Annotated in this window: 100 protein-coding genes and 1 pseudogene (2 of these 101 running past the window's edge); 45 read left to right on the top strand and 56 right to left on the bottom strand. The window is 48.9% G+C overall.

All coding sequences use genetic code 11. From position 1 onward, the window contains the following. Positions 1-385 carry the end of a magnesium transporter gene (gene mgtE, locus LZD49_RS10395; protein WP_234667289.1) on the top strand. It extends 968 nt beyond the left edge of the window, so 385 of the gene's 1,353 nt are visible here — the last part of the coding sequence; its start codon lies beyond the left edge, outside the window; the stop codon is at positions 383-385. 3 nt (positions 386-388) lie between these two features. Here the strand turns inward: mgtE and LZD49_RS10400 are convergent, their stop codons facing one another. The 4 genes and pseudogenes from LZD49_RS10400 to LZD49_RS36050 all read right to left on the bottom strand — a co-directional run. Next, positions 389-1,816 carry an L-serine ammonia-lyase gene (locus tag LZD49_RS10400; protein WP_234667290.1) on the bottom strand — a complete coding sequence of 476 codons (1,428 nt, stop codon included), beginning with the start codon at positions 1,814-1,816 and terminating at the stop codon, positions 389-391. 23 nt (positions 1,817-1,839) lie between these two features. Continuing rightward, a complete protein-coding gene (locus tag LZD49_RS10405) occupies positions 1,840-2,019 on the bottom strand; it encodes a hypothetical protein (protein WP_234667291.1) in 180 nt (59 codons plus the stop codon). 19 nt (positions 2,020-2,038) lie between these two features. Then, complete coding sequence (locus LZD49_RS36045) at positions 2,039-2,245, bottom strand: DUF6934 family protein (RefSeq protein ID WP_409021314.1); 207 nt, start codon at positions 2,243-2,245, stop codon at positions 2,039-2,041. Further along, positions 2,242-2,424: pseudogene (locus LZD49_RS36050) on the bottom strand (DUF6934 family protein); the annotation flags it as partial. The gene LZD49_RS36045 and the pseudogene LZD49_RS36050, both read right to left, overlap by 4 nt. Positions 2,425-2,546: 122 nt before the next feature. Here LZD49_RS36050 and dtd point away from each other — a divergent pair. After that, positions 2,547-2,999: a D-aminoacyl-tRNA deacylase gene (dtd, locus tag LZD49_RS10410; protein WP_234667292.1), complete on the top strand. Its 453-nt coding sequence runs from the start codon at positions 2,547-2,549 to the stop codon at positions 2,997-2,999. 110 nt (positions 3,000-3,109) lie between these two features. Continuing rightward, entirely contained in the window at positions 3,110-3,436 is a 327-nt protein-coding gene (locus LZD49_RS10415) for a nucleotide pyrophosphohydrolase (protein ID WP_234667293.1), read from the top strand. A gap of 69 nt (positions 3,437-3,505) precedes the next feature. On the opposite strand, the gene odhB is transcribed toward LZD49_RS10415, so the two are convergent. The 9 genes from odhB to LZD49_RS10460 form a co-directional block, all read right to left on the bottom strand. Further along, positions 3,506-5,098: a 2-oxoglutarate dehydrogenase complex dihydrolipoyllysine-residue succinyltransferase gene (gene odhB, locus LZD49_RS10420; RefSeq protein ID WP_234667294.1), complete on the bottom strand. Its 1,593-nt coding sequence runs from the start codon at positions 5,096-5,098 to the stop codon at positions 3,506-3,508. A gap of 48 nt (positions 5,099-5,146) precedes the next feature. Further along, complete coding sequence (locus tag LZD49_RS10425) at positions 5,147-7,909, bottom strand: 2-oxoglutarate dehydrogenase E1 component (RefSeq protein WP_234667295.1); 2,763 nt, start codon at positions 7,907-7,909, stop codon at positions 5,147-5,149. A gap of 113 nt (positions 7,910-8,022) precedes the next feature. Next, the gene (locus LZD49_RS10430; protein ID WP_234667296.1) at positions 8,023-8,952 is read right to left on the bottom strand and encodes a PorP/SprF family type IX secretion system membrane protein; all 930 of its coding nucleotides are present in this window, start codon (positions 8,950-8,952) and stop codon (positions 8,023-8,025) included. 100 nt (positions 8,953-9,052) lie between these two features. Then, positions 9,053-12,262, bottom strand: coding sequence for an outer membrane protein assembly factor (locus tag LZD49_RS10435; protein WP_234667297.1), 3,210 nt, complete (start codon positions 12,260-12,262; stop codon positions 9,053-9,055). Between the two features lie 16 nt (positions 12,263-12,278). Then, positions 12,279-13,349 (bottom strand): FAD-binding oxidoreductase, encoded by a 1,071-nt coding sequence (locus tag LZD49_RS10440; protein ID WP_234667298.1) that lies wholly within the window; start codon positions 13,347-13,349, stop codon positions 12,279-12,281. Between the two features lies 1 nt (position 13,350). Further along, entirely contained in the window at positions 13,351-14,061 is a 711-nt protein-coding gene (gene cmk, locus LZD49_RS10445; protein ID WP_234667299.1) for a (d)CMP kinase, read from the bottom strand. A 47-nt stretch (positions 14,062-14,108) separates the two neighbouring features. Beyond that, positions 14,109-14,624: a GNAT family N-acetyltransferase gene (locus LZD49_RS10450; protein ID WP_234667300.1), complete on the bottom strand. Its 516-nt coding sequence runs from the start codon at positions 14,622-14,624 to the stop codon at positions 14,109-14,111. A 4-nt stretch (positions 14,625-14,628) separates the two neighbouring features. Then, positions 14,629-15,216, bottom strand: a complete 588-nt coding sequence (locus LZD49_RS10455; RefSeq protein WP_234667301.1) for an LUD domain-containing protein — start codon at positions 15,214-15,216, stop codon at positions 14,629-14,631. A gap of 3 nt (positions 15,217-15,219) precedes the next feature. Beyond that, the gene (locus LZD49_RS10460; protein ID WP_234667302.1) at positions 15,220-16,596 is read right to left on the bottom strand and encodes a lactate utilization protein B; all 1,377 of its coding nucleotides are present in this window, start codon (positions 16,594-16,596) and stop codon (positions 15,220-15,222) included. A 241-nt stretch (positions 16,597-16,837) separates the two neighbouring features. On the opposite strand from LZD49_RS10460, the gene LZD49_RS10465 reads away from it, so the two are divergent. Further along, positions 16,838-17,233 (top strand): hypothetical protein, encoded by a 396-nt coding sequence (locus LZD49_RS10465; protein ID WP_234667303.1) that lies wholly within the window; start codon positions 16,838-16,840, stop codon positions 17,231-17,233. A gap of 57 nt (positions 17,234-17,290) precedes the next feature. Here the strand turns inward: LZD49_RS10465 and LZD49_RS10470 are convergent, their stop codons facing one another. From LZD49_RS10470 to LZD49_RS10500, 7 genes are all read right to left on the bottom strand, one after another. Further along, positions 17,291-18,085, bottom strand: a complete 795-nt coding sequence (locus LZD49_RS10470) for a (Fe-S)-binding protein (protein ID WP_234667304.1) — start codon at positions 18,083-18,085, stop codon at positions 17,291-17,293. A 3-nt stretch (positions 18,086-18,088) separates the two neighbouring features. Then, entirely contained in the window at positions 18,089-18,871 is a 783-nt protein-coding gene (locus tag LZD49_RS10475; protein WP_234667305.1) for an endonuclease/exonuclease/phosphatase family protein, read from the bottom strand. A gap of 37 nt (positions 18,872-18,908) precedes the next feature. Beyond that, positions 18,909-19,238 carry an L-rhamnose mutarotase gene (locus tag LZD49_RS10480; protein ID WP_234667306.1) on the bottom strand — a complete coding sequence of 110 codons (330 nt, stop codon included), beginning with the start codon at positions 19,236-19,238 and terminating at the stop codon, positions 18,909-18,911. A gap of 8 nt (positions 19,239-19,246) precedes the next feature. Beyond that, the gene (locus LZD49_RS10485; protein WP_234667307.1) at positions 19,247-20,077 is read right to left on the bottom strand and encodes an amidohydrolase; all 831 of its coding nucleotides are present in this window, start codon (positions 20,075-20,077) and stop codon (positions 19,247-19,249) included. Positions 20,078-20,080: 3 nt separating this feature from the next. Next, positions 20,081-20,944, bottom strand: a complete 864-nt coding sequence (locus LZD49_RS10490; protein WP_234667308.1) for a fumarylacetoacetate hydrolase family protein — start codon at positions 20,942-20,944, stop codon at positions 20,081-20,083. 53 nt (positions 20,945-20,997) lie between these two features. Then, a complete protein-coding gene (locus LZD49_RS10495; RefSeq protein ID WP_234667309.1) occupies positions 20,998-21,771 on the bottom strand; it encodes an SDR family NAD(P)-dependent oxidoreductase in 774 nt (257 codons plus the stop codon). Between the two features lie 187 nt (positions 21,772-21,958). Continuing rightward, positions 21,959-23,614, bottom strand: coding sequence for a UxaA family hydrolase (locus LZD49_RS10500; RefSeq protein ID WP_234667310.1), 1,656 nt, complete (start codon positions 23,612-23,614; stop codon positions 21,959-21,961). 175 nt (positions 23,615-23,789) lie between these two features. Here LZD49_RS10500 and LZD49_RS10505 point away from each other — a divergent pair, with 175 nt between their 5' ends. The 4 genes from LZD49_RS10505 to LZD49_RS10520 all read left to right on the top strand — a co-directional run bounded on the left by LZD49_RS10505 (position 23,790) and on the right by LZD49_RS10520 (position 28,450). Further along, on the top strand, positions 23,790-24,698 hold the full coding sequence (locus LZD49_RS10505; RefSeq protein ID WP_234667311.1) for an AraC family transcriptional regulator: 909 nt from the start codon (positions 23,790-23,792) through the stop codon (positions 24,696-24,698). Next, positions 24,695-26,323, top strand: a complete 1,629-nt coding sequence (ade, locus tag LZD49_RS10510; protein ID WP_234667312.1) for an adenine deaminase — start codon at positions 24,695-24,697, stop codon at positions 26,321-26,323. Before LZD49_RS10505 ends, ade begins: the two co-directional genes overlap by 4 nt. 159 nt (positions 26,324-26,482) lie before the next feature. Next, on the top strand, positions 26,483-27,064 hold the full coding sequence (locus LZD49_RS10515; protein ID WP_015815162.1) for an RNA polymerase sigma factor: 582 nt from the start codon (positions 26,483-26,485) through the stop codon (positions 27,062-27,064). 114 nt (positions 27,065-27,178) lie between these two features. Then, on the top strand, positions 27,179-28,450 hold the full coding sequence (locus tag LZD49_RS10520; protein WP_234667313.1) for a replication-associated recombination protein A: 1,272 nt from the start codon (positions 27,179-27,181) through the stop codon (positions 28,448-28,450). On the opposite strand, the gene LZD49_RS10525 is transcribed toward LZD49_RS10520, so the two are convergent. After that, on the bottom strand, positions 28,444-28,665 hold the full coding sequence (locus LZD49_RS10525; protein ID WP_234667314.1) for a hypothetical protein: 222 nt from the start codon (positions 28,663-28,665) through the stop codon (positions 28,444-28,446). The two genes, LZD49_RS10520 and LZD49_RS10525, sit on opposite strands and share 7 nt — an antisense overlap. Before the next feature lie 144 nt (positions 28,666-28,809). Between LZD49_RS10525 and LZD49_RS10530 the strand changes: the two genes are divergently transcribed. Next, positions 28,810-29,355 (top strand): YfbU family protein, encoded by a 546-nt coding sequence (locus tag LZD49_RS10530; RefSeq protein WP_234667315.1) that lies wholly within the window; start codon positions 28,810-28,812, stop codon positions 29,353-29,355. A 204-nt stretch (positions 29,356-29,559) separates the two neighbouring features. Here LZD49_RS10530 and LZD49_RS10535 read toward each other — a convergent pair whose 3' ends face one another. The 3 genes from LZD49_RS10535 to LZD49_RS10545 all read right to left on the bottom strand — a co-directional run bounded on the left by LZD49_RS10535 (position 29,560) and on the right by LZD49_RS10545 (position 32,479). Next, positions 29,560-29,754 carry a hypothetical protein gene (locus LZD49_RS10535; protein WP_234667316.1) on the bottom strand — a complete coding sequence of 65 codons (195 nt, stop codon included), beginning with the start codon at positions 29,752-29,754 and terminating at the stop codon, positions 29,560-29,562. A 70-nt stretch (positions 29,755-29,824) separates the two neighbouring features. Further along, positions 29,825-30,325, bottom strand: a complete 501-nt coding sequence (locus LZD49_RS10540) for a hypothetical protein (protein ID WP_234667317.1) — start codon at positions 30,323-30,325, stop codon at positions 29,825-29,827. 180 nt (positions 30,326-30,505) lie between these two features. Further along, positions 30,506-32,479, bottom strand: a complete 1,974-nt coding sequence (locus LZD49_RS10545; RefSeq protein WP_234667318.1) for a putative Ig domain-containing protein — start codon at positions 32,477-32,479, stop codon at positions 30,506-30,508. A 677-nt stretch (positions 32,480-33,156) separates the two neighbouring features. On the opposite strand from LZD49_RS10545, the gene LZD49_RS10550 reads away from it, so the two are divergent. Continuing rightward, the gene (locus LZD49_RS10550; protein WP_234667319.1) at positions 33,157-33,795 is read left to right on the top strand and encodes a response regulator transcription factor; all 639 of its coding nucleotides are present in this window, start codon (positions 33,157-33,159) and stop codon (positions 33,793-33,795) included. Positions 33,796-33,818: 23 nt separating this feature from the next. Here LZD49_RS10550 and LZD49_RS10555 read toward each other — a convergent pair whose 3' ends face one another. After that, entirely contained in the window at positions 33,819-34,868 is a 1,050-nt protein-coding gene (locus tag LZD49_RS10555; protein WP_234667320.1) for an aldo/keto reductase, read from the bottom strand. Positions 34,869-35,440: 572 nt separating this feature from the next. Between LZD49_RS10555 and LZD49_RS10560 the strand changes: the two genes are divergently transcribed. The 3 genes from LZD49_RS10560 to LZD49_RS10570 all read left to right on the top strand — a co-directional run bounded on the left by LZD49_RS10560 (position 35,441) and on the right by LZD49_RS10570 (position 39,056). Continuing rightward, on the top strand, positions 35,441-35,971 hold the full coding sequence (locus LZD49_RS10560) for a gluconate 2-dehydrogenase subunit 3 family protein (protein WP_234667321.1): 531 nt from the start codon (positions 35,441-35,443) through the stop codon (positions 35,969-35,971). A gap of 83 nt (positions 35,972-36,054) precedes the next feature. Beyond that, positions 36,055-37,776: a GMC oxidoreductase gene (locus tag LZD49_RS10565; RefSeq protein ID WP_234667322.1), complete on the top strand. Its 1,722-nt coding sequence runs from the start codon at positions 36,055-36,057 to the stop codon at positions 37,774-37,776. 143 nt (positions 37,777-37,919) lie between these two features. Then, positions 37,920-39,056, top strand: a complete 1,137-nt coding sequence (locus tag LZD49_RS10570; protein ID WP_234667323.1) for an MFS transporter — start codon at positions 37,920-37,922, stop codon at positions 39,054-39,056. Here LZD49_RS10570 and LZD49_RS10575 read toward each other — a convergent pair. After that, positions 39,053-40,183, bottom strand: coding sequence for a BamA/TamA family outer membrane protein (locus LZD49_RS10575; protein WP_234667324.1), 1,131 nt, complete (start codon positions 40,181-40,183; stop codon positions 39,053-39,055). The two genes, LZD49_RS10570 and LZD49_RS10575, sit on opposite strands and share 4 nt — an antisense overlap. Before the next feature lie 118 nt (positions 40,184-40,301). On the opposite strand from LZD49_RS10575, the gene LZD49_RS10580 reads away from it, so the two are divergent. Both LZD49_RS10580 and LZD49_RS10585 read left to right on the top strand, forming a co-directional pair. Further along, positions 40,302-42,407 (top strand): family 10 glycosylhydrolase, encoded by a 2,106-nt coding sequence (locus LZD49_RS10580; protein ID WP_234667325.1) that lies wholly within the window; start codon positions 40,302-40,304, stop codon positions 42,405-42,407. A gap of 21 nt (positions 42,408-42,428) precedes the next feature. Then, positions 42,429-42,845, top strand: a complete 417-nt coding sequence (locus LZD49_RS10585) for an LIC_13387 family protein (protein WP_234667326.1) — start codon at positions 42,429-42,431, stop codon at positions 42,843-42,845. 17 nt (positions 42,846-42,862) lie between these two features. Here the strand turns inward: LZD49_RS10585 and LZD49_RS10590 are convergent, their stop codons facing one another. The 6 genes from LZD49_RS10590 to LZD49_RS10615 form a co-directional block, all read right to left on the bottom strand. Beyond that, a complete protein-coding gene (locus tag LZD49_RS10590) occupies positions 42,863-44,290 on the bottom strand; it encodes an SMP-30/gluconolactonase/LRE family protein (protein WP_234667327.1) in 1,428 nt (475 codons plus the stop codon). 29 nt (positions 44,291-44,319) lie between these two features. Continuing rightward, entirely contained in the window at positions 44,320-45,516 is a 1,197-nt protein-coding gene (locus LZD49_RS10595) for a DUF1624 domain-containing protein (RefSeq protein WP_234667328.1), read from the bottom strand. 150 nt (positions 45,517-45,666) lie between these two features. Further along, positions 45,667-46,566 (bottom strand): ROK family protein, encoded by a 900-nt coding sequence (locus LZD49_RS10600; RefSeq protein ID WP_255720987.1) that lies wholly within the window; start codon positions 46,564-46,566, stop codon positions 45,667-45,669. Positions 46,567-46,729: 163 nt separating this feature from the next. Then, positions 46,730-47,983: an L-fucose:H+ symporter permease gene (gene fucP / locus LZD49_RS10605; RefSeq protein WP_234667329.1), complete on the bottom strand. Its 1,254-nt coding sequence runs from the start codon at positions 47,981-47,983 to the stop codon at positions 46,730-46,732. Positions 47,984-48,018: 35 nt separating this feature from the next. Continuing rightward, complete coding sequence (locus LZD49_RS10610; RefSeq protein WP_234667330.1) at positions 48,019-49,266, bottom strand: acetylxylan esterase; 1,248 nt, start codon at positions 49,264-49,266, stop codon at positions 48,019-48,021. A gap of 29 nt (positions 49,267-49,295) precedes the next feature. Beyond that, positions 49,296-50,114, bottom strand: a complete 819-nt coding sequence (locus LZD49_RS10615; protein WP_234667331.1) for an alpha/beta hydrolase family protein — start codon at positions 50,112-50,114, stop codon at positions 49,296-49,298. A gap of 224 nt (positions 50,115-50,338) precedes the next feature. Between LZD49_RS10615 and LZD49_RS10620 the strand changes: the two genes are divergently transcribed. Then, positions 50,339-50,503 carry a lmo0937 family membrane protein gene (locus LZD49_RS10620; protein WP_234667332.1) on the top strand — a complete coding sequence of 55 codons (165 nt, stop codon included), beginning with the start codon at positions 50,339-50,341 and terminating at the stop codon, positions 50,501-50,503. Between the two features lie 6 nt (positions 50,504-50,509). Next, positions 50,510-51,061 carry a hypothetical protein gene (locus tag LZD49_RS10625; RefSeq protein ID WP_234667333.1) on the top strand — a complete coding sequence of 184 codons (552 nt, stop codon included), beginning with the start codon at positions 50,510-50,512 and terminating at the stop codon, positions 51,059-51,061. A gap of 41 nt (positions 51,062-51,102) precedes the next feature. Here the strand turns inward: LZD49_RS10625 and LZD49_RS10630 are convergent, their stop codons facing one another. After that, the gene (locus LZD49_RS10630; protein ID WP_234667737.1) at positions 51,103-51,798 is read right to left on the bottom strand and encodes an arylesterase; all 696 of its coding nucleotides are present in this window, start codon (positions 51,796-51,798) and stop codon (positions 51,103-51,105) included. 167 nt (positions 51,799-51,965) lie between these two features. Between LZD49_RS10630 and LZD49_RS10635 the strand changes: the two genes are divergently transcribed. From LZD49_RS10635 to LZD49_RS10655, 5 genes are all read left to right on the top strand, one after another. Next, on the top strand, positions 51,966-52,640 hold the full coding sequence (locus LZD49_RS10635) for an ABC transporter ATP-binding protein (RefSeq protein WP_234667334.1): 675 nt from the start codon (positions 51,966-51,968) through the stop codon (positions 52,638-52,640). A 13-nt stretch (positions 52,641-52,653) separates the two neighbouring features. Next, positions 52,654-55,197 (top strand): ABC transporter permease, encoded by a 2,544-nt coding sequence (locus tag LZD49_RS10640; protein WP_234667335.1) that lies wholly within the window; start codon positions 52,654-52,656, stop codon positions 55,195-55,197. 16 nt (positions 55,198-55,213) lie between these two features. After that, complete coding sequence (locus LZD49_RS10645; protein ID WP_234667336.1) at positions 55,214-55,360, top strand: hypothetical protein; 147 nt, start codon at positions 55,214-55,216, stop codon at positions 55,358-55,360. A gap of 557 nt (positions 55,361-55,917) precedes the next feature. Continuing rightward, the gene (locus LZD49_RS10650) at positions 55,918-58,953 is read left to right on the top strand and encodes a SusC/RagA family TonB-linked outer membrane protein (protein ID WP_234667739.1); all 3,036 of its coding nucleotides are present in this window, start codon (positions 55,918-55,920) and stop codon (positions 58,951-58,953) included. Between the two features lie 10 nt (positions 58,954-58,963). Next, positions 58,964-60,658: a RagB/SusD family nutrient uptake outer membrane protein gene (locus tag LZD49_RS10655; RefSeq protein ID WP_234667337.1), complete on the top strand. Its 1,695-nt coding sequence runs from the start codon at positions 58,964-58,966 to the stop codon at positions 60,656-60,658. A gap of 108 nt (positions 60,659-60,766) precedes the next feature. On the opposite strand, the gene LZD49_RS10660 is transcribed toward LZD49_RS10655, so the two are convergent. Together LZD49_RS10660 and LZD49_RS10665 are read right to left on the bottom strand one after the other, a co-directional pair. Then, a complete protein-coding gene (locus tag LZD49_RS10660) occupies positions 60,767-61,003 on the bottom strand; it encodes a hypothetical protein (protein WP_234667338.1) in 237 nt (78 codons plus the stop codon). A gap of 51 nt (positions 61,004-61,054) precedes the next feature. Next, positions 61,055-62,086, bottom strand: coding sequence for a LacI family DNA-binding transcriptional regulator (locus LZD49_RS10665; protein WP_234667339.1), 1,032 nt, complete (start codon positions 62,084-62,086; stop codon positions 61,055-61,057). A 126-nt stretch (positions 62,087-62,212) separates the two neighbouring features. Here LZD49_RS10665 and iolB point away from each other — a divergent pair, with 126 nt between their 5' ends. The 8 genes from iolB to iolE all read left to right on the top strand — a co-directional run bounded on the left by iolB (position 62,213) and on the right by iolE (position 72,361). Next, on the top strand, positions 62,213-63,076 hold the full coding sequence (gene iolB / locus LZD49_RS10670) for a 5-deoxy-glucuronate isomerase (protein ID WP_234667340.1): 864 nt from the start codon (positions 62,213-62,215) through the stop codon (positions 63,074-63,076). 21 nt (positions 63,077-63,097) lie between these two features. Then, a complete protein-coding gene (gene iolC / locus LZD49_RS10675; protein ID WP_234667341.1) occupies positions 63,098-64,105 on the top strand; it encodes a 5-dehydro-2-deoxygluconokinase in 1,008 nt (335 codons plus the stop codon). A 42-nt stretch (positions 64,106-64,147) separates the two neighbouring features. Further along, a complete protein-coding gene (locus LZD49_RS10680) occupies positions 64,148-65,614 on the top strand; it encodes a CoA-acylating methylmalonate-semialdehyde dehydrogenase (RefSeq protein ID WP_234667342.1) in 1,467 nt (488 codons plus the stop codon). 168 nt (positions 65,615-65,782) lie between these two features. Continuing rightward, positions 65,783-66,817 (top strand): inositol 2-dehydrogenase, encoded by a 1,035-nt coding sequence (gene iolG / locus LZD49_RS10685; protein WP_234667343.1) that lies wholly within the window; start codon positions 65,783-65,785, stop codon positions 66,815-66,817. Positions 66,818-66,902: 85 nt separating this feature from the next. After that, positions 66,903-68,513, top strand: coding sequence for a sodium/sugar symporter (locus LZD49_RS10690; RefSeq protein ID WP_234667344.1), 1,611 nt, complete (start codon positions 66,903-66,905; stop codon positions 68,511-68,513). Positions 68,514-68,518: 5 nt separating this feature from the next. Next, the gene (locus LZD49_RS10695) at positions 68,519-69,460 is read left to right on the top strand and encodes a class II fructose-bisphosphate aldolase (RefSeq protein ID WP_234667345.1); all 942 of its coding nucleotides are present in this window, start codon (positions 68,519-68,521) and stop codon (positions 69,458-69,460) included. A 37-nt stretch (positions 69,461-69,497) separates the two neighbouring features. Then, complete coding sequence (gene iolD, locus LZD49_RS10700; protein ID WP_234667346.1) at positions 69,498-71,363, top strand: 3D-(3,5/4)-trihydroxycyclohexane-1,2-dione acylhydrolase (decyclizing); 1,866 nt, start codon at positions 69,498-69,500, stop codon at positions 71,361-71,363. A gap of 95 nt (positions 71,364-71,458) precedes the next feature. Then, positions 71,459-72,361 (top strand): myo-inosose-2 dehydratase, encoded by a 903-nt coding sequence (gene iolE / locus LZD49_RS10705; protein WP_234667347.1) that lies wholly within the window; start codon positions 71,459-71,461, stop codon positions 72,359-72,361. On the opposite strand, the gene LZD49_RS10710 is transcribed toward iolE, so the two are convergent. Further along, the gene (locus LZD49_RS10710) at positions 72,358-72,624 is read right to left on the bottom strand and encodes a DUF433 domain-containing protein (RefSeq protein WP_234667348.1); all 267 of its coding nucleotides are present in this window, start codon (positions 72,622-72,624) and stop codon (positions 72,358-72,360) included. The genes iolE and LZD49_RS10710 overlap by 4 nt on opposite strands. A gap of 172 nt (positions 72,625-72,796) precedes the next feature. Between LZD49_RS10710 and LZD49_RS10715 the strand changes: the two genes are divergently transcribed. Next, complete coding sequence (locus tag LZD49_RS10715) at positions 72,797-74,248, top strand: S41 family peptidase (protein ID WP_234667349.1); 1,452 nt, start codon at positions 72,797-72,799, stop codon at positions 74,246-74,248. Positions 74,249-74,408: 160 nt separating this feature from the next. Beyond that, complete coding sequence (locus LZD49_RS10720; RefSeq protein ID WP_234667350.1) at positions 74,409-76,397, top strand: gliding motility-associated C-terminal domain-containing protein; 1,989 nt, start codon at positions 74,409-74,411, stop codon at positions 76,395-76,397. A gap of 85 nt (positions 76,398-76,482) precedes the next feature. Here LZD49_RS10720 and LZD49_RS10725 read toward each other — a convergent pair whose 3' ends face one another. Then, the gene (locus tag LZD49_RS10725; protein ID WP_234667351.1) at positions 76,483-77,472 is read right to left on the bottom strand and encodes an acyl-ACP desaturase; all 990 of its coding nucleotides are present in this window, start codon (positions 77,470-77,472) and stop codon (positions 76,483-76,485) included. A gap of 141 nt (positions 77,473-77,613) precedes the next feature. Between LZD49_RS10725 and LZD49_RS10730 the strand changes: the two genes are divergently transcribed. Continuing rightward, positions 77,614-78,348, top strand: coding sequence for a 1-acyl-sn-glycerol-3-phosphate acyltransferase (locus tag LZD49_RS10730; protein WP_234667352.1), 735 nt, complete (start codon positions 77,614-77,616; stop codon positions 78,346-78,348). 111 nt (positions 78,349-78,459) lie between these two features. After that, positions 78,460-78,855 carry a hypothetical protein gene (locus LZD49_RS10735; RefSeq protein ID WP_234667353.1) on the top strand — a complete coding sequence of 132 codons (396 nt, stop codon included), beginning with the start codon at positions 78,460-78,462 and terminating at the stop codon, positions 78,853-78,855. A 69-nt stretch (positions 78,856-78,924) separates the two neighbouring features. On the opposite strand, the gene LZD49_RS10740 is transcribed toward LZD49_RS10735, so the two are convergent. Then, positions 78,925-79,371, bottom strand: coding sequence for a GNAT family N-acetyltransferase (locus LZD49_RS10740; RefSeq protein ID WP_234667354.1), 447 nt, complete (start codon positions 79,369-79,371; stop codon positions 78,925-78,927). Between the two features lie 192 nt (positions 79,372-79,563). On the opposite strand from LZD49_RS10740, the gene LZD49_RS10745 reads away from it, so the two are divergent. Further along, complete coding sequence (locus tag LZD49_RS10745; protein ID WP_234667355.1) at positions 79,564-80,937, top strand: hypothetical protein; 1,374 nt, start codon at positions 79,564-79,566, stop codon at positions 80,935-80,937. A gap of 35 nt (positions 80,938-80,972) precedes the next feature. On the opposite strand, the gene LZD49_RS10750 is transcribed toward LZD49_RS10745, so the two are convergent. Beyond that, the gene (locus tag LZD49_RS10750; RefSeq protein ID WP_234667356.1) at positions 80,973-82,331 is read right to left on the bottom strand and encodes an acyl-CoA dehydrogenase family protein; all 1,359 of its coding nucleotides are present in this window, start codon (positions 82,329-82,331) and stop codon (positions 80,973-80,975) included. 128 nt (positions 82,332-82,459) lie between these two features. Between LZD49_RS10750 and LZD49_RS10755 the strand changes: the two genes are divergently transcribed. Next, positions 82,460-82,672: a hypothetical protein gene (locus tag LZD49_RS10755; RefSeq protein ID WP_234667357.1), complete on the top strand. Its 213-nt coding sequence runs from the start codon at positions 82,460-82,462 to the stop codon at positions 82,670-82,672. Positions 82,673-82,697: 25 nt separating this feature from the next. Here the strand turns inward: LZD49_RS10755 and LZD49_RS10760 are convergent, their stop codons facing one another. From LZD49_RS10760 to LZD49_RS10770, 3 genes are read right to left on the bottom strand one after another with little or no spacing between them, the layout of a single operon-like run. Beyond that, entirely contained in the window at positions 82,698-84,446 is a 1,749-nt protein-coding gene (locus LZD49_RS10760) for a glycoside hydrolase family 9 protein (RefSeq protein WP_234667358.1), read from the bottom strand. Between the two features lie 58 nt (positions 84,447-84,504). Continuing rightward, complete coding sequence (locus LZD49_RS10765) at positions 84,505-84,891, bottom strand: helix-turn-helix domain-containing protein (protein WP_234667359.1); 387 nt, start codon at positions 84,889-84,891, stop codon at positions 84,505-84,507. A 51-nt stretch (positions 84,892-84,942) separates the two neighbouring features. After that, on the bottom strand, positions 84,943-85,356 hold the full coding sequence (locus LZD49_RS10770) for a Dabb family protein (protein WP_234667360.1): 414 nt from the start codon (positions 85,354-85,356) through the stop codon (positions 84,943-84,945). A gap of 143 nt (positions 85,357-85,499) precedes the next feature. Between LZD49_RS10770 and LZD49_RS10775 the strand changes: the two genes are divergently transcribed. After that, positions 85,500-85,943, top strand: a complete 444-nt coding sequence (locus LZD49_RS10775; RefSeq protein ID WP_234667361.1) for a cupin domain-containing protein — start codon at positions 85,500-85,502, stop codon at positions 85,941-85,943. On the opposite strand, the gene LZD49_RS10780 is transcribed toward LZD49_RS10775, so the two are convergent. The 11 genes from LZD49_RS10780 to LZD49_RS10830 all read right to left on the bottom strand — a co-directional run bounded on the left by LZD49_RS10780 (position 85,940) and on the right by LZD49_RS10830 (position 102,793). Then, positions 85,940-86,095, bottom strand: coding sequence for a hypothetical protein (locus LZD49_RS10780; RefSeq protein ID WP_234667362.1), 156 nt, complete (start codon positions 86,093-86,095; stop codon positions 85,940-85,942). The two genes, LZD49_RS10775 and LZD49_RS10780, sit on opposite strands and share 4 nt — an antisense overlap. A 37-nt stretch (positions 86,096-86,132) precedes the next feature. Continuing rightward, the gene (locus tag LZD49_RS10785; RefSeq protein WP_234667363.1) at positions 86,133-86,612 is read right to left on the bottom strand and encodes a DUF6934 family protein; all 480 of its coding nucleotides are present in this window, start codon (positions 86,610-86,612) and stop codon (positions 86,133-86,135) included. Between the two features lie 78 nt (positions 86,613-86,690). After that, positions 86,691-87,710 carry a PmoA family protein gene (locus tag LZD49_RS10790; RefSeq protein ID WP_234667741.1) on the bottom strand — a complete coding sequence of 340 codons (1,020 nt, stop codon included), beginning with the start codon at positions 87,708-87,710 and terminating at the stop codon, positions 86,691-86,693. Positions 87,711-87,751: 41 nt separating this feature from the next. After that, the gene (locus tag LZD49_RS10795; protein WP_234667364.1) at positions 87,752-89,092 is read right to left on the bottom strand and encodes a Gfo/Idh/MocA family oxidoreductase; all 1,341 of its coding nucleotides are present in this window, start codon (positions 89,090-89,092) and stop codon (positions 87,752-87,754) included. A 124-nt stretch (positions 89,093-89,216) separates the two neighbouring features. Beyond that, positions 89,217-90,584 carry a DUF1080 domain-containing protein gene (locus LZD49_RS10800; RefSeq protein WP_234667365.1) on the bottom strand — a complete coding sequence of 456 codons (1,368 nt, stop codon included), beginning with the start codon at positions 90,582-90,584 and terminating at the stop codon, positions 89,217-89,219. A 116-nt stretch (positions 90,585-90,700) separates the two neighbouring features. Continuing rightward, positions 90,701-91,597, bottom strand: a complete 897-nt coding sequence (locus LZD49_RS10805) for a sugar phosphate isomerase/epimerase family protein (protein ID WP_409021315.1) — start codon at positions 91,595-91,597, stop codon at positions 90,701-90,703. A gap of 87 nt (positions 91,598-91,684) precedes the next feature. Beyond that, positions 91,685-93,511: a RagB/SusD family nutrient uptake outer membrane protein gene (locus LZD49_RS10810; protein ID WP_234667366.1), complete on the bottom strand. Its 1,827-nt coding sequence runs from the start codon at positions 93,509-93,511 to the stop codon at positions 91,685-91,687. 27 nt (positions 93,512-93,538) lie between these two features. After that, the gene (locus tag LZD49_RS10815; protein WP_234667367.1) at positions 93,539-96,736 is read right to left on the bottom strand and encodes a SusC/RagA family TonB-linked outer membrane protein; all 3,198 of its coding nucleotides are present in this window, start codon (positions 96,734-96,736) and stop codon (positions 93,539-93,541) included. 210 nt (positions 96,737-96,946) lie between these two features. Continuing rightward, the gene (locus LZD49_RS10820) at positions 96,947-98,614 is read right to left on the bottom strand and encodes a RagB/SusD family nutrient uptake outer membrane protein (protein ID WP_234667368.1); all 1,668 of its coding nucleotides are present in this window, start codon (positions 98,612-98,614) and stop codon (positions 96,947-96,949) included. A 39-nt stretch (positions 98,615-98,653) separates the two neighbouring features. Next, a complete protein-coding gene (locus LZD49_RS10825) occupies positions 98,654-101,707 on the bottom strand; it encodes a TonB-dependent receptor (RefSeq protein WP_234667745.1) in 3,054 nt (1,017 codons plus the stop codon). A gap of 699 nt (positions 101,708-102,406) precedes the next feature. Then, a complete protein-coding gene (locus tag LZD49_RS10830) occupies positions 102,407-102,793 on the bottom strand; it encodes a hypothetical protein (RefSeq protein WP_234667369.1) in 387 nt (128 codons plus the stop codon). A 421-nt stretch (positions 102,794-103,214) separates the two neighbouring features. Between LZD49_RS10830 and LZD49_RS10835 the strand changes: the two genes are divergently transcribed. From LZD49_RS10835 to alaS, 6 genes are all read left to right on the top strand, one after another. Further along, entirely contained in the window at positions 103,215-103,811 is a 597-nt protein-coding gene (locus LZD49_RS10835; protein ID WP_234667370.1) for an RNA polymerase sigma-70 factor, read from the top strand. 52 nt (positions 103,812-103,863) lie between these two features. Beyond that, positions 103,864-104,205 (top strand): hypothetical protein, encoded by a 342-nt coding sequence (locus LZD49_RS10840; protein WP_234667371.1) that lies wholly within the window; start codon positions 103,864-103,866, stop codon positions 104,203-104,205. Between the two features lie 105 nt (positions 104,206-104,310). Further along, positions 104,311-104,706, top strand: a complete 396-nt coding sequence (locus LZD49_RS10845) for a hypothetical protein (RefSeq protein ID WP_234667372.1) — start codon at positions 104,311-104,313, stop codon at positions 104,704-104,706. Between the two features lie 76 nt (positions 104,707-104,782). Further along, positions 104,783-107,161: a TonB-dependent receptor gene (locus LZD49_RS10850; RefSeq protein ID WP_234667373.1), complete on the top strand. Its 2,379-nt coding sequence runs from the start codon at positions 104,783-104,785 to the stop codon at positions 107,159-107,161. 11 nt (positions 107,162-107,172) lie between these two features. Beyond that, on the top strand, positions 107,173-108,117 hold the full coding sequence (locus LZD49_RS10855; RefSeq protein WP_234667374.1) for a DUF4249 domain-containing protein: 945 nt from the start codon (positions 107,173-107,175) through the stop codon (positions 108,115-108,117). Positions 108,118-108,178: 61 nt separating this feature from the next. Continuing rightward, on the top strand, positions 108,179-110,839 hold the full coding sequence (gene alaS / locus LZD49_RS10860) for an alanine--tRNA ligase (protein WP_234667375.1): 2,661 nt from the start codon (positions 108,179-108,181) through the stop codon (positions 110,837-110,839). A gap of 94 nt (positions 110,840-110,933) precedes the next feature. Here alaS and LZD49_RS10865 read toward each other — a convergent pair whose 3' ends face one another. The 3 genes from LZD49_RS10865 to LZD49_RS10875 all read right to left on the bottom strand — a co-directional run bounded on the left by LZD49_RS10865 (position 110,934) and on the right by LZD49_RS10875 (position 113,546). Further along, the gene (locus LZD49_RS10865; RefSeq protein ID WP_234667376.1) at positions 110,934-111,419 is read right to left on the bottom strand and encodes a CHRD domain-containing protein; all 486 of its coding nucleotides are present in this window, start codon (positions 111,417-111,419) and stop codon (positions 110,934-110,936) included. Between the two features lie 157 nt (positions 111,420-111,576). After that, positions 111,577-112,443, bottom strand: a complete 867-nt coding sequence (locus tag LZD49_RS10870) for a lysophospholipid acyltransferase family protein (RefSeq protein ID WP_234667377.1) — start codon at positions 112,441-112,443, stop codon at positions 111,577-111,579. Further along, the gene (locus LZD49_RS10875) at positions 112,443-113,546 is read right to left on the bottom strand and encodes a hypothetical protein (RefSeq protein ID WP_234667378.1); all 1,104 of its coding nucleotides are present in this window, start codon (positions 113,544-113,546) and stop codon (positions 112,443-112,445) included. The genes LZD49_RS10870 and LZD49_RS10875 overlap by 1 nt, the downstream gene beginning before the upstream one ends. Before the next feature lie 416 nt (positions 113,547-113,962). Here LZD49_RS10875 and LZD49_RS10880 point away from each other — a divergent pair, with 416 nt between their 5' ends. Continuing rightward, complete coding sequence (locus tag LZD49_RS10880) at positions 113,963-114,934, top strand: T9SS type A sorting domain-containing protein (protein ID WP_234667379.1); 972 nt, start codon at positions 113,963-113,965, stop codon at positions 114,932-114,934. Between the two features lie 14 nt (positions 114,935-114,948). Next, positions 114,949-115,343, top strand: the 5' end (the start) of a protein-coding gene (locus LZD49_RS35715) for an exosporium glycoprotein BclB-related protein (protein WP_304488709.1). 427 nt of this gene lie beyond the right edge of the window; only the first 395 of its 822 coding nucleotides appear in the window; its start codon is at positions 114,949-114,951; its stop codon lies off the right edge, out of view.

A 115,343-nucleotide genomic window follows, 5' to 3' on the forward strand; every position in this document is an offset into this window, starting at 1 on the left:
CGGTTCTACGGGAGGAAATGTGGGTATTCAAACCTCGTCGATTATCCTGCAAGGTTTGGCCGACAAGACTGGTATCGACACTACTTTGGGTCAAAGGCTGATCAGAATGTTTGCCGTTGCATTCATCAACGGACTCATTATCAGCGGCATTGTATTCGGGTTTAATATGCTGATCGGAAATGAGCTGCAACTTGCGCTGGTAGTTTCTATCGCACTGATGTCGGTGGTGTTCCTGGCCTCGTTTATGGGCACATTAACACCGATAGTATTAGAAAAGATAGGTATTAATCCCGCTGTGGCCTCAGGCCCCTTCATCACCACTGCTAATGACCTGATCGGTTACGGCGTTTATTTCGGCCTTGCGCATTTGCTTTTGCATCTGTAACAATCAACATTCGCTCAGACTGATCGGGATGTTAACGGCAAGCCCGCCCTCGGAAGTTTCCTTGTACCGGTTGTTCATGTCCAATGCAGTTTGCCACATTGTTTTGACTACATTATCGAGCGAAACTTTGGCATTGTCAGGGTTACTCTGCAAAGCGAGTTGAGAAGCAGTAATAGCTTTGATCGCCCCCATTGTGTTACGTTCTATGCAGGGGATTTGTACCAAACCCGCTACCGGGTCGCAAGTCAGTCCGAGGTGATGCTCCATCGCGATCTCAGCAGCCATCAGGCATTGCTCCACGCTTCCGCCCGAAACTTGCGCCAAGCCAGCCGCCGCCATGGCCGACGACACCCCGATTTCCGCCTGACAACCGCCCATCGCGGCCGAAATTGTCGCACCTTTTTTAAATATACTTCCTATCTCGCCCGCAGTGAGCAGGAATCTGATGATATCCTCTTCCGTCCCACCGCAGAAGACCACATGAAACTGCAATACTGCTGGGATAACACCTGCTGCACCATTGGTAGGCGCAGTAACTACACGGCTATAAGAAGCGTTCTGCTCATTTACAGCCAATGCAAAGCAACTGACCCAGTCGAGGGTGTAATTAAATCCTGAGCCGCTTGTACGGATCAGTTCGACCCATTCGTCACAGCCTGCACAGGTATGTCCTTTTAGAAGTCTTTGATTCAATGCGGCCGCCCTTCTCTGCACATTCAGCCCACCGGGCAGCACACCTTTGTTCTGGCAACCCAGGAAAATACTGTCCTGCATCACACGCCAGATATTCAGCAAATCTTTCCTGATCGCCTCGTCATTTTTCCAAATCCGTTCATTATCCATCACAATCTCCCAGATGTCCTTTCCGGTAACGCGGTGCCATTCGAGCAAATCCGACGCATGGTCGATAGGGCAAGGAATATCGCTCGATAATGCGCCTGCTGCCTCCTCCCGACCTTCCTGTATCACAAAACCACCGCCGATCGAGTAGTAAGTTTCTTCCAGCACTTCACCACCCAAACAAACCGCTGTAAATGTCAGGCCATTCGGATGGAAAGGAAGCGATTCCGTTTTATGAAAAACCACATCCGTTTTAGGATTGAATCTGATTTGCATTTCGCCATGCAGGTGGATCGTCTCACTTGCTGCAATATCGGCCAAAATGCGGTCCATAGAGCTTGTCTCGATCGTGACAGGGTCGTAACCGCTCAAACCAAGAATTACTGCGATATCAGTGCCGTGCCCTCTACCCGTTTTTGCCAGGGAACCGTAAAGTTTTACTGTCACATTGTTCACGCTGCCCAGCAATCCTCGTTCCTTCACAACACCCAAAAACTGCTGTGCAGCCCGCCACGGGCCAAGCGTATGTGAACTGGACGGGCCAATGCCGATCTTAAAAATGTCAAAAACTGAAATGCGTTCTGTTGTCATGAAATGGTGGTACCTGAAAAGCACTACTTGCTAATCTGCCGATCGCGCAGCTCGGGTGGTAGTGGCACGTTTTTAAGCATTTCTCTCGCTTTCGCCGTTTTCTTGGGAAACATATCAATGCCCTCGTATTTGTCCAGTTCCGGATCATAAGTACCCTCGCTTGTCCTGGACGTTCCCATTTCAGTCAATATGCGTTTTACCATGTCTGTGATTTCATAGTTTTTATGACAATTTTGATATAAGAAATGCCGTGTAATTTACATCTTTTTTGAAAGGACACCATTCTCCACACCAATATCCCCACACTTTATACTTGTTGCTGATCTTATCGTAGTTGTTACTAATGATGATTCTATACAATCTTGTCCTGGAAATTGTACTACCAGTGAGAAATACAGAAACGCCAGGGTTCGGCGATAAAAACTTCAACGTAATTTAATTACGGTAGAAAGCACCATTCCCATGTTCCCATTGTCGGTTACAACTAAATCATCGATTTCGTCATCATTCCCGTTCCAATCACCGAAAGCCAGATTAAACAGATCGCCTTGTATCAATTGAAATTTGACCATTTTTGCGACTTTCCCAAGTTTCCCCTCGCTTACAAATAAGTAAACATTACCGGGAAAGGAGTATTTAAAACCTACGGCATTTCACAAGTAATTCAGGCTATCTTAGCAGATTACCACGTACTTTTGTCCCCTTTCAAGAATCAATACACATTACCAACATGATTGCAGTAATACAGCGCGTCAGCAGCGCTTCGGTGACCATTGAAGGACAAGTAAAAGGAGAAATCAAAGCGGGATTTATGGTGCTGCTGGGCATTACACATCTGGACACACAAGAAGACATTGAGTGGCTAGGCAAAAAGATCGTCGGCCTCAGAGTGTTCAACGATGAAGAAGGCAAAATGAACCTGGACCTCAAAACCGTCAACGGCGATATTTTGCTCATCAGCCAGTTCACATTACATGCAAGCACAAAGAAAGGCAACCGTCCCTCATTTATCGAAGCCGCGAAACCAGATGTTGCGATACCGCTTTACGAAAAGATGATTAGCTTCCTGAGTATCGAGCTGGGAAATCCCATTCAGACCGGCGAATTCGGCGCAGATATGAAAGTCGCGCTACTCAATGATGGCCCCGTAACAATTGTAATTGATTCCAAAAACAGGGTTTAATAAAAGATACGCCTCCCACCTAGGCAATACATCCACTTACTCCCATTGCACACCGAATCTCCATTCATCCCATCACCCATTCGCTCATTCATCATTCACTCATTCAACATATGTCTATCCAGGAAGCACAAGACCAGGTCGATCAATGGATCAAAACTTATGGCGTAAGGTACTTTTCCGAGCTGACCAATATGACCATTCTCACTGAGGAGGTAGGCGAACTGGCCCGCATTATGGCGCGTACCTACGGCGATCAATCATTCAAAAAGTCGGATCTGGGAAAAGACCTCGGTGATGAAATGGCCGATGTGCTATGGGTATTGATATGCCTTGCCAATCAGACCGGTATCAACCTTACCGAAGCCTTTGAGAAGAATCTGGCCAAGAAGACGGAACGCGACAAGGACCGTCACAAACAGAACACAAAGCTGCAATAAACCACATACAAACAGAACAGGCCCGAATTTCCGGGCCTGTTCTGTTATTTATTTTCCGAGATGATAATCTTAAATATCCAGTAGCAAACGGGTCGGATCTTCGAGCAACTGCTTCACCCGAACCAGGAAGCTTACCGAATCCTTTCCGTCGATCGTACGGTGATCGTACGATAATGCTACGTACATAATCGGACGAACGACGATCTGGCCATCAATTACTACCGCGCGCTCAACGATATTGTGCATACCGAGAATCGCCGATTGCGGCGCGTTAATGATTGGTGTCGAAAGCATTGATCCAAAGATACCACCATTAGTAATCGTGAATGTACCACCCGACATTTCGTCCAGACCAAGCTTACCGTCACGCGCACGAACTGCCAGACGAATAATCTCCTTCTCGACTCCCGCAAATGAGAGGTTTTCGGCATTGCGGATTACCGGCACCACCAGTCCGCGAGGGGTTGATACTGCCACCGAAATGTCGGCGAAGTCGTTGTAAACCAATTCCTCTCCATCGATATAGGCATTGACAACCGGGAAGTCTTTCAACGCAACCGTTACGGCCTTCACAAAGAAGGACATGAAACCAAGTCCCACTTCGTGTTTTTCTTTGAATTTATCCTTGAATTTCGCGCGCAGATCCATGATCGGCTTCATGTCCACTTCGTTGAAAGTGGTAAGCATTGCCGTTTCATTCTTCACCGCAACCAAACGGCGAGCGATGGTTTTGCGCAGCGACGTCATTTTCTCACGACGCGAACCGCGTGCGCCAGCAGGTGCAGCCGCAGGAGCTGATGCTGAGGCAGGTTTGGCAGCTGGTGCCGCAGCCGATTGCGCCGGAGTGGAGGCTTTTTCCGCCTTCAATGCATCGTCTTTCATGATTTTGCCTCCCGAGCCGGAACCGTTCACATCTTTTGGATCGATTCCTTTTTCAGCCAGGATTTTCGCAGCAACTGGTGATGCATGCTTCTCGCTGTAAGCTTTATCAGTCGACGCCGCAGGAGCGCCAGCTTCCGGAGTAGCGGGAGCAGCAGCCGGAGCACTGTCAGTTTGTGCAATAGTGCAAATCACCGCACCTATCGACAAAGTCTCACCTTCTTTTCCAACAATTTTCAAAATACCCGCAGCTTCGGCCGGCAGTTCGAAAGTAGCTTTGTCTGACTCCAATTCGCAGAGAATCTCATCCACAGCCACATAATCTCCGTCCTTTTTGCTCCACGAAGCGATTGTTACCTCGCTGATAGACTCTCCTACCGCCGGAACTTTCATTTCGTAAACCTGACCAGTTACCGCAGCGGACACTGGGGCTGATGCCACAGCCGGGGCTTCTGTTTTCGCAGGCTCAGCCGGAGCTGCCTGAGGTGCAGGAGCAGGTGCAGCCGCTTCCGCTTTTGGAGCTGTTTCTTTGGGAGCAGCGCCATTGGCAGCTTCTATGGTAGCGATCAGGTCACCGATATTAAGGGTATCACCTTCCTGCGCTTTAATATGCAATATACCTTCTGCTTCCGCCGTCAGTTCAAATGTCGCTTTGTCAGAATCCAGCCCGCAGATCACCTCGTCCATCTTCACGAAATCGCCATCATTTTTGAACCAGTTTCCTATCGTAACCTCGGTGATTGACTCGCCAACGGGCGGTACTTTTATCTCAATTTCAGCCATATTATGTGCAATCTTGTTATCGAATTAAGTCAAAAATTATAGGAATAATCACTCAAAAGCCCTGTTAATGATTTCTGCCTGTTCCTTCGCATGAATTTTCGCGAAGCCTGTCGAAGGCGAAGCACTTGGCTGCCGTGCGATCACTTGAAGCGGTTTTACGCCTTTATACATGCGTAGCATAAACGTCCATCCACCCATATTGAAAGGTTCTTCCTGCACCCAGTACACACTTGCATTTTCGTACTGGCTCAGGTGCGCATCAATCTGCGATTGCGGGAACGGATGCATTTGTTCCAGACGGATAATTGCCACGTCGTCGCGTTTATCGGCCTGTTGTTTTTCATACAATTCATAGTACAGTTTGCCGGTACACAACAACACTTTTTTCACCTTCTTAGGGTCCGCATAAGTATCGCCGATTGTTTCCTGAAACGACCCGTTTACGAGGTTATCCAACGGAGAAACGCAAAGCGGGTGACGCAGCATCGATTTTGGCGACATGACGATCAATGGCTTTCTGAATGGAAACTTCAACTGGCGACGCAGCAAGTGGAAGAAGTTGGCCGGAGTGGTTACGTTCGCAACAATAATGTTATAATTAGCCGAAAGCTGTAAATAGCGTTCCGGACGGGCATTCGAATGTTCTGGCCCCTGGCCTTCGTAGCCGTGTGGCAACAACATTACCAGTCCTGTCCAACGGTCCCATTTCGTTTCACTGGAAGTGACAAACTGGTCGATCGTGACCTGCGCACCGTTGGCAAAGTCACCAAACTGTGCTTCCCAGATCACCAAAGCATTCGGGTTAGCCATTGAGTAACCGAATTCGAAACCTAACACCCCGTACTCCGAAAGCAATGAGTTGTAGATCATGAATGGCCCCTGGCCTTCCTGAATATGCTGCAAGCTATTGTAAGGTGCGTTCGTTTCTACATCGCGCAAAACTGCGTGACGATGCGAAAAAGTACCGCGCTGTACGTCCTGGCCGCTCAAACGAACGATGTTACCTTCTGCAAGGATCGAACCGTAAGCCAGCAATTCGGCTGTAGCCCAGTTTACTTCTTTTTTATCGAAGATCATCTGCTCACGGTCTTTGAGCAGCTTGTCGATCTGTTTCAGTCTATTAAAATTCTCAGGAGTCTTGATCAGCGCGTTACCAATTTTTTCAAGAGCCTCCAATGGTACACCGGTTTCAGGCGATTTCTCAAAATCCTCCGGTTTTGATTTACGCAAGCTGTGCCATTCCTGTTCGAGCTTCGGCAATGTGTAAGGCAATGCTTTCTGCTTGACCATATCAAGGCGTTCTTGCAGTAATTGCTTGAACTCCTTGTCCATGCTAGCCGCAAGTTGCGCATCCACATCGCCACGTTCTGCCAGCGTTTTCTGGTAGATCTCGCGCGGGTTCTGGTGGTTATCGATCGATTTGTAAAGGACCGGCTGGGTAAATTTCGGTTCGTCCGCCTCATTGTGTCCATGACGGCGGTAGCAAACCATATCAATAAAAATGTCTTTGTTGAACTTCTGACGGTATTCCACCGCAAGGCGCATACAAAATACTACTGCCTCCGGATCGTCGCCATTCACGTGCAACACAGGCGCGTCCACGATTTTGGCAATATCCGTACAGTAAATGGCCGAACGCGCATCAATGAAGTCGGTCGTGAAACCTACCTGATTGTTGATCACAAAATGGATGGTTCCTCCGGTATAGTAGCCATTCAAGGCCGACATTTGGGTTACTTCATAAACGATACCCTGACCAGCCACTGCGGCGTCACCGTGGATCAGCACAGGCAGCACGCGGTCGTAGTCGCTGTCGTACATCCCATCGGCGCGAGCGCGTACGTAACCTTCTACTACCGGGTTCACCGCTTCGAGGTGCGAAGGGTTCGGGGCAAGTTTCAAGTGCACCTTGTTGCCGTCTTTGGTAGTGATCTGGCTAGCAAAACCCATGTGGTATTTCACATCACCATCACCCCAAACCTGATCTGGCAGGTTACCTTCGAACTCATTGAAAATTTGTCCGTAGGTTTTCTGCATGACATTTGCGAGCACGTTCAGACGACCGCGGTGCGCCATACCGATCATCACTTCCACTACACCCATTTCGGCGGCTTTGTTTATCATCGCATCTAGCGCAGGGATAGTCGTTTCACCACCTTCGAGCGAGAAGCGCTTCTGACCGAGGTACTTCGTATGCAGGAAGTTTTCAAAAACAACCGCCTCGTTCAGTTTGGAAAGAATGTGCTTTTTCTCATCGATCGAGAACGACATGGTCAATGCCTCTTTCTCGATTTTCTTGCGCAGCCAGCTTTTCTGATCGCGGTCACGGATGTAGAGATATTCGAAACCAATATTGCTTGCATAGATCTTTTGCAATGCATCCACGATCTCACGCAAGGTGGCCGGACGTTCAAAGACCTCAACACCAGCTTCAAAAACGGTATCGAGGTCTTCGGGTCCCAGATTAAAATCAGCAATGTCCAATTGCGGGCGACGGTCTTTCCTTTTCTGGATCGGGTTGGTTGTCGCCAAAAGATGGCCCCTCGACCTGTAACCACGGATCAAATGCACCACTTCCATTTCCTTGCGGACACGGGCCGGGTCCGTTTTACTGGCAACTGAGGCTTCCTTACCATTCACTGCGCCATTAACATGGCCATTTCCGGTAATGGGATATTTTTGGAAAAAATCATAACCTTCAAAAAACTTCTGCCAGCCTTCATCCACGGAAGCTGCATCTTGCTTATAAGAATTGTACAATTCTTCAATATAAGCGGCGTCGGAATTTGCTATATAAGTGTATTTATCCATCACAAAAGTGAGTATTTCATTTATGGCACAAAGGTACGAGACTTATGTAAAGATTACGAATAAAAATATCCTTTTAACTCAACCAAAAACACGATTTGGAATGGTTCTTGACATCAAAATTTCTGGAACCCTTTCGGATTGGGAACAAATTTGAGCATGAGCTCGTGAATCCCTTTGGGACCTGAGTATTGGGCATAAATCTGCTCAGCCTGCCTTGTGCTGTAAAAATAACCGAGCCTGACATTCCTTCCCACCTGAGCCTCAGCAGTTAACTGCAAGTAACTTACTTTCGCAGAAGCGGTATTATACCCGCCGCCCACACGGTAAGACGCTCCTAGCCCTACTCTTTCTCTAAACCAAAACCGGGAACCAATATCAAACCTGAGATCGTGGTCTTTTTCTTGTATAAACAAAACGTGCGGCAACATCATTACATCCTCACTCAAATCGTGGCTTCCGCCTGCCATAATGTACAACGGCCGACGGTACAGCGTACCTAAGGCCTGATCACCAAATTTTTGTGAAAGCAGTTCGGGTTTTGAGACACCCACATACCATTGTTCGGACCGCAGCCAGGCACCTAGTCCAAAGCTGCCCAGTGCGCGGTTGTTGCTGATCAGCGTTCCGTCGGAAACTGGTAAAACATTGATGCCACCCTGCGCACCCAAACCCAATTTCCAGGTATCTGAAAGCCCGAGATGGAATGCAAATGACCCGACAAAACCAGTGGTAGTGAAATAGCTCGTCTGGTCATTCAACGCCTGGAAACCGATGCCTACTTTGCCATTTGCAACCGTACCGTCGGCTGCGAAGGTCTGGCTTGTAGGTGAATTCTGGATATTGAACCACTTTCGACGGAAGATAGCCGTCATATTGAAGTCCTCGCGCACGCCGGTGAAGCCCGGGTTGATAGACATCGGATTTTGCACATATTGCTCGTAGAGCACCTCGCGCTGCGCCCACGCAATGTCCTGCGAGCCGAGTAGAAATGCACCGGCAACGATTATCCTGGTTATAAAGTAACGTGTGCTCTTCAAAAACATAGGCACCGGATTTGGGTTATTGAAAACAAAAATGGCAGGAGAGTCAATCTCTTGCCATCTTTATAACTCTTGAATAATGCTTTTTTACTGCCTGATCCGATCAAAAATCGTAACCAAGTGTTACGTAAGGAATTGGCTTGTTGGTATAACCGTTATCGACACCCCAGGCATAATCAAATTTGGCGTAAAACCCGAACAGGGTCGTTCTTACCCCCGCGCCATAGCCCATCAGGTAAGGGTTTTTATAATTCGTAACAGTTGCCCGAAATGTCTCACTCTGATCGACGATGATCTGCGTGTTCAGGCTGTTGTTTTCACTGAATGGTCCTTTGCCGGTCCACGCGGTACCAATGTCACCGAATCCAACAATCTGGAAGTTTCGCAGGAAGCTGGAAGTGATGGCACCACGGTAAAGGTATTTTACAAGCGGAATTCTCAGTTCGGCATTCAGCAACATATAACTTGTCCCTGACAACCTGTTCAATTTGAAACCGCGAAGGTTAGTGGCGAAGTCGGCGAAGAAAATATCGCGGTTGTCACGCTGGAAATTGAGCGGATTATCACCGGTTCGGTTTTCTTTGCGGTTACCCAACCAGTTTTCCATACCGCCAAGGATGTTTTGCTTCGGCGCTTTTCCACCCGAATGGCTCGCAGACGCCCGCACCGCCAAGATCAGGTCCCTGTGGATTTTCTGGTAATGCCGTAAATCAAGGCTTATGCGATTGAAGCTTTCATTGCCATTGCTTAGTCCCTGATATGCATCGTAACGCAATTTGAAGCGCGTCCCTTCCATCATATTCATACCATTCACACGGGTATTGTCGAATACGAATTCACTTCGCAGCCCGCCGTAATTGGACGACGCATCCGGATTAGGCAGCAGTACGTCGATCATTCTGGTAGATGTAAACATTGGCGACACCGAGAAGCGGCTCGTTGTCGAGAACGGATACGAGGCCGTGAACATCAACTGATTAAACCGGTATTTCTGGATCAGCCCTTCCGTATCGTTGTACAACGTCTTGCGATCTACACGAAGACCAAAATCGACGCGATATGTATTGTTGTTATACTCGGCAAACAGATCGCTGTTGCGGAAGTTCGAAGAAATAAATAGCCCCGCTTTAATCACATGGTTTTCAAGCAGGTCGTTCATCGAGATGGATTGGGCATAACCAAATCCCCGGATCGGGTCAATACGCCAGTCGGAGGCTGCATCGTTGGTAATAAACAGACCTTTGTAGTTATAAGGCCCTTTGATCGCAATATTTTCGCGAACGGCCTTTGTACGGGAAGCTATGCCCGGAGTCGTTGGAAAGCTCCCACGGTTTCTTCTCGATTCAAACGATTTCAGAACATCCTCGTCGAACTCATAATTGTCCGTATCAACCTCGCCGTCTTTCAGGGCAAGCTTGTTAGTCTGTTGAGACTGTGCGGCCTTGCCTGCCGAATCTGATTTTACGGCGCTGCTTACGGGACTAGCATTGCCCGCGCTTGCCACATTCAGCGCCGGCGGATTTACGGTCGCATTCAGGTCGAAGCTGTTTTTGTAGGCGGCGGTGTAATAGCCGTCATTCAAATAAGTATACGCCAGAGCACCGCCAGCCGATTTCAGATTTACATCTGCGTTCCGGATGTTCTGGATATAATTAGTTAGCTGTGAATTGGTTCGCGAAGCTCTGTTGAATTTGTAAAGGTTGTTGACACCCTTGCCATTCGATAGGTAGATGACGTCACTTTCATCGGCATAAACTGGCGTAACTTTGGTTTTGCCATCTGTCTCAACCAGTTTTACGATGTTTTCAGACCGCGGCGCACCATCGTGCTCGTACAGCGTATAAGAAGGCGAAATAGACTTAAAACTCCCTTTATCTCCCCTGCCAAGCGAATCAACCGGTCTGTTAGAAGAAAAGACCACACGGCGCGACGAGCCCTGGATAAAGCGCGGCGAAAGATCATCGTAAAGGTCGTTGGTCAATGGCAATGCCGATGCCCTGGCCACGCTGATCAGGAAGAGGTCATTTTGCCCAGCCTTATCAGCACTCACAGCCAGCATGGTGCCGTCGTGCGACACGTCCATATCCACGATCTGGTCCAGTCCGCGTATATTCCGCTTGGTTTTGATTTTGATTTTCTTTGTACCGACGTTTTCGTACATGTACAAATTCTTCTTGTCATTCTCGGAAGCCAGGACCGTCAGCACGTTGTTCCGTGACCAACCCAGCAACGGTGGCTGAGTTTTCATACGACCTCCAATGATATCTAACTTACCTTGCCGGATCACCTTTTTCGACCCAGTCTCGCTATCAAAAAGATACACGCGAAAACGGCCATTCTTAATCTCGCTCACAGCAGTAAACTTCTTATCTGGCGAAATTTTGATTACTGCGCTCGCATCCGTCACATTGAACTCGTTTAACTTATATTTCCATGTGGGATTGGGATCTGAATAGAATTGCTCCGCGTTTTTGGCCTGGTTCAGATAATAAGCCCGCCAGTCGCGCAGGAAGCGGTTATAGGATTGTACGCCAAGCGTGCTGGTAATGCTGGTTTGCTCGGTGCGGATAATGCGGGTCAGGTTGAGAATATCCGAAATCTTATCCTTTCCGTACCGTTCCGCAATGTAGTTCCAGATTGAATGGCCGATCAGCGTGGCGTCATCACCTGTCATGAGTGTGGGCTTGCGTACATTGCGGTTTTTGAAAAAGTCACGCATGTAGTCGTTCAACTCGGGCGACCAGCCTTCGGCAATATAAGCTGCCGTTCCGGTCATGAACCATTCGGGCAGTGTCAGCAGCAAAGAGCTTTGCAAAGCCTCCTTCATGTTGCCGCCATAAAGCATATCATACACAAAAAGAAGACTTATATCCCGCACAAGTTTCTTCCTAAACCCAATCTGGTCGCCTGTATATGCCACCTCCACGCGAGACTGCGAGAGGTTAAGTTTCTGGTCACTGAGATTATCCAGCACCGAAAGGCCCATGTTGCTCTGTTCCAGCTCGGCCGGTGAGTTGTAGAGGAATATTTTTACACGATTGTATGGCGTCCAGCCGAGAACGTCAGTAATTTTATCAAACTCGCTTTCAGCATATTGCGCCGTGAGCTTTGCGAGTGAAGTACCGCCCTGATAGTGATAGATTTCGAAGTTGGTGGTCCTGAATATTTTCCAGTTGAATTTCTTGTACTGGACCCGGTTCTTTCCAAAAGTCTCCTGCGAAGGATAGCGCTGTGCTATTGACTCTGTAAATAATCCTAAAATCCCTAAAAGACCAATCGAAAAGGTTAATGTGTAAATATATCTTTTGCTCATATTGCTTAGGCTGACGTCAACGGAAATATAACGAAAAATACCTTTTTATATTCACTAGCGGGTTCAATTCTTTCCCGTCAATCAGGTGGTTACAGAGCTCTTTTGCAAAAAAGGGCGCCAACGTAACTCCCTTGGTGCCTAACCCGTTGAAAATAGACACATTAGGAAATTCGGGATGGACGCCAACCAGCGGTCGGCGGTCACGTACCGATGGCCGGATACCTGCAAAAGCGTCTTTTAAAGTATATGGAACGTTTATCAAGCCATCTAATTTAGACTTCAACTCCCCCGTAGCGCCCTCAGTAACCTTCCAGTCCAACGGGTCCCAGGAGTAAGTTGCGCCCACCTTCATCCTATTTTCAGCCACAGGTAATGCGAATATTCCCTGGTTAATGATATACGGTTTTACTGTGATGTCCGCAGCAATTTCCAGGATTTGTCCTTTTACAGGAGTGAACGGAAGCCAGTTGAACCAATCGTTTTCCAAAGCAAAAAAACCCTGACAGAAAACGGCCATTCCAAATTGCTGGCCATGCCACTCGATACGCTCTTCCGTCCTTACGAGATCGGCTGGTGCAAAGGTTGCTTCCTGGTATAGATTCTGATTCCGAAAATAGGCCCGGCTAGCATCCAGTAACACGGGCAAGTCGATCCAACCCGATTGCACTACCTCCAGGCCCCCAAAATCCGCATTTACATAAGGAAGGTCGTTTCTTGGGTCAGGTGTGTTGGCAATGTAGGGAAGGATAGCGGGGTCGGCCGTTTGGGCTAAGTAAGTATTTTGCTCCGCAATTGACCGGAATGGTCGGTAAATGGGCGCTAAATGCACTATTTTTCGGTCCAATTTTTCTTCCAGGCTCCCGTAGAAAGATTTGGCATAAGGAAAAAGATCGTCAGCCAGCCATGTTTTGACCAGCTTTTTACCCGTCAACGGATTGAAAATGCCGGCTGCTACCCGCGAAGAAGAAGGCATCGACGAGTCGCCGATGATCAGAAAGCTTTTCCCAAGCTCATGCAGGTGCCAGGCAAGCGCAGTTCCCCCAATGCCCTGCCCGATGATCAAATAATCGTAGTCAAATTGCTGCATATTAGGCTTTGTCGGCAGCGCGGCGTCTGAGTGACAACCCGATTTGCTGGTCGGCCAGACGCACCACCAGTTCCACCTGCTCGTCGAGGGTCATAAACGAGTTATCGATATAAACAGCATCTTCAGCTTGCATAAGCGGACTTTCGGCGCGATGTGTATCGATATGGTCGCGCATTTTCAGATTTTCAAGAATTGCTTCCAGACCGACCGTTTCGCCCTTTTCCAATAATTCACGTTGGCGGCGCTGTGCGCGGATCAATAGATCAGCAGTCATGAAGATTTTAAGTTCGGCCTGGGGAAATACAACCGTTCCAATGTCACGGCCATCCATCACAATGCTCTTTGTTTTGCCCATCCGCTGCTGTTGCGCCACCAATGCATGACGCACCTCCGCGATGGCACTCACGTCGCTTACCTTTTCCGAAACATACATCTTCCGGATCTCGTCTTCGACGTTCAACCCATTCAAATAAGTATCGTTACGTCCCAGCTCGGGATGACGGCGGAAAGAGATCTGCACTTTGGACAATGCATTTTCTACCTCCTTCGGATTCGTAAGACTGATATGGTTTTGGATAAAGTACAGTGTAACAGCCCTGTACATCGCACCGGTGTCGATATAAGGGTAATTCAATTGCTTGGCAACCAGTTTCGCAGTCGTCGATTTCCCACAACTCGAATAACCGTCGATCGCAACGATAATCTTGGGCATACTTGAAGGACGTAATTTTACAAAGCGTAAAAATACATTTTTAAACCTCATTCCCCGGCCAGCTTCACAAACAAATGTTCGTCCAGCACCTGGCCATTTTTAATAATGGCCTTGCGGTGAATAGCTTCCAGCTTGTAACCGGCTTTTTCCAGTACGCGCATCGAGGCGTGATTGGTTTCGAAGACGCCGGCAAAGAGCCGGGTAATGCTGGTATTTGTAAAGATCCATTCGGTCATTTGCATGACCGCGGCAGTAGTAATGTTCAGCCCCCAGTAAGGCTCGCCGAGCCAGTAGCCGATCTCCGCGTTGTTGCGATGAATGTCCTCCTGCCGGAGCACTCCTATTCCGCCCACAAATTCATCATTATAATAGATTGCACGGTGAAAACTCTCGCTATTGTGCCGACCATTGCAGAAATCGATCCAGTAATGGGCGTCCGAAAGTGTGTAAGGCGAAGGGAAATTGTCCCTTACCTTCGCTGTGACATTATTGTTATTGGCTAAATATGCCAGCCTTTCGGCGATATTTCTTTGGAAAGGCCTTAATGTTACCTGTGGATGCATATAACTACTCGTCTTCGAGCAGGAAGATCACCATACTACGCGCCCCGTGCGCGCCGATGACCAGCGATTGCTCAATATCCGCAGTTTTCGACGGACCTGCAATAAAACAACCCCAGCCCAACGTGTCCTGCAATCGAACATAAGCCTCATGCATATTGTCTACGAGCGCATTACGCGGGATCACAAATGCGAGATTTTGGGTAATAAATGGCAATACGCGATGCGGCAAATATTGGTCCGAAATCCAGACCGCCCCATTTTCTGCCACGCCAAACTCAGCCTGCACAATGGCGATCTCGACGGTTTCCAACTCATGGGGATCGGATACATTAAGGCTAAAATCCGCCCAGGCGCTTAATGCAGGTATTGTAGTAGCGCGGTTAACGATGCCCTTGTAAAGCTCTCCCGCCTTTTGTGCGAGCTCTTTCAGATTTTTTACGACGATTACTTCGGTGTAAATGGCTGAAAGCATTTCCCGGAATTTGTCTTCCGTATTTTCAAAATCGCTGGCAAATGTCGTTACCGTTGGCAATGGCAGTGCCTCGGGTTTATTTTGCCTGATTTGACCTAATATTTTATCTCGTGAGCTCATCTTCTAATTTTTGCGGTTACGGACATACCAGTCACGGAAACTTTCCTTCGGCGGCTCAGGCATATCGCGTTGTTTGTACCAGGGATTCAGGCTATTATTTACCATAAATGGCATTGCGCGCATCACAGTCCGCCCCAGCCTGCCCGACCACTGGTAAAACCGCGGCGCTCCCAGCACCGTCGACATAGCACGGATTCCGATTTCCTTACTTTTAGGAACATGTCCTTCTTTTGCCAGCACTTGCCGCCATTTATATAGCTGGTCATGAATGTCGATTTTGACAGGACAAACATTCGAACAGCTTCCGCATAGTGTGCTTGCAAATGGCAAATCCGCATTTTTGGTCATATCCAGGTTCGGCGCCAGAATAGAACCGATCGGGCCAGCGACTGCATTATGGTAACTGTGCCCACCGCTTCTTCGGTATACCGGACAGGTGTTCATACATGCCCCACACCGAATGCATTTCAGTGAATTTCTGAAATCCTTCCTCCCCAGCTGCGTGCTGCGTCCATTATCGACGATCACAATATGCATTTCCTGCCCTTCGCGTGGCTTTTTGAAATGGCTACTGTAAGTGGTGATCGGCTGGCCGGTGGCGCTTCTTGCGAGCAGGCGCAGAAATACGCCGAGGTGCTCCTGCTTAGGGATGATTTTTTCAAAACCCATGCAGGCTATGTGGATGTCGGCCAAATGCGCGCCCATATCGGCATTGCCTTCATTGGTCGAGACTACAAAACCGCCTGTTTCAGCAATGGCGAAGTTGACACCGGTCAATGCGGCGCGGCGCGTCAGGAACTTATCCCGCAAATGCTGGCGCGCGGCTTCGGTGAGATATTGTGGGTCTGTGGCGCCTGCATCCGTGCCCAGGTGTTGGTGGAAAAGGTCACCGATATCCTTCTTTTTCAAATGGATCGCGGGCAGCACGATATGGCTCGGCGGCTCGTTGCGGAGCTGCACAATGCGTTCGCCAAGGTCGGTATCAATCACTTCGATGCCGTTTTTGGTCAGGAACTCATTCATATGGCATTCCTCGGTAAGCATCGACTTGCTTTTAACCATCTTCTCGATCTTGTGCCGCTTCAAAAGTCCAAGTACAATCTCGTTGTGCTCGGCGGCATTAGAAGCCCAGTGCACCTGTACGCCATTTTCCTTTGCTTTTTGCTCGAAGGAAATCAGCAGTTCGTCGAGGTGCGAGAGCACATAATTCTTGATACCCGAAGCAGCCTCGCGGAGCTGCTCCCATTCCGGTAGTTGTTTCGATGATTTATCGCGTTTCTGGCGCACAAACCACAGGGTCTCGTCATGCCAGTTTACATAAGGTTCGTCTCTGTTAAACACCTCGGAAGCCTCCGCGTGCTCGATTACTGTTTTTGACATAGCTGCCTTAACAATTAGATAATGGTATTTAAAAAAGAATAAGATTTGTACTTTTCACATTCATTGCATTATTCAAAGTTTGCAGTTTGTTTAATAAACAACTTTTTGAAAATCATAAAAATGCTATTTTATTGTACTGCAATATCTTATACTTTTGAATCAACAAAGTTTTTCGATCGGGGCATCGGAGTCTGAATTAAGTTCAGTTTAACTTTTTTTAGACAATTAAATATTAACTCCTATGAAAACCAAAAACACTCTTATCATCGCAGCCTTGACTGGCTTACTACTTTCAGGTTCGGCATTGACGTCAAATGCTCAGGACAACATCGCTACCGCAGACAAAACTGAAAACGCTTCTACCAAGCTGACTGTTCTGCAGGTTAAACCATTGCAATTCCGAGTTTCTTATAATAATCCAATTTCAAAGAATGTAGTTGTGCGTATTCTGGACAACGAGAAAAATATCCTTTTCTCAGAAAACAGACGCGTTGACAATAACTATCTGAAATACTTCGATTTATCAACCCTGATGGACGGAACCTACACTTTCGAGATCATGGACGGTAAAGAGAAGGCAGCACAATCGTTTGATATTTTGACTACAACCAGCCGCGTTGTTTCTTCAATTAACTAACAACGGGCGCTTCTCAGATTCTCGCACGTCTTCCGTAAACTTTGTATAGGCCGGGGCTCACTGTATGGGTTCCGGTTCTTGTTTTTTGAGACTTCCGTCCCACGTTCCCGCGTTGAGAATTTCGGCGATGTGCTTCACCTGCACATTCGAATGCCCGCGTTTCAAAATGCCGCCCAAATGCATTAAACAGCTCATATCCGAGCCGGTAATGTACTCCGCATTGTGGCGTACATGATCGGCAACACGGTCCTTACCCATTTTCACGGACACCGCTTCTTCGCTCACACAGAACGTTCCTCCGAAACCGCAGCATTCGTCCGTCCGGTCGAGATCGATCAGCTCGATGCCCTTTACCTGTTTCAATAGGAAAACCGGCTTCGAATAAGGCGCCGCATTCAGCTCCGACATCTGGGACAAATGCAACCCGCGCTGTCCGTGGCAACCCTGGTGCAGCCCCACGCGGTGTGGAAATTCCGCTTCGATGGTGTCTATTTTCAGTACATCCGTCAGAAATTCCACCAGTTCATATACTTTATTCCTGAGCACTTTCGACTCGTCAGCTTTGTTATCCGCCTTCAGATGGTCCTTAATGTGCAGGACGCAGCTTCCCGAAGGCGAAACGATGTAATCGCAGCCCTCGAAAAGATCATAAAACAGGTTATCGCAGGGACGTGCCAAATGTTCGAACCCGGAGTTGGCCATCGGCTGGCCACAACATGTCTGGTTCAAAGGAAATGTGACGGTACAGCCCAGTTTTTCGAGCAATTCGAGAGTTGCAATCCCTACCTGCGGATAAAACTGATCAACATAGCAGGGAATAAATAATCCGATCTTCCAATTTGAGTAACTCATTTTCTACCAAAATTCAATGGTGGCCTGAATGGGATAGTGATCAGAAACGTCCGGATAATTCCTGATAACCTTGTAGTTTTTAATGCGGACCTTGTTGTTGAGCAAGGCAAAAATGTAATCGAGCCGGTCGCCCGGTAAACCCTCGTTCCAGGTCTGCATTTGCGACCCATGGGCAGCGTCCTGCCACTTTTTACGGAACGAAAAGTACGGCTGTTCGTTCGGTCTCGCACCCATATCCATTCCCAGAAGCACGGGCTGAACACTGTTGACGAGCATTTGATTGATATATGCTGCCTGCAAGGCACGATCCATTACCGAAGCATATTCGAGCCGTGAGTTGCAAAACCGGAAGGTGACTGAGCGCGACAGTTTAATTAATCCGCACAGTAATACTTTCGGGTCCGACCCTGGCGTCCGGGGGAGGTTTATCACCTGCGTTTTCTCAAACGGCCAACTCGAAAGTATCCCCACGCCCTGCGTTCCATTTTCAGCAGTATCGGCGACCGCGTAAGAATAATACATACCCGTTTGTGCCGCGATCTGCCTCAGCTGGAACTGCACCTTACCCTTGTCTATCAGGCTGTCGACCGCCTGTAATGCGACAAGATCCGGGTCATTTTCCTTGATTATCCTTAAAATCTCCCTAAGATTCGACTCGTCCTGGTTATTCAGCCCATGCCGGATATTGAAACTCATCAACTTCACTTCCACAGCCTGACGAGGCTGCGACGAAAGCAATGCAAATGATAAAAGGATAATGGATAATGCGAAAAATAGTCTACTCAACCTGCTCGAATCCTAATTCACAATACAACCTTTATTCTTAGAGGGCAAATATCTGTTCCATCAATACCCACTTCTCACCGGGTTTCGCGGTGGGCAATGCTTGTTGATACTTCCACATGAGCTGCTCCCATTCCTGCACTTTGGGATTGGAGGCATCCATCTGGGATTTTATTTCAAAACTAAAATCATCTTCCGTTTCCATGATCATAAACAGGCGGTTGCCGACACGGTAAATGTCCATCACCGTAATGCCGGCATCGGTAATGCTCTTGTGAATTTCGGGCTGGATCTTTTTGTGATAACCCTCGTATTCCGCAATCATCTGTGGATCGTCAACCAGGTCCACCGCAAGACAATATCTTTTCATACCAGTAATTAAAAGTCGAGGTTATAAAATCTCCTCGCGTTATTTCCCATTACGTCCCTTACCTCGTCATCGGAGAACATGCTGAGATAGTCGGTTAAAATTCCTTTCGCGCCTTCATACTCGCCTGCAACCAGACACACAGGCCAGTCGGAACCGTACATGATCCTTTCCGTGCCGAATGCTTCGAAAACTACGTCGAGGTAAGGCCTGAAATCCGATTTTTCCCAATGCATCCAGTTGGCTTCAGTAACCATACCGGAGACTTTGCAATGCACGTTAGGCAATTCGGCCAGCCGGCGGATATCATCAGCCCATGGCTGTATTTCCTGCGCTTTGATCAATGGCTTTGCAATGTGGTCCAAAACGAAATGCACATTCGGCAGCTTCACCGCGAAGTTGAATGCCTCTTGCAACTGATTCTGGTAAATGAGAATATCGTAGGTAAAGTCAAATGCGACAAGCTGCCCTACTCCTTTGATAAAATCGGGTTGCAACAAAAAACCTTCCGGCTGTCCCTGCGCCACGTGACGGAACCCTTTCAATTTCTCGAATTGAGAATATCTTTCAAGCTGGTCGTATAGATTATCAGCCCGCAGATCGACCCACCCTACCACACCTTTTACAAAATCATTGGCCTCTGCGAGATGCAGCAGGAATTCTGTTTCAGAATCCGTCTGCGAAGCTTGTACTGCCACACATCCATCGACCTTATTGGCTTTCAGGACAGGCCACAGATCTTCCGGTAAAAAATTCCGCCGGATAACCTGCATATCGGGCGTGATCCATGAATCGCGTTCCTCGTCAAAAATCCAGAAATGCTGATGGCTGTCTATTGTCATATATTAAACCGCTTTCCAGGCAATCGCTTCCTGCTTTTGCGTACCAAGTTTTTCAATACCTAATTCAACCACGTCGCCCGCTTTGAGGTAAACCTGTGGCTTCATTCCCAATCCGACTCCGGCTGGTGTGCCCGTTGTAATCACATCGCCCGGAAGCAGTGTCATAAACTGGCTCAGGTAACTTACCAGGAAAGGAATTTGGAAAATCATGTCCGATGTATTGCTGTCCTGGATTTTATTACCATTCAGGATCAGCCAAAGATCAAGATTGTTGGCGTTGCCTACTTCGTCAGACGTTACGAAGTAGGGTCCCAGCGGAGCAAAGGTGTCGTTACTCTTACCCTTCACCCACTGCCCGCCGCGCTCCATTTGGAACGCGCGTTCTGAGTAGTCGTTGTGAACGGCGTAACCTGCTACGTAGTCTAATGCATTCGCCTCGTCAACGTAGCTTGCTTTTTTACCGATGATCACGGCCAGCTCCACTTCCCAGTCGGTTTTCTCCGAATTTCTTGGAATTACTACCTGATCAAAAGGACCACACAATGCGGAAGTTGATTTGAAGAAAACGATCGGCTCCTTTGGCAGCTCGGTTGCTCCCGATTCGTATGCATGCTTGGCATAGTTCATCCCGATGCATACGATCTTGGAAGGACGTGCTACGCAGGAACCGTAACGAAATCCTTCCTCCACTTTCGGCGCGGAAGCTGCGTTGGTTTCCAGCCAGCTTTGCAAACGGGCTATGCCGTCGGTTGCAAAGAATTTCTCGTTATAATCTTCACCAAATGCCGAAACATCCAGTTTTGAGCCGTCGGCCAATTCTACGCCGGGTTTCTCATTTTCAAATGCACCAAATCGAAAAAGTTTCATAGTATAATTCAGCTTCCGGCTAGCCGCCATCGGCCAATGGTTATAGGGTTGTATTAATTGTTCAACTTCTCAAATCCACCGTCGATCAGATAATCGCAGCCGGTAATGAAACCTGCCTCGTCCGAACACAAGTACAATGCTAGTGCACCTATTTCCTCTGGCTTGGCCATGCGGCCGATTGGCTGGGTTTTCGACAATTTTTCAAACATTTCCTCCTCCTTGCCCGGGTAGTTTTTTGAAATAAAACCATCCACAAAAGGTGTGTGCACACGTGCCGGCGAAATGCTGTTGCAACGGATGCCTTCGGCCAGATAATCGCGGGCCACAGACAGTGTCATCGAATAAACCGCGCCTTTTGCAGTAGAATAAGCAAACCTGTCGGGGATTCCTACTGTTGCCGCGATGGATGCCATGTTCAGTATCACCCCTCCGCCATTGGCTTTCAAATGCGGAATAGTGGCTGCCAGACAATTGTAAACGCCTTTTACATTGATGTTAATCACCCTGTCAAAATCGATCTCCGCCGTCGTGTCCGCCTTTCCAATATGCGCAATGCCGGCGTTATTGACGAGGATATTGATCTTGTGATTCGTCGCAATAGCATTGACGACATTGACGACATCTGCCTGTTTAGAGATGTCAAGTGCGTGTGCCTCAGCTTGTCCACCTTCCGCAGTGATTTCGCTCACCACCTGGTTGGCCAGATCAATATTGAGTTCGAGAATGTGCACATAAGCCCCCTGTTTTGCGAAGGTTTTAGAGATCGCCAATCCGATCCCGCTCGCTCCACCGGTTACCAGTGCTGTTTTTCCTGCTAAATCAAACATATTGTGCTCCTTTAATAATAGCTTTTCTTTATAATAGCTCAAATTCAGGCCTTCAAAATTTTATCTATTCCAAATAGCTCTTCTTTTGCTCTGGATCCCGGGGTTAAAACCCCGGGCAATGGATTTTAGATTTTACAAACCCAATCTAGTCCCGTCGGTTTTAACCGACGGATAGCCAATTAATCCATTATAGAGAAACACCCCTTTTCCATGGGATAAAATCATCCTGGCCTAACTGCTGCGCCTTCGTCAATTCACCGCTGGCTACTTTAATAACATAATCCAGCAATGCCTCTGCATTTTGTTCGATGGTTTGTGTACCGTCTACAACGGGGCCGCAGTCGAAATCGATAACGTCGGGCATGCGCTGTGCGAGCGCAGAGTTGGTCGCAACTTTTGCTACCGGGCAGATCGGGTTACCTGTCGGCGTTCCCAGGCCAGTGGTGAAAAGGATAATATTGGCACCCGCGGCAGTTTGGCCAGTAGTCGCTTCCACGTCGTTACCGGGAGTACATACGAGATGCAAACCGGACTCCGTGGCACGTTCGGTGTAATTCAAAACATCGGACACGTAAGCATTGCCACCTTTCTTGGCAGCTCCGGCAGATTTAATTGCATCGGTGATCAAGCCGTCCTTGATATTACCCGGCGAAGGGTTAAATGCAAATGCGGAACCGACGGCTTCGGCTTTGCCTGCGTAATCGCGCATTAGTTTTTCAAATTTCGCGGCCTTCTCTTCTGTTACGCAGCGATTAAGCAACTCCTGCTCTACCCCATTCAGTTCTGGGAATTCGGCGAGGAGTGTTTGACCGCCCAATCCTACCATCAGATCCGACAAATGTCCCAGCACCGGATTCGCGGAAATACCAGAGAATCCATCCGAACCGCCACATTTTAACCCGACAGACAGCTTGGACAGTGGCGCATCGGAACGCTCGAACTCATTGATTTTCGTCAAACCCATAAATGTCTCCTTGATCGCACCGGACATGAGTGAATACTCCGTCCCTTTCTGGTGTTCGAATGCAAAGAAAGGTTTGTTGAAATGCGGATCACGTTTGCGAATTTCGTCTTCCAGCGTTTTAAGCTCCGAGTTCTGACACCCAAGGCTCAACACCGTAATACCAGCCACATTCGGATGAACCGCATAAGCAGCAAACAATGAGCATAATGTATTGGCATCCAAACGGGTACCGCCGCATCCGCCTTCATGTGTCAGGAACTTCACGCCATCCACATTCCGGAATGGGCGTTCCGGTTTCTTTTTCGCCTGTACCGGTGCATCTACAAAAGTTTCCAGATGCTTGATCGTACGCATATCGCCCTGTTGGTACAAATGCAGGAACTCGCGTACCTGGTCGCGGTAAATATCGGTTTGCGCATAACCGAGCTCGCGCTCGAATGCGTCTTTCATGATCAGCACGTTGCGGTTCTCGCAAAAAACGAGGGGCACCACGAGCCAGTAATTATAAGTCCCAACACGACCGTCTGCGCGATGATAACCTTTGAAGGTACGATTTTGCCACTGACTTACGTCCGGCTGTGTATAGGAATATGGCTTCCGATTGGCAGTGCTGTAATCGTGCGCATCGTGTTTCAGATTGAATGTCGTGATCGGCTCGCCTTTTTTGATCGGCTGCGTAGCCCGGCCTACGAGCACACCGTACATGATAATGGCGCCGCCGGTATCGATGTCCTCCGTAACGAACTTGTGCTTGGCAGAAACGCCGTATTGAAGATTGTAGAGATTCCCCTCATACGCTGCCTCCGCGCCTGCGGGCTGGTCGCGCAATGCCACGATGACATTGTCCGAAGGATGAACTTTCAAAAATTGGGACGCCATATTTATTTTCAGGTGAATGGTATTGCGCGATATTCCTTTGGTTTTCAACAATGCCAAATAGAATATATCAGCAAAACAACAGAATTATTTGAATACAATGAACTCACACATTAGCAAATTTTTCAACTATATTGGCATATATTTCTCTCTAACGGTTTTAAACATGTAATTATTTGTGAAACCGCAGCTACTGAAAGTCCCAAAAGGTTTACAAAAATCGTTCAGCATCCGCCGCGATGTAGTACTCTATTTTTACAACCGCTGGCATTACCATCCTGAATTAGAGCTCATTCACATAGAACAGGGCTCCGGGACACAGTTTGTAGGCGATAATATCCGCAATTTCCAGAGCGGTGACCTGCTGCTCATCGGACCCAACCTCCCGCATTACTGGCGATGTGACGAAAAGTACTTCCAGCGCGAGAGTAAGCTTTATGCACAGGCTACTGTCGTCCATTTCTCGGAAGACATTTTAGGTAAAAACTTCCTGGCACTGCCCGAAAACAAGTCGATCCACGATTTGCTGGTGAAAGCCCGGCTTGGTTTGAAGATACTCGGCGAAGGCACCGACAAAGTAAAAACGCTCCTACACGATCTGCTCAACCAAACCAACGGCAACCCGATCATCTCGCTGCTACAAATTCTCGAAACCCTGGCCCATTGCGAAGATGTCAATGTCCTCTCCAACACGCAATACCAAAACGAATACGACCAGTACGACACCGATCGCATCAACCACATTTACCAATACTCGATCGGCAACTTTCAGAAAAAGATCTCCATCGAGGAAATTGCCGAAGTCGCTAACATCAGTCCGCATTCCTTTTGCCGGTATTTCAAAAGCCGAAGCCGTAAAACCTACTCGCAGTTTTTGCTTGAGCTCAGGATCGGACATGCCTGCAAGCTGCTTTCCGAAAGCCGCACTCCGGTGGCGCAAGTTTGCTTTGAAAGCGGTTTCAACAATTTTGCCAACTTTAATAAATACTTCAAACTCCACACCGGCAAAAGCCCGATGCAGTACCAGAAGGAATTCCGAAAAATCCCTATTTCCGGTCATTTGCCTGCATTGAACACAGCCTTATGAAAGCTAACCTGATTAATATCTTCGAAAAAAGCATTCAAGAAGCCGAAATCCTTATCGATGGCAGGCATATCGGACAAATTGAAATCCTCGGACCGGAGAACCCCGCTCTACCATATGTATTACCCGGTTTCGCAGACGCTCACGTTCATGTGGAAAGCTCCATGCTTACGCCTGCACAGTTTGCACGGCTGGCCGTAACACATGGGACGATCGCGACGGTATCCGACCCTCACGAGATCGCCAACGTGCTCGGCGTAGAAGGCGTGCATTTCATGATCGCCGACGGCAAACGAGTGCCTTTCAAATTCTGCTTCGGCGCCCCCTCGTGCGTACCCGCAACGATTTTTGAGACGGCCGGCGCCGAGATCGATGCTGTGCAGATCGGAGAACTGCTTGCCAGCGACGATATTGGTTATCTGGCGGAGGTCATGAATTTTCCAGGGGTTTTGAATAATGACCCGGACATGATGGCGAAGATCAACTGGGCGAAACATTATAATAAGGTAATAGATGGCCATGCGCCCGGCCTGCGTGGAGCGGCTGCAAAGCAATATGCGAGTCACGGCATCAGCACCGATCATGAATGTTTTACTTACGATGAAGCACGGGAAAAAATCGGTTATGGTGTCAAAATCCTGATTCGCGAGGGCAGCGCTGCCAGGAATTTTGATGCACTAATCCCACTGATCGACGAGTTTCCGGACCAGATCATGTTCTGTTCCGACGACAAGCACCCTGACAATCTCGTCGAGGGACATATTAATGTACTCGTCAAACGCGCGCTTGCACTGGGTTATAATCTCTGGAATATCCTACAAGCCGCGTGCATCAATCCGGTGTTACATTATAGTCTGAACGTGGGGCTGCTCCGGGAAGGAGACCCCGCCGATTTGATCATCATCGACAATACCAGTGCATTTAATATCCTCGAAACCTGGATTGACGGCGCTTTGATAGCCAAGCAAGGCCGGTCGCTGATCCCCGATTTACGTAGCGAGCATTTAAATCATTTCGAATGCGCGCCCAGGTTGTCGGATGATTTCATTTTTCCCGCAAAAAATCCTGACAAACAAATCAGGGTGATCGAAGCTTTGGAAGGTCAATTGGTTACAAATGAATGGATAACAAACGCAAAAGTTGTCAACGGCACAGTGGTTCCCGATTTGGAGAAGGACGTGTTGAAAATTGTGGTCGTCAACCGGTATTCAGCTGCGCCACCAGCGGTGGCATTCATCCGCAGCTTTGGTTTAAAGAAGGGTGCATTGGCCTCGTCTGTTGCGCATGATTCACATAACATAATATGTATTGGATGCGATGACGAAAGCATCGCCCGGGCCGTGAACCTGGTGATCGACGCAAAGGGCGGCCTATCGGCTGTGGGACCTGATGCTGAACATCTGATCAGACTGCCGATCGCCGGACTAATGACCGACGAAGACGGCTATCAAGTAGCCAAAAGCTACATACGGCTTGATAGATTTGTAAAAAATGAGCTTGAATCGACACTTAAATCACCCTTTATGTCGCTGTCGTTCATGGCGTTACTGGTGATACCATCCCTGAAACTGAGTGATAAAGGGCTTTTTGACGGAGAAAACTTCAAGTTTACCACTCTTAGTTTATAAAAGGTACCCATTTTCGAAGAATAGTATCATTAACCTTTGAAATATAATTTTATGATGAAAATATTTTTAAATTATGTTTTTTTATAAATATATTTACAAGTGTAATAATGACATTATTATAATCCATTCCTAACCCCAATTCCAAATCCTTTCCAAACAATGGCTCACCTACGCTACAAGCAAGAAGAAGAACTCTGTTTTTGGGATCAGTTCAGAAAAGGCGATGAAAATGCCTACGCATGCCTCTACCGCTCTTACGTTCACATTCTTTACCAGTACTGTTCGCAATTCACGATCGACAAGCCTCTTATCAAGGATTGTATCCACGATTTGTTTGTAGAATTATGGAGAAACCGCATGACGCTCGGTGACACCACTTCGGTACGCTTTTACCTGATGGCTTCTATCAAACGCAAATTGGTCCGCCATTTGAATGCACAGCAAAAGCACACGAGCAACGAAGATATCCCGGTTGAATACTGGCATATCAACACACCTTCTCACGAAAATCACCTGATTTCGGAAGAAGAGTTCGAATCCACCAACCAGCACCTGAATGTGGCCATCAATGGTCTGCCGCGCCGCCAGCGTGAGGCAATCTTTCTCAAATTCTACATGAACCTTAACAACCATGAGATCGCGGATTTGATGAAAATAAACATACAATCGGTATACAATCTGGTTTTTGGTGCGTTAGGCAACCTGAAAAAGCAAATGACACTCGACAGGCTGACTTTTTGATAGCAGTCTGTTTAAACGTTTAAACGATACCTTTAAAAGCGTGGCGAACTATGCCACGCTTTTTTTGTGTTAGAATAATCTTACATTGACAAACTAATTTCCGACACTTCACCCATGACCATGATCACCACACCCCTCGCCGAACGTCTCCGGCCCCGGACACTCGACGATTTTGTGGGGCAGGAAAAATTACTCGGCCCAAAAGGCCCGCTAAGACGCGCCATTTTACAGAATGCGATCCCTTCGATGATCTTCTGGGGACCACCGGGCGTAGGTAAAACCACCCTAGCATTGCTCATCGCGGAAACTACCAAGCGACAGTTCCATAACCTGAGTGCGATCAGCTCCGGCGTCAAGGATTTACGGGAAGTACTTACGCGCCCGTCGGGACTTTTCCCGGCGATCCTTTTCATCGATGAGATTCACCGCTACAACAAAAGCCAGCAGGACGCATTGCTCGGCGCAGTGGAAAAAGGGCAGGTAACGCTCATCGGGGCAACTACCGAAAACCCTTCGTTCGAGATTAATTCCGCATTGCTTTCGCGTTGCCAGGTGTATATTCTCGAAGCATTCGGTGAGAAAGAACTGAAAGACCTCGTTGTGCGGGCGTTGGAGAAAGATCAGTGGCTGAAAGAAAAGAACATTAAAATTAAATCCTACGATGCATTGATGCGGCTTTCAGGTGGAGATGGCAGGAAACTGCTCAACCTTCTCGAACTCGTCGTGTTGGGTAAAGGTGAAGCCAAAAAAATCGAGATCACCGACGAGTGGGTAACCGAAGTGGCACAGCAGAACATCGCGCGGTACGATAAGTCGGGCGAGCAGCATTATGATATTATTTCAGCATTCATTAAATCACTCCGCGGTAGCGACCCGAACGGGGCTGTGTATTGGATGGCCCGAATGATCGTGGCTGGCGAAGACCCGTCGTTCATTGCGCGGCGAATGCTGATCATGGCTTCGGAGGACATTGGTAATGCCAACCCCACGGCAATGATCATGGCCAATGCGTGTATGCAGGCGGTGAATGTCGTCGGTTATCCCGAATGCCGCATTATATTATCGCAAACCGCCGTCTACCTGGCCACCTCGCCCAAGAGCAATGCAAGCTACATGGCCATCGGCGATGCTATTGAGGCGGCTACGCGTACGGCGCACCTACCGGTACCGCTGCATTTGCGCAACGCGCCTACGAAGTTGATGAAACAAATCGGCTATGGGAAAGACTATAAATACTCCCATGATTTCGAAGGAAATTTCGCTAGACAGGACTTCTTGCCCAATGAACTCAAAGGCACCAAATTCTTCGACCCGGGACGCAATGCAAGGGAAGAAGAAATCCGAAAAAAACTGCAAAACTGGTGGGGCGACTGGTACGGCTATTGATCGCCGGCGTCCCGTAGCTTCTTCTCGAATTTTTCAAACGAAAAATCCGGCTCTGTAGTGGCAGGTTGATTTTTCAATTCATTTCCGAGCTTCCTGGCAAGCTTTTCAAGATTCTCGTCGGTTTCCTTCCGCTTTACGTACTCGGACAGGGATTCACCTTCAGGATCGCCTTCCATATTGCAGGAATCAGTTGAGTCGATGTGTAAATGTTCCATAAGTTGAGTGCGACGCGGTTCACGGGCCTTAGCCGTCAAACCAATGCAGCTGTAAAGGAGCAAACTTTCCCGAACATTGCAAGTAGCCCCAGAACAAAATGTATTTAATACCATTAAATTGCCAAAAAGACGAACAAACTCCATATGATCCCTGAAAGCATTTCCCTCATCGAACGGCAATTGTTGATCAATCAATGTAAAATACTTTTCAACATTGGTGATGAGAAAGAAAAAGATATGTATGAAAAACGTATCGAAATACTCGAAAAAGGTTACACAGGCCTCTATCCCAAGGTTTTCAATAATCTTTATGAAGAGGTCCCGATTAGCGTTTACGAGGAAATTTCCAATATCATGAAAATGTATGGCCGTATCAACGATTCAATACGCCTGCTGCCGAACCCTGACAAAGAGTTGCTCGACCTGGCATTATTGGAATTTGAAGGGTTCGACGAGGACAGTGGCATGCATTATTATATGATGTCCTATCTGGTCGACCGGATGGATGAACATCCTGAATATAAAGGGCGAGAATTAAAGTCACATAGTAACAATGCACTAATCAAATATAACCGTATGCTTTCTATATTTTCTGACTTTGAGAAGAGTGAAAAGCTGCAATATTCCACCGTGGATCTAGAAAAATTCATCAACGAAGTGCGATCTATTTCGATTGATACCCAACTGTAATTTGTTACCGTTTGCCGAATAGTAAGTACTTATTAGCCAACGGCTACAAAAAATATTATTTCCTAAATAAAAAACAATGTTTTGAATAAAGAAATCATTAAGTTTGTATCGAAAACCCCTCAAAGGGATTTCAATAACGTTGAGTAAAATCAAACATCCCGGTTACCTTGTAACTGGGATGTTTTTTTATAGTATAGTGTAATCTCAATGTAACTGCATTTTTCTAAGCCTGTTGGCATTACGTTTGAGAAACAAACGATCGCTCAGTGGATAGCGGGCATCAGAACTCCGCTTTTTCAAGTCGATTGCAAGCCAGAACCCACCTACCGCCGCGGTGAGAAGAATAATCATCACGACAAACGGTGCGAGGTTGCAGATATTCTGAAGTAGCTGTGCCATGGTTTCCGGTGTTAGTCAGGTTTCAATGATTAGATTAAATAATCATACCAGAACCTCCGGTCCACCTGAGTTACATCCTCGCGCTGAGAACCTTCACATCGCATCCTACCACAGAATTGTTCACATATCCGGCACTTAGCCCGGAAATTTGTGTGGATTTACCTGCGGGAAGTGGTGTTTTAATAGTGATGATCTTGGAAGTTACCACCGCCTGCATGTCGTTCAAGTACTTAAATTCGATCTCGGCGGTCTTTGTGGTAACAGCGGACGTATTCTCTATCACCAGATTGTGGATCGCAATCCCGCCAACCGAATGCCACTCATTTTTCGAGACATGGATTTTCCTGACAATATCGTCCGGCGATTGCCCGGCGACGTACCCCGCAGAGTCGGCTTCGCTCAGCACTTTTGTGTCGGATTTGACCTCCTCACGTGCTTTTACGAAATCGAATTGCTTGTAGTAGTAAAGAATGTAAATGAAAGCGCAAACCGGAATGATTGCGCTGGCCCATTTCAATACCGGGATAAGAACTTTCTTGAACTTGCTTCTTTTACCTTTTCTGCTTGGCATAACAAACTAACGTTGGTAAATCGGGGGATGCTTTAAAACTCAAATATACCGCTCAACATACTCTATACCGCTTAACCATTCAAAAAAAGTGTTGAAGTGCCTTTTTAAGCAACCACCTTAATAAAAACGAACCGCTGACCTTTTGGGCCAGCGGTCTGATCGTGTATCGTGTGTACAGGGCTACAATCTTACAAATCTCTGCGAACGCACAGTCCCGTCGGTATGCGTTACCTGGATCACATATGCGCCTGCGGCAAGGTTACGCGCGCTTATTTCCGACAGCAATGCATTCGAAGCTTCGAATACGACCTTTCCCGCAGCGCTTACCACCTTTACTTGTTTCACCTTGCTCCAATCGCCTACATGAAGCGTCAGCGTTTCCGAACCGCTGACAGGGTTGGGGTAAATGAGCGCTTTCCCTTTAAAGTTAAGGCTTTCGATACGGCTGTAAGCGAATGTTTCGTCCAGATCCACCATTTTCAGGCGGTATAGGTTTTCTCCATTCAGCGGCGAAGCATCCACAAATGAGTAGTACTGCGTGGTGTTGCTTTCTTTATGAGAGGCTAAAGAACCGATTTTAATCCAGTTTCTGCCGTTCTGGCTACGTTCGATATCGAAGCGGTCGCTGTTCGTTTCTTCGGAAGTGGCCCACGCTAGCGCAGCCGTTTCCCCTTCGGAGGAAGCATTAAAGCTTACGAGCGTTACCGGCAGCGCACTTTCGATTGCAATGGTGAAGGAAGCAACAGCGCTTTGGCCAAACTGGTTGGTTGCCCGCACTTCGAAGGTGTATGTTCCGTTCTGACCCGTTGTGGGTGTTCCCGAGAACGTACCGTTGGGGTTCAGCGTAATAGTGCCGGGCAGCGTACCCGCCAAAGTACGGCCGCCAGGTGCGGATACCTGAAACAACCTGTAAGTGTAGTCGGTTGGAGCACCGCATTGAATGCTGAAACTTCCGACTCCGCCTGTTTGAGCCTCAAACAAGTTCGCGTTGACAGCGTCTCCTACACGTCCTGGGTTGACAGTACCTCCTGTGAACAATACAGGTGGACGTGTACCGATTTCATGGATACGGACGCCCGTAAATACATTCGCGCCGACGACGGTTCTTGAAGTGATTACAATTCTGTCGAAGGCGCCGGTTGGTGTAAACCTTATTGGTGTCAGATTATCGCTGCCGAATGCTCCCAGCAAATCAACCATTAACAAAAGACTTCTCAGTGTTTGCGGAGAACCAACCTCGTCATCGCCAAGGTATGCTTGAATCGAGACATTCGCCAGCAAGTCAACATTGGCCAACGCAGGTGGTCTGGAAATTATCGCAACAACATCATTTCCGAGCGGTGCAGTTTTACCCAGGTAGATGGTTTGAGACACCTGCGATACAACACCAAGTGTTCCGTTTTGTAGTAACGAAAAATTTCCTGAACTAAAAATGCCGTCAATCGCCCGCTGGGGGTTCTGCAAGACATCGGTCAGTGCCAAACTGACTCCTTCGGCATCCGGGTCTATGCCGGTAAATGCAAATGCCGAAGCCGCACACGGCGTGAAGGTCACATTTTCATAAGTAGAAATACCATCAACAGCCAATTCAACAGAACCAAGCGCTACGCCAAGAAGGCCGGTAAAATTTGCGAATGTTATCCTGACCGTTACTGATTGATAACTTTGATCAGAAGTTACAGCGATATAGAGATTATTGTCTTTATCCCTTACAAGCTCTGATTGTGCAGTCCCCTGATTCGTAGTTACCGTAATGGCATTATTTTCAAGAAGCTTCAACAATTTCAGCAAATTCCCCAAATCCACAGATATACCCGCGGAAGGAACAGGTGGCTTGATTTTCACATAGGCTTTTTTACCAGCAGAGACAGCCGTCGGTAAATTCAATGTCATGCTCGCCCAGCTTGAATAGGTAACGACGGCAATTTTAACCCCTGACGCTTCAAGATACCCGTATTTCCCGTCTGGTGCACCCTTAACGCTGTCAAGCTTGGTCACTGAGGCGTTGGCAAGGTTATTAGAAGTCTCACCGCTGGCTGTTGTCGCGTGTTCCTGTCCAAAAGAAACCTGCGATAAAAAGAGTGTAGCAGCTAACACAGCGGCAACTTTCATTGCGCTAAGTTTTCTGATTAATTGGCCGATAGAACTTTTCATAGTGATAGAAATTTAGAATAGAAATAAACCGTTACGTGAATAAAAGAGTACAATAAAAAGTATATCAAATAGTTACCTCCACCCCATTCGCACCCGCAAGCGGATTTGTACAGGGTCAAAGCCTAGTCTGGTGTCAATTAGCAGTTTCGCTACGCTATATACGTAGCCTCCTGCCAAACAGTCTTTTTTGAAGGTGTCGTCGAACGAAGACCGGAGGGCCGGTCAAATGAGATGCGTAATTCCTGATCGCCTTTGTTTCATTTTAAATTTGGTTTAGATGCTGATGATTGATCTACGTCTGGCAACGTCGATTTGTAAAGTTAGTTGTACTATTTTACACAGACAGAGAGTACTTGTTTGCAAATGTATCTATAAATGGATCAAAATAAACCCACATATTTTCAGTAAGATTCTACCCCCCAAAAATTAGGGTATTAGAATTAATTTTATCCACGAAAACTTTGTACATTCATACCTTGTCGACGCCGCTGGATAAGTTTCACTTCGCGTCAGATAGCTAATTCGATTGTTTTAAAGTATTTAGACCAGAAAGATTGATTTGTTTAAACGGAAAATGGCAGGAAATTGTCACTGCTGGTTGCAGCTAAATCTGTCAATGACGTGATCGTACAAAGAAAACCAATCGAACTAGGTCGAATGAATTTAAAAGTTATTCTATGAATATAGTTTTAGTAGACGAACACCTCCTCTTGGCCGATGCATTGCGAAACCTTTTGAAGCTTATACCAGAAGTAAATGAGGTAGATGCTTATACGGATGGCAAACATTTTCTGACTGAAAAAAGCGCAGCCCCACCCGACATTCTGGTCATTGACCTGATGTTGAATGGCCTTAGCGGCATCGAACTGCTCGACATTTGCCGTTCTAGTTTCCCCAAAGAAATGAAGGTCATCGTACTGTCGACAGTGACGGACGTACAAACGATCAAGCACACGATCCGCCGGGGTGCGAACAGCTTTCTTTCTAAGTCGACATTATTCGAAGAATTAAAGGAATCCATTTTCCAGGTCAGGGCCGGCAAGCAGTACATTGGAAATGCTATCCGGGACAGCCTCATCAATAGCGTCTTTACAGAAGAAGATGTGGTTATGCACCTGTCGCCTAGGGAAAAAGAAGTGCTTCAAAAAGTTTGTGGCGGGCACACCATCAAGGAAATTGCCTATGAGCTGAAATTAAGCGCGCATACGGTCCAATATTACCACCGCAGCGTGATGGACAAATTTAAAGTTCGTCGCACGACCGACCTTATCGTGTACGCCATGCAGCATGGCCTCTATATTCCGGAGGCCAGATAGGAGCCGGCCTCCGGTTTGGATGTTTAAGGTTTGGAAAAATGGCCGTAAAAGTCCGGCAGAGGATTCAAAGTAGTGTTTTTGCGCTGGTGCCAATACGGATAGACCGGAGATTTTTCGCTCGCGTCGTCCAGCCGCTTTACCTGCTCCAACGTAAGGTTCCAGCCCACCGCACCCAGGTTCTGCTTCAATTGCTCTTCATTGCGGGCCCCTATTACAATATTACTTACCGTAGGTCGCTGCAAAAGCCAGTTAAGCGCAACTTGTGCGACACTCTTTTCCGTTTCGGCAGCAATTTCATCAAGCACGTCGATCAGATTGAAGAAAAAGTCTTCGGGTATCGCCGGACCTTCGCCGCCACCCTGTGCAATCCGTCCTTCCGGCGGCATTGGTTGACTCCTGCGATACTTCCCGCCCAGACGCCCGGCAGAAAGAGGACTCCAGACGATCGTACCAACTTTCTGGTCCAGCCCAAGCGGCATCAGTTCCCACTCAAATTCCCGGCTCAGCAGCGAATAATGCGCCTGGTGAGCGATATATTTTGCCCAACCGTAACGCTCAGAGACAGAGAGCGACTTCATCAGATGCCAACCCGAAAAATTCGAACAGGCGATATAGCGCACTTTTCCATCGCGGATAAGATCATTCAATGCGTTAAGCGTTTCTTCTACCGGCGTGGTGCCGTCGAAGCCGTGCATGTGGTAAATATCGATGTAGTCGGTCTGCAACCGGCGCAGGCTGTCTTCACAGGCTTTGATCAGGTGATAACGGCCTGAACCTGATTGGTTGGGATTATTGCCCATCCTGAAGGTCGCCTTGGTCGAAAGAATGATCTTATCGCGGAGACCGATGACCGCCTTGCCGAGGATTTCTTCGGATAGTCCCTGGGAATAGACGTTGGCGGTATCGAAGAAATTGAGCCCGGCGTCCATGCAAAGGTCAACCAACTGCTTCGCCTCATCGACCTGTGTACTACCCCACGCCTTGAAGAAATCGCCGGTACCGCCGAATGTGCCGGTGCCAAAGCTCAATACGGGGACTTTCAGGCCTGATCCTCCCAGTTGTCTGTATTCCATTTGAGTAACTATTAAAATGAATAAAAACCGCAAAACGGTTCGATGGCGGCTGCATCACGGAGTCTAATGATAGGATAAAATTTACAAACATCAAATCAATGGCGTCTTTTCCGGCACGCGGCAGAGCATAAAAAAGGGCCGGAAATATCCGGCCCTCGCCTCGACTGCCCCACAAAGATCCGCCAGAATATGAATGCGGTCAATCTCAGCTGTTCGATTTAGTCAGGTTAATATGCTTCGTCAATTTGTGGATTCTTACTTTGTCATTCCTTAAAAAAATATCTTCCCTGAAACTCAGGGAAGATATCCACATTATTTACTCAACGTTCCTCTATTACTTAACCTTCAACCTCTGTCCAACAGAACCTTTAACTGCTGTTGGCCTAGCCCCCGGTTCAGAATATTAATCAAATATCACCCGACGGATTGGATGAAAAGAAATTTGATGAGCAACTGGCATTTTTCAGTGAACAATCGGGAAATCCGGGTCTTAATGATGGCAGATTGTGCATTCTTATTATCTTTAAAAGATATTTTATACCTATTTGAATTCCTGACTTAATAACCTAACCATGAACCGTAGAGAAGCTGTTCAAAGAATAACCTTCCTGCTTGGCGGTGCGATCTCAGCCCCGCTCATGGCCGGTATCGCAGGCGAACGCCTGAATTTCGGCCCCTCCCTCGACCTGTCCGATCAGCAGGAAGCACTGCTTGCAGATGTTGCAGATGTGATCATCCCCACCACGGGAACACCTGGCGCCAAGGCGGCCGGTGCCGAGAAGTTTATCGTGCGCGTCATGCGTGACTGCTATCCGATGGACGAGCAGAAAAAATTCTATGATGGCCTTGCCAAAGTGGATGCATTGGCCAAAGAAACGTATTCCAAGGAATTCACTTCGCTGGATGCGACGCAAAAAAACGACATCATCAAAAAAACCACTGTTTCCGACAAGCCTTTCTTCCTCGCAATGAAAGGGCTTACCATCACCGGCTATTTCACTTCCGAGATCGGCGCCACCCAGGCACTCGATTACCTGCCGATACCTGGCCGGTTCGAAGGCAGCTGGCCTATGCCCAAAGGACAAAAAAGCTGGGCACTTTAATTCGGAAAACATTTCACAGGCAATAGCACGGGCCATGAGTTCACCTCCTGACTACTGCCCGACCATTCCAAACTCATTAAAAAATGGCGAATCTTAATATTGACGCAAAAAAAGACATCACCTACGACGCTATCGTGATCGGTTCCGGGGTTTCCGGGGGCTGGGCGGCGAAAGAACTGACTGAAAAAGGTCTGAAAGTGCTTATGCTCGAAAAGGGAAAAAACCTCGAACACGTTACAGGTTATGAAAATGCATTGAAAGCCCCCTGGGAAACCCAATATAATGGCCGGTTGACCGTCAAGCAGAAAGAAACCCACCCGTTCCTGTCGCGCGATTATCCGTACAACGAGATGACGGAGAAATACTGGATGAACGATATGGACCAGCCCTACGAGGAGAAAAAACGCTTCGACTGGTTCCGTCCCAATATCGTCGGCGGTAAATCTATCATGTGGGGCCGCCAATCCTATCGTTGGAGCGACCTCGACTTCGAAGGAAACCTGAAAGATGGGATCGCGGTAGACTGGCCGATCCGCTATAAGGACGTGGCACCCTGGTATTCATATGTTGAAAAGCATGTCGGTATCTCCGGTGAAAAACTCGGCTTGCCCCAGTTACCCGACAGCGATTTCATTGCGCCGATGGATATGTACCATGTTGAAAAAGAAGTGCGCAAACGGCTGGAAAAAGAATTTCCTGGACGCGTCATGACGATCGGGCGGGTTGCCAACCTTTCGCAGCCCACCAAAATCCAGCTTGATGGCGGCCGTGGTCCCTGCCAATACCGGAACCGTTGCTCATACGGTTGCCCTTATGGCGCTTATTTCAGCACCCAGTCGTCTACTTTACCACCAGCGATGAAAACCGGGCGGTTGACGCTCCGTCCCGACTCGGTTGTACGAGAAATTATTTATGACGGCAAGAAAGCAGGCGGACGTGCCACGGGCGTACGTGTGATCGATTCTGTGACATTGCAGGAACGCGAGTTTTTCGCCAATATCATTTTCGTATGCGCGAGCGCGCTGGCCTCAACCGCATTGCTTCTCAACTCCACTTCCGAGCGCTTCCCTAATGGCATGGGTAACGACTCCGGTGAGCTGGGCCACAACCTCATGGACCACCACTTCCGCACAGGTGCCAGCGGCACCTGGGAAGGCGATCTCGACAAGTATTATTTCGGTCGTCGTGCAAACGGCATATATGTACCTCGTTACCAGAATATCGGCTCCGACAAGCGCGATTACCTGCGTGGTTTCGGCTATCAGGGAGGAGGCAGCCGCCAGGGATGGCAGCGCAATGTGGCTGAACTCGCATTTGGGGCTGATTTCAAGGATGAATTGACCACACCAGGTAACTGGACCATGGGCTTCGGGGGTTTCGGCGAAACACTGCCTTACCACGAAAACCGCATGTACCTGAATAAAGATAAGAAAGACAAATTCGGCATTCCGGCTGTCGTGTTTGACGCGGATCTTCGTGATAATGAGAAGAAAATGCGGAAAGACATGATGAACGATGCTGCCGAAATGCTCGAAAAGTCGGGTGTTAAAAATGTCAAGCCCTACGACAACGGCTCCTACCTGGGTATGGCCATCCACGAAATGGGTACCGCCCGCATGGGACGCGACCCTAAAACTTCGGTTTTGAATGGTAATAACCAGATTCACGCTGTCAAAAACGTGTTTGTGACTGATGGGGCCTGTATGACTTCCGCGTCTTGTGTGAACCCGTCGCTTACCTACATGGCGCTCACAGCGCGAGCGGTGGACTTTGCGGTAAAAGAATCCAAAAAGAAAAATATCTGATAGATGTTAAAGGGCCAGGCAAAGAACCTGGCCTTTTTTGTTGTAAAACTGCAACAATGCCACACATCGGCAATAATATTTTGCAACATTTTGCAATATTTAAATAGTTATTGCATTAATTTGCAAATGAGTAAATTGTAATCATGGAAGGGAAATTGAGAATCAGCGCCGCGCGCAGAGCTACTTTATTGATATTTTTGGTGTGCGGGATCGGCCTGTCGAGTTGGGCGCCGATGGTGCCATTTGCTAAAATCAAACTCGGTCTGAGCGAGGCCGACCTGGGTGTAGTGCTGCTTGCACTGGGTGCAGGGGCTATCTTAACAATGCCTGTCACTGGCCTACTAATCAACAAATATGGCAGCAGGGCCGTAGCCATCGTGTCTGCGCTCGTCATTGCTTCTTTGCTTCCATTACTCCTTCTGGCAAGTTCCGCCTATCAATTGGCCGCTGCATTATTTGTCTTCGGTGCGGGGATCGGCTCCATAGATGTTTCCATGAACGCCCAGGCCGTGGTAGTGCAGGAGCGGCACGGGAGCCACATCATGTCATCCTTTCACGGTATGTTCAGCCTTGGTGGGCTGATGGGTTCGATAGGGCTCGGTTTTTTGATTAAGGCAGGACTATCGCCCACTTATGCCGCAGTTGCCATTTCAGGGCTGCTGGTTCTTATCACCTTCACCCAGTCGCGGTACCTGCTGCCGCATTCGGAAGAGGCCAAAATGGATAGTACCAGCTTTGTTTTACCCAAAGGCCCGGTAGTATTGCTGGGTATCATGTGTTTCATTTTATTTCTGGCCGAAGGTTCGCTGCTGGACTGGAGTGCCGTTTTCCTGCAATTCTCCCGTGGATTCGATCCGTCCTTTTCTGGTTTGGGTTACGCGGCATTCTCTGTTGCGATGGCCATCATGCGCCTTACGGGCGACGGGCTCATTCACCGGCTTGGACCCAAAAAAGTGGTGCTTTACGGCACATTGCTCGCCGGCTCGGGGTTCCTGGTCGCCGTGCTGATTCCCTCGGCTATTGCTGCATTAATCGGTTTTGTTTTAGTAGGATTGGGAGCCGCAAACGTCGTGCCGATATTTTTCACTGCCGCAGGGCGCATTCCAAATATCCCGCCGTCTATCGCATTGTCGGCCGTGACGATCCTCGGTTATTCGGGACAACTGGCTGGCCCGGCGCTGATCGGCCTGATCGCCGAAGTAACATCGCTATCCTGGGCGCTCGGCCTGGTGGGCATAATGCTTTTCTTTGTTGCTTTCGGCTACAAGCACCGTGATTAAAAAGCTTCGCCTGTAAAGAGGTAAAATCCCGGACCTTCTTTGGTAAAGCCCACATCCAGCCGAAGGAAAATATCCTTTTTGGGAAACAGCAAATACCGCAGGCCTACGCCACCCGACAGCCTTGCACGTGCAGGCGTGAGCGATCCAATCTTAGGCCCTACCACTGCCGCACCGGCAAAAACCGCCCCGCCCAAACGCTTGCTAAATCCGAACGGCAACCAACGATGCTCCACCTGGGTGGCAAGCATGTTCTTATCGCGATAGCGGCCATAATAGTAGCCTCGCATGATCATCTCTCCGCCCATGAGCGCCATCTGGTTGAACGGTATATTGCCGGTAAAAAAGTTTCCGTAAACCTGCCAGGCCAGCACATTGCGCTTTGTCAATGGATGAGAGCTCCGTATATCCAGGTTAAATCCCTGAAAATTATGGTGGCTGCCGATCGACTGATTGTATTTCAGAAAAGACAGCTCGCCAAAAAAACCTTTCCGCACATTGAGGACATTATGCCGGTTATCATACACCAGCGCAGCACCCAGCCCAATGTTACGCGTTCCGTCGCTCCCCAGCGGCTCATCGTATAAATGGTCCTCAGGTTGTTTAAATTCCGCATTGTAGAGCTGCTGGTAATCAATTTCCGGACCAATGAAGAAATTAGGCCTGACCCGTCGTAACACCCTTTGTTTGAAAAGAAGATAATTAGCATCGACCAGGGCAGGTTCTTTGTCCGGTGTCGTATGCCCGATACCGTAATAAAGTAATGGAAAACGCTGAAAACGCGTTCGGCCAAGAAAGAACCATTTATCTTTATCCCCGTAAATCGCATTATCGAGCCATATGCCATATTGGCCTTCCAGCGTGACAAATGTAAATGCAGCCACCTCGCTCAGGCGGTTTAATGTGTCGTTTTTGGCCTGAAACAACAGTAGCGACGAAAACCCGAACTCCACACTGGTTTCCGGCGAATAACCCAAAGTCGGATACACCCGGAAACTGGACTTACCCTCGCCCGTCGTATCGGAAATTGTTTTTTGTACAAACCGTTTGAACCATCCATCCTGCGCAAAGACCTGCGGGGCCTGTACGGCTATCAACAGAATCAGAACGTAAAGCTTTTTCTTGCCCAATGGCGCTGCTGTTTAGATAAAGGGATTATTTTCATCCAATGCAATATAAAAATCAATCCGCGGGCGTCAAGTAGATGCGTAATGCGCTGTATCTTTTGCACCAAACACGACTCACGGTATGAAAAGCGGCATTTTACTCCTTTACTTTATTCTTCAAACAAGTATCCTATCCGCACAAAACACCGGGGCCTTCTGGTGGAAGAGGAATAATCTCAGGGTCATTCAAATGAACCTTCCGGCCTACGAAGCAGCCACTATCAATGCCGATTCGATCGTTACCGACCTCGTCGCCTGCTCCGCTAACACGCTGTTGATCAATGCAGGAGGCATTATGGCCTTTTATCCTACCAAACTGGATTTTCATTACCGCAACCCATTTTTGAAAGACAACAACGTTCTCGCAGACGTCGTAAGGAAATGCCACGAAAAGAACATCAAGGTAATCGTCCGCTTCGATTTTAGTCGTGTACACGAAAGCATTTTCAAAGCGCATCCAGACTGGTGTTACATTTCCCCAAAAGGTGAACGCATTATTAATACCGATATGTATGTGGCGTCCATCAACGCGCCGTATGTGCAGGAAAAAGCATTCAAGATCATCGAAGAGGTCATTGACGCATTTCCTATCGATGGGATTTTCCTCAACATGCCCGGCTATCAGGTCAATAACCCATATGAAGGCAAATACCACGGGATCGATCAGAATGAATATGACAAGAAGCGCTTTGCTGAATTCACCAACGGCCAGTCGCTACCTGTTGAAGAAAACAAGGCCGACCCGCTTTTTCAGAAGTATCTCGAATTTAAGAAAACGACCGTCGAAGACTGGTCGGAGCGCCTGCACAAGCTGGTTAAATCCAAAAATGAACAGATCGCAATCTGCACTTACTCAGACAAATTTGTAGATATCATCCGCCATGAATCCCAAAGCATGACCACCCTGCCCTACTGGCCTTATAACGCTTCGGACAATGTCGGTAATGCCGTCAATTCTTTTCCGGGCCACATCATCAGCAATGCGAGCATCCAGCAAATTTCCTTTCAATCGCGTTACAATGCGGTGGAGCCGGAAGAAACGCGGATCCGGTTGTATGAGAACATTGCCAATGGCTCGGGGCTGGATATGAGTATGATGGGCGATATGCGCGGCTATGAGGACGAACGCAACTATCCTGTTTTCAGGAAAGTGTATGGGTTTCATAAAAAGAATGAGGCTTATTTTGGTAAATATAAATCGGTAGCCAAAATTGCGGTCGTCGCGCCGGGTGCCTGGCCAAACGGCGAGCCGATGCAGGAATACCGCGGCATTCAATTGATGCTCCGTGAGGCGCATATTCCTTTTGATATTGTGGAAGACGGGCAGATCACCAATCTCGAACAGAAAATAAAAGGCTACAAGCTGATTATCCTGCCTGAAATCACTTACCTGAAACCGGAAGCCATCCGCATTCTCCAAGAGGCCAGCGCCCAAGGCACCCATCTCATCGGAACCAATCGGACGATGTTTGACGCTCCGGAGGCATTACAGGCCCTTTTTGGTGCAAAAATCGAGAAGAAAGACAACGACGGAGCGGGAAACTATCTGGTACCCGACGACCGGAGCATATTCACAAGTTTCAAGGGACAAAATCGGGTGTTCTGGAAATTCAATCTCGGCTTGTACGATCTTTCCGGCGCAGATAAAAAATTGCTTCCTGTTTTAGCCAAAGGTCGTCCCGGCCCACCCGAGATCATCGGCGGTCACGATCTTACCGGCTATTATGCGCTGGCAATCAAGAACCATCCCACGAGCAAAGCAGCGCTTTTCCCGATCAGCCTGGGCAGGATTTACTATATGCACGGTTATCAGGAACACAAAAACCTACTGCTCGACCTGATCCGTTACATGCTTCCGGAAGCTGCGCATAGCATTCAAACCAATGCTCCTGCCCGCGTGGAAACCATATTAAAAGAGTTTACCAAAAATACCATTGAAAACAGCCGCAAAACGACCTCCGACGGCCAGATCCTCCACCTGATCAACCTTACGGGGTTCAGTGGAAATACCTATTTTGAGCCGTTGCCTGCCAACAACCTGCAATTCAGGATCGGCGTTGCCAAAAAACCGCAAAAAGTTTTTACATTGACAGACCGCAAGCCTTTGAACTTCACCTGGAAAGATGGCGCACTTAACGTCACGCTGACACGCCTCGCCGAGTTCGAAAGTATTGTTATGGAATGGTAAACTAAATCAACGCTCCCCTTTATGAAACCCCGACTACTTATGCGCATTGCTGCGCTGTTTGTGCTTATTCATTTGATAGGCCATTCATTCGGTCATTTTTCCTGGAAAGAAACGACCAACCCCGCTAAACAGGAGGTAATTAAACAAATGACAGGCCCACGATTTGAATTTATGGGGGCAATGCGCAGCATGGGAGATTATTACGAAGGGTACAGTCTGATCCTGTTCGTCGTATATGCTATGTCGATAGCGCTCATCCTGTCGGCCGCAGGGTATGCCGACAGCAACCACGACATTGCACGAAAAGTGCTTACTCCTATCGGGATCGGTTATGTTGCATTCGGTATTATTGAGTTCCTGCACTTCTTTCCGTTTGCGGCTTCAATGAGCCTTGGTGCGGGCGCGCTCATCATTCTCGCGATTTTCCTGAATGGCTAGTTTCCGGATTAAAGCGATTATAACTTAGGGGCATCCGGCTTATTGGGTGCCTCCCCGCTCATTGCACCACGGGCTTTCAGCTTGCGGTAGTACACCCTATTATTGGCAGTAATGTAAAGTGTATCCAGATCCTTTCCACCGAAAGCGATCCTCGAAACTGCGCCTGAAACAGGCAATATCGCATTCACGCGCCCGGTCTGATCGAGAATCTGTACGCCCATATTCGTAGCCACGTAAATGCGTCCGTCGCGATCGCATACAATGCCTCCTGCTCCCGCACTTTCTTCGGTATCGGGCTCATGGAGCCATCCAAATTTCTGCTTATGGGCAAGATTTCCATCCTGTTGGATCTGGGAAGAGTAAATCCAGTGCGAATTGGGCTCGCTGGTGTAAACCAATGTCTGATCTGGCGAGAGCGCTACGCCTGCACCTTTCAGGCTTTTTACAATACCGGCTTGTTTACCCGCTGGTTTTTGGTCAAATTGAAATTTCTCAGTCGCTTCCATCCATTCCTCGCCTGGGATCAGCAACGCCGATAAAAAGGCATTTTGGGACCGTCCTGCCTTCACTTTTTCGGGCCATCCTTTCCATAAATAACGCATCGCTTCAGGGAAAAGTGATGTCCCCTGCTTGCCGTTATGACCACCTTCGCCCCATTGATGCTTCACTTCATAACCCGCGAATGTCAGCGCTCGCAGCATGGTTTGGTTAGCCATCCACCAATCTCCGGCGTAAATGTTCAGGTCGTTGGCACCGTCCTGCATGTAAATGCGGATCGGCTTGGGCTCAACCTTTCTGACCAATGTGGGATAACGTTCGGCCCCACGCAGGCCGACATACGTACCAATTGCGCTGAAAACTCGTGAGAATGCATCCGGCCGTTCCCATGCAGCAGTAAATGCACAGACGGCACCACTACTTGAACCGCCAATAGCCCGGTCGTTGCCATTTTTGGAAAGACGGATCGGCCGACCGTCGCTCGTTTTCTGCTTTTCTACTTCCGGCAAGATTTCCTCGAGAATAAACCGGGCATAAGCATCGCCCAGGCCATCGTATTCGAAACTGCGGTTGAAACGGTCATTCGCGACGGTGGGATCAGCCGCCTTTACACGCCCGTGCATAACAAAGACGCCGATCGTTACCGGCATTTCCTTTTGATGGATCAGGTTATCAAAGACGGCCGGCGCTTTCCATTGGATACCGTCCTGGTTCACATACACGCAAGCGGGGGTATCGGACCGATATTGTGCAGGCACATATACCCAGTATTCCCGCCACGTGCCCGGGAATATTTTGGATTGATCAAAAACAAATTTCAGCACCTCACCTTTTGGCACGCCGGCATGCTCCTCCGAGGCCGGATCAACGGGATAGTTCTCATCGGGAGCCTGGGCAGTTGCGAGAAACGGCAGGAAAAAGCTTAACAGGATTAGTAGTCGTCTCATATATGTGTGTAGTCTAATTTAAAAATCACTTACAAATAGCTCAGCCACCACGTCCGCTTTCGTGCGCGGTAGGCTCCATACCATTTGCTAGGCCAATACATCGCTAAGACAATCAATATCCAGATGATGTAGGTTTGTCCCAACGAGTAACCAAAATCATCAGGCCGGAATTTGAAGAAAAGCTTGTCGTCCGTTGCCTGCTGCCAGGTATAACCGGAAAGGAATACCACCACCATCGTCGCAAGGTGAATGAGGTAAAAATGCGCCACAAAAAAGAAGAAGGGTACCCGGCCAAAGATGGTACAGAAACGGCTGAATGCATTGTCTGTCCGCTCGGTAAGTGCCAGCAGAATGAGGATCGGGCCTTGCGTCATAAAAGTGAAGAACAGCGACGGCGGGTACTTGGTTACATTAAAGAAAGACATAAACGTTTTGATCCCCGTATCTTGCTGTGACCACGGGGCAGGATCGCCATAGCCATTTATTAATCTTAAAACCACGAAAAGCGCGGCAAGTACGAAACCGATCAAAAGGAGCAGCTTCTTGCGTCGCGCAGGGTCACCATTACGGTTGTACAGCATACCAAGCCCATAGCCCGACATCATGATGCCCGCCCAAGGAAAGATCACGTACAGAAATATGATTGCGCCGCCATCGGGCCGTGGCAGGAATGTGCCCCTGCCGGTGAAGAATATGCGTAACAGGATATCCGCCGGCGTGTTCTCTTCCAGCTTCACATAATCCAGCAAGTTATGCCCAAGCACCAGCACCAGTCCAAGTAGCAAGACCGTTCTCGCCGAGGCAAAACGCACTGCGATACCCAGGACGATCATCGCACCACCCAGTGCCCAGAATACCGCGAAAAAGAGCGTTTTGTAAGTAATATCAAATGTAAATGCCAGCGTCATAAACACGATTTCTACCAAAATAAGCCAGAAACCGCGTTTAATAAGGAACATCGACTTCTCGGCTGCGGTTTTGTTCAACCCAGACAAATAGGCCGACAAACCAGAAAGCATCATGAAACTCGGTGCACAGTAATGCGTAATCCATCGGGTAAAAAACAACGCGGGCGTGGTGGTGGCGAGGTCGGTGGGATCGCCTGTCGCACCCGCAATGTGGAAGAAATCCCTGACGTGGTCCAGGGCCATGACGATGATGATCAGGCCGCGCACAGTGTCGATCGATCGGATACGATTGCTAAGGGTACTGGTGGTGGAATACATGACTAATAAGATGTTGGAACAACTGTCCTAAGAAGCCACATAAATTACTGATTTACTGTCAATATCTTTTAAAGCAATAGCAACAAAAATCCCGACATCCGGCCAGCCCTTGGGCAGACGAATGTCGGGATGAACAACTCTGAATTTTGCTTACAGCAGCGCCGCGCCGAAAACACCGGCGCTATCGCCGAGCTTGGGCTTTACGATTGGCGTAGTAACAATGCCTTTATTGAAAATATACTTGCGGATGCGTTCATAACCGGCTGTGTAGAGCAGATCGATGTTACCCACACCGCCACCGATCACGATCAGGTTCGGGTCGATGACGTTGATCAGCGTCGAGATCGCGCGGCCATAGTATTCAAGTAACCGCTCGATGGTCGCTTTGGCATGCTCATCGTCGCCAGCGTGGTATCTTTCGAGCACGGTTTTCATCGATACTTTCTCACCGCTCAGCCTGGCATAATGGCGCTCCAATGCAGGGCCGGCAATAACCTGCTCCACACAGCCATCCTTGCCACAATAGCATGGATCGCCGCCTTCCTCGAGGATATTATGTCCCCATTCGCCGCCGATACCATGATGACCGCCAATGATTTTATTATTCACAACCAGTCCACCACCAACGCCGGTACCCATGATCACCCCGAAAACGACTTCCGCTCCATGGTAATCTTTGCCCGCGCCCATCAGTGCTTCGGCCAATGCGAAGCAGTTGGCATCGTTGGCCAGCTCGCAGGGCACGCCCAATATTCTTTCGAGGTCGGCCTTTAACGGCATGCCGTTCAGGCAAGTTGTGTTGGAATTTTTCATCAATTGCGAATCCGGTTCGAGCACGCCCGGTGTTGCGAATCCGATCTTACGAGGGCGCTCTCCAACCTGGTCTGCCACCATGTCGATCAGCTTTTTGATCTGCGACAAAATGTGATCATAGCCGTTCGCCGATTCTGTCGGCACGCGCATTCGTACTACCACTTCCAGATTCCTTTCGGGATCCAGCACTGCGCATTCTATTTTTGTACCTCCTAAGTCGATTCCCCAGAGTTTCATTATTGCGTGTTTTGTTGTTAGTGACCATGGACGATGGACTATAGACCACGGCATTTTTGGGACAGCCGACGGCGGACCGCCGACTTATAGTTATTAATTATCTTAACTCAAAAAATGCTTGACAAACCATAGTCCGCGGTCGGCGGTCCATGATCGGCCGTCATCAGTGTACCTTATAAAACTTATATCCGAACAGGAAGATCACCGTGTAGCAAATGATCGGCAGGTAGTAGGCATGCGCCACGTTGGTTTCTGCCACCGCACCCATCAGGAACGGGAAGAATGCACCACCCGCTACGCCCATCGCGATGAACGAAGAGCCTTGTTGCGTGTGAGGCCCGAGGTTTTTCAAACCAAGACTAAAAATCGTTGGGAACATGATGCTGAAAAAGAAGTTGAGCATCATCAGCGCGATGAAAGAAGGCCATCCCCAGGCCTGTGCCACGATGAGGCACATCACGATATTGCTAAATGCAAAAACAGCCAGCAGTGAATGCGGCGCAATGAAACGCATCAGGAAAGTACCTACGAAACGTCCGGCTAGCATCAATGCCATAAAACCGATCATGTAATTGGCTGCCACCGCATCGGAGAAACCCATTTTTTCGTGCCCGTAATTAATAAAAAATGCCCATGTACCACCTTGCGCCGCCACATTGAACGTTTGCGCAAGTACCGCCCAGATAAAATGGCGATGCTGGAACAATGTCTTTCCGGGCTCCGAATCTACATTCACCGCGTCCGGATCGATCTCGGCCGCATGCGGGTCGATGAGCGTAGGTACCTTCACAAATGAAAACGCCAGGGCGATCAATGCAATGACCGAACCGATGGCGATATAAAGATTCTTCACAGAAGTAAGATCAGTACTGCCCTCCACATGGTTGCGGAACAGGAAATATCCGCCGATCGCTGGCCCAAGAATAGCACCCAGTGCATTGAATGCCTGCGCAAAGTTGATGCGCTGGTCGCTGGTACGCTGGTCCCCCAATGACGCTACAAACGGGTGTGCTACCGTTTCAAGCGTGGCAAGACCACAGCCCAGGATAAAAAGCGCGACGCCGAAAAAAGGAAACGAAGCTGTGCTTGCCGCCGGAACAAACAAGAATGCACCGAGTGCAAAAAGTGACAAACCAAGCAACACGCCGCTTTTATAGCCAAAACGCTTCATGAACAACCCCGCAGGAATACCCATAATGAAGTACGCCCCAAAAATCGCAAACTGCACAAATGCGGACTGTGTCTTAGTCAGGCTCAGCACGTGCTGGAAGTGTTTATTAAGAACATCACCCATCGTAATGGCAATCCCCCAGAACATAAAAAGGGACGTAACAAAGACGAGCGTGATAAGGTATTTTTTATCAGTAAACTTGGGCGGGGAGGTGTGGGCGGTGCCGGCAGACGGAAGGTTGCTCATTTAGCTGAATAGTAAAATTAAATATTAGGTTCGGTCTATTTTTGCAAATGTAAATCAGAGAAATTTAAAAACTGTATCCAATCGAACATTTTAACGTCGTGCCCTCCCGGTCGGATATGAAAGCCAATTTGACCTGTCAAAGGCTGATTCAGTGCAGGAAACGGGCCTTCTGGCAAACCGTTCGTCCCTAAAAACCGGTACACTGTATCGGCAGCCTGCGCGGTTGCAAACTCACCCTGCGGATCCGAATTTTTATCGTCCTCGGCGGTAGCCAAATATACCGGCCGCGGGGCGATCAGCGCCAGAACGAAATGCTGGTCAAATGGCAGATCAGTGTCTCTCCCCTTGTATTTACCAAAACTCCCGGCAAACCAATGCGGAAACACGGTACAAAGCCGGTTGATATCCTCCCCCATACCACGCCGGAACTGCTTGGCGCCGCCTGCACCCGATTCATTGCTCAGTACGGCAGCAAACCGCCTGTCTGTTGCGCCGGCCCAAAGAGCAGACTTGCCGAGCCTCGAAAATCCGAATACGGCCACGCGTTTGGCGTCGATATCCTTGTCGGTTTCCAGGTAATCCATGCCGCGGCTCAGTGCCCATGCCCAGGCTGCCACGGTCCCGAAATTATCCTCCCGCTGTTGCAATTCAGGATAAAGCGGATGGACGCCCGTTTGAAATGCCTGTGCCTTCCGGTCGGAGGCAACTTCCTCGCGGTAGAGCGTCACGAGCGCATACCCGCGTGCAAGGATGCTGTCTACGGCCCATTGCGAGGCATTTACGCCCCGGCAGGCTTCCGTAGCCTTGCCATCGGCTCCACACGGGAACATTTTGCTATTTTCTACCCAGGCGGTTGTCAGCTTAATGCCCGGATCTGCGTGAATAGCCTGGTTACCAATGAAGTTCAGCCCGATAATGGCCGGTACCGGATGCTTAGCATGGTTTGGGATGTAAATAAGCAGGTCGAACTGCGCTTCTTTTCCCTTCTCAGTAATATGGATAGTGACCTGCTTCCGCGTCGCTTTTCCAGCCAATGCATTTTTGTTCTGATCAAAAACTTCGAACCGTATGTTCTTCGGACGACCCGGTGCCATTCCGTACATTTCGCGCGTCATGATATCGAGGATCTCCCCGCGTCTTCGTTCCCAATCCTTTAACGTCTTCACCTTTTTCCCATTGGTAAAAGTAAATGGATCGGGAAACGCCTGATTACCCTCCTGGCCATGCGTTATTTTTGCACAGGCCAAAAGCATCAGTAGTAAAAAGATAGAAGACCACTTCATAATGAGCAGATAAAGAACGGATTACTGATCTATTTTTTATTAAAATAACCACTCATAAACAACAACTGATGCTGCACTGCATTTTCCCAGTAAGGCCAGTTATGCGCGCCCGGACGGGAGATGTAATCGTGTGGGATTTTGCGGTATTCGAGCTGCTTATGCAGGTTTTCATTCACACCATAAAAGAAGTCTTCGGTACCGCAGTCAATGATCAGGGAAAGTGCGTTCGGAGTGAGCAAATGGAGCATATTAATTACCGTGTTCTTCTCCCATCTTTCAGGTTGTTCTGCGTAGGTTCCGAGGCGTTTGGCCATGTCCCAGTTGTTGGGGAAAGGGCGAATATCCACACCACCGCTCATACTGCCTGCCGTGCCATACACATCCTGATGTTTGAGCGCAAGGTACAACGCGCCGTGCCCACCCATGCTCAGCCCGGTAATGCCACGTCCCTTGCGGTCTTTAATTGTTTTGTAATTCTTATCGATGTAGGAAACGAGTTCTTTGGAAATATAGGTCTCGAATTGCGATTGCGGATCTACCGGACTATCCCAGTACCAGCTGCTGAAACCGCCATCAGGGCACACAATGATGATGTTGTGAAGATCCGCAGCCTTTTGAATGCCGGGGACGCGGCTTACCCAGTTGGAGTGGTTACCGCTATAACCATGAAGAAGGTAGACAACTGGGTATTCCTTCCCTGAGTCGTACCCATCCGGCCTCACAATCACCACTTTAAAATTCTTTTTCATAACAGCGCTATTCACCTCGACCGAGTCGACGCGTGCCGCGTGCGCTTGCAGGAGCGACATTAAACCAAATACAAAGAGCGAAAAGAATGCTTTTTTCATTTTGAAAGGTTGAAAGGAAATTAAGATGATGACGACAATCTATGGCATGTGCCGTAAGCTTTTGAGAAAATTTTCTACAACTAAACCGTTGGTTAGCCGTGAATGCCGCAAATATTGTAGAAACCGGGGAAATATCCCGATTTAGCCTGCGGAATCCTATCTGGCATTTAATTTGATATAACTATCATAATTAAAAATTAACTCTAACTCAAAATATTACAACAATGGGAAATCTCCTTTACACGATTGCCATCATCCTGGTGATCCTATGGCTGATCGGCTACTTCGGTTTTGCAAGTTTTGGATTAGGCAATATCATTCATGTTTTGCTGGTAATCGCCGTCATCGCGATCATCCTTCGTGTCATACGTGGGGACAGGGTGGTGTAGACAGTCATGGAAACGACAATCGAATACAACTATCCGTCGCTGGTCAATGCGGTATTCTCTAACCGAATTGACGCCCAAAAGGCTTACGATGAGCTCATGTACCGCGGTTACAAGCCCGACGAGATCAACGTAATTGTTTCCGATGAAACACACCGGATCCACCATGAAGAAATCGAGACTTCAAATCCGGCCCATTCTACCATAGAGAATGCGGGTATAGGCTCGGTCGTCGGTGGTACTGCCGGGGCCATTGCGGGGGCGGTTATTGCGATCGGGACCACGATAGTGATACCAGGCCTGGGCATTGCCGTTGCGGGTCCGTTGCTCGCAGCACTTACGGGTGCAGGCGCTGGCGGACTTACCGGCGGGATTGTAGGTGCGCTGCATCACCGCGGTGTCCCCAAGGAACATGCCGATGTATTCGAGTCGAGCATCCGTGAAGGGGGCACGGTCATTTCATTCACACCACGCACGGTAGAGGACAGGATGGAAATTATCGAAGCCTGGAACAGCTACGGCGCAAGACAACTCCACGGTAATGAAACTTACAAAGTCTGAAAAGACGCAAAAAAGAACCCGCTCAACGGCGGGTTCTTTGCTTATAGCAGGTCTTTTATCATGATCCAGACATTCTCGGCGAGAATCTTGTGCCCTTCGGCGGTCGGATGGATGCCGTCGGCCTGGTTCAGTTTTGATTCGCCCCCTACGCCTTCCAGCAAAAAGGGGATCAGCGTGATGTCGTTCTTTTTGGCCAGCTCGGCATACACTTCCTTGAATTCACCGGCGTATTTTTGGCCCATATTCGGCGGGATCTGCATACCTGCCAGCACCAGTTTAGTTTCGGGATATTTGGCTTTTACTTTGTCGAGAATAGCTTGCAGGTTCTTTTTCGTTTCGGAAACCGGGATACCGCGCAGGCCGTCGTTACCGCCGAGTTCGAGGACAAAAATATCTAATGGTTGTTTCAACAGCCAGTCGATGCGGCTATTACCGCCCGATGTGGTTTCCCCACTCACACCCGCGTTAACGACTTTGTAATTTAATTTCAGCGAATCGATCCGCTTTTGGATGAGCCCGGCAAATGCCTGTGAGGGGTCGTCGAGGCCGTAGCCGGCAGTAAGGCTGTTCCCGAAGAACACCAGGACCTTCTTCCTGGCTTCGGGTGATTTGGTCGCGGCTTGGGTAGCATCGGCCTTTTGCCCTTCATCCTGCTTTTTCTCACCGCCGCAGGACATTAGCACCACCGTGAGGATCGCCAAGTTCAAAAATATTTTAGATGGATGCACAGCAATCATATTTAGTAGCAATGGGAATGGATTTATGGTTAAAAACGCCGTACCGGGCCATTCATTCTCTTTTAAAAACCGTTTAAACTATATTTATGAGAAACAATTGCCGAAAAGAGCCAAATTAGGTTTTCCGCGGTAATCAGCACCACGCAAACATAAAAGAAAAACGATTGATGAATACCATACTCGATCTGCACGACGTCAGTAAAATATATAAAAGCGGTGACCGCACCCTCAAAGTCCTCGACAATATCACTTTTTCCATCGAAACAGGCTCTTCCGTCTCAATTGTAGGCCCTTCGGGAAGCGGCAAAACGACAGTCCTTGGCCTCTGTGCCGGCCTCGACCGCTCTACATCGGGCACTGTGGAATTGCACGGAACGCGCCTTAATGGCCTTAATGAAGACCAGCTCGCAGCAGTTCGTAACCAATACGTAGGCTTTATTTTCCAAAACTTCCAGTTGCTGCCCACGCTCACCGCCTTGGAAAATGTAATGGTGCCTATGGAATTGCGCGGTGAGAAGAATGTGAAGCCACGTGCCCTCGACCTGCTCGACAAGGTGGGCCTGGCCGAAAGGAGCCATCACTATCCAACGCAGCTCAGCGGTGGAGAGCAGCAGCGTGTGTCGCTCGCCCGCGCGTTTTCCAACCAGCCGCAAATCCTTTTTGCGGACGAACCCACGGGAAACCTCGACGCCGAAACGAGCGAAAAAGTCGTAAAACTGCTGTTCGACCTCAACCGCGAGGCCGGTACCACGCTGGTAGTTGTGACACACGACCTCGAACTCGCTGCCAAAACCCAGCGTATTATCCGCATCAAAGGCGGCAAAATTGTGGAAGCAAGCTAACTGTGATTTCCTGATGAACCCCGATACATTCAACTTTCCCTGGTTATTACGAATGGCCTGGCGCGACAGCCGTAAAAATCGCGCACGCCTGGCATTGTTTATATCCTCCATCATTCTTGGCATCGCGGCGCTTGTGGCGATTTATTCATTAGGCGACAATCTGCGCGATAACATCGACAGCCAGGCCGCGACACTCCTTGGAGCCGATCTGTCCATTTACAGTGGAAAAAAGATTGAGGGGAAAGCGATGGCATTCGTTGATTCGCTTGGCAAGGTACGCTCCGAAGAACGCGCATTTGCTTCGATGGTTTATTTCAAAAAAGGCGGTGGGAACAGATTGGCGCAGGTAAAGGCACTGCAGGGCGATTTTCCTTACTACGGCAAACTGGAAACCATTCCGGTTTCCGCTGAAAAGTCTTTCCGGGATCGCCAGGAAGCATTAGTGGATCAGACTTTAATGTTACAATACCGCGCACAGGTAGGCGATTCGATTAAAATCGGGGAAGTGACTTTTGCGATTGCGGGTGTTCTGGAAAAAGCGCCGGGCGCGACGGGCATTACCGCTTCGGTAGCGCCTGTGGTATATATTCCCATGCGTTTTCTGGACCAAACAGGCCTGATGCAAAAGGGCAGCCGAGTCGGTTACCGGTACTATTTCAAATATCCGGTTAAAACGGATGTCGAAAAATTCGTGAAAGCACGGCAACCGCAATTCGAGCGTTATGACCTGGACCACAACACCGTACAAAGCCAAAAGGAAGACACCGGCCGTTCTTTCCGCGACCTTACACGCTTCCTTTCCCTGGTCGGTTTTGTAGCGCTGCTGCTGGGATGCATTGGGGTTGCGAGCGCAATACATATATATGTGCGCGAAAAGTTGAACTCCATTGCTATTCTGCGTTGTCTGGGTGTAAGAGGATCCCAGGCATTCCTGATTTATCTGATCCAGATCGCCGGAATCGGGCTGATTGGAACGATCCTCGGTACCATTTTGGGGACGGTCATTCAGCAATTTTTACCGGTGGTGCTGAAAGACCTGCTGCCATTTGACCTTAATACCGACATTTCCTGGCCAGCCGTCGCACAAGGGCTTGTGATTGGCGTACTTATTTCCATTTTATTTGCATTACCCCCGCTGGTATCGATCCGTAAAGTATCGCCTCTAAACGTGCTGCGATCGTCCTCCGATGCCGCCCATCCCGAACGTGATGCCGTAAGCTGGGCATTGTACGGCCTGATCATTCTTTTCATTTTCGGGTTTTCGTTCCTGCAAATGCAAACCTGGTTGCAGGCGCTGGTCTTTACAGCGAGTATCCTGGCTTCGTTCCTGATCCTTTTTGGCATTGCCAGCCTGCTCATGTGGCTCGTGCGCAAGTTCTTCCCGACGTCCTGGAGTTACCTCTGGCGACAGGGCCTGGCCAATTTGTACCGGCCCAATAACCAAACTACCATCCTAATCGTGTCGGTAGGACTCGGCACCTCGCTCATCTGCACGCTCTTTTTTATCCAATCTATTCTACTTACGCGCGTCAAGCTTTCCAGTAGCGGCAACCAGCCCAATATGGTGCTTTTCGATATCCAGAGCAACCAGAAAGAAGGCGTATTAGCCATTGCCAAGGCACAAAAAGTGCCCATTAACCAGAGCGTACCTATCGTAAACATGCGCTTGGAAGAGATTAATGGCAAAACCGCCGCCGATTTCGAAGGCGACACCACCGCCGAGCAATCGCGCCGCATTTTCGGGCGGGAATACCGGGTAACTTTCCGCGACTCGACGACTTCCTCCGAAAAGATCACCAAAGGAAAATGGCAGGGTAAATACGACAGATCCGCGACAATTATCCCTATTTCCGTTGAACAAGGTTTTGCGGAAAGAAGTCGGCTCGAGCTGGGTGATACACTGGTTTTTAATGTACAGGGCACCATTATGCCGACAACCATTGCGAGCTTCCGGGAAGTGAACTGGAGTGAGGTGCGTACCAACTTCCTCGTCGTTTTTCCAACAGGCGTTTTGGAAGAGGCTCCGCAATTCCACGCTATGCTCACGCATGTGCCTAATCCGGAAGTATCGGCCAGTTTCCAGCAGGCATTGGTCAGGCAATACCCCAACATTTCCATCATCGACCTCGCACTGGTACTTCGGGTTTTGGATGAAATTTTTGATAAAATCGGCTTTGTGATCCGTTTTATGGCCGGTTTCAGCATTCTGACCGGGCTGATCGTACTCGTTGCCTCTGTCATGATCAGCAAATATCAGCGAATCCAGGAAAGCGTTCTGCTCAGGACATTGGGCGCAAGTCGCAAACAGATATTTGTCATCACCTCCCTGGAATACTTCTTTCTCGGCTCGATGGCCGCATTCACCGGCATTCTCATTGCTGTAATCGGAAGCTTTTGCCTCGCCAAATTTAGCTTCGAATCGGAGTTCAATCCCGAGCTCGGGCCGATTGTATTGATCTTCCTCTTCGTCTCATTGCTAACTGTTATTATCGGTTTGCTCAACAGCCGCGGCATCTTGTCCCGCCCCCCGCTGGAAGTGTTGCGGCAGGATGTTTAAAATTTTATTTTAGGTCATGGATATGAAAATATTGGAAGAGCTCCAGGAATGGGGAGCACAGGTTGCCAGGCTTGTTGAGCTGGTAGCAATGACGAACACGACTCTACAACTACATATGAAAGATTACTCGCCGAACACCAGCGGGAATTGGACGAGTTGTTAAAACTCGTGGCCTGAATCTGAGAGTCCTACCGATAGATACCGTAGCCTAACCGCCTGGAAATAGCTATTATTCCTTCCTCCATCGCCCTTCCTCCTTCCTCCCCCTACTCCATTCCCCCCCTCCCGCGTCTCATCCCCTTCCCCTGATTTAACAATTCCTTAAACCAAATTCCTTCACTTATTCGTCCTTCGACTGCCATTTTTGGACTGGAATGCTGCTTTAATGCAACTTTCTTAGCCCTTATGAGACTTTTGGATGATTTAGAGTTACTATTCCTACACCACATTCCGCAATATCAATTTCATCCTATTTAATCTTTATATTTTTTCAAACGTTTGCACATAATTTCAAACGTTTGCATAAACTATACAGTTAGTTCTATTTATTGTTTCAAAAATACAATTTGTAATCTTGTAACTCCATACCTCTAATTCCTCTATTATGGCTATAATTCACCTCACGTTCCCATTTCAATTCATTCTAAAATCCAATAATCCACGACTATGAGAAAATCTTCGACTCTATCAGTCAGGACCGGGATAATCCGAAACTGCCTAATGCAGGTGACGGCCGTGTGCGGCCTCCATGCAATAGCTGCAGCCAAGATCCCCCTATCCGAAGGCCAGCCAAGAAAACATGTTGAAACCAGCATGATCCAATCGCAGGAAGTAACGCTCACCGGTAAAGTGACCACCGAAGGCTCTTCCGAAGGACTGCCCGGCGTCACCGTCGTGATCTCCGACGCCAGTGGGAACAACAAGCAAGGCGCAACGACCAATGAATCGGGAACATTCAGTTTTCCCAACCTGCAAACTGGCATGCGCTATAACCTTGAGTTCAGCTATATCGGTTTTGAAAAACAGTCTCTCAATGATTTTCTTTTAACTGAGTCCAATACGAATTCTATCGAGATCAGGCTTAAAGAATCGGCTTCCAACCTGAGCGAGGTGGTGGTGGTAGGTTACGGCAGCACAACCAAAAAGGATATTACAGGTTCGGTGAAGTCATTGAAAAGCTCGGATTTCAACGCCGGGATCATCAACTCGCCGGAGCAGCTTCTGCAGGGAAGGGTATCCGGCGTGAACATCACCTCGGCGACGGGAGAACCTGGCGGCAGATCGAATATTACCGTTCGCGGTCCTGGTGGGGTGCGTACCGGTAGTACGCCATTGTTTGTCGTGGACGGTATGGCGCTCGACAACAGTGGAACCGGAGGCGACGCCAATCCGCTCAACTTCCTGAACCCTCAGGATATCGAGTCGATCGACGTGCTGAAAGACGCCTCTGCCACAGCAATTTACGGAGCACGTGGTGCAAATGGGGTCATTCTCATTACTACCAAAAAAGGAAAATCCGGCCAGGCCGTTGTTACTTACTCCGGAAGCCTGGGCCTTTCTACGATGGCCCGCCCAATAGATGTCCTCTCAGGCCCCGAATTTCTGACCGAGGCCACGAAACTCGGCGCTGCGGTAGTGGACGGCAAAGCGGACACCGACTGGCAAAAGGAAATTTCCCGGACCGCCACTACCCACAACCACAATTTATCGATTGGCGGGGGTAGCGATAAAATGAACTATTACGCATCATTCGGCGCGCAGAAACAGCAGGGCATACTCAAAGGAAGCCAGCAGGACCGTTATACCGGCCGGGTAAACCTTTCTCAGAAATTATTTCAGGACCGTGTGACGCTTGACGTGAACCTGAATGCAACCAACACCAAAAACCAGCGCCCGAATGTCCAGGGCATGATTGGTAGCGCCCTTACCATCAACCCTAGCTATGCACCATATGATGCCGACGGGCAGTTGGTCCAATACCAGGATTTTACCAACCCGCTGTTCATATTGCATCAGTATAAGGAACTCCTGACGACCAACCGCGTGCTCGCCAGCATATCGCCATCCGTGAAGATCATCGACGGGCTGGTTTACAAGCTGAACTTTGGCATCGATAATTCGACGGCTACCCAGGATAAGCAGACCCTGCCGAGTACTGTTCCAGCAGAAGTAGGGCGTCTGGAAAACTATGGTCTGCGCAATACCAACAAGCTGATCGAAAACTACCTGACTTATACACTGAACAATAAAATACACAGTTTCAGCGCATTGCTCGGACATTCATACCAGCACATTTTCATCCAGAGCAGAAATTTCAGCATCAACAAGTTCCCGATCTCCGACATCGAGCCGATTTACAATCCCGGCCTCGGACAGGATCTTTCGCTCGTGTTGAACCAGCCAGGCGGCTTTGCGACGATCAACGAGCTCCAATCGTTCTTCGGCCGTGTGAATTATGGTTTCAGAGACAAATACCTCGTTACAGCTACCTTACGTGTGGATGGTTCTTCCAAATTTGGTTCTAACAATAAGTACGGTTCCTTCCCTTCATTTTCATTGGGTTGGCGGATTTCGGAAGAGCCTTTCATGAAATCATCGCCATTCTCCGAGCTGAAACTGCGTGCCGGATGGGGCTCAACTGGAAACCAGGAAATTCCTTCCAAAATCACCCAGGCAAGGTTTACATCAGTGGTTTCGGGAACGACCAGTTATCCGCTAGACGGCGGAACTACCTATCCCGGTGGGACCACCTACACGCGTCTGGCCAACCCGAACATTCAGTGGGAAGTGTCAAAACAGACTGACGTAGGACTCGATTTCGGATTATTCAAAGGTGCGCTGAGCGGGGAGATCGACTATTTCAGAAAGACCTCTGAAAAAATGCTCCTTGAAGTAATTCCTGCCGATCCGGTTCAACCGGCAGGAACATTCTGGACCAATGTACCTGACATGCAAATCATCAATCAGGGTGTCGAACTTGATCTGAGCTATCGTAATTCGTTGGAGAACGGCCTAAGATATTCGGTTGGCGGAAACATTACTTTTATCAAAAACCGTGTTGAGAACTCTCCTTATACGGTCATCCCATCGGGCTCTGCGCAAGGTTCAGGCCTTACGTCAGCGACCATCAACGGTTACATCAATGGCGAAGCGATCGGTACATTCTATCTGAAAGATTTCATCGGGTTTGACGAAAATGGCATCAGCAAGTTCCGCGATGTGGACGGTAACGGCATTGTGAACGACGCCGACCGCGTAGTAGCCGGCACTGCCCTGCCTACCCGCATGTACAACTTCAACGGAAATATCAGCTTCAAAGGCTTCGACCTATCGGCGAACTTCAATGGTGTTGCGGGAAACAAGGTGTATGACAACACAGCCAACTCGAATTTCTACAAACTGAAACTATCGAAAGGCGTAAACGTAACACCGGAAGCCATTTCTGAGCCAAGCGAATCGGTTAACAACGCGGCGCTGGTTTCGACAAGGTATCTCAAAAGCGGCGCATACCTGAGGCTCAACAACCTTGTGCTGGGCTACAACCTCAACACGGCGAAACTGGGCATTAACAAATGGGTACAGACAGCCCGCATTTCGGTAACGGGCCAAAACCTGGCGCTCTGGACCAAATACAACGGTTATGATCCTGAGGTTAACAACGACCGTTCGATCGGCGGCATTACTTCATATGGTATCGACTATCTGAGCTATCCGAAAGCGAAAACCGTCCTTTTCTCGATTAATCTTGGTTTTTAATAATTGACCCATGAAGAAGAAACTATCAACCATATTTGCGGTGGCCGGCCTGCTGATGCTCAGCAATGCCTGTACCGACCTGAAAGAACAAGTCCTCGACGAAACACTGACGGTGAAACTGTCGGAAGAAGAAACCGTAAACGGCTTGCTCGCGCCAACTTATGCGCTGTTGCCTAACCTTTTCCAGCATACCACCTATTTTGCATTGCAGGAAATATCCACCGACGAGGCGATCCTGCCCTATCGCGGCGGCACCGACTGGGGTGATAACGGTATTTACCTCGCATTGCATGCGCACAATACCACCAGCACTGATCCGAACGTGAATAACACCTGGAACCAACTGGTACAATCCATTTCAAGGTGTATTACAGCAATCGAAGGCCTTAAATCCGCCACATCGCCTAACACGGCACTTTACACTGCGGAAGCCCGGGGCATGCGCGCTTATTACAACATGGTGATGCTGGATTTGTTCGGCATTGCATTTGTCAAGGAAGATCCGGGTACAACGTCGAAGATCATCCGCGGCGATGAAGCCGTCAAATACATTGAAAGTGAATTTCTTGCGGTCGAGCCTGTTTTGCGGCCCAAATCGGTTGTAGGACCAGGCCGCCTCAACCAGGCCGCCGTTTGGAGCCTTCTGGCGCGTTTGTATCTCAACTCAGCGGTGTATCGCAATATCTACGGCGCGACATTCGATTTCAAGCCCGAGGATATGGACAAGGTAATCCAGTATTCCGACAAGGTAATCAACTCGGGCCAAGCGAAGCTCTCGGCCGACTACTTCGCCATCTTTGGAAACGAGAACCACACAAATGACGAGATTATTTTTGCTGTCGATCAGCGCGCCGAACTGAATGGCCATAACCGTATGGCGTACTTTTCGATCTCGGGCGACCAGTTCCCGTTAGCGGAGTTCCCGACCGCAAATGGTACCGATGGTCCTGGTATTACTTCGGATTTTTATCAGACCTGGGTACAAGCCTATGGTGCCGTGGACCCGTCGCGCGACCCCCGGTTTTATCAGCAGAATATGTCGGTCTACACCAATGCTGCGGATACCTGCGTGGCCGATGCCGATTACAAGATCAACCGCGGTATTCTCAGAGGCCAGCAATATGGTGCACTGCGTGTGAACGGCGCATTCCTCAGATGCCCTGACGGCAAGCTGAAAGTAGGAAAATTGACCTACGTTACCCGCAACCGGGCCGACTTGCCGGTAAGCTTCTCCGAACTGATCGACTTTACAACCACGGGCAGCAATTACAACACTGGCTACCGCGTGGAGAAATACGAATTCAGCAGCAAATCGAACACCGGCCGTAACCGTGGCGAAGCGGATATCGTGATCGCCCGCCTGGCGGACATTTACCTCATGCGTGCGGAAGCGAAACTGCGTAAAAGCAACGATGCTGCCGGTGCCCTTGCCGATGTGAACCTCGTGCGCGCATCACGTACAAAGACGATCGCCCCACCTGCATTGACCAGCATGACCCTTGACCTGCTTTTCCGTGAACGAGGCTTCGAATTCTACTGGGAAATGCTCCGTCGTTCCGATATGATCCGTTTCGGCAAATACGAAGGCAAATGGACTGAAAAAACCAACGCCGATGTAAAGAAGCGAATCTTCCCGATCCCACAGACAGCCATCGATGGCGCGTCTAACCTACCAGGGTATTTGGTGCAGAATGACAGTTATTGATGCATTTGAACAAAAACAAAAAGCCGGTGGGATCGCTCCTACCGGCTTCTTGTTGGCTATTTGAAACAGCCGGTAGTTGTTTTTAGGCCTCATCGGCTTTTTTGAATGTTAGGTCCCCCTTTGGTTCTTCCGGCTGCGGTAATTGCGTGTCGGTTGCATGCTGTGGCCCATTTTCAGGTTCACTTTCTCCACCTGGTCCACCGGCACATGATTCTGCTTGGTTGTGTAAATGTCATTGAGCTCCCACACCTTTTCGCCAGGAAGAAATTCTGACTTGAAAGAAATGTCGGCCAGGTTGAGCCTCGATGCAGCCACTCCATCCCGCCAAACGACCAGGCTGTGCACACTCAGATGTTCGTAGGAAGGGTCGAAAAAATCGAGGCTGGGCCGCGCTGCTTAAATCCGCAGGGACGACTCCCTGATCACCAGTTCCGAAGGCAATACAATGCTTTCCGGTGCAAAGTCCCCGGATCCGTTCAATTGATTGAGAAACAGGCGGGAAGCCTCCATCCCGATCTTGCGGCCCGGCCGGTGTACGGTGGTGAGCGACGGGTACATGTAGGCCGAAATCGGTGAATTGTCGAAACCGACGAGCCCGATATCCTGCGGAATGCGCAACCCTTTGTCCTTCGCGACGCGCATGGCTCCGATTGCAACCTGGTCGTTTACGCCGAAGATCGCGTCCGGTGGTGACGTCAGTTCGAGCAATCGCTTGGTGGGGAGAATGGCGCTTTCGACATTAAAGTTGGTATTGATAATGAGCTCTTCCCGGACGGGCATATTGTATTTTTTGAGGCAATTGAGATATCCCTTGAAACGCTGTTCGGACACTGTGAGGCCATTCGGGCCCTTCAGATGGGCGATCTGCTTGTATCCTAACGTAACAAGGTGCTCCACCGCGGCGAAGGCCCCGTGATAATCGTCCACAGTGGCGCGGCTTGTTTCAAAATCCTCATATTCCCGGTCTATGAATATCAACGGCGTTTTACGCTGGATTACATTTTCCAAATGCTCGTAATAGCCTGCGTCATAGGTTTCTTGTGATACCGAAAGAAAAATCCCCTCGGTCCGGTTGGAGAGCAGTTTGGACAGCGATTCCTTTTCGAGCAGATAGCTTTCGTTGGTCACGCAGATGTTCAGCGTATAACCCATGGGCTGTAAAACCGTGTGTAATCCTTCAATCACCGCCGTTTCATAATAGTTACTGATCGTCGGGACAACTACGCCCAGCGAGGCGGTCTTTTTGTTGAGTAGGCTCAACGACACCTCGTTACGCTGGTAACCTACTTCCCGGGCGTATTCCTGGATGTTCTTCCGGGTATCTTCATTGATAGCCGGATGGTCGTTAAGGGCACGGGAGACGGTGGATGGAGAGCATCGGAAACGGCGTGCAATATCTTTGATCGTAACAGGACGTGAAGAATTCATGGGTTGGATTATAGCAATTAAATCTTTGAAATTTTTTCAAACGTTTGCATTCGATATTAACATATTTACATTTTGTGTTTAATTTATACAACACTATCATTGTGCAAATGTAATGGATTAACCACAATGAGTAACCTGCTGATTAAGCCCCGAACACACGACAAGACCTATCATTCCCTCTCTGCCCAACAGGCTGGCTGGACATATCTGAACTTTGAAGCTAAAATACTGGAAGCAGGTGAACAAATCGCGGGCGACACCGGCGAATATGAATATTGCTTTGTTTTGCTGGGTGGAAATTTCAAGATTGACGCTGCTGGACAAACCTGGGAAACCGGTAATGGACGCAAGGATGTTTTCAGCGGAATCGGCCATGCGATGTATCTTTCGCGCCGGACGCCGTTTGTACTGACGGCCCAATCCCCCGGCACCGATATCGCCATTTGCAAGGTCCTTTCGGACGAAGATCACCCACCGCGCATGAAACGCCCGGAGGAAGCGGCGATCGAATACCGCGGAGGCGACAATGCGAACCGCCAGATCAACAGCCTGCTCGAACCCGGTTTTGATTGCCATAAGATTGTTTGCGTGGAAGTTTATACGCCGTCCGGCAATTGGAGCTCCTTCCCTGCACACAAGCACGATGAGCGTAAGGTAGATTCCGATGGCAACCTGCTGGAAGCGAACCTCGAAGAGATTTACTTTTACAAAATCGATAAGCCACAGGGTTACGCCATTCAGCAGGTTTATACAGATGACCGCTCGCTGGATGAGATTGTCCGGGTGAAAAACAATGAAGCCGTGCTCGTTCCCAGAGGGTACCATCCGGTGGTAGCTGGCCATGGCTATCATGTATACTATCTCAACTTCCTGGCCGGAAGCGACCAATCACTCGCCAATACTTCCGACCCCGATCACGATTGGATTTATGGAACCTGGAAAGGCTCCGACCCCAGATTACCGATCGTCACCGCCGAAATGAACGGATAGACGTTCCAAACAACACAACCCATGCGCAAATACGATCTTATTACCCTTGGCCGCTCGTCTATTGACCTCTACTCGGCCAACGTGGGTAGTCCATTTGAAAAAATTGAAGCATTCAATGCATTTGTGGGCGGCTGTCCGCTCAATATTGCTACCGGAAGCCGTCGGCTAGGCCTGGAAACAGCCATTCTGACCGGCATTGGCAATGACCAGGTTGGTAACTTCATCAAACATTTTCTCGACAACGAAGGCATTGTTACCGAGTGGGTACCGACTATCGAAGGCACCCGTAGCTCGGCAGTCGTGCTGGGTATAGAACCTCCCGACCGTTTTCCGCTTGTTTATTACCGCGAGAACTGCGCAGATATTAACCTGAACATCGATCACGTATCCGCCATTCCGTTCCAGGATTTCAAAGCGGCCGCGTTTTCAGGTACTGCATTCAGTAAAGATCCAAGCCGTACGGCCATGTTCTTTGCCCTCGAGCTGGCGAAAAAGAACGGGGTTACGCGCTTGCTCGACATCGATTTCCGTGCCGACCAGTGGTTCGACCCGCGTGCATTCGGCGTAACGATCCGTGCGGCATTAGGAAGCTTTAACATTGTAGTAGGAACAGAAGAAGAGATACTGGCGACGTTCCTCACTGACAAAGAGCAGCTTTTGATCAAACACCAGCAAATATCCGCACCTGAAATCCGGGGGAACATTGAGAATGCGATTCAGGAAATCCTGGCATCAGGTGTAGAAACCCTTGTGGTGAAACGCGGCAAAGACGGTGCATCTATTTTTCAACCGGGTAAGGAAGAAGTGAAAGTTCCTGGCTTCCCGGTGGAGGTACTGAACGTGCTTGGAGCCGGAGACGCGTTCTGCGCGGGATTCTCGTTCGGGCTGCTGAGTGGCTGGGATTTGTACCAAAGCGTAAGAATGGGTAATGCCTGCGGTGCGATCATCGTGACGCGTGAAGGCTGTGCGAACTTCATGCCAAGCTATGACGAAGTAATGGAGTTCGTACAAGGATACGGAGGCTTATAATTTCAAACAGGCCGGAACCCGCGTCCGGCGAAATCAATACAAATGGAAAAATTACAGAATTACATCAATGGCCGCTGGGTCGACAGTCACTCCGATCACTTTGTGAATGTATTGAACCCGGCCAGTCAGGAAGTGTTGGCACAAGTGCCTTATGGCAATGCGCAGGATGTAGCCGATGCGGCTGCCGCGGCCCACGAAGGTTTTCAGGAATGGAGAAATACGCCGGTTTCTAAGCGTGTACAATATTTGTTTAAACTGAAAACACTGCTGGAAGATAACGCCGACGACATCGCCAGAACCATCACACTCGAATCGGGCAAGACATTCATTGAGGCAAGAGCCGAAATGGTCCGCGCGATCGAAAATGTGGAGAATGCCTGCGGGATGCCGACACTGATCCAGGGCGAGTTCTCCGAAGATATTGCCAAAGGCATCGACGAATATATGATCCGCCAGCCGCTGGGCGTGTGTGCTTGTATTGCACCGTTCAACTTTCCCGGTATGATCACATTCTGGTTTCTCCCCTATGCACTCGCCTGCGGAAACAGCTACATTATCAAACCGTCTGAAAAAGTACCCTTGACGATGACGAAGATCGTAGGCCTTATGGAGCAGCTCGACCTTCCCAAAGGCGTACTGAACCTCGTGCAGGGCGCGCGCGAAACGGTGGATGCTATTCTGGAACATCCGGTCATAAAAGGTATCAGTTTCGTGGGTTCTTCAAATGTAGCGCGTTATGTGTATTCCAAAGGTTCCGCCAACGGCAAGCGTGTGCAAGCGCAGGGAGGAGCCAAAAACCCGGTAATTGTCCTTCCGGATGCAGATATTGATATGACCTCGCAAATCGTCATCGATAGTGTTTTCGGTTGTGCAGGCCAGCGCTGTCTTGCCGCTTCGACAATCATTACGGTGGGCGAGCATAAAGACATTACTGAAAGTCTCGTCGAATCTGCGAGAAACCGTAAGACCGGTTTTGGGCTGGATTCCGACGTATTGATGGGTCCGGTAATCACGGCAGAAAGCAAGACCCGCGTTCACGGCCTGATTGAAAGAGGTTTGCACGAAGGCGGCAGGCTGCTGGTAGACGGGCGTAATGCGCAGATCAACGGATACGAAAATGGCAACTTCATTGCCCCTACCATTATTGAAGATATTCCATTGGATGGCGAACTGGCCTCGACCGAGATTTTCGGGCCGGTGTTGAGTTTGGTTCATATTAATACCATCGATGAAGCCATTCGCTTCATCAACTCGGGGAGGTACGGAAATATGGCTTGTATTTTCACGAGCAGCGGTCTGAATGCCCGCCGTTTCCGTCACGAGGCGGAGGCTGGTAATATCGGTATCAATATCGGTGTAGCTGCGCCGGTGGCACAATTCCCGTTCTCGGGCTGGAAAGACAGCTTCTACGGCGATCTCCACGGCCAAGGCAAGCACGCAGTCGAGTTCTTTACCCAAACCAAAGTGGTGATAGAGCGCTGGCTGAAAGAATGGAGCAGGAAATTTTAGGGCCTGCGGCCCCGACCGCAGACCACCGACCGCCGATCACATGGATTTGCATTACAAGAGATCAGCGGTCGGCCGGCGGCGGTTAAAAATCAATCGCAAAAACAATCCCTGACAATCAAATACTTAATCATTTGCCGTCGACTTAAGTCGACGGCAATAAGCTGAAAGATGACAAAAAAAATTAAAACCGGTGTGATCGGACTGGGCCGGATTGGCCAGATCCACCTCAGCAACCTTGTGCATCACATGCCGGATGCGGAAGTGATTATCGCTTCCGATCTGTCGCCGGCTGCGCATGCGTTCGCCTATGATCTCGGCGTTCCGCAAGTTAGTACCGACGCTTACGACGTGATTAACCATCCCGATGTGGAAGCGGTAATTATCTGCTCGCCCACGCCTTTTCACGTGCCCTACACAGTGGCGGCTGCGGAAAAAGGCAAGCATGTTTTTTGTGAAAAACCACTTGATGTGACGCTGGAAGCCATTCAGGCGGCGGAGAAAGCGGTTTCCGACAATAATGTAAAGTTAATGCTGGGCTTCAACCGCCGTTTCGATGCGAACTTCAATAATGTGAGGCACATCGTGGCGAACGACAAGATCGGCGAACCGCACATTCTCCGCATTACCAGCCGCGATCCGGCACCGCCACCGGTAGAATACCTGAAAGTATCCGGCGGGATCTTTCTTGACATGTCTATTCACGACTTCGATATGGCGCGATATATTGTCGGCAGCGAAGTGAAGGAAGTATTTGTAAAGGGCGATGCACTCATTCATCCCGAGATCAAGGAATTTGGCGATATCGATACCGCTGTAATTGTTTTGACATTTGAAAACGGTGCCATCGGCGTTATCGACAACAGCCGCAAGGCCGTCTACGGCTACGACCAGCGCCTCGAAATCTTCGGCTCAAAAGGAATGGCGAAAGCAGAAAACAACACCACCGACACGCTTATCCACTTCGATAGCAACGGCGGCCATAGCTCTTTACCGCTGCATTTTTTCCTCGAAAGATATGAGACCGCCTACCGTGTTTGTCTAAAAACGTTTATTGACTGCGTGTTGAAAGACACTCCATCGCCAGTGAATGCACATGATGGGCTGATGGCAACCGCAATCGGTATCGCAGCGATGAAATCCCTGACCGAAGGCCGGAGCGTGAAACTGGAAGAGGTGCTGCAAGATGTGACCGTTCAGGCGTAAACAGGAACTGTTCAAAAATTCATAAGTTTGGGCGCTTTTAAAACAGTTCAAATTCCGATTTTAATCAACTAACCCTTTCACAAGAATGTCCAATACCGGTTTGCAATCGCTGGATTATATCGTTTTTTTCATTTATCTGATAGGCGTCTCCGCTTACGGTTATTGGATTTATAAAAAGAAGAGTTCGAAAGAGGTTAGTTCCACCGACTACTTCCTCGCGGAAGGCTCGCTGACATTTTGGGCGATCGGCGCTTCGATCATCGCCTCAAACATTTCGGCCGAGCATTTTATCGGAATGTCGGGATCGGGATTTGCAATTGGCCTGGCCATTTCTTCTTATGAATGGATGGCCGCGGCCTCGCTGATCGTCGTGGCACTATTTATCCTGCCGGTGTATCTCAAAAACAAGATTTACACCATGCCGCAATTCCTGCGGGAACGGTATAATCCCACTGTTGCGACGATCATGGCGGTTTTCTGGCTGCTACTTTATGTTTTTGTAAATCTGACCTCGATCCTGTATCTCGGCGCGCTTGCATTGGAAGTGACAGCAGGCATCGACTTTCAATACGCCATTGTCGGACTGGGACTGTTTGCCATTGTAATCACGATCGGCGGGATGAAAGTGATTGGTTATACGGATGTGGTACAGGTGGTGGTGCTGATTCTGGGCGGTTTGGCTACCACTTACCTCGCGCTGGACCTCGTTTCCCAGCATTTCAACAGGCCGGGTATTTTCAACGCTTTGGGCTTGCTCCGCGAACAGGCCGATTCACATTTCCATATGATCCTGCCCAAGGATCACCCATTCTACAAAGATCTCCCAGGTCTGACGGTGATTATCGGTGCAATGTGGATTAATAACCTGGCCTATTTTGGTTGTAACCAGTACATCATCCAAAGAAGCCTGGGCGCCAGCTTGCCGACGGCACGAAAAGGTATTCTTTTCGCCGCATTGCTCAAATTACTCATCCCGATCATCGTCGTTATTCCCGGCATTGCTGCTTTTGTGTTGTATCAAAATGGTATGTTTCAACAGGAAATGCTCGCTGGCAATGTTGTAAAACCCGACCATGCCTACCCTGTTCTGCTGAATCTTCTGCCGGCGGGTCTGAAAGGAATGGCATTTGCCGCGCTTACAGCCGCCATCGTAGCGTCGCTGGCCGGTAAAGCCAACAGTATTTCGACAATTTTTACACTCGACATTTACAAACAATATATTGCGCCACACGCTACCGAGCGTCAGCTGGTGCGCGTAGGTCGCTACACGATCTACGTCGCGATGGCTATCGGAATCCTTATTGCCCCGCAATTGAGGGCGCTCGACCAGGCGTATCAGTTCATCCAGGAATACAGCAGCTTTATCACGCCTGGCGTGTTCGCGATTTTCATTCTGGGCATGTTCTGGAAAAGGACTACCTCGTCGGCCGCCCTTGCCGCAGCCTTGCTCACCATTCCCCTCTCAACCGCAGGAAAGTTTCTGGTACCCGAGGTTCCGTTCCTCGATCGAATGGGCTATATATTCCTAATGCTTTGCGGCGTAATCGTGGGCATATCCCTGGCAGATCCGAAAGGCAAGAACAATCCGAAAGGTCTGGATATAGAATCTTCCATGTTTCGTCCGGGCAAGAGCTTCGCGATCGGTTCGGTGCTGATTTGCGGAGTACTGGCCGCGTTGTATACGATTTTCTGGTAAACCAAATGTTACTAACTACTCGCCAACTCTTTCAAAAATGCTATGGCCGGTACGCGGTCCCGGCGGTGAATGTGTTTTTCATGGAGGAAATCCACGGACTTTTCTCAGCGGCGCAAGAGGCTAATGCACCTTTTATCGTACAAACAACGCCCTTCGCACGCGATTACGCGCAAGCGGATATGCTCTTGTCTATGATCGGCGCAGCTGCGCGCATTTACCCCCACGTGACGTACGCGATCCATATGGACCACGGTTACGAAGAACACATTTTTGATGCCATCGACAAAGGTGGCTACACGTCCGTTATGATCGATGCTTCGCACGATAATTTTGAAACAAATGTAGCCCGTACCAAAGCCGTAGTAGCCGCTGCGCACGCCAAAGGCATTAGCGTGGAAGCTGAACTCGGCGTACTTGCGGGCGTGGAAGACGACCTCACCGTCGACGCCGAACATTCATTTTATACCAATCCAAAGCAGGTCGAGGACTTTGTGCACGCGACGGACTGCGACAGTCTTGCTGTTGCGGTAGGTACGAGCCACGGCGCTTACAAGTTCTCGGGTGGCCAGGGATTGCAATTTCACATTCTGGAAGAAATCCAGCGTCGCCTGCCCGGTTTTCCGCTGGTACTGCACGGCGGTTCCAATGTGGTCCCCGAGGTGATTGAACGGATTAACGCCGCCGGCGGGAAACTTAAAACGGACGCCAAGGGCGTGCAGGAAGAAGAAGTACGCAAAGCAATCCCGCTGGGCGTCTGTAAGATCAACATCGCTACCGACACGCGCTTGCTCTGGACGATGGTCAACCGGGAATTTTTCCACGATCGTCCCGAGGAATTCGCTCCGACTACGCCCGGGAAAATTTTCATGGAAGAATACAAAAAGTTTATGCTGAAAAAATTCGACCTGTTCGGTTGCACGGACAGGGCAGGCGATTTCAGCGAATGATTCACGGATGCTGTTCGAACAGTAAACAATCAAAGACATGACAAGACGACTCACGGTGGCGCAGGCTACCATCATGTTTCTAAAAAACCAGTACATCGAGCGCGATGGTGTTGAAGAACCCTATTTTGGCGGTTGCTTTGGTATCTTCGGCCATGGTAATGTAGCCGGGCTCGGCCAGGCGTTGCAGGAAAACCCGGATTTTCGTTACTATCAATGCCGCAATGAGCAATCGATGGTGCATACCGCTGTCGCTTATGCGAAGGTTAAAAACCGCCTTGGCGCATTCGTTTGCACCACTTCGATTGGCCCCGGAGCGACTAACATGATCACAGGCGCAGCATTGGCGACGATCAACCGACTGCCGGTGTTGCTACTACCGGGCGATATTTTCGCTACGCGGGAACCCAATCCCGTTCTGCAACAACTCGAAAGCACGGCAACGCAGGATATTTCCGTGAATGACTGTTTCAAACCGGTTTCCAAATACTGGGACCGCATTAACCGTCCCGAACAACTCATTTATGCGCTGCCGGAAGTAATGCGTGTGCTCACTTCCCAGGCAGAAATGGGTGCTGTGACGCTTTCGATGCCGCAGGATGTGCAAACGCACGCATACGATTTCCCGGAATTGTTGTTCCAAAAACGGGTGTGGCATATAGGCAGGCCCCGTCCGGATCTGGTTACGATCCAAAAAGCTGCCGAATGGATCAAAGCGGCTCAAAAACCGGTGATCGTAGCAGGAGGCGGGACCATCTATAGTGGAGCAACCGAGGCTTTGCATGGTTTTGCTTCCAAAACGGGTATTCCTGTTGGCGAGACATTTGCCGGAAAAGGAGCCGTGCGCTACGACGCGCCTTACAGCATCGGCGGCCTCGGTGCCACCGGTACCAAATATGCCATTGAAATAGCCAATGAAGCGGATCTGGTGATCGGGATCGGGACCCGTTACAGCGATTTTACAACCGCTTCCAAATCGCTCTTTAAAAACCCCGGCGTACGTTTTATCAATATCAATATCAGCGAGTTTGATGCATTCAAGCATGCCGCATTGCCTGTGATCGGTGACGCAAAAGCTGTGCTGGAAGAGCTGGCAGGGCTGCTTGGCGATCATGAAGTCGCCGCTGACTATCGCCAGCACATCGCCCATGTAAATAAAGCCTGGGACGACGAAGTAACGCAAATTTACGCCGACGGCAACAGCACCGTACCTCCTATTGACCAGGCAGTTGTGATCGGGACATTGAACAGCTTTATGGACGATCGTGATGTGATGATCAATGCATCGGGAAGCGCACCCGGCGATCTGCACAAGCTCTGGCGCGCCACCGATCCCAAGAACTTCCATCTCGAATACGGCTTTTCCTGTATGGGTTATGAGATCGCAGCCGGACTCGGCGCTAAAATGGCCGATCCAACGCGGGAAGTTTATGTGCTTTGCGGCGATGGCGGTTATCTGATGAACAACCATGAGATCGTCACAGCCATTCAGGAAGGTGTGCGGTTTACCATCCTGCTTTTAAATAACAATGGCTATGCGAGCATCGGCGGGTTATCGGAAAGCATCGGCAGCGAACGTTTTGGAACCATGTATAAATACCGGGATAATGCATCAGGTCAGCTATCAGGCAGCTTCCTGCCCGTAGACCTTGCAAAAAATGCGGAAAGCCTCGGCGCGAATGTCATCCGGGCTACCGACAGACAATCGCTGCAAAATGCATTGGCACAATCCAAATCCGCCGACCGCACCACCGTCATTTACATTGAAACAAGCCTCTACCGCACCGTCAAAGGCTACCACGCCTGGTGGGAAGTGCCAGTGGCAGAAGTATCGACCTCCGCTTCCGTTCAAAAAGCATTTGAAACTTACCGCGAAAACAAAAAAACGCAACGAATATTTTTATAGGGAAGAAAATAGTAAAGGAGGAAAGGGAGGATGGAGATCCTCCTCTCCTCCCTTAATCCCTTTCTCCCTTCTCCCCTTACTCCTTTCTAGAAAAAATGAATTTCGAAAACATCAAACTTGGGGTTGCGCCCATTAACTGGACCAACGACGATATGCCGGAGCTCGGCGGCGAGAATACTTTTGAGCAATGCGTAAGCGAAATGGCCCTCGCTGGATTTACCGGCTGTGAAGTAGGCAACAAGTTTCCGCGCGACACAAATGTTTTGAAGAAAGCCCTGGAACTCCGTGGCTTACAAATCTGCAACCAATGGAACAGCTATGAACTGACGACTAAATCATTGGCCGAAAACCGAAAAAACTTCACAGAACTGCTCGACTTCCTGGAAACAATGGGGGCGAAAGTAATCGGCGGCGGTGAAACGGGCAATAGCTGCCAGGGTAAAATGGACGTTCCTGTGTTCGAAGGCAAAGGGATGCTGAACACCAAAGAAGAATGGGACAGTTTTACCTTCGGCCTCAACGAATTGGGCAAGATCGCGCACGACCGTGGCATGAAGCTGGCTTTTCACCATCACATGGGAACCTGCATTCAAACCATTGCTGAGACCGACCGCCTGCTGAACGAAACAAACCCCGACTATGTGTTCCTGAATTACGATTGCGGGCATTTCCATTTCGCAGGCGAAGACCCGGTGACGGCATTGAACAAATACATCGGACGCACAGCGCATATCCATTTAAAAGACGTCCGCCCGAACGTGCTACAACGCGTGCACGACGAGCGATTGAGCTTCCTCACAGCAGTAAAAAATGGTGTTTTCACCGTTCCCGGTGATCCGGAAGGGTGCATTGATTTCCCTTCACTTTTCGCGACTATCAAAGGAAGCGACTACGCTGGCTGGATCGTCCTTGAAGCAGAACAAGACCCTGCAAAGGCGAATCCGTTGGAGTATGCAATTATTGCGAGAAATTTTTTCAGGGGGTTGACGGGGATTTAAGCATCCATACCTTCATAAATCGCCACTGGACCGGAATCTAACTTTTGCTTTAAAAGCCTCCGGACCAGCGGCGATAATTTTGTTAATTCAACCCATTCCAGCGCATTTCCCGCACCGTACAAACGAGCCAAACGCCGGCTTCCAAATGGTCGAAAAGTGCCTCGATAGGCAACCCTGGTTCCACTAAAAACCGGTTGCCCACTCAATATCTCAGGGTCGATCGTAACGATTTGACTAATTCCCATATTCTTCATGCGTGTCATCTTCAGAATGGTAACGGCTTTGTAGAAACAAATAGCAAAATTTTAGGACTAAGCCTTCGCACGCCGCCACATTTCCCTCCTACCCTACGTAACAGGAGTATATCACCAAATCAACTCCTATTGCAATACCGCCTATGGCAAATCAGTTTACTTATACTTTAAACTGAACACTATGTTAAATCTTAGAAAACTACATCTATTTTATGTCCTGGGTGTTGTATTGACGGTGACGGGGTGTAAAGACAAGGATGTCGACCCGGCTGTTGAAACTGCGGATTCTACCACCGCGGCGGACTATCCCGATATTAATAGCTGGCTGTATGACGTGACGAACGACGCTTATTTCTGGTATAAGAACCTTCCGGCTGAATCCAGTCTCGATAACAGCATCGATCCCAACAACTACTTTGAGAAACTGGTCTACCAACGTGCAACAGTGGATCGCTTTTCGATGGTCACCGACAATATTGATGCATTGGAGAACGAGTTCAACGGAATTAGTAAAATATTTGGTATCAGCTATTCATTGTCTTATATCGATAATGGCAACTCCAATATCGCGGCATTTCTGAATTATGTTGTCAAAGGGAGTCCGGCGGAAACTGCTGGTTTAAAGAGAGGGGACATATTGATGAAAGTGAACGGTACGCAACTAACGACGACTAATTACACGTCGCTGCTTAGCGGCAACGAGACGGCGACGTTTACGCTGGGCGAGCTAACCGGCTCTACCATTGTGGCCAGCAGCCAGACCGTTAGCATGACCAAAGCACAAGTGAGCGAAGATCCCGTCTTATTTTCAACGGTCATTTCCAAACCTGCGTACGGCAAAGCGATCGGTTATCTCGTTTACACCCAGTTTATTCCGGGAACCGATGCTGAGGAATCGAAATACGACAATGAATTGCGTCAGGTATTTGCGGATTTTAAAAGCAAGGGCGTAAATGAACTGGTGCTCGATCTGCGCTTTAATCCGGGTGGGTATATCAGCTCGGCGGAAACGCTTGCATCACTGATCGGTAAGGGGATTTCAAGTTCCAAAATCTTCTACACAGAGCAATGGAATGACAAATACACCGCCTACTGGCAAAAGACCCAGGGCGCCGACGCATTGAACTACACCTTCCTGAATGAAGCCAACAACATCGGAAGCAGCCTGGGCCGTGTATTTGTGTTGACATCTAACGGCACAGCCTCTGCCAGCGAGCTGGTTATCAATGGCTTGAAACCTTATATGAGCGTCATCAAAATTGGCGAACACACAGCTGGAAAAAACCTATTCGGATCGACCATTAGTGATGACCAGGAAAGGTGGAAATGGGGCGTTTACATGATGCTGGGCCAAACTGCCAATGCCAATGGAGAGTCGGATTATGGTACCATCAACGGTATGACACCCGATTATGAAGTCGAAGACTCCAAAGTTCCGTATCTGCCCTTTGGTGATGAGAACGAAACCCTCCTTCGCAAAGCACTGGACGTAATGGGCATTCCGGCACCAGACGGCCAACGACTTGCCGCTACTAAGAGCGTCGACACCTTCCGGAATATGCTTCATGACGACCTTCAAACGAAGCGAAGCTTCATGATCCGGCGGGGGAACGTAAGACCGATCCCTCAGTAAACTCCCTTATATATCACTGTTGCCACGGGCCTGCATGTGCGGGCCCGTTCTGTTTTCTGTCCGTTTCATCAAAAAAGAGGTGGTTCCTCATCGATTTCGATCTATTTCGCGTAATTTTGATTCTCAAGTTTTACTCACGTTCGATGCGCAGGGCAATGATATGAAGTGGAGTGCTTTACATATTCTTCTTTTTTTTCTTTTTCATCTGCCGTTTGCCCAGGCACAGAACAAGCATACTTACCGTTTCAATAACGATTTGAAAGTGGCCCAGCCCGAGTGCGGTCCGGATCTCTCTTTCGCAAAAGCGTCAGGCTCCTGTCCCGCCGGAACAATTCCAGGGATATTCGCTCAGGAAGTGCTCCCCTGCGGAGGGAGAAGGGTTATTTACCACAATAACCTGAACTGGGGCTTTATGTATCCCAATTCCGATGGCCTGGTCACCGAGACTTACACCATACAGCTGTATCTGAAAGTGACCGATTGGGGGAATGAGTGGGCCCGGATCATCGATTTCTCCAACGGCAGTTCCGACAACGGCATTTATTTTAAAAATCTGGGCGGTACTTCCGAACGTTGCCTGGACTTCTATCCCAACGGCATTGTCGGCGAGTGTCCTTTTTTTAATACTTCAACCTATTATCTGCTCACTTTCACCCGCGACGGCGCTACGGGCCAAATGGATGTATATGTCGACAACAAACTGTTTGCCACGTATATTGATAAGGATAAAAACTATGTAGGCAAGACCGGGGCTCCGATTTATATTTTCCGTGACGACAACGCCCAGGAGTGCGAATCGGGGGAGGCCAATTTTGCGTATTTGGCGTTTCATAATAAGTATTTTTCTAAAACAGATGTAGATAAGTCCTTCTCTGAAATCTGTTTCGAAGCCACCATCAACGCTTATGCGGATTTTTCCATTGCCCCCAATCCAACCTGCGAATTCCCCAAAAACATTGAAGTAAAATACACCGGCTCGATTCCCGCACCAGGCACCAGTTATGACTTTAAATGGGATTGGGACGGCGGAACGGTTGTCTCTGGATCCGGAATGGGACCTTACGTACTGAGCTGGAATTCTCCCGGCACCAAAAATGTGACACTCACTGTCGCCAATAAAGCGTGCGGCAATTCACTTTATAACCGCAAACAGCTGATTATAAGTGATCTTGGGCTTACTACTGCGGTAACCTTGGGTAATTGCAGTACGGGGTCAAACGGCACCATTACCCTTACCGCTACCAACGGCCTCACTCCTTTCCGGTATTCCATCGACTCAGTTAACTATCAAACCTCAAACATCTTTCAAAAGCCTGCCGGCAACTACCGCGTGTTTGTAAAAGATGGTAACGACTGCGTTGTTGGTAACGACGTGAATTTGAAGTTTGAAAGTGACATCAGTGTCCGGACATCGGGAGATACTACTATATGTGAGGGCCAATCGGCCCAACTGAGGGTAGAGAACAATGGGGATTCGTTCTCATGGTCGCCGCAAACGGGGCTCAACAATCCCAACAGTCTCGAACCGGTTGCGACGCCCACTGTGACGACGCAATATGTAATCACGGTAGGAAGAGGCTCCTGTACCCAAACCGACACCATTCAGGTGAACGTGGCACCCAAGATCGAAGTGCAAGTCACCCCGGATGCAGTAATTGACTACAATGTTCCGTTTCAACTCAATGCTACTTCACCGCAAATTGGCAATCACGCAGGAACAACATTTCTTTGGACACCCGCCGACGGATTGAACAACGCCAACATCCCAAGCCCGATCGCCGTTTTGCAGGAAGATCGGTCGTATACCGTCAACGTGACGTCTGAGCTCGGCTGCACAGGTTCCGGCGAAGTCAATTTGTTTATCAAACGTCAGGAAAATATCATTATCCCAACAGCGTTCTCGCCTAACGGCGACGGCAGAAATGAGGCACTTATACCAGTCGTCAACGGAATCGAGTCAATCCGCTTCTTCCGAGTTTATAATCGTTGGGGACAAGTGGTGTTTTCTACCAATCAGCTCAATGTCGGCTGGGACGGCACCTTTAAAGGCACCGCAGCTACTTCTGGCACCTATATATGGGAAATAGAGGGCGTTTCGACGAAAGGGAAGGTGATTAGCAAGAAAGGGGCGGTAATGTTGCTGCAATAAAAATGACGGCCGACGGCCGACCGCCGATGACATGCTAATGGCATACATGCGATCGGTGGTCAGTCGTCAGCGGTCGGCGGTCACTCTATCGGCTAATCCAGCTAAACTCATAAGCCAGTTCCGGAACGCGGGTTCTGTCGGCGACCCTTCTGAGGCGTGCAGGTAATGCCATGAGGTAATCTCTTGCTTTTTCGGCTTTCTCGTTGATTCCCTTCACCGACCCTATCTGCCATTCTTCCAGCAATCCTTCCAGAATATCGATATAATCCTGGGTGGTGTAAACGCCCAGGCGTTGTGCGGCATCTGAGAAGTGCGAGAATGTTTCGCCCATTTTCATGCCGGTTTCACGCATGAAATGGGCTGGCATTACGATTTTCTTGCGCATCATGTCGTCCAAAGCCAGCAATAGTTCGGACGGGTCCACTTCGAGAATGCGGGCCACAAATGCCTTATAAGCCTTTGCATGGCGCATTTCATCTGATGCGATCACACCACATATTTTAGACAAATGCGGGTTACCGAATTTTTTGGCCAATGTCGCGGTACGGCGGTGCGACAGGTTGGTAGCGAGTTCCTGGAATGAAGTATAAATAAAATTCCGATACGGATCACGATCGGTCCCGATATCGAAGCCGTCGGCGATCAGGTATTGCGTGGAAACCTCCATCGCGCGCATGTTCACACGACTCGACAGGTACAGGTATTTATTCAGCAAATCTCCGTGACGGTTTTCCTCCGCCGTCCATGCCCGCACCCATCTCACCCAACCCGATTCCGGCTCGTCCACCTGGTTGACCCCAATTACATCGATAAGCCACGACTCGTAGGTCGGTAACGCTTCCTCGGTGATCGTATCCCCGATCAGCACGGCAATGTAGTCATAAGGCAGATCGCGGCAGCTTTCCTGCAACAGCTTCACTTCGTGGAAGAAATTCTCGCGGGTTGCATCAGGCAGAAAATCAGATGGTTGCCAGTTTTCATCGATTGGTTTCAGGTATTCCGCAATGAGTCCGTCAAGATCTTTGCCTATATGTTTCATTACTTCAAGCCTTTCAGCTGAAAGTGTAATATCCATTGGTATTTCGTTTTAAACACTATTGACTATTTTACAAATAACGTGAATTATGCGTAAGATTTGAATGACAATTATCATTTCAGCTTTTAGAATTTGGGGTAAGCAAAACAGATTTAGACTATTTTTGCAAAAAAAATAAGAATGAGAAAAATCCTCGATTACGTTCTAAGTTCCCTCTACCTGATCCATTTCGGCCTCACACTCCTTATTTTCCATGTCATACAAGTCGTCGCATACAATGTCTTTGGCAAAAAGGCGCATAAAGTAGCCGTCGACTGGCTTAACTTCTTCCTCACTTTCGGTCTTTACCTGACCGGTGCCAGTATCAAGCTCAAAAACCTTGCCCAACTCCCCGACAACCGCCCCATTATATTTGTAGCCAACCACCAGAGCAGCTACGACATCTCTCCCATCTACTGGTTTATGCGGAAATACAATCCGCGTTTTGTCTCAAAAATAGAACTCGCGAAAGGCGTCCCGAGCATTTCCTACAACTTGCGCAAAAGCGGCGCGGCGCTGATCAACCGGAAAGACGGCAAGCAAGCCATCTCCGAAATTGCACGCCTGGGCAAGCTGATACAGGATGAAAAAGCGTCGGCTATGATTTTCCCCGAAGGCACCCGCACCGCCAGCGGGCCCATGAAACCCTTCCAACCGGGCGGCGTCGCCACATTACTTAAAAGGGCTCCCGATGCACTGATCGTACCCGTCGCCATAGACGGCACCGGCGCATTCAACCCGAAAGGTGTATTTCCTCTTAAATCTTTTGCGAAACTCAGTTTTACGGTACTCCCTGGCATAGAGCCGGCCGGCCGCAACGCTACGGAGATCCTGGGCGAAGTGCAGGAAGCTATTCGCGTTCAGATCGCGAGTTGATAATCAGATGGTTAAAAAGTCTTCATTTTGGCTTAACAATCGTTAACATTCCCCATTTAAACCTCTATTGAAGGTAACCCTCTAACCCACGAAACTTAAAACTTTTGGGTTATGAAAAAGATACTTTTTGCCGCAGTGGTTCTCGCATTAGGATTCACCAATGCTTCCGCCCAATATGGTCCCCGCTACGATTCCCGCGATGGATACCGCGACGGTCACAGCCGAGAAGGCATGTCTGACATCAACAGACTTCAAAGGGAAGCACGCCAAAATATAGCCAATGGGGTGCAATGGGGCACACTCACTTCCCGTGAGGCGAACATGCTCATGAACCGTTATGAGAACATTGAAGCCAAAGAACGGAAATTCGCCCACCGCGGCCGGTTGTCGTCCCGCGAGGAAAGAATGCTGCGTAACGATTTGCACGAACTGATGTCCGACACACGCCGCCTGAGTAACGACCGTGACCGCCTGGCGCGCGACCGCCGTCACAGAGGCAGATTTTAGGATATAAAAGAAAATAGTTGAAGGTTTAGGGTAATGCAAAAAGCACCGGGACGATGGCCCGGTGCTTTTTTATGCTTCATTAAAATACCTGACGAGCTTGACGTGCGACTTTGCAAACCCCTCGCGCTCGTAGAACCGGTGCGCCTGCTCACGTGTAGCACGCGACGTCACTTCCATTTGAATCGCTCCTTCCTCTTTCGCAAACCTCGTAACATACTCCATAAGTGCCATGCCCACTTGCTGCGAACGATATTCAGGCTCCACGTACATTTCCTGGATTTCGGAAACCAGCGCTGCGTGGTGCAGTAGCGGCTGAATATGGCAACTTACCATGCCAACCGGCCGACTGCTGTGTTCAGCGAGAAAATAGGCGATGTTCGTACTGGTGATATTTCGGTCGAAAGCACGATTGAAGCCCTCACGATCGAGTGCGGTGTTTTCGAGGTCGCATATCATGTTGTAGATGACCTCGCGGTCGGTGGCGGATGCGCGCCGGATGGTTACTGGTGCCTGCACGGGAGCTCTGGATTGGAATGAACGTCACAAATTACACTCTGCAGCGTTGAAAGGCAACATCTATTTCTCTGGCCAGATCACCAGGCCGGACTGTCTTTGAACCAGCATTTCCGTAGAATTAATTTATTATGACTTAACAATCGGTTACAATATTTAATTTACATTTGAAAAAACCTCATCAACCTGACAAACATGAAGCAAATTGTACTCGCAATTGCCCTGATCATCTCCTTTCAATGCCGCGGTCAAATTACATTTGTCGACGGTAATACCTCCTGGGAGGAGCTTTCAAAAACGGCAAAAAAAGCAAAGAAACTGGTTTTCATCCATCTCGAAGGCAGCGAATGCGAGCAATGTAACGAGGTAGCTTCCCAAGGTTTCAACGGCCCTGTCCTCAAAGATGTTTTTCAAAAAGACTTCATAGCCATTCGCAGTAATGTCGCCACGGAAAACGGCAGAAAACTGGCCGAAAAATTCCAGATCAAAGGCTCATTGGTATCGCTCTATGTAGATGCGGATGGCAATATTCTCAACCGTTTCAATGGTTCTACAAGCCATTCGAATGCATATCTCGAACATGCGCAGGTGGCGATCGGTCGCAAGGGAGGCAAACAATTAAGTGACTTTGACAAAGAATATAAAAATGGGGAAAGATCGGCAGCATTTTTGAAGGCCTATATGCAAAAGCGGCGGGAAGTGAATATGCCTACCAACGATCTGCTGGACGAATATATAGGCAAATTGCCAATCGACTCACTCGCGACCTTCGCCACGATCAAATTCATCTATCAACAAGGCCCCACACTAGACAGCCGCGCATATAAACTGGTTCAAGTGGTTGTTCCGCATTCAACGATCGACAGTTTGTACAAATCCGTTCCCCCAATGGAAGCCGTTGCATTCAATAATGGTATTATCGGAAACACGGTGCGCAAGGCCATTGAAACCAAAAATCAGCAATTAGCCTTTCAGGCGGCAACTTATACACAGCAGACGTACCGTGAAAACTTCTCGCTCGGACAGCTGAACTTTCGGCGGAACATGCTGCGGTATTACCAGCAAGTGAAGGATACCGCCAACTATTTTATGGAATGCCGCAGTTTTCTTGAATACACTCATTTATTGCTGAGCGTCGATTCACTAAAAAGAATGGACGAGGCGGCGCTCAAAAAGAACCTTGCCGATCAGACACCCATGGGACCCGCAGGTGAAAAGCAAGCCGTTCGTTTCGCCCCGCCGTCCCAGGCATTTCATATCGAACTGAATGAGCATGCATGGCAATATTATCTGCAAAACAACCAGCCACGCGACTTGGAACGTGCATTGATGTGGTCGAAAAAGTCGATGGAATGGCACGAAGAACTCCGAAGGGACAAGAATCACTTGCCGCTCGGTAATCCTGCTTACATTGACACCTACGCGCACTTACTCTACAAGCTGGGCCGCAAGGACGAAGCTATCGAATGGCAGACAAAAGCCGTAGAGGCCCAAAAAGTAACCGGCATGTCGTGGGTATCGATGGAAAAGGACCTCAACGAAATGAAGGCAGGAACACTCAAACGGTGAGTTAAAGGGGGTAGTTCGGCTACCCCTTTTAATGTTCATACAAACGCACTTTCCCCGGTAATCGCTCTTCCGACGATCAGTGAATTGATTTCCTTGGTGCCTTCGTAGGAATAAATGGCTTCCGCATCTGCCACGAAACGTGCGATGTCATATTCGAGCAAAATCCCATTGCCGCCAAAAAGCTCTCGCGCATGGTCAACGATAGAGCGCATACGCAGGGTGCAAAACACTTTGGCCAGTGAAGCGTGTTCATCTGCCAGGTCGCCGGCGTCCTGTAATTGCGAAAGTCTGTAAACCATCGTTTGCATAGCCGTGAGATCGCCGAGCATCGTCACCAGAAGGTCCTGTACCAATTGAAAGCCGGCTATTGGACGACCAAACTGCTTTCTTTCCATCGTATACTTCAAAGCCAGCTCGTATGCGCCACGTCCGCACCCGACTGCCTGCCAGGCCACGCCCGCACGCGTCATGCGCAGGACATTCGCGGTATCTTTGAAAGAATTGGCATTTTGAAGGCGGTCGGTTTCCTGCACGCGACAGTCGGTGAGGGTAATTAATGCATTCTGCACCGTCCGCAGCGCCATCTTGTCCTCCATTTTTTCCGCTTTAAATCCCGGGTTTTCTTTCCTTACAATAAACCCTTTCACCTGGTTATCAGAAAGATCACGTGCCCAAATAATTGTAATATCTGAAAATGTGGCATTGCCGATCCATTTTTTTTGACCGTTAATAACCCATTCATCCCCTTCCCTTTTACAGGTTGTGGTTAGTCCGCCCGCCACTCCCGATCCCACTTCCGGTTCCGTCAATCCGAATGCACCTATCAGCTCCATGCGTTGCATCATAGGTAGCCATTGCTGTTTTTGCTCTTCCGATCCACAGAGATATATCGAGCCCATCGCCAAACCGCTATGTACGCCGAAAAATGTAGAAATCGAGGAGTCGATCCGTGCCATTTCCATGGCGATGAAGCCTTCCAGCAAAGCCGATCGGCCCGCACAACCGTATCCGTGGTAAGTCAGGCCACATATGTTCAGCCTTGCCATCAGCGGGATGATGTGCATGGGAAATTGTGCTTTGTTCCAGTAGTAATTGGCAATCGGGCGTATCTCCGTTTCCATAAATTCACGCACTTTGAGCTGTATTTCCCGTTCGTCCGCAGTGAGTGTCGAGGTCAACTCATAAAAATCTCCATTGACAACCGGAGGGGCTTTCTTTTTGCCCGAACCGGCCTGCATGAATTTGAGCATCTTGCCCAGGTCTTCCTCGCTCATTTTGGAAACGATTCCCATCATTTGATTGAGATCAACCTTTTGTGAAAGCTTGGCGATGGCTTCGATATCAATGGTTTTGAGCAGGTTGCGTATTTGTGAAAAAGACTTGAAGAGGTTCATACTGATTATTGGATTGTGATTTGATAAAGAGACGGGCTGTCAGCCGGTTCTACTGCGAAATGCCCAAAAAGTAACACCGAAGCATTTAGGAATGAAAATTGCAGACAAAGTCTCAAATTTCAGAAACTATGAAAACGGAAACGAAAAGCAAAGACGTGGAAGGCGGCTCTCCAAGCAAGGGCGGCCCAAAAAGCAAATCGAAGCAGAAAGATGATAGCCTGAAACCTTCCGGGCAACTCAAAGAAGAAGCCATTCAAAAGTCGGAAAAGGGGAATATGACCCAAAAGAATGGCTATAACGAAACGCCCGAAACAGTCCCGGTCAAAGGTAAAAAGGCCTGAAAGGGCTTGATAGTGTGTTTTCGAGCTATTTTAGCGTCGCTTCCAATACCGCCGCCAGGTACACGAACGGTGCATTCCAGTTAATGGCGATTTCATTGGAAGCATAGGAGCAGTCGTGATCAACGAAAGACTCGTCGGCAAATTTGTTGGGGTAACCAGCGCATTTGTCCTGCTGCCCCGGATTGGGCCCGCCTGATAGCAGCCCCGGCACGGGGTCAACAATGCCATCGGCAATGGAGGGCCGGTGATGCGGGTGCATAACTCTTTTCGCTCCAAAACCTGTCAGAAAACAATAGCCAGTGGCGTTGCGACCGAGCAGGTAATCGAGATTCCCTAACGCTGCTTGAACATATTTCTGATCTTTCGTCAGGCGATAGGCATATAGCAACGCTACGCCCTGATTGGCCGCAACCGAGCTGCTCCCCCATGCGTAATCCTGTGCAGTTTTGCCCATAACTGTGTTGTAAGGCTGTTTTTCAAGATCAGTGAGCAGGCCATCTGCATAAGCGATAAGATTTTGCTTAATTGCATCCATTACTTTCGGCTCGGCCACGACATCATAATGCGGTCTGAGCAATGTGTAGTATCCCAATGCTTTCACCTGACTCCACGTCGGCAGCACAAATGGCTGTCCCAAATCCAGTTCCGCCTTTTCAAGATAGGATGACTTGCCTGTCAAAGCAAACATTTCGGCTGCCGCCCAAATCCACTCATCTTTCACCGATCTGTCGCCATATGCTCCTGTAACTACGTCGGGATCAAATTGTTTGTTCATTTCGTCCTGGTTATACATGACCGACGGATGTTTTTCTGCCCATTGCCAGCCTTTTACAGCAGCAGTTCTGCAGGAATCAGCCAGGCCGGGGAATTTGTTATCGAAATTTTTGAAAACCCGGGTCGCCTGTGCCATAACGGCCACCAAATCCAGGGTAGCCGCGGTTCCCTTCTGCACCACATAGCGGGGATTTTTTGCGGCATCTGGCATTACCATTCCATCGAAACGCGGATTAGTCAGTTTATGATAGACTCCGCCGTCGGCCGGGTCCTGCATCGTGAGCATCCAGCGCAAATTCCACGCTATTTCATCAAGCAGATCGGGAACGCCGTTGTTGCTTTCGGGGATATTGATATTAAAGTCCTCAAAATAGAGCGGGTAATCTTCATACAACGACAACAAAGTGCCCATTGTAATGCCCGAATTCACAATGTATTTGTTGTAATCGCCCGCATCATACCATCCGCGCGTAGATGATATGACACTATTTTCGGGACGGCCTTCCGACACCGCCGAAGCATGGATAAGCACTTTTTCGTCGGGATGCCCAGCCGGTCTGGCCCATCTCCCTGCATATTTTTCGGGTAACTCAATGGAAGCCCTTTGATAATAGAACCCTTTCAACGAAGCCTCGGCCACTTCGCGGTGAACCCGGCTGCTAATCCTGAAAGCGGCCGATTTTCCCAATCCGGGAATTTCGACAATGTACGAACCGGGCTTACGCACCGCAGTGAAATCCGCCAGACGGGTATGTTTGCCCGAATGCTGGCTGATACGCGCAGGTCCCAATTTGCCTTTTAACACTGCCTTCCCAGACTTAGCATCTTTCACCTCAAATGCTTCTGCCGCATCTGTTACAATGACTGCCGTCTTGGCCGCATTGGGGTAAAAGCCCACCTGGTTCAGCCGGATCGCTTCCGAAGATTGCTGTGCAGTGGAAGGAAATGCATGTAGACAAATAATCGCCAGGAGAACGGCAAAACGCGGGAATAGCTTCATGATCTTGTTGAATAATATCAATTCAAGATCACAAAGTCAGCGACAGGGCAACTTTACCTCAATCCTGTAATTCTTTTACGGGGTAATCGATATTCGTACCCGTAACGACCAAACGGTGATACTCACCCCAACGACGCAGCTCCTCGATCAGTGGTTCGAGTGTCCTGGCATGATTGGTACGCTCATATTCGATTATCGAAGGAAATGAATCATACACTTTGCGCTCGACGAGCAGGTTCATTTCCAGCTCTTTGAGCTCTTTGGACAACATCCGCGGTGTAATATTCGGGATCGAATTCTGTAACTCCATAAAGCGTTTGTGCCCGAGGCTCATTGCGATGAGAATTGATATCTTCCATTTCCCGCTGATTACATCCAGCGCATCCCGCACGGGTAAGATCATTTCCCGGCATTCGGGGTGGTTATCTTTAAAATTTTCCTTCATATGAATTATTCCTTAAAAACTTGGAACGAGTGGGACAGCATGACGGGCATCCTATCCTACCTTTTTAGGGCCCACCGAATCATAAACCACTACTTTTTCCCACAAATGGCCATAATTCTTAATAAAATCGAGGTGAATCGGGTGGGTCTGATAAATTTCCTCTTCGATGATATTTTTAAACAGGCACATCCACGAAATCGAATAATCGTTGACGATCACCGACCGGCTGGTTGGAGCGGGTTTGCCGATATGCACATAATCAATAGTGGGCACTTTCGCCAGCTTGTGCAAACCTTCCAGCAACTGCGTTTCATGCTGTGCATTGCTGGGTTCTTTCAGATAAAAAAATACATGATGTATGAAAAGCTCCTTCGCTCTTTCCGGTTCGGCTGTAATGTTCGAAACGGAGGCGAGTGAAGCCAATCCCGCATTTTGCAGGAACGTTCTTCTTGATTGTTCTTCCATGTTTTGGGTAAAACGGCTTTGAATGCGACCGGCGCAAAGTCCTGTGGTTTTATAACGTCAAGGATAATGCATATTTAACCATATTCAAAAGGTAAAGAAGCGATTTGTATGTCTTCCTACATAAAACCTTTTCACTGAACCCTATGCAAATTACAAAAAGAGACCTGATCGTGTCGCTGTCCACAGCCTGCTTCACCCTGACCTGCATCTGCGCAACTCCCAGGTTCGACATCATGGAATCATCGATCTTTGAATGGAACACCATTCCCGTGAAAAGTACGAAAACCGGCGGTGTCAGGACATTTTTTCGTTCACAAACTGCTACGCTCGATGAGCTGGAATGCCACGTCACGACATTAAATCCTGGCGAAGCTTCGCACCCGCCGCACCAACATCCGGAAGAAGAAGTAATTATAGTAAAGGAAGGCACCGTAGAGGCGCTCGTAAATGGGCAGAAGAAAACGGTTGGCCCCGGCTCCGTCATTTTCCAGGCGTCCAATCAAATGCATGCGATCAGCAACGTAGGTCAAACGCAGGCGACTTATCATGTGTTCAGCTGGCATTCACCTGGGACGATGAAGCGTTAGCTTTTCTTTTGGAAGAGTTCCTCCGGAACCGGGTGCTCTTTCAGAAACGCTTTCATTTTCTCGGCTTTTTTTGCGAAAAACTCCTCCTCGTTAGCTATGTGCCTTACCGGCGGACGGCCGGGTCTCAATTCGTAGGTCTTTGTTTCGGGCATAACACTCAAAGTTTTTACTATAATACAATTTAGACATTCAAGACTTATAAATCAAGAACGCGTCGTAGGCTACTCCCAACTGAATCTTGTACCATTCATTATCTATTTCGGGATAATGTCCCTCTGACGGTTCCATGCAACTTCGTTTGGCGGGATAGCCAAATATCATATAGCCATTCAACGTTGGCATTATTTTGTTTATACCCATTTGATATAACCGTGTCCGCGATTTAGTGCTACCGGTAGCGTAAATATGCGCCCTCGTATGATCCTCTAAAAACATCAATGTAATATTGGCCACGGTAGCCAGTAACTTCTGACTGTCACCATTTCTAATCTCTACAAGATCATCCAGTTCCTCAGTTTGCGGGTCAAATACACCAAACCCCAGATTATAAGAATGATACACCATTTCTGTTATCTTGACGCGTATTTCGAACCTCCCATTGTAACCCTCACTGTAAAAGCGGTAGGTAAATTCATCAAGCTGGTCGTACTCATAACGGTCAAAATTCATACCGACAAATTTCAAGGGTTTGCAAAAAAATAGCCAGCGAAAAGTCGCTGGCTACCCTTTCAATCTACTATTTACAAACTATTCCGTCTTCGCGTAAGCCGCGGCGAGGTCGTTGAGTGTGGCATCTTTCAAATGCTCGGAAGCGATTACCAAACGGTAACGGAAGGTGGTCGATTCGCCTTTTTTCAATTTGAAGTTCAGCGTTTCCTTTCCATCGCTAAGCGCTTTCATGCCCAATGGGTTTACGGCAAAAAGGCCGTAGCCACGAGCGTGCCAGTAGGCCGGATAACCGACATTCTTTGGATGATCGATCATCGCGACACTGATATTTTCATCTTTGATCTTTCCGGTGAGGTTACACCAGATCGCCCGCTTGCCCCAAACGGCTTCTCCTTCCACGCCGTTGCTGTTGCGGTAGTTGCCGGTTACGCCTTCATTGTTCATGACCGGCACCTTGGTGGCAATGCCACTTGCATCGGTGAAGATCTCAGGTTTGGTAGACGGCAATTCCAGCTCCCGCCCTACGCGGATCGCGTACATGCCATCTTTTACGTCAGGCATATTCACCTCGGGCAACACGGCTGTCAAGGTTGTGGAGCGGTCGATAATACGGCTGTCTCCTTTTCCGCTGAAAGTGTATTTGGTTACCTCTTTCAACGTCAATGTACCGTCTTTGTCCACCCAATCGGCGGTGACGGTCAGTTCACCTTTGTCCTTTCCACTTTTCACGGAAGTGATGCCGGTATGGATGATCGTTCCATATGCACGCTTTTCGTGGTTGACGGCATCGGAGTTATTCCAGTAGTCGTTGCCATTCACGTCCTCATAATTGAGCCAGATACCCACGTGGTGTGGATGGTCTATGCGCTCGCCGGCGCGGGGGTCGAGTGGCCAGCCACGGGTGATCAATGTGCCCTTAGGAGTTAACACCGGGTACAGGACGGCCTTTTTCAGTGTCTTTTCGCCGGGATAGTAATAGGTCGTAAATGGCTTCCCGTCTATTTTCACTTCTACTTTTTTGTCTTTATCGTTTCGGACAAGGTCAACCTTCTGCGCAAATGCGCTCCCGGCCGAAAATGCCAAAGCCGTCAGTGCCAAAGCTGTAAGTTTTAAATTCACTGTCTGATCTTTTAAAATGATTAGCTAAGGACGATTTCTTTTTTCTTCGGATCCCAGCTTACGCGTTTGCCGGTATGCAATGCCTGAGTAGCCATGATGTTCGCCACCGAGTGGTTGAAGCCTACACGGGCGGGTGCGTTGGATTCCTTACGGCTACGGATACACTCCATCCAGTTACGCATATGCAGGGATGTCATCGGATCGGCGCCGGTATTGGCATCAGTGGCAATTTTATCACCTGTTTTTAACGACATTTCAGGCAGCAAATTAGCTTGTAAACCCATTCCTTTGGCATCTTTCTCTTTCAGACCGCCCTCGGAAGTGATCTTGTTCGTGTCGAGGTTGATCATACCGCCATTGGAATAATAATACTCTTTTACACCACCTGCTTCATTGTTGAAGCGTGAAGAGTAAATTACCTGGAAGCCTTTGCTCTTGTCGTCGAACGGACCGTATTCGAATGCTGCGCTGAATGTATCCACGTTAGTACGACCATCTTTCCAGGTATAAATACCGCCGTTCGCGACTACGTTACGCGGCGCATCGAGGCCCGAGAACCAGTGCACTGTGTCGATCTGGTGCGCCATCCATTGTCCGGGAATACCTGAAGAATAGGGATAGAACAAACGGAATTCGAGATAGTAACGCGGATTCCATTCCACTTTCGGACGGTTCATCAGGAAGCGGTCCCAATCGGTATCTTCCTTCCGGATCTGCGCTACGAGGTCCTTGCGGCGCCAGCGGCCCGGCTGGTTTACATTCCAGGTCATCTCGACGGTAGTGATGTCCCCGAATTTGCCCGATTTGATATATTCATACGCTGCCCAATAGTTAGGCGCGCTGCGGCGCTGAGAACCTACCTGAACGATCTGTTTCGATGCTTCTACGGCCTTCAATGCCACTTTCGCATCTTCCAAAGTTTCTGCAAATGGTTTTTCGACATATACATCACGGCCCGATTTCACCGCTTCTGCACAATGCAATGCGTGCTGGAAGTCGGCGGTACTGATGATCACTGCATCCACATCCTTACGCGCCAGCAGCTCTTCATTATTACGTGCTTTTACAAATTCGCTGGCCGCATATGGTTTGCCCTTGATAAAGGCCTCCGCTTCGTCGCGGCGGCGGTTCCAAAGGTCGGAAACACCCATGAACTCAAAGTTCAGTTCTTTGGCATGATCTCCGAAAGAAGGTGCCAGCGAACTGCGGAAACGGTCCGAAAAACCGATGATACCTACTCTCACGCGATCATTTGCGCCCAGGATACGGCGGTAGCTGGCCGCTCCGAAAGCATTGGCGCCTACTGCGACACCCGCAGAAGCCAGTGCTGCATTTTTAAGAAAATCCCTTCTACTGGTCATGATATTGGATTGAATAAAGTTGACTTGATGATTGCCTGCGGGTTCAATTTGCGGGCAATCGTTTCTAAATCCCGGCCGCCCGTTTATCTACTGTATTTTTTTACCTTTTTTCCGCCGTTTCGGGCTATTTGATTTCCTTCACTTTTAAACTACGGAAAAATACATTGTCGCCGTGGTCCTGCAACAGCAGATTGCCTTCTTGAGACAAGCCGAAACCTTCGAACTTGGCAAATTTCGAACCTGCTACGAACTCTTTGAACTGCGGCGAGCCGCGCACATACTCCACTACTTTATAGCCATTCAGGAAATGCTGCACGGTGCCATCTTTCTGAACCACAATGCGCCCCTGGTTCCATTCACCAATCTTCTTCACAGCATTCTTCGGGCGGTCGGCGGGAATTACGTCGTAGAATGACGCAATGGTGCGGTTGCCGTTTTTGCCCAGCTTAGCATCCGGGTGGCGTTCGTCGTCGAGCACCTGATACTCGCAGCCAATGCCCGATTTGCCATTGGAATTAAACTTCTGGTCTACAAAATATTTGACGCCGCTATTGGCGCCTTCGGTCAGTTTAAATTCAAATTCAAACTCGAATGCAGGACCATACAACTTGCGTGTAACAATGTCATTGCCTGTTTCGGAGCCGTCCGATTTCGATATATTAATCGCGCCGTCCTGGTAATTCCACCGTTTGGCAGGGAATTCGGTACCGCCGTAAGAGCGCCATTGGTCCACCGATTTACCATCATATAATAATGAATAACCCTGCGCTTTTTCCGACGCGTCGAGATTGTTCGGAATCAGGTTCACGATGCGCACATTGGTAGCCGGGCTTGGTTTCAGATTGGTGGTTTTAATCCGGACATTTTTCCAACTCACCTGAGTCCCTTCCATTTCCTTACTTCCGATCGCATGCACTTGCAGGCAAATAAACCCTATTGGCGTCATATCGTCCACCACGTGTGCTACGGGCACGCCATTCAGGAAGGTACGGATCGAGTTACCGATCGCTTCTATGCGGTATTTGTTCCAGGCGTCCCTTTTGAATGCTTTTTTGCCTTCCGGATTCAAATCGAGCGGGTAAAGCCATCCGCGACGGGCTTCGTCGTAAATGCCTGCAGAGTATGCCCGGTCGCTCGGGTCGATCTCCACCTGATAGCCATGCACGCGGCCGTTCTGGTAATCTGGCTTGGATAAGCTGCGGATCTGGATGCCGGAGTTTAGCTTATTATCGACTTTTACGTCGAGTTCGAGGATAAAATCGCCGTAATCCTTCTCCGTAGTAAGGAACGAATTAGGTGTACCCATTACCGACGTGCCGACAATAGCACCGTCTTTTACTTCATATTTAGCCTGACCGTTGAGTTGTTTCCAGCCAGTAAGGTCCTTGCCATTGAAGAGGTCTTGCCATCCGTCTTTCGACTTCTGCGCTTGCAGCGGGGAAACAAGGAGGAACGCGGCCAGACCGACCAGGGGTAATCTGAATTTTTTCATTGTGTTGATTAATGGTGATGATACCTGAAAAATGCGAAAGGGTATCCAAATCTAATATCAGTTATTACATTAATAACGAAATATTAATAGGAATACCCTTACAAATCCAGTTTGGGCTATACCGGATATTTCAAAACCCCGGTGATATATTTTTTATTAATCTCGGCGCAAATGAGTGGTGACTTTTCAGGATCGGGTACACCGTCGAGCTCTACCACGGCCCAGCCTTTGAACTTGATTTTGTCCAGCGCCTTGAAAACGGCCGGAACATCCACTCTCCCCTGCCCCAGTTCCACGAACTTGTAGCCACTTTTGGTTTCAGCAGGTTTGGTGTCTTTCAAATGCAGGGAATGCAGAATGTCTTTGTATTTGACCACCGCTTCATGCGGTTCTCCGCCGCCTTGCTTGTAATGTGCGATGTCAAGCAGTAGTTTAATATAACGAGGGTCCATCGCCTGCACGATCACATCCACTTCTTCGGGGGTTTCGCCGAGTTGGTTCATGTGGTTATGGTAAACGGCCTGTACGCCCAAATCTGCCGTTTGCTTACCCACTTCATTCATCACCTGCGCCAGTTTTTTCAGCTCCTCCACGGACGGAGCGCGGTCTTTCGGCCGAAGACTATTGGTGAGCTGCATGGCATTACCACCCAAGGCTTTTACAAAACTTGCGTGTGCTACATGCGTATCAACCGTACTTTCAAACTTTGCCGGATCTATCTCCACATTCCCGCTCGAAAACATGCAGAGCGTCAGGCTATTTTTGATCAAGGCATCTTTCAGTTCGGAAACCTTGTTCCGGTAGGGCCCGAAAGTGTTGGCACGCAACTGAATACCTTTGAAACCGAGCCCGGCCAAATCGACCATGGCCTGCTCGTCTTTCCCGCCCCAGGTAATGGCCGAATAGCCGATTTTTATATCTCCTTTCTTCACCGCGGCTTCCAGCCAGCCGGCCCCCGGCAGACTTGCAGCCATAGCCAGCGAAGTGTTTTGTAAAAAATCCCGTCTGTTCATTTCAGGTTTAGATTAATATAAAATCCTAAACTCCCAGACGATATAAAACAACAATGACCCGCTATCTACGGGCCATTGCTTGTAAATTTATTTCGGAATTTCCGTGAGGGGCGGCACATTCAACTCATATCCCGCATATCCCTTGTTCTGATTAATCCGCGCCTGCGTATTCCCATCGATCGCCGACTGCGGAATGGGCCATAGCACATGGTACGGGCTCATGGTGTATTCGTCGGCATGCCGGGTTTTCACCCCTTTATTGTAAAAGTCATTTTTCTCCATGACCCGATCGTAAAAGTAATTCTCATCCGAAAACTTGGCCATGCTGTAAGTTTTACCATTCGGCGCAGGTTTGCCGGTTTGTGCGAAAATATAGGCAATGCGTGTCAGCTCGGTTTTTCGCGGTTCTTCAAAATAGAGCTCCCGTGCGCGCTCGTCGAGAATCGTCCCGATGTTAATTTTACCCGCCGCGAGGGGCGCGCAGTTCGCGCGGGTCCGAACCGCATTCACGTCTTCGGCCGCTTTGGCGAGGTCGCCCTTCCAGGCGTACGCTTCCGCACGCAACAGATAAGTTTCGGCCAACCGGAACACATACCAGTCGGTATTACCTCCCTGAGGCTGTACACGCAAAGGGTCTTCGATGAAGAACTTATAGTTGGGCCAGTCGAACCAGCAACGGATCGTATCTATCGTGAGCACCACACCTTCCGCATTTTTAAGTTGCAAATGCTTGCCGTAAAAGCTGTCCGTTTCCTTGATTTGGGGGTTATTGTACAAAATATCCTCCATCCGTGTCCAGTTGCCGGGTGCGTGCCGAAGGTCGTTCTTGTCATCCCAGATCTGGTTCTGCGAATAGTCGGTCGGGCGTAAACGTCCGATCCCGCGGCCATATTTGACCACCTGATCGATCTCAATGCCATAGGTGTCGATCGTGCCCCGGTTTCCGTTCGGCGTGTTAATGTTGTTGAACCAAAGCGGCACACCGTTCCGCATGGTGAGTATACCGCCGTCGACATTACCTTCGATATTCAACCGGTCGATTACAAGCATTAATCCTTCCGTATTGGTTGCCATCGCTTTGTTTTGCGGCCTGTGTAAATCCCACACCACATTTCGAGAAGCGTCATTGGCATTCACCCCAAACCGCGATGTCATCAGCTTGTGCGTGCCGCCGTCGATTACGTTAGTTGCCGATTTGATGGCATCATCAAACAGCCCCAACGCCAGATTAACCTTCGTTAGCAAATGACTTACTGAACCTTTATTCACCGTGCCTTTGTCCGTCACCGCGGGCACCCATTGCTCGGCCAATTCCAGGTCCTCTTTCATCTTTTTAAGGATTACTTCTCGTTTTGTCGTCTTAAAATCGAGTTTTGGGCCATTCACCTCTTCGAGTAGCAACGGCACATCCCCAAACTGTTGCGTAAGCCGATAGTAACGGGCCGCCCGGTGAAAATAGGCTGCGCCCAGGAGTTCATTTTTCTCCTGCTCACTTTTATAGGTGGGTAAATCGATGCGTGAGATGGCCGTGTTGGCATATTTAATGCCCTTGTAGCCTTCCAGCCAATACCAGCCGATCCTGTTATAGTCGATATGGTTCAACTGAGCATCGGGAGTGATGAGCAGGTTCAGGTTCTGTGCAGGGCCCGATTTGTCGGTTGTACCCTCCACGGCAATGTCAGAAAAGACCGATTCGGTAATCATCGGCATGGCATCGCCATACCATTCCAGGCGCAGGTTACGCTCACATGCGACAAGCGTCGCTTTTAAGCCTGCCAGGTCTTTAAAAGTCAGATCGGGCTCGTAAAATGAGAGCGGCTCAGGCTTCAGCCAGGTTTCCTTGCAGGAAGTAATGGCTATTCCTGCGCCAAGGAGCCCCAATGCCAATATATATTTGGATGTTTGGTTAAACATATTTCATACAGTTTTGTGTGATCAGGATTATAAGGTGATATCAAGCCCGAGTGTGTAAATTCGAGGGCTCGGTACCGAGGTGGCAATGCTGTTGCCTGTCGCGCCGTTCGTGCCGTTTTCTGGATCCCAGAAGTTCCATTGCGGAGCCCAAAAGCCGATATTTCGCACGTTGGTGTAAATACGCAGGTTTTGCACCGCCACTTTTTGGCTGACCGCCTTGGGTACAGTGTAAGCTACCGAGAGGTTTTCGAACCTTACGAAAGATTTGCTTCTGTATACGCTATAACCCGTCGCCGAACCTTCGCTCGAATAGAGCCTGGCCCATTCGTCCTGGCGGTTCTCTTCGGTCCAGTAAGGGAATACGTACGAGCTTGTCCGGTCCACAAATCCGTCGCGGTTTTTCATCTGGTTAAATGTCCCCTTCTGCCCCCAATAGGAATAGATCATGAACGACACATCCAGGCTTTTGAACAATTTGAACTCGTTCCGCAACGTCCAGCGGAAGCGCGGCGAGGTATAGCCAAGGAATTCCTTGTCGTCATTGGTGAACTTGCCGTCGTTATTGACGTCCTTCAATTTGAAATCACCCGGCTTCACACCGTATTTGGCAGCTTCCGCCTCTTCTTCCTTCTGCCAGATCCCCAGGATCCGGTAGTTCCAGATCTCATCCAGCGCATGACCGATAAACCAACGATTTGTGATATCGTCCGCCTCCTTCCGGCCCGTTACATTGCCCGACCCATCTTTGACATCGACATAATTTCCGTAGAGATGAACGATCTTATTCCGGTTGAGCTGAAAGTTGAAAGTACTGCGCCATGTAAAGTTCTCCCGGCGGATATTGTTGGAGTTTAAACTGATTTCCAGACCCTTGTTCTGTACTTCTCCGAGGTTATCCCAGACATTGTCGAAACCCAAAACATTCGGCAATGCACGTTTTACAAGCAAATCCTTGGTCGTTGATTTATACATTTCAATACTACCATCCACCAGATTATTGAACAATGCAAAGTCCAGACCGATATTCAGCGCATTTGTTTTCTCCCATTTCAGATTGGGATTGGCCATGCGGCTTACATAAAGCTGACTGACCTGGTACACGGTGCCGTCGGGCTTAACATGCAGGTATTTTCCACTGGAAAGATCAGCCAATGCATCGTAACGGGGAATATCCCGGTTACCATTATTACCATACGAAACACGCAGCTTTCCATAGCTCAGCCATTTGCTGGTCAAAAAGCTTTCATCCGTAAACACCCAGCCCAATGCAGCAGACGAGAACACGGCCCGGGGGTTTTTCTGCCCGAATGCCGAATACCCGTCACGGCGGCTCGACACCGTAATCATATATTTCTCTTTGAATGAATAAAACAGACGGGCCATCAATGCGTCGGCAGTGCTTGTCTGGTCATCTGTAAATACGACCGGAAGCCCACCAGCCTGGATGTTATGATAACCCAACACATCCGTAGGCGTAAAACCCTTATTCGAAATACTGTCACGCCAGCTACGGAAACGTTCGGCATTGGCCAGGAAAGTAAGATCGATATTGTGTTTCTGGTTAATGGTTTTGCTCCATTTCAGGATATTGTCCACCTGCCAGTTGAACACCGTCGAATCCTTCCGCGAGGCGCGCCCGCCTTCCGCCGCCCATTCCGCATGCTTGGCAGATTCGGCATTATAGCGGTGTGTATAGTCGAAACGGGGCGTAAAATTGAGTTGATAAGTAAAGCCAAACGGCAGATTGACCCTTGCAAAAATCACCGAGTTCAAAGTCTGTGCCCCCTGGTCTCGCTGGGTGAAGCTGCGCGCGTAATAGGGGTGGTTCCCACCGCTGGCCTCGCCGTTTGGCCGCCAGGAGTAATTTCCGTTTGCATCAAACTCCGATCCCCAGGGTGACAACACCCTGGCCAGATCATAGTTCACCGGCACCTGGCTCTCGTCCCTTCTCGCAAATTGCGTATTCATCCCTATCGTCAGGTGCCGGTTCACTTTTCCTTCCAGGTTCAGGCGTGCGCGAACGGTGCCGTACTTGTCGCCTACTATAATGCCCTGGTTATTCAGGTATCCCAGCGACATGTAATAAGAAATGCGCTCGTTGCGTCCCGACAGGCTAACTGTATGATCCTGCCGAAACCCTTTTTGAAAAATCTTGCTGTACCAATCTACGCTTTTGCCGTCTTTATAATTCTGGATTTCGGCCGGTTGCATTCCTAGCCGTTGCAGCCATACGGTCGTGGGGTCGCCTTTGGAGCCATCATACGCCAGCCATTGTTCAAGCGTGACACCTGCCGGAAGCTTGTTCGGATCTGTGAACCGGGACGGTTCGGCAGTGGCGTTGATGTTGCGCATTACATCCTGGCGCCAGGTTACGAATCCTTCCGGGCTGAGCACAGCTTGATCTCTGGCTACCTCGGCAAAGCCAAAATTGCTGTTGATATTGATAATCGGCTTGCCTTCCTTCCCTTTTTTGGTGGTGATCAAAATAACGCCGCTCGCCGCCTTTGCACCAAATACGGCCGAGGAACTGGCATCTTTCAGCACGTCGATCGTCTCGATGTCGTTTGGATTGATGTCTTCCAAGCCCCCATAATAAATCGTCCCATCCAGCACGATCAGCGGTGTGGAACCTGCATTAATGGAGTTCTGCCCCCGCACCGAAACATTTCCACCGCCCTTCGCAGAAGTGGAAAACCCGACGTTCATGCCCGGCACATTCCCCCGGAGCACATCCTGGACCGACTGCGGGTTTTCATTTTCCAGCCGGGTAGCGTTTACCTGCGAAACTGCGCCGGTAAGATCCCGCTTTTTCAGGGTACCATACCCCACCACGACCACTTCATTGAGCGTTTTCTGGTCCGGAGCAAGCGAAATGTCGACCACACTCGCATTACCCGTCTCCTGCTCTTGTGTGACATAACCGACGGCCGAAAAGACCAGCACCGTCGAATTACCCGGTATTTCGATGGTGTACTTGCCATCTGCATTGGTTGTCGTGCCCTGGGTGGTGCCTTTGACCACCACCGTAACACCCGGAATAGCAGCATTTCCTTCTTTGGCCAGCACGGTACCGGTAATAGTTCTATCGGCTTTTATGACATGGCCAACCCTTGCAAGCGGACTCGCGACGACACTGGCGGGCACCGGCGGGTGCAGGCATATCGCAAATATGCATACCCCGCTCATGCGCCGCAAAGAGGTGAGAAAACCTTTTGTAATGTGCATAGGTCAGTGGATTAAAATGGTGTTTTAGGTGAAATATACCACCCTGACGCCACCCATTCCAGCGCACACCGACAATGGATTAATCCTAGTTTTTAACCGGATAGTTTCATTGATTCTGCGGTAAGTTTTTTTCGATTCGGTTAATTTCAAAACAAAAAAGGATGGCTGCACGAGGCAACCATCCTTTTCCGAAAGTGTTATCTGATCCGATCAATAACCGGGGTTTTGCGGGAACACCGATTTTCCGTCGGCTGTCTTCGCGCTCCGGTCGATCTGTGTCTGAGGGATTGGTCTCAAAGCATGGAACGGCTGGATACTGGCCGCTTGCGGGTTGTATTTTTTTACTCTTTCCACGAGTAGTCCCCAGCGTTTCAGGTCCAGCCAGCGGGTTTGCTCGCCGGCCAATTCCCTTGCACGTTCCTCAATAATTGTCTCCAATGTAAGGTCTTTGGCAGCGATAGCCATCTTATCCTTTTTACCAGGCCAGCCCGCACGGTATCTCACCACGTTCAGGGCTTCTGCCGCACCCGCTTTATCGCCTGTTTGCAACAATGCCTCGGCGAGCATCAGGTACACATCAGCCAAACGCACCACATAATAATCGCGACTACCTGGCTCGTAGGTCATATCCGGACGTTTGGAATCAAAGAACTTCTGCAATGTTGGGAATAACGCTTCCGAGTATTTGCTGGGCACAAGCACCTGATATGGTTTCTTGGCGCGTTCTTCCTTCGTCATTTCGTAACCCGGAATGAAAATCGTGGTATCGCCCGACGCAAATGTCACTTTCGTCTTGGAATCGTCGAAAGATGCCGCATTATAAGTGCCCGGGTTATTAGATATCCAGGTATCGCGGAATGTCTTTTTGTAACGCGAGTCATTGACACGGTCAGCGAAAACGGTGTTGAGCAGATATTCGGTCGGTCTCAGGCGTTTGAATGGACGGCCCCAATAAGTATCGCGTTTCATACCCGGCTGCACGTCGTATTGCATACCGAAGTAAAGGTGCAAGCTGTTACCGGTACCATTAGTCAGCGCGTCGCTGGTGTATTGGACTGCAAACACAACCTCGGCGTGGTTCTGATTGTTTTCATCGAAAACGGCAGCAAAGTCGTCAAGTAGTTTGTAGCCGTATTTGGTTGACACTTCTTTCAAAAGGTCTGCCGCTTTGGTGAAGTCGTCGGCTGCCTTCTCAGTCGAATATCCTTTTGCAAGATAAACTCTTGCCAATAGCGCCTGCGCCGCCGGTTTGGTAGCCCGGCCGTAGTCGCTAGATTGCGCCTTGGCTTCCAGATCTGTCACCGCTTCGCTCAGGTCCTTGATGATCGCCGCATACATTTCCGCATCGGTCGCGCGCTTGGTGTCCTTGGTTGGGAGCAAAGTTTCAGTGAGGCGCAGGTCTACACCTCCATATTGCTGGTGCAGCAGATAGTAGAAATGCCCGCGTAAAAATTTGACTTCCGCAATGCGCAACTTTTTAACGGCATCGGTTATACCCGTCACATTTGGAGCACGTTCGATAACTGCGTTGCAAGTATTGATCCCTTTGTAAATCTCGTCCCAGGTGGTTGCCAGGTAATCCACGGTCGGGTTTAGTTGGCCATCGTAAAAATGGAAGCCCTTATACCCGCCATCTGCGCCGGTTGCATAAATATCTGTACCGAATTCACTCATCGTAAGCCCCTGCTGGGTGCCATAATAAAAGCGGAGCGAAGAATAGGCCGCTTTCACCCCGTCTTCAAAGCCTTTAGCGGTGTTCAGGTAGTCGTTGCCAACACCGGAAACGATCTCCTCGTCGAGCACATCCTTACATCCCTGCCCCGCCAGCATCAATGCCGCCATCCCGCATATCACAATCGATTTTCTTATATTTTTCATTTGTCAATATCTTTTAAAAGGAATGTTAAACCTTGGCCCTTAGAATTTTGCATTTACACCGAATGTGATCACCATGGTGGCAGGGGTTATGCCAGTCCCACCTGCTGCCAAACCGGTCGTTTCAGGGTCAACACCGTTGTATTTGCTCCGGTATTTTGCCCAGATGAACGGCTGTTGGATGCTTGAATACAGGCGGAGTGATTCCATTCCCAACTTTTTCGAAAATTCCGGCGTGAATGAATAACCTACGTTCACGTTTCTCAGCTTCACGAATGTTCCATCGAAGTAAGTAAGCGTGCTGCCGTAAACAGGGAACTCCTGGTTGCTTTTCGGGCGGGGGAATTCGTTGGTCGGGTTGTTGGGCGTCCAGTAATCCACTTTCATTTGCTGATAACGGCCCGCCAAGGCATTGTTATTTCTGTGGAACTCGCTGCGGATCAGGTTACCTACACGGGCGAAGAAGAAGAACGAGAGGTCAAAGCCTTTGAAACTAAGCCGGTTAGTAATACCACCGCTGAAATCAGGCACGTCGGAACCGATGATCTCACGGTCATTCGCATTGATCTTACCATCTCCGTCGACGTCTTTCAGCTTAATCTGGCCTACTTCGCTGTTAACAGCTTTTGCTGCATCAGCTTCGTTGGTCTGCCAGATACCCACTTTTCTGTAATCATACACTGTGCTAAGCGCGCGACCGATGAACCAGCCGTTACCCACGTCGTCAACCTTTCCATTGTATAGGGATAGGATTGCCTCGGTGTTTTTAGTAAATGTAAAATCGGTTGTCCATTTGAAGCCGCTTGTGGTATTGATGTTATTGGTAGTTAAGCCAAGTTCGATACCACGGTTACGGGTTTCACCCACGTTGCGGGTTACGGCACCAAAACCGATCGAACCGGGCAATTGGTCTGACAGCAACAATGCAGTAGTATTGGTCTGATAAAATTCCAATGAACCTTGAACACGTCCGTGGACGAAGCTGAAATCCAGTCCTACGTTGGATGTAGCGGATGACTCCCAACGCAAATCCGCATTTCCGATTGTTCCGGGACGGTAGCCGTAAGCAGGGCTTGTATTCCAAGCATAGCTTGTACGGCCCAGGAATGCCTGCGTTTGGTAAGGTGCTAAACCTGTGTTACCCACCTTGCCCCATCCGGCACGCACTTTCAAAAGATCCACCCACGAAACGTTTTTCAGGAAGTCCTCGTTGCCCAGGTTCCAACCCACAGCTATACCGGGAAAGTTTCCATACTTGCTGTTTTCACCGAACCGGCTCGAACCGTCGCGACGCATTGTCAAGGTCAAGAGATATTTGTCGTTATAGTCGTAATTCAAACGGCCCATGTAGGAGTTGATGCTCCATTCGACCAACCCGCTTCCTGGTGAAAACACAGTGGTCGCCGCGCCTAGGTTGTAGAAAGATTGATTTTCAACTGGTACACCTTGTACCGAAGAACTGTAAACTTCCGCCCGGTCGCGCTGGATTGAGTGTAGCAACGTCACATTCAGGTTATGCTTGCCACCAAACGTTTTGTTATAGTTGATAATGTTTTCCAAAGTCCAGTTGAACTGGATAGCATTGCCAGTGTTCGCTTGCGCATCTCCGCCCTTTCTGGCGTTGGTCTGACCGCCAATGAAACGTCCGTAACGGCTAATGACGAAATCCGGACCGAAGTTCACCCGGTATTTCAAACCCGGCAGAATGCTGAACTCGGTATAAATACTGTTAAAAATGCGGTAACGTTTCAGCTCGTCTACCTGCGCACCCTTCACCAGCTCGGCGAGCGGGTTGGTCAACAATGCATCATTCGTAGGCGAGAAAATCATTTTGCCGTTCTCATCGAAGGGAACTGCCAGCGGGTTCTGGTTGATGGTCATCCCGTAAGTGTTCAGGTTCTCCCCATTGCGGGTGCTGTTCATCATGTAGGACGAGAGACCCACTTTCAGCCACTTGTTAACGTTGTGGTCAAGGTTGGCACGCAGCGATAAACGGGTAAAATTCGCCTCTTTTATCACACCTTTGTCCCGAAAAAAGCCTCCTGAAAGGTAGAACTGCGTACGGTCGCTCCCACCCTGCACGCCTATCGAATGATTTTGCATGACTCCTGTGCTGACCACAAGGTCCTGCCAGTCGGTACTGGTACCGTTTGCGATACCTTTGGCCACGTTCGGATCACCTCCGAGAACCGCCACTTTCGCATCCGCCTCAGCATTGATCACACCGGTCGGGATTGCATTGCCGGCGGCGTCCTTGTAACCACCGGTAGCACGGTAAGCTTCACGAACGAATTCGGCGAATTCCGGGCCGCTGAAAAGATCCACCTTATCGAGTGCTTTGGAAACGCCCACGTAACCGTCATACGTAACAGTTGTCTTGCCTTTCAGGCCGCCACGCTTCGTGCTTACGATTACAACGCCATTGGCACCGCGCGAACCATAAATAGCGGTAGCCGTCGCATCTTTCAAAACCTCCATCGACTGGATGTCGTTGGGGTTCATATCCTCATAACCTCCGGCTAACGGAATACCGTCGACTACATATAACGGATCGTTACCTGCATTGAACGAACGGCGGCCACGGATCAGGATCTTTGGCACAGTGCCCGGTTTCGAACCCGCCTGCGTTACGTCCACCCCGGCAGCACGGCCTTGCAAGGCCTGGCCGAGGTTGGTGATAGGCATCTCATTAATTTCCTTTGCACCAACCGACGAAATTGCGCCGGTCAGCTGGCTTTTCTTTTGCGTACCATAACCCACCACGACCACTTCCGTCAGTATTTTCTGATCGCTGGCCAGTATTATATCGATAACGCTTTTGTTGCCCACCGGCACTTCCTGCGTTGTAAAACCCACCGCCGAAAATACCAGGACCGCATTATCTTCCGGCACATTCAGCTTAAAAGAACCATCGGCGTCCGTGTTGGTACCGGATTTGCTTCCTTTGATCACCACCGAAACACCCGGAATTCCTTGGTTGTCCTCCACAGAGATTACCTTTCCGGATACGGTTCTGTCGATAATGCTGATAGTGGGGTTTGAAGGCCTCATCGAGTAGGCCTGCCCTGTAAAACCCGTCATCACCACACCAGCCATTGCCCAACGCATCATACAGTGGCCAATACTTGTAAAGTTTCTTTTCATACGCATTGATTGTTTTAACTATTAATAGTTCACCATAAACCTGTTATTCTGACGATCATTCAAGAGGTTGACCCTTACAAATAATTACATTTTTTCTATAAATAGTTACAAATATACACGCAGTTACTCAGCGCAGATTTGTAACCAATCTGTTCAAATATTTTATCTGGAAGGACGCTTAGGGACAGTAGACGCTTTTAGTCTTCGCAAACTATACTTACTTGCACAATTTCAATAAGTATATTTTTTGTACTTAAAATACAATTTGAAAATCTTTCTGAGAATAGAGATTCGGGAAGAAAATTGAAAACGATCTGCGAAGTTTATTTATGCAATCGTTGTCGGGAACGTTGCCAGAATAGGCTCGATCCAAGTTTTTATTATAAAATATTTGCATAAACCAATACAAAAATGCCATATCCACCCAGAAACTTTCCTTAGAAATTGCACTTAAACAGTATTAAGTAACAAAATATCTAAGCAGATAACCGGCAATGCGCCCGCGTTCTCTTACCAGATCGCTGCGATGGCTAGACTGCATTGTCCAAAGGCATCAGCTGTGTAACCGCAAGACGATTCACGGTGAAGCGGAAAGCCTTAAATAAAAAAGATTTTCAGAAATAAAATTAGCAGCGAAGAGGGCCTGAGGGGCTAAGAGATCCCTAGAATCACGTAAAAGATGAACAATATAAAGGTCACCGACATGAGGATGAGGATAATATTCCCAGCCGAAAGCGCGGTACTCCGGCTTTCACGGGGCTTTTTTTTAGTGTCACGATCGCCCATAATGTCGAGCGAGCTCATGATCCGGCCCCAGATCGAGTTTACTTCGAGGTTCGACAGATTGTCGGGCTTCCAGTCCGAGGCGATCAGCACCAATTCGCGTGCTTTGGCCACCGTGTCTTTCTGCGCAGGATATTTAAGTATCCAATTTTCCCAAAAAGAGCGAATGGGCGGATCCTCCGGAAACCGTACCCATCTTATGAAGAGGTTTTCCATTGCCAACTCCTCAGCCGATAACTCTGAAAACGGTTTCATTTTAGTATTAGTAAATTGATTTTCACAGCCCATTACACATAAATCCGGATTAGTATTGTATCGGCCATTATGTGTTTGTTAAGCTTTATGCCTGAAAAAGTAAGCTATTCGGCGTTTATACTCGCTCGAACATAGTTTCCAAACTGGCCAATATTGTAAGTCCATAGATTATTTTCAAAATATCCATCCTGTACTATGTGGTTCGATGATTTTGAACACCAACCGAAGGCCTTGTGAGCCCAATACCCCCGTCTTGTGTCATTGGTTCCTAAGGCGGATAGCTACGCAGGCTATTTCATATCTACCGAATAATTGCCAATAGATAAGCAGGATAAATGTTACCGCAACCTCGCAATTGCAACATTGAAGGGATATCGCTGTTTGAATACTTTTGTACAAACACGCTATCTATTCGTTCGCCTTGCAAACATTCTCGGAGTATTCAGAAGAAGAGCTTTTGTCCCTGTTAACTGAAAGCAATCGTACCGCTTTCAAGCAGCTCTACGTATCCAATTACCGGGTGGTATTCGGCTATGCATTGAAATTTATTAAATCTATTCCACTGGCGGAGGACATTACACAGGAGGTATTCCTGAAAATTTGGGAGAACAGAGAAACGCTTCCCGAAATCCGGCATTTCAAAAGCTATCTGCTTGCCATATGTAAAAATATATCCCTCAACTTTCTGGCCAGGGCCTCGCGGGACATCAAGCTCAGAGAACAGATCGTTCGAGCTGCCGAGCAATCTCATGAGGATACCGAACATGGCCTGCAACTAGAAGCGTACGAAACACTACTGCAAGAAGCCATTGAACTGCTGCCTCCTCAACGCAGGCTCATTTTCAAGCTTTGCAAGATCGAAGGAAAGAGCTACATGGAGGCCGCTTTGCAGCTTGGAATTGGTGCGGGGACGGTCAACGACCACATTGTGAAAGGAACACGCTCGATCGTTGCCTATCTCAAAAAGCACAATATCACATTAGTCTTGGCAATCTTTTGGCATTTTTTAAAATGTTGATCGACAAGCATATGATACCAGCCGACAATCGGTCTTGGTAAAAAGGACGAAAATGAAACGGGAAGAAGTCCACGCGCTGATGCGCCGCTTTATCGACAACCAATGTCCGACATCAAAAGCTAACCTACTGATCCGGTTAATGGCATCGAAAGAGAATAGGCAACAATTTGGCGAGTTGGTTGAAGATTCCTTGACTGTGGACGATATGACAGGAGCGCCGGTTAACAACAAGAAGATCGAAGAAAATTTTGAAAAACTCGAATCTAGGCTCTCAAAGCATCGCATTTTTAAAACCCCTCACGCCCGCCATTGGCTGATGGGAAGTGATCAGGAGAACTTGCTTTTAAAAAATACCTCGCCCGCTGAGATTGCACGAACGCTATCTGACACTTAGGACGAAAAAGTAACATTATCGCCCCCTCCTTCCCGATAAGCACTGCCCGGTACATTACTCAAAATGTATTGATCAACCATATTAATTAACTAAAACCATGTGATTATGAAAACGAGGTATTGTGTAGTTATTGGCGTCGCTGCGGCTTTTACGATTGCAGCCTGTAAAGAAAAAGAAGTAGATTCCAAGTTTATTACCGTCAGCTCGCCGAAGGCTAACCAGGTGATCAATGACCGGGATAGTGTCATTATCGAGGCGGTGATCAAGCCTGAAAAAACAACCGTGAACAGGTACACTGTGACCGTCAAGAACAAGCATGACAAGACACTTTTTACATCAAACAGAGGCTGCGATTGTAAGTCGTTGAGTGAAGTTAAACTCAGAGAATCGTTTTTCTATGACATTGATAAAACGTCGGATGTATTCCTCGAAATAACCGCAGTGCTGGACGACAATAGTGAGACCAGGGAAAAGGTGCCTTTCGTCCTGCAAGATAAATAGATCAGATCGCGTGCCGCTACGCCAACTCGGGCTTATCGGCAGCGCTTTCATTCATCAACAATCACATCTCAAAGCCATGAAAATACCTTTTGTTGCCGCACTGTTTTTTCACAGCATCAGCCTCATCGCGCAGCAACGTATAACCATAAGCGGTTACGTTCGTGAACACAAAAGCAGGGAACAGCTTCCCGGAGTAAACGTGTACATAAGCGGTAGCTCTTACGCCGCTGTGACTAATAATTATGGATTTTATTCCCTGACTGTTCCCGTTGCGGATTCGGCTGTTTTGTCCTTTTCATTTGTAGGTTATGAAGGACAAAACCGACGGATCAGTTCGCGAAAGAACATGGAGTTGGATGTGTTTCTGACTTCCGTGAACCAGTTAGAAGAGGTCGTGGTGAAAGCCAACCGTGACGACGAAATAAGCCAGCGTGCTCAAATGAGCCAGGTTGAAATTCCAATCGCCCAGATTAAGAAGATTCCCGCGCTCTTCGGAGAAAAGGACGTGCTGAAAGTGCTGCAGTTGATGCCTGGCGTGCAAAAAGGAACAGAAGGACAAGCCGGACTTTATGTGCGCGGTGGCGGGCCCGACCAGAACCTTATTATCCTGGACGATGCGGTGGTTTACAACGCCAATCACTTGTTTGGCTTCTTCTCGGTCTTTAATAGCGATGCGATCAAGACCGTGGAACTAACGAAGGGAGGGTTTCCGGCACGATACGGCGGTAGGTTATCTTCCGTGGTCGAAATGACCATGAAAGAAGGAAGCAAAGACCGGCTGCACGGCGAAGGAGGCATTGGATTGATTTCTTCGAGGCTGACATTGGAAGGACCTGTCAAAAAGGACAAATCTTCGTTCCTGTTTTCCGCGCGGCGGACTTATATCGATTTACTGGCCGCTCCCATTATCGCCAGGCAACAAAAGGGACAAAAAAATCAGATGAAGCCTGGTTACTATTTTTATGATTTAAATGCCAAGGTCAATTTCGACCTAAGTTCAAAGGACAAGCTTTATGTAAGCGGTTACTTCGGAAGGGACAAATTGTATGTTGGTGAGAAGAGTGAAAGTTACAAAACAAGTAATGGCCTGGACTGGGGCAATGCTACCGGCACGATGCGATGGAACCATCTCTTTTCCCCGAAACTGTTTGCAAACTTCTCGCTCATATTCAGCCATTTCGATTTTGGCGTAATGAACGATTTCAGCGATCTGGATAAAAGCGGGGCGGTGGCCAGCGAAAATCGCTTGCGTTACCATTCGCGGATCAAAGATTTGAATTTCAAAACAGATTTTGATTTCTATCCGTCGGCCTCGCATGCGGTAAAATTCGGTGCTCAGGGCATATTGCACCGGTTTGTTCCCTCTGCGCTGGTCATTACGGGTTCCAATAGCGACAATCCTGGCCAGCACGTGAAACAGTCCCTCAGCTCATTCGAGGGAAGTGCCTATGCCGAAGACACGTGGCAGCCATTTGATATCCTTAAAATGAACCTGGGCCTGAGGATCAGTATCTTCAACACGTTGACCAAAACTTACATCCGACCAGAGCCACGTTTCTCGGCAGCCTTAAAATTAACCGGGGACTTGTCCTGGAAAATGTCCTATTCCCGGATGAACCAATATGTGCATCTGCTATCGAACACGGGCGTTGGCCTGCCTACCGATCTGTGGGTCCCCACAACCGACCGCATTGCCCCCCAACAGTCCGAACAAATTGCCGCCGGCTTTGCAAAGGACCTTACTCATGCCAAACTGCTGATCACATTGGAAGGATATTACAAAAAGATGAACCACATCATAGCTTACAAGGAAGGTGCTTCTTTCCTGAACATCAGCGGAGACAATTCGAATGAGCTGAGCTGGCAGGACAATGTTACCTCGGGACGTGGCTCTTCTTATGGGGCCGAATTGCTGATCCAAAAGAAGACCGGCAAGCTTTCAGGCTGGGTGGGCTATACATTGTCATGGACACGCTGGAACTTCCCTGAACTGAATTCGGGCAAAACCTTTTTCCCGAGACACGACCGACGGCACGACCTATCGATGGTCGCTATGTATGACTTGGGCAAACATGTTACTATTTCGGCTAACTGGGTCTATGGAACGGGCAATGCACTTACGCTACCCGTTTCCAAGTATACCGGGGTGCAGGAACACTTCGCGGGCCAGGCTGTGGGCAACGAGGAACATCTGCTGGGAACAGAAATCAGCGAGTATTCGGGAAGGGGCAATTTCCGGGCGGAGGCCTATCAACGGCTGGATGCCGCTATCCAGTTCCGAAAAACCCGGAAGCGATATGAAAGGACCTGGGAGTTGGGGATATACAATGTGTACAACCATAAAAACCCGTTTTTCTACGATATAGGCGAGCAAAGCAACACAGGTAAGCTGGCATTGAAGAAGTTTTCGCTCTTTCCGGTTTTACCATCCGTAAGCTACAATTTCAAATTTTAAACTACACACCAATGAAGGCTTCATATAAACTATTCTTTCTATTGATGGTAATGAATATCGCATGCGAGACCTTGGTTACTGATATTCCCGAATCCCGGCTGCCACACGCGGAGTCGAAGCTGGTCGTGCATTCATTTATTTCTCCACAAGCCGAAAGGATCACTGTAGTGGTTTCGGAATCTCAGCCTTTATTTCCGCAGAGCGACGTTACAGACCGCGTAATAGAAAATGCGGTAGTAACAATATCGGACGGAACCGGCGAGGTAGTATTGCCATTTGACGAATTAACCCGGATGTACAGCATCGATCAAAGCAAATTTCCGATTAAGGCATCCAAGACATATCATTTGATCGTGTCGGCTGGCGTGCGGAACGTGACGGCGCAATGTACCGTGCCCAAAAACATCCCGGTCATCAAATCTTATGTACTCGACAAGGTTGTTTCTCCCAACGCCTTTTTTGGAAATGATGAAGCTATTACGTTAAAAATGGACTGGACCGACATTTCAGGAGAGACCAATTATTACCGTGTGCGAGCTGAGGCCGACATAGAATACAGCATTCCCGACCCCAAATCGCAAGAGAAGCGGATCCGAAACGATTTTAACTTTAACTGGGATGAGATGACCGGACGGGCCGAATTGCAAACGGACCAAAACCGGGACGGCATGCTGTTTTCTTCTCCGCTTGGAAAGGTAACACTCCCGAACTTCACGTCCGTTATCCCCGAAAGCACGACGCAACAGCCATTTGATCCTAAAAGTCGGGTAATATCGGTTATAATGATGATTTACAACACCGATATTCACTATCATAAATACCACAAATCGATGCAAGTGCACATTGATGCCGACAATCCTTTCTCTGAACCCACGACAGTATACACCAACATCCAGGGCGGCTTGGGATGCTTTGGCGCTTACAACCTTGGAAAGCTCACCTACCAGCCTGACTAAATGAGATTTTTCGTTAGCTTTGCGGCAAATTTCATGATGATATAGTACGAAAACAGATACAATGACCTCGCATCAAATACGTCAGGCTTTTCTTGATTTTTTCCGCAGTAAAGAGCATTTAATAGTACCCTCGGCGCCGCTGGTGGCCAAGAACGATCCCACTCTGATGTTCAACAACTCGGGGATGGCGCAGTTCAAGGACTTTTTTCTCGGCAACGGCACGCCGCCGTCGCGCCGCATCGCGGATACCCAAAAATGTCTGCGCGTGTCAGGAAAGCATAACGACCTCGAAGATGTCGGTTTTGATACCTATCACCACACCATGTTCGAAATGCTCGGCAACTGGTCGTTTGGTGATTATTTCAAAAAAGAAGCGATCGGCTGGGCCTGGGAATTGTTGACGGAGATTTATAAACTACCTAAAGAGAGACTGTACGTCTCTGTTTTTGAAGGAAACGAGGCCGATGGTGTACCCTTCGACCAGGAAGCATGGGACCTTTGGAAAGGCATTGTAGGGGAAGAGCGCATTATCCTGGGCAATAAAAAGGATAACTTCTGGGAAATGGGCGATACCGGTCCGTGTGGCCCTTGTTCAGAGATCCATATCGATCTTCGCTCGCCTGCCGAGGTGGCCGAAGTTTCGGGTAAGTCACTGGTTAACAACGACCATCCTCAGGTAGTGGAAATATGGAACCTGGTATTCATGCAATTCGAGCGTAAGGCCGACGGTTCGCTTATCCCGCTCCCATCGACACACGTCGATACCGGAATGGGTTTCGAGCGCCTTTGCATGGCTATCCAGCAAAAAACATCGAACTACGACACCGACGTTTTCCAACATACTATTCAGGTGCTGGAAACGCTTTCAGGCAAAAAATACGGGCAGAACGAAGAGCCCTTCGCCGACATCGCCATGCGCGTGATTTCGGATCATATCCGCGCTGTGTCATTTGCCATCACCGACGGACAATTACCATCTAATGTGAAAGCAGGTTATGTGATCCGCCGTATCCTGCGCCGCGCGGTGCGTTATGGCTACTCCTACCTCGGCCTGCAAGAGCCATTCTTTCATAAGCTGGTACCTGTATTGGCCGAGCAGTTCAAGGATGTATTTACCGAACTGAAAGACCAGGAAGAATTTGTTACCCGTGTGATTTTGGAAGAAGAAAAGAGCTTCCTGCGCACGCTCGAATCGGGGTTGAAAAGACTGGATAGCATAATTTCCGGACTGAAAGAAAAGGGTTTCAACACCATTCCAGGCGACGAGGTATTCGAACTCAGCGATACTTTCGGCTTCCCCGTTGATCTTACCGCCCTTATCGCACGCGAAAAAAACTTCCAAATCGACGAAACCGGTTTCCAGGATGCATTGGCAGCGCAGAAAAAACGCTCCCGCCAGGATGCCGCCAAAGAAGCCACGGACTGGATTGAACTCCGCGAATCCGATGGTGTGGAATTCCTGGGTTATGATTTTGAAGAGACACACAGCCACATTGTGAAATACCGCAAGGTGAAGACCAAGACTGGCGAGGAATATCACATTGTGCTCGACCGCACGCCTTTTTATGCAGAAATGGGAGGGCAAGTGGGGGACACTGGCGAGCTTATTTTCAATTCGGGTAGTAAGGAGGAAGGAGGAAGGAGGATAGCGATTGTTGATACCAAGAAGGAGAATGATCTTTTTGTGCACATTTCCCGCGATAAGGATCTTGATGAGGCATTGTCCGGCTCGGGGATCGTTACTGCGAAAATCGATACCGGTCGTCGTAACAGGATCAAGGCAAACCATACGGCTACGCACCTGATGCTTTCGTCTATGCGTGAGGTGCTGGGTACGCACGTGAGTCAGAAGGGATCGTTCCTGAACGAAGAGGTACTGCGTTTCGACTTTGCGCATTTCACGAAAGTGACTGATGAAGAGCTGCAAAAGATCGAAGACCGCGTGAATGAGAAGATCCGCGAGAATATCGCATTGGAAGAAAGACGGAACGTGCCCATTCAGCAAGCGCTGGACGCAGGTGCTACGGCTACTTTTGGCGAAAAGTATGGCGATTTCGTACGCCTGATCATCTTCGATCCCAAGTTCTCCTTCGAGCTTTGCGGGGGTACGCACGTGCCTTCGACAGGCGAGATCGGTGTGTTCAGATTCATTTCGGAAGGTTCGGTTTCGGCTGGTGTTCGCCGGGTAGAAGCCGTAACCGGTGAAAAAGCACTGGAACTGATGCGCCAGCAGGAAGAAACTTTGAATAAGATCAAGGATTTGCTCAAAGGGCCATCCGACCTTGTCAAAGCGGTTGAAAGCCTGATCGAAGAGCGTTCGGCATTGCAGAAAAAGATTGCAGGGCTTGAAAACGAGAAGATCCAGACATTGAAGACTTCGCTAATCGAAAGTATGGAAACCCACAGCACATTCAACCTGATCGTGCAGAAAGTGGATGTTCCCAGTGCCGATTCATTGAAACAGCTTTCCTATGAACTTCGCGACCAGGTCGAGAACCTGATCGCCGTATTCGGGGCAGAAATCGGTGGTAAACCTCAGCTTTCCGTGTTCATTGCCGAAAATCTGGTACAGGAAACCGGCCTGAATGCAGGTAAAATCGTCAAAGACCTTGCGAAAGAAATCCACGGCGGCGGCGGCGGGCAACCGTTTTTCGCAACGGCGGGCGGTTCCGATGCAAGCGGGCTGGATGCGGCTCTCGAAAAAGCCAAAGGCCTGTTCTGATCAAGCATACTACTCATCTAATATAAAAGAAGAGCGGCATCCTTGCGGGGCCGCTCTTCTTTTTTTGGGGCACAAAGGTGCTTTAATTAGTGGGTTATTCCGTAGTTTTAAGCTGCCCCCTGATCTCTCCTTCCGGGTATTTGGCTGACTCAATATTTACATAATACAAGCCAGCTTTGAGATCGGCAACCTGCGCCTCGGTCAAAGTATCTTTAAACGCGAAGGGTGTTTTGAAATCGGTCCCGAGATCGATCACTAATGAGCCCGAGGAATCGGCCGATGCTTTTGAAATGTACCAGGCCGTCGGAGTGAACACAGAATCGGTGGCTGCCGAATCGGTGGTTGTGGAATCGCTGTAAAGGATATTGATGCTCAAAATCCTCGACTCCTGGTCTAATGTACCATCTACTGAACCGGTAGCTGTTGATGGATTAGCGGGTACCTGGTTGGCGCCGGAAAGCGTTGTGGCAACTTTCAGTTCGGGCAACACGGGAGTTGGGTCTGTTGTCTCGTCGTCATCACTACATGCTGCCATCATCCCGGCGATCAGAAACACACCCATAAATGCTAATTTTCTCATAATGCTTTGTTTTGGTAAATAATTGGTTTGACCGCCGCCAGGTAAAATTATGGTTCCCATCAAACCATTATTACATAAAACACTCGCCCGCAATTATTTACAAAAACACGTCGAAATCCGCTAGTTGGGAAAAAGGCCTACCCTTTGCTGAATATTACTACAATTTCAATGCGCTGACCGGCTTTTGTCCCTTCAGTGAATGGAACTTCCATCTGTTGTGAGACCACAGCCAGAGCTCCGGCTGCCGCTCGATGGTGTTTTCCAGCGCTTTATAATAGTGTTCCATGATGCCCGCCTCACCGAGTTCCCGCGGCTTTTCGGTAATGAGCCGGAACCTGAAATGGTACGTATTTCGCTTCCTTTGGCTCACATCCAGGTATACTACTGCACAATCGCCCTGGATGGCAATTCGCGCTGCACCCGACTGAACAAACGTCTTGCGGTTCATGAAGTTAAGGTAGTATTTGCCCGACTCAGGCGGCCGCTGGTCGGCGATGGTGACAAAAATCGCCGGGGAGCCTTTGTCCCAGCCGATGGCTTTGCGGTACCACTCCGATTTCGGGACCATTACAGCGCCGAAGCGCCCCCGGAGCTTCAAGAGCCAGGCGTTCAGCCATTTGTTAGAGACGGGTGTATAGGCAGCAAGAACTTCACAATTAGTCTGCAACGGCAGCGACAGCAAATATTCCCAGCTTCCATAATGCGAAGCCATCAGCACAATGCGCTTCTTCTCTTGCAGGAGTTTGTCGATCAGCTGCGTGTTTTCGTAGTGAACCAACCATCCGAGACCTCCGTGAGGCATTCTACTGATCATAAAAGGCTCGACGATCAGATCGGCGAGATGCCGGAAATAGGCGGTAACCATCTGCCGTATCTCCTTGTCGGAACGCGTGGGAAAGCAGCGGGACATATTCACGAGCACCATATTGCGTCGATAGGGCCATAGGTTGATCAGTACCCGGAAAATCAGGCCTGACAAAGAGCGCCAACCCCAGAGGGCCAGCCTGAAACGGAGCGCCCGCATCAGAACAGGAATTGTACGCCTGCATTGAAGCCTACAAAAAGTCCCCGGAAGTCCTTCGAGCTGCTGCTGTTCTTCCAGATATAATTTTTGACAAAATCATAGTCATTTTCCCGTTCGTATGAAACGTAGTTGAGCGTTGGACCAGCAAATGCTTCGAACCGGTTGCCGAATTTTAATGCGGGCAACACCCGGATCGAATTTTTGAAATAACTGCCTCCATCAAAATCGGTGAGCGTATGGCTAACGGCCTCGAGGTTCAGACGGAAGCTTCCTGCGAGCGGGATATGCGCACCTAAGCCTCCTTCGGCGGCATACATCGGTTCCGCATTGTCTTTGAAATTATAACCGACACCCGCGATCCCATACAGCACACGCCCGCCCGAGCGGAAAGAAACGATGCCAGTCATGGTTTCGTCGAGTGTTATGGCCACCGACTTTTCACCGTTTTTGATAAAATTGAAAATCGCGATCGGATAATCGCTGCTATCGGCGATGTTGATCAAGCCGGCCAGCTGGACGCCTCTCACCTTCTTGGCGACATTGGCAAAACCAGCCACCTGCGCATTCACTTCGTTAGCTCTGTTAAGAAAACCCGCCAGTTGTAACCCTTTGGCATCTTTCCGGACGATGTTCGCGAAGCCTGCCACTTGCGCCGAGCCGGAAGCATCGGCAAGGTTCATAAAACCGGCTAACTGTGCTCCCCTCGCCTCCCCGCCGGTGATATTAGCGAATCCCGCCAACTGGGCACCGGTAGAACTACCGCCAGTTATATTAGCGACTCCCGACAATTGCACGCCACTCGCCGAGCCGCCGATCACATTAGCTACACCGGCCATTTGTACTCCGCTGACATTTTGTTTAACAATATTGGCCACTCCTGCAATGGCCGCACCCGTCTCTGCTTTCGAAAGGCCGGCAATGGCATGAAGCGAAAAGCGGTTGGTAATAGAAGCGGCCTGTTTGCCATTGGAACTTACCGGATAAATGAAACCGATATGCACTGCGGCAGAACTGTCACGCTGGGCAATTGCGCTACCGGAGAATGCGGTCAGCAGTATGATGATGGCGATAAATCGGGATGGATTCAAAAACAAGTTTTTCATGGGTAATGCATTTAAAAATTGATTGTTCAAATGCATACACTCACCCAAAATCCTCGCAGGCCTTCGATTCGATCGGGTTGAACGTATGCATTTAACCGACAACCGGATTGCCTTCTACCCTAAATTTTCTGAGAAAAAACCTGACTGAAATCCGTCTTAAATATGATCATGAAATATAATTCTACAACTAACATTCATCCAACTGGATGATGTAGTAGAAATAATTTATAATTTTTACAAGAGTAAGGTCATTTAAAAAACTAGTTTAACCTCACATGTTGAATATATTTCTACAAACTAGGTTTATTTGACAAGACAAAATAGTAGAAATAATTATGTCAATTCCGTTACTTTCTTTATATGTTTATATATATTTATCTCAATATCATATTCCCTATTAAACAACCTTCGTACTTATGATGAAACGTTATCTGCTTTTTTGCCAGTTGGCATTACTTCCAACCATGGCCGCACACGCGCAGTTTACAGCAGGAACCGATGGGTTCTTTATTGCGCAAAACACTCAAGTCTTTATAGACAGCCTCACGCTGAAGCCAAGCGTCGATTTTTCGATTACATCCCAGACACTCACTATCACTCCTACACCGATTCCGGGCACGCCGCCCAGCATCGCGAGGGTTTACAATTTCACCACGCCGGTGAATTTTGTGGGAGTTGCGGGTTTCTTTTATCGGGCTTCGGAGCTTAACGGTAACACAGAAAGTACTTTGCAGCTTACGCATGGCAATGCCACCTTCGTGTCCACCACTGGAAGTAGTATTAACCTAGTCCAGCACTACATTTCCAACACTTTACCGTTGACCAATTTTACATCCCTCACTGCTGCCCAGGAAAACGCACTGCCGGTTACCCTGGTCAATTTCGCGGTAAAACGGGTGGAAAATGCGACGGTACTTTACTGGCAAACCTCCGAGGAGCGGGACAGCGACCATTTTGAAATCCAGCAAAGCGAGGACGCCCGGAAATGGACCGCATTGGGAACGGTCAACGCAGCGAAGGAGAGTGCGATCACAAGGGAATACTCGTTCCCGGACCGTGCCGAGCGATATGGTACTCAGTACTACCGGCTCAAAATGGTGGACATCGACGGAAGCTACGCTTACAGCACCATCGAATCGATCCGCCTGGAATCCGGAGGATTGATCAGCGCTTATCCCAACCCTGTGGCTGACAAACTTCTTATCGGTTCCAGGGAAGCGCTCGCCAGCGTGAAAGTGACCGATCTGTCGGGACGCTCGTTTCTCGAATTATCGAAACCTAAGGCAGGTCAGGAATTCAGTCTCAAAAGCTATCCGGCCGGCACCTATCTGGTAAAAGTAGAAACGACTAACGGCAAGACACAGGTTATCAAAATCGTCAAACAATAAACTATCGCATTCTCATGAAAAGACTATATATTTTCAACGTTCTTCTATCCTCTCTGAACCTGAAGGGGACATTACTGGCCGCGCTATTCGCGCTGCTCGCATTCGCAGCCAATGCCCAGGTGGGTATCGGGACCATCAGCCCGGATGGCAGCGCGCAACTAGATGTAACATCCACTACAAAAGGTTTGTTGATCCCGCGTATGCTCGATACCGAACGTGCGGCCATCGGGACTCCGGCCACGGGCTTGCTGGTGTATCAAACTAATGGTGACTCAGGCTTCTGGTATTACACCGGTAGCCAATGGGTGCCTTTGAAAGCCGCAGCTGCCGGAAGCACAATTATTCCTTATGCCTCCGGTGCACCAATCGTGATGACAACTATTTTGGGCGGACTTGTCGGAACGACGTC

The organism is Dyadobacter sp. CY261, from assembly GCF_021440085.1.
Classification (GTDB): domain Bacteria; phylum Bacteroidota; class Bacteroidia; order Cytophagales; family Spirosomataceae; genus Dyadobacter.

Excerpts from the sequence above, each read along its gene's own strand:
- LZD49_RS10455 (WP_234667301.1), bottom strand. The coding sequence starts at position 15,216 with ATGAGCTCACGAGATAAAATATTAGGTCAAATCAGGCAAAATAAACCC.
- LZD49_RS10560 (WP_234667321.1), top strand. The coding sequence starts at position 35,441 with ATGAACCGTAGAGAAGCTGTTCAAAGAATAACCTTCCTGCTTGGCGGT.
- LZD49_RS10415 (WP_234667293.1), top strand. The coding sequence starts at position 3,110 with ATGTCTATCCAGGAAGCACAAGACCAGGTCGATCAATGGATCAAAACT.
- LZD49_RS10530 (WP_234667315.1), top strand. The coding sequence starts at position 28,810 with ATGATCCCTGAAAGCATTTCCCTCATCGAACGGCAATTGTTGATCAAT.
- LZD49_RS10765 (WP_234667359.1), bottom strand. The coding sequence starts at position 84,891 with ATGAAGGAAAATTTTAAAGATAACCACCCCGAATGCCGGGAAATGATC.
- LZD49_RS10490 (WP_234667308.1), bottom strand. The coding sequence starts at position 20,944 with ATGAAACTTTTTCGATTTGGTGCATTTGAAAATGAGAAACCCGGCGTA.
- LZD49_RS10625 (WP_234667333.1), top strand. The coding sequence starts at position 50,510 with ATGGAAACGACAATCGAATACAACTATCCGTCGCTGGTCAATGCGGTA.
- iolC (WP_234667341.1), top strand. The coding sequence starts at position 63,098 with ATGCGCAAATACGATCTTATTACCCTTGGCCGCTCGTCTATTGACCTC.
- LZD49_RS10855 (WP_234667374.1), top strand. The coding sequence starts at position 107,173 with ATGAAGGCTTCATATAAACTATTCTTTCTATTGATGGTAATGAATATC.
- LZD49_RS10825 (WP_234667745.1), bottom strand. The coding sequence starts at position 101,707 with ATGGCTGGTGTGGTGATGACGGGTTTTACAGGGCAGGCCTACTCGATG.
- LZD49_RS10715 (WP_234667349.1), top strand. The coding sequence starts at position 72,797 with ATGTTAAATCTTAGAAAACTACATCTATTTTATGTCCTGGGTGTTGTA.
- LZD49_RS10400 (WP_234667290.1), bottom strand. The coding sequence starts at position 1,816 with ATGACAACAGAACGCATTTCAGTTTTTGACATTTTTAAGATCGGCATT.
- cmk (WP_234667299.1), bottom strand. The coding sequence starts at position 14,061 with ATGCCCAAGATTATCGTTGCGATCGACGGTTATTCGAGTTGTGGGAAA.
- LZD49_RS10565 (WP_234667322.1), top strand. The coding sequence starts at position 36,055 with ATGGCGAATCTTAATATTGACGCAAAAAAAGACATCACCTACGACGCT.
- odhB (WP_234667294.1), bottom strand. The coding sequence starts at position 5,098 with ATGGCTGAAATTGAGATAAAAGTACCGCCCGTTGGCGAGTCAATCACC.
- LZD49_RS10750 (WP_234667356.1), bottom strand. The coding sequence starts at position 82,331 with ATGAACCTCTTCAAGTCTTTTTCACAAATACGCAACCTGCTCAAAACC.
- LZD49_RS10845 (WP_234667372.1), top strand. The coding sequence starts at position 104,311 with ATGAAAACGAGGTATTGTGTAGTTATTGGCGTCGCTGCGGCTTTTACG.
- LZD49_RS10425 (WP_234667295.1), bottom strand. The coding sequence starts at position 7,909 with ATGGATAAATACACTTATATAGCAAATTCCGACGCCGCTTATATTGAA.
- LZD49_RS10590 (WP_234667327.1), bottom strand. The coding sequence starts at position 44,290 with ATGAGACGACTACTAATCCTGTTAAGCTTTTTCCTGCCGTTTCTCGCA.
- LZD49_RS10785 (WP_234667363.1), bottom strand. The coding sequence starts at position 86,612 with ATGAATTTTGACCGTTATGAGTACGACCAGCTTGATGAATTTACCTAC.
- LZD49_RS10465 (WP_234667303.1), top strand. The coding sequence starts at position 16,838 with ATGAAAACCAAAAACACTCTTATCATCGCAGCCTTGACTGGCTTACTA.
- LZD49_RS10830 (WP_234667369.1), bottom strand. The coding sequence starts at position 102,793 with ATGAAACCGTTTTCAGAGTTATCGGCTGAGGAGTTGGCAATGGAAAAC.
- LZD49_RS10430 (WP_234667296.1), bottom strand. The coding sequence starts at position 8,952 with ATGTTTTTGAAGAGCACACGTTACTTTATAACCAGGATAATCGTTGCC.
- LZD49_RS10695 (WP_234667345.1), top strand. The coding sequence starts at position 68,519 with ATGTTACTAACTACTCGCCAACTCTTTCAAAAATGCTATGGCCGGTAC.
- LZD49_RS10755 (WP_234667357.1), top strand. The coding sequence starts at position 82,460 with ATGAAAACGGAAACGAAAAGCAAAGACGTGGAAGGCGGCTCTCCAAGC.
- LZD49_RS10500 (WP_234667310.1), bottom strand. The coding sequence starts at position 23,614 with ATGGCGTCCCAATTTTTGAAAGTTCATCCTTCGGACAATGTCATCGTG.
- LZD49_RS10570 (WP_234667323.1), top strand. The coding sequence starts at position 37,920 with ATGGAAGGGAAATTGAGAATCAGCGCCGCGCGCAGAGCTACTTTATTG.
- LZD49_RS10630 (WP_234667737.1), bottom strand. The coding sequence starts at position 51,798 with ATGATTGCTGTGCATCCATCTAAAATATTTTTGAACTTGGCGATCCTC.
- LZD49_RS10760 (WP_234667358.1), bottom strand. The coding sequence starts at position 84,446 with ATGAAGCTATTCCCGCGTTTTGCCGTTCTCCTGGCGATTATTTGTCTA.
- LZD49_RS10525 (WP_234667314.1), bottom strand. The coding sequence starts at position 28,665 with ATGGAACATTTACACATCGACTCAACTGATTCCTGCAATATGGAAGGC.
- LZD49_RS10680 (WP_234667342.1), top strand. The coding sequence starts at position 64,148 with ATGGAAAAATTACAGAATTACATCAATGGCCGCTGGGTCGACAGTCAC.
- LZD49_RS10645 (WP_234667336.1), top strand. The coding sequence starts at position 55,214 with ATGGATATGAAAATATTGGAAGAGCTCCAGGAATGGGGAGCACAGGTT.
- LZD49_RS10620 (WP_234667332.1), top strand. The coding sequence starts at position 50,339 with ATGGGAAATCTCCTTTACACGATTGCCATCATCCTGGTGATCCTATGG.
- LZD49_RS10440 (WP_234667298.1), bottom strand. The coding sequence starts at position 13,349 with ATGCAGCAATTTGACTACGATTATTTGATCATCGGGCAGGGCATTGGG.
- LZD49_RS10550 (WP_234667319.1), top strand. The coding sequence starts at position 33,157 with ATGAATATAGTTTTAGTAGACGAACACCTCCTCTTGGCCGATGCATTG.
- iolD (WP_234667346.1), top strand. The coding sequence starts at position 69,498 with ATGACAAGACGACTCACGGTGGCGCAGGCTACCATCATGTTTCTAAAA.
- LZD49_RS10810 (WP_234667366.1), bottom strand. The coding sequence starts at position 93,511 with ATGTTTAACCAAACATCCAAATATATATTGGCATTGGGGCTCCTTGGC.
- LZD49_RS10880 (WP_234667379.1), top strand. The coding sequence starts at position 113,963 with ATGATGAAACGTTATCTGCTTTTTTGCCAGTTGGCATTACTTCCAACC.
- LZD49_RS10780 (WP_234667362.1), bottom strand. The coding sequence starts at position 86,095 with ATGCCCGAAACAAAGACCTACGAATTGAGACCCGGCCGTCCGCCGGTA.
- LZD49_RS10555 (WP_234667320.1), bottom strand. The coding sequence starts at position 34,868 with ATGGAATACAGACAACTGGGAGGATCAGGCCTGAAAGTCCCCGTATTG.
- LZD49_RS10800 (WP_234667365.1), bottom strand. The coding sequence starts at position 90,584 with ATGAAAAAATTCAGATTACCCCTGGTCGGTCTGGCCGCGTTCCTCCTT.
- LZD49_RS10725 (WP_234667351.1), bottom strand. The coding sequence starts at position 77,472 with ATGGATATTACACTTTCAGCTGAAAGGCTTGAAGTAATGAAACATATA.
- LZD49_RS10635 (WP_234667334.1), top strand. The coding sequence starts at position 51,966 with ATGAATACCATACTCGATCTGCACGACGTCAGTAAAATATATAAAAGC.
- LZD49_RS10545 (WP_234667318.1), bottom strand. The coding sequence starts at position 32,479 with ATGAAAAGTTCTATCGGCCAATTAATCAGAAAACTTAGCGCAATGAAA.
- LZD49_RS10850 (WP_234667373.1), top strand. The coding sequence starts at position 104,783 with ATGAAAATACCTTTTGTTGCCGCACTGTTTTTTCACAGCATCAGCCTC.
- LZD49_RS10840 (WP_234667371.1), top strand. The coding sequence starts at position 103,864 with ATGAAACGGGAAGAAGTCCACGCGCTGATGCGCCGCTTTATCGACAAC.
- LZD49_RS10690 (WP_234667344.1), top strand. The coding sequence starts at position 66,903 with ATGTCCAATACCGGTTTGCAATCGCTGGATTATATCGTTTTTTTCATT.
- LZD49_RS10495 (WP_234667309.1), bottom strand. The coding sequence starts at position 21,771 with ATGTTTGATTTAGCAGGAAAAACAGCACTGGTAACCGGTGGAGCGAGC.
- LZD49_RS10435 (WP_234667297.1), bottom strand. The coding sequence starts at position 12,262 with ATGAGCAAAAGATATATTTACACATTAACCTTTTCGATTGGTCTTTTA.
- LZD49_RS10710 (WP_234667348.1), bottom strand. The coding sequence starts at position 72,624 with ATGACACGCATGAAGAATATGGGAATTAGTCAAATCGTTACGATCGAC.
- iolE (WP_234667347.1), top strand. The coding sequence starts at position 71,459 with ATGAATTTCGAAAACATCAAACTTGGGGTTGCGCCCATTAACTGGACC.
- LZD49_RS10865 (WP_234667376.1), bottom strand. The coding sequence starts at position 111,419 with ATGAGAAAATTAGCATTTATGGGTGTGTTTCTGATCGCCGGGATGATG.
- LZD49_RS10600 (WP_255720987.1), bottom strand. The coding sequence starts at position 46,566 with ATGAAACTCTGGGGAATCGACTTAGGAGGTACAAAAATAGAATGCGCA.
- LZD49_RS10485 (WP_234667307.1), bottom strand. The coding sequence starts at position 20,077 with ATGACAATAGACAGCCATCAGCATTTCTGGATTTTTGACGAGGAACGC.
- LZD49_RS10580 (WP_234667325.1), top strand. The coding sequence starts at position 40,302 with ATGAAAAGCGGCATTTTACTCCTTTACTTTATTCTTCAAACAAGTATC.
- LZD49_RS10820 (WP_234667368.1), bottom strand. The coding sequence starts at position 98,614 with ATGAAAAATATAAGAAAATCGATTGTGATATGCGGGATGGCGGCATTG.
- LZD49_RS10730 (WP_234667352.1), top strand. The coding sequence starts at position 77,614 with ATGAGAAAAATCCTCGATTACGTTCTAAGTTCCCTCTACCTGATCCAT.
- LZD49_RS10650 (WP_234667739.1), top strand. The coding sequence starts at position 55,918 with ATGCAGGTGACGGCCGTGTGCGGCCTCCATGCAATAGCTGCAGCCAAG.
- LZD49_RS10460 (WP_234667302.1), bottom strand. The coding sequence starts at position 16,596 with ATGTCAAAAACAGTAATCGAGCACGCGGAGGCTTCCGAGGTGTTTAAC.
- LZD49_RS10585 (WP_234667326.1), top strand. The coding sequence starts at position 42,429 with ATGAAACCCCGACTACTTATGCGCATTGCTGCGCTGTTTGTGCTTATT.
- LZD49_RS10405 (WP_234667291.1), bottom strand. The coding sequence starts at position 2,019 with ATGGTAAAACGCATATTGACTGAAATGGGAACGTCCAGGACAAGCGAG.
- LZD49_RS10535 (WP_234667316.1), bottom strand. The coding sequence starts at position 29,754 with ATGGCACAGCTACTTCAGAATATCTGCAACCTCGCACCGTTTGTCGTG.
- LZD49_RS10470 (WP_234667304.1), bottom strand. The coding sequence starts at position 18,085 with ATGAGTTACTCAAATTGGAAGATCGGATTATTTATTCCCTGCTATGTT.
- LZD49_RS10480 (WP_234667306.1), bottom strand. The coding sequence starts at position 19,238 with ATGAAAAGATATTGTCTTGCGGTGGACCTGGTTGACGATCCACAGATG.
- iolB (WP_234667340.1), top strand. The coding sequence starts at position 62,213 with ATGAGTAACCTGCTGATTAAGCCCCGAACACACGACAAGACCTATCAT.
- LZD49_RS10655 (WP_234667337.1), top strand. The coding sequence starts at position 58,964 with ATGAAGAAGAAACTATCAACCATATTTGCGGTGGCCGGCCTGCTGATG.
- LZD49_RS10870 (WP_234667377.1), bottom strand. The coding sequence starts at position 112,443 with ATGCGGGCGCTCCGTTTCAGGCTGGCCCTCTGGGGTTGGCGCTCTTTG.
- LZD49_RS10815 (WP_234667367.1), bottom strand. The coding sequence starts at position 96,736 with ATGCACATTACAAAAGGTTTTCTCACCTCTTTGCGGCGCATGAGCGGG.
- ade (WP_234667312.1), top strand. The coding sequence starts at position 24,695 with ATGAAAGCTAACCTGATTAATATCTTCGAAAAAAGCATTCAAGAAGCC.
- LZD49_RS10610 (WP_234667330.1), bottom strand. The coding sequence starts at position 49,266 with ATGAAGTGGTCTTCTATCTTTTTACTACTGATGCTTTTGGCCTGTGCA.
- LZD49_RS10735 (WP_234667353.1), top strand. The coding sequence starts at position 78,460 with ATGAAAAAGATACTTTTTGCCGCAGTGGTTCTCGCATTAGGATTCACC.
- LZD49_RS10795 (WP_234667364.1), bottom strand. The coding sequence starts at position 89,092 with ATGACCAGTAGAAGGGATTTTCTTAAAAATGCAGCACTGGCTTCTGCG.
- LZD49_RS10770 (WP_234667360.1), bottom strand. The coding sequence starts at position 85,356 with ATGGAAGAACAATCAAGAAGAACGTTCCTGCAAAATGCGGGATTGGCT.
- LZD49_RS10640 (WP_234667335.1), top strand. The coding sequence starts at position 52,654 with ATGAACCCCGATACATTCAACTTTCCCTGGTTATTACGAATGGCCTGG.
- LZD49_RS10875 (WP_234667378.1), bottom strand. The coding sequence starts at position 113,546 with ATGAAAAACTTGTTTTTGAATCCATCCCGATTTATCGCCATCATCATA.
- fucP (WP_234667329.1), bottom strand. The coding sequence starts at position 47,983 with ATGAGCAACCTTCCGTCTGCCGGCACCGCCCACACCTCCCCGCCCAAG.
- LZD49_RS10540 (WP_234667317.1), bottom strand. The coding sequence starts at position 30,325 with ATGCCAAGCAGAAAAGGTAAAAGAAGCAAGTTCAAGAAAGTTCTTATC.
- LZD49_RS10450 (WP_234667300.1), bottom strand. The coding sequence starts at position 14,624 with ATGCATCCACAGGTAACATTAAGGCCTTTCCAAAGAAATATCGCCGAA.
- dtd (WP_234667292.1), top strand. The coding sequence starts at position 2,547 with ATGATTGCAGTAATACAGCGCGTCAGCAGCGCTTCGGTGACCATTGAA.
- LZD49_RS10615 (WP_234667331.1), bottom strand. The coding sequence starts at position 50,114 with ATGAAAAAAGCATTCTTTTCGCTCTTTGTATTTGGTTTAATGTCGCTC.
- LZD49_RS10595 (WP_234667328.1), bottom strand. The coding sequence starts at position 45,516 with ATGTATTCCACCACCAGTACCCTTAGCAATCGTATCCGATCGATCGAC.
- LZD49_RS10720 (WP_234667350.1), top strand. The coding sequence starts at position 74,409 with ATGAAGTGGAGTGCTTTACATATTCTTCTTTTTTTTCTTTTTCATCTG.
- LZD49_RS10805 (WP_409021315.1), bottom strand. The coding sequence starts at position 91,597 with ATGAACAGACGGGATTTTTTACAAAACACTTCGCTGGCTATGGCTGCA.
- LZD49_RS10745 (WP_234667355.1), top strand. The coding sequence starts at position 79,564 with ATGAAGCAAATTGTACTCGCAATTGCCCTGATCATCTCCTTTCAATGC.
- LZD49_RS10775 (WP_234667361.1), top strand. The coding sequence starts at position 85,500 with ATGCAAATTACAAAAAGAGACCTGATCGTGTCGCTGTCCACAGCCTGC.
- LZD49_RS10515 (WP_015815162.1), top strand. The coding sequence starts at position 26,483 with ATGGCTCACCTACGCTACAAGCAAGAAGAAGAACTCTGTTTTTGGGAT.
- LZD49_RS10665 (WP_234667339.1), bottom strand. The coding sequence starts at position 62,086 with ATGAATTCTTCACGTCCTGTTACGATCAAAGATATTGCACGCCGTTTC.
- iolG (WP_234667343.1), top strand. The coding sequence starts at position 65,783 with ATGACAAAAAAAATTAAAACCGGTGTGATCGGACTGGGCCGGATTGGC.
- LZD49_RS10520 (WP_234667313.1), top strand. The coding sequence starts at position 27,179 with ATGACCATGATCACCACACCCCTCGCCGAACGTCTCCGGCCCCGGACA.
- alaS (WP_234667375.1), top strand. The coding sequence starts at position 108,179 with ATGACCTCGCATCAAATACGTCAGGCTTTTCTTGATTTTTTCCGCAGT.